General features: G+C 43.6%; 92 protein-coding genes and 7 tRNA genes (2 of these 99 cut by a window edge). 66 read left to right on the top strand and 33 right to left on the bottom strand.

The annotated features are described in order from the left end of the window. A protein-coding gene (locus tag NH399_RS14360) for a TonB-dependent receptor domain-containing protein (RefSeq protein ID WP_253041211.1) crosses the window boundary here: on the top strand, positions 1 to 1,631 show its 3' portion. Its footprint begins 415 nt before the window's first position; the window shows 1,631 of its 2,046 coding nt (coding positions 416-2,046); the start codon falls outside the window, past its left edge; it ends in the stop codon at positions 1,629 to 1,631. A gap of 11 nt (positions 1,632 to 1,642) precedes the next feature. After that, complete coding sequence (locus NH399_RS14355; protein ID WP_253041209.1) at positions 1,643 to 2,899, top strand: ABC transporter substrate-binding protein; 1,257 nt, start codon at positions 1,643 to 1,645, stop codon at positions 2,897 to 2,899. 42 nt (positions 2,900 to 2,941) lie between these two features. Here the strand turns inward: NH399_RS14355 and NH399_RS14350 are convergent, their stop codons facing one another. Then, the gene (locus NH399_RS14350) at positions 2,942 to 3,697 is read right to left on the bottom strand and encodes a DsbA family protein (RefSeq protein WP_253041207.1); all 756 of its coding nucleotides are present in this window, start codon (positions 3,695 to 3,697) and stop codon (positions 2,942 to 2,944) included. 79 nt (positions 3,698 to 3,776) lie between these two features. After that, complete coding sequence (locus NH399_RS14345) at positions 3,777 to 5,366, bottom strand: hybrid-cluster NAD(P)-dependent oxidoreductase (RefSeq protein WP_253041205.1); 1,590 nt, start codon at positions 5,364 to 5,366, stop codon at positions 3,777 to 3,779. 78 nt (positions 5,367 to 5,444) lie between these two features. Between NH399_RS14345 and NH399_RS14340 the strand changes: the two genes are divergently transcribed. Then, positions 5,445 to 8,489, top strand: a complete 3,045-nt coding sequence (locus NH399_RS14340) for a cyclic nucleotide-binding domain-containing protein (protein WP_253041203.1) — start codon at positions 5,445 to 5,447, stop codon at positions 8,487 to 8,489. Between the two features lie 32 nt (positions 8,490 to 8,521). Here NH399_RS14340 and NH399_RS14335 read toward each other — a convergent pair whose 3' ends face one another. The 3 genes from NH399_RS14335 to NH399_RS14325 all read right to left on the bottom strand — a co-directional run bounded on the left by NH399_RS14335 (position 8,522) and on the right by NH399_RS14325 (position 14,032). Beyond that, positions 8,522 to 12,049, bottom strand: a complete 3,528-nt coding sequence (locus tag NH399_RS14335) for a DUF6701 domain-containing protein (RefSeq protein WP_253041201.1) — start codon at positions 12,047 to 12,049, stop codon at positions 8,522 to 8,524. Between the two features lie 177 nt (positions 12,050 to 12,226). Beyond that, a complete protein-coding gene (locus NH399_RS14330; RefSeq protein WP_253041199.1) occupies positions 12,227 to 13,063 on the bottom strand; it encodes an HDOD domain-containing protein in 837 nt (278 codons plus the stop codon). A gap of 12 nt (positions 13,064 to 13,075) precedes the next feature. Then, complete coding sequence (locus tag NH399_RS14325) at positions 13,076 to 14,032, bottom strand: folate-binding protein YgfZ (RefSeq protein WP_253041196.1); 957 nt, start codon at positions 14,030 to 14,032, stop codon at positions 13,076 to 13,078. Positions 14,033 to 14,203: 171 nt separating this feature from the next. On the opposite strand from NH399_RS14325, the gene NH399_RS14320 reads away from it, so the two are divergent. Further along, positions 14,204 to 14,458 carry a succinate dehydrogenase assembly factor 2 gene (locus NH399_RS14320; protein ID WP_253041194.1) on the top strand — a complete coding sequence of 85 codons (255 nt, stop codon included), beginning with the start codon at positions 14,204 to 14,206 and terminating at the stop codon, positions 14,456 to 14,458. An 18-nt stretch (positions 14,459 to 14,476) separates the two neighbouring features. Beyond that, positions 14,477 to 14,920 carry a hypothetical protein gene (locus NH399_RS14315; protein ID WP_253041192.1) on the top strand — a complete coding sequence of 148 codons (444 nt, stop codon included), beginning with the start codon at positions 14,477 to 14,479 and terminating at the stop codon, positions 14,918 to 14,920. Here the strand turns inward: NH399_RS14315 and nadB are convergent. Further along, a complete protein-coding gene (gene nadB / locus NH399_RS14310) occupies positions 14,911 to 16,506 on the bottom strand; it encodes an L-aspartate oxidase (protein WP_253041190.1) in 1,596 nt (531 codons plus the stop codon). The two genes, NH399_RS14315 and nadB, sit on opposite strands and share 10 nt — an antisense overlap. Positions 16,507 to 16,739: 233 nt before the next feature. On the opposite strand from nadB, the gene rpoE reads away from it, so the two are divergent. From rpoE to NH399_RS14245, 13 genes are all read left to right on the top strand, one after another. Then, entirely contained in the window at positions 16,740 to 17,309 is a 570-nt protein-coding gene (gene rpoE / locus NH399_RS14305) for an RNA polymerase sigma factor RpoE (RefSeq protein ID WP_253041188.1), read from the top strand. Positions 17,310 to 17,501: 192 nt separating this feature from the next. Beyond that, positions 17,502 to 18,143 carry a sigma-E factor negative regulatory protein gene (locus NH399_RS14300; protein ID WP_253041186.1) on the top strand — a complete coding sequence of 214 codons (642 nt, stop codon included), beginning with the start codon at positions 17,502 to 17,504 and terminating at the stop codon, positions 18,141 to 18,143. Positions 18,144 to 18,236: 93 nt separating this feature from the next. Then, the gene (locus NH399_RS14295; protein WP_253041184.1) at positions 18,237 to 18,686 is read left to right on the top strand and encodes a SoxR reducing system RseC family protein; all 450 of its coding nucleotides are present in this window, start codon (positions 18,237 to 18,239) and stop codon (positions 18,684 to 18,686) included. Between the two features lie 220 nt (positions 18,687 to 18,906). After that, a complete protein-coding gene (locus NH399_RS14290) occupies positions 18,907 to 20,232 on the top strand; it encodes a trypsin-like peptidase domain-containing protein (protein ID WP_253041182.1) in 1,326 nt (441 codons plus the stop codon). Positions 20,233 to 20,487: 255 nt separating this feature from the next. Then, positions 20,488 to 22,293 carry a translation elongation factor 4 gene (gene lepA / locus NH399_RS14285; RefSeq protein ID WP_253041180.1) on the top strand — a complete coding sequence of 602 codons (1,806 nt, stop codon included), beginning with the start codon at positions 20,488 to 20,490 and terminating at the stop codon, positions 22,291 to 22,293. 98 nt (positions 22,294 to 22,391) lie between these two features. Further along, positions 22,392 to 23,627, top strand: a complete 1,236-nt coding sequence (lepB, locus tag NH399_RS14280) for a signal peptidase I (protein ID WP_253041178.1) — start codon at positions 22,392 to 22,394, stop codon at positions 23,625 to 23,627. A gap of 30 nt (positions 23,628 to 23,657) precedes the next feature. Next, entirely contained in the window at positions 23,658 to 24,014 is a 357-nt protein-coding gene (locus NH399_RS14275; protein ID WP_253041176.1) for a DUF4845 domain-containing protein, read from the top strand. Between the two features lie 3 nt (positions 24,015 to 24,017). Further along, entirely contained in the window at positions 24,018 to 24,704 is a 687-nt protein-coding gene (gene rnc / locus NH399_RS14270) for a ribonuclease III (protein WP_253041174.1), read from the top strand. A gap of 2 nt (positions 24,705 to 24,706) precedes the next feature. After that, positions 24,707 to 25,627 carry a GTPase Era gene (era, locus tag NH399_RS14265; RefSeq protein WP_253041171.1) on the top strand — a complete coding sequence of 307 codons (921 nt, stop codon included), beginning with the start codon at positions 24,707 to 24,709 and terminating at the stop codon, positions 25,625 to 25,627. Beyond that, positions 25,624 to 26,391, top strand: coding sequence for a DNA repair protein RecO (gene recO, locus NH399_RS14260; RefSeq protein ID WP_253041169.1), 768 nt, complete (start codon positions 25,624 to 25,626; stop codon positions 26,389 to 26,391). Before era ends, recO begins: the two co-directional genes overlap by 4 nt. Before the next feature lie 72 nt (positions 26,392 to 26,463). After that, positions 26,464 to 27,204: a pyridoxine 5'-phosphate synthase gene (gene pdxJ / locus NH399_RS14255; protein ID WP_253041167.1), complete on the top strand. Its 741-nt coding sequence runs from the start codon at positions 26,464 to 26,466 to the stop codon at positions 27,202 to 27,204. Continuing rightward, positions 27,195 to 27,575 carry a holo-ACP synthase gene (acpS, locus tag NH399_RS14250; protein WP_253041165.1) on the top strand — a complete coding sequence of 127 codons (381 nt, stop codon included), beginning with the start codon at positions 27,195 to 27,197 and terminating at the stop codon, positions 27,573 to 27,575. The genes pdxJ and acpS overlap by 10 nt, the downstream gene beginning before the upstream one ends. A 272-nt stretch (positions 27,576 to 27,847) precedes the next feature. Further along, positions 27,848 to 31,189, top strand: a complete 3,342-nt coding sequence (locus tag NH399_RS14245) for an EAL domain-containing protein (protein ID WP_253041164.1) — start codon at positions 27,848 to 27,850, stop codon at positions 31,187 to 31,189. Between the two features lie 6 nt (positions 31,190 to 31,195). On the opposite strand, the gene folD is transcribed toward NH399_RS14245, so the two are convergent. Beyond that, the gene (gene folD / locus NH399_RS14240; RefSeq protein ID WP_253041163.1) at positions 31,196 to 32,047 is read right to left on the bottom strand and encodes a bifunctional methylenetetrahydrofolate dehydrogenase/methenyltetrahydrofolate cyclohydrolase FolD; all 852 of its coding nucleotides are present in this window, start codon (positions 32,045 to 32,047) and stop codon (positions 31,196 to 31,198) included. A gap of 179 nt (positions 32,048 to 32,226) precedes the next feature. Here folD and NH399_RS14235 point away from each other — a divergent pair. From NH399_RS14235 to NH399_RS14180, 12 genes are all read left to right on the top strand, one after another. Next, a tRNA-Pro gene (locus NH399_RS14235) sits at positions 32,227 to 32,303 on the top strand. Positions 32,304 to 32,348: 45 nt separating this feature from the next. After that, positions 32,349 to 32,425: transfer RNA gene (locus NH399_RS14230), tRNA-Arg, on the top strand. 57 nt (positions 32,426 to 32,482) lie between these two features. Beyond that, positions 32,483 to 32,558: transfer RNA gene (locus NH399_RS14225), tRNA-His, on the top strand. A gap of 103 nt (positions 32,559 to 32,661) precedes the next feature. Beyond that, positions 32,662 to 32,746: transfer RNA gene (locus tag NH399_RS14220), tRNA-Leu, on the top strand. A 128-nt stretch (positions 32,747 to 32,874) separates the two neighbouring features. Beyond that, complete coding sequence (gene tig, locus NH399_RS14215) at positions 32,875 to 34,167, top strand: trigger factor (RefSeq protein ID WP_253041162.1); 1,293 nt, start codon at positions 32,875 to 32,877, stop codon at positions 34,165 to 34,167. A gap of 214 nt (positions 34,168 to 34,381) precedes the next feature. After that, positions 34,382 to 35,011 (top strand): ATP-dependent Clp endopeptidase proteolytic subunit ClpP, encoded by a 630-nt coding sequence (gene clpP / locus NH399_RS14210; RefSeq protein WP_253041161.1) that lies wholly within the window; start codon positions 34,382 to 34,384, stop codon positions 35,009 to 35,011. A 162-nt stretch (positions 35,012 to 35,173) separates the two neighbouring features. Next, positions 35,174 to 36,475: an ATP-dependent Clp protease ATP-binding subunit ClpX gene (gene clpX / locus NH399_RS14205; RefSeq protein ID WP_253041160.1), complete on the top strand. Its 1,302-nt coding sequence runs from the start codon at positions 35,174 to 35,176 to the stop codon at positions 36,473 to 36,475. A gap of 109 nt (positions 36,476 to 36,584) precedes the next feature. Further along, positions 36,585 to 39,002, top strand: coding sequence for an endopeptidase La (gene lon, locus NH399_RS14200; RefSeq protein WP_253041159.1), 2,418 nt, complete (start codon positions 36,585 to 36,587; stop codon positions 39,000 to 39,002). Positions 39,003 to 39,239: 237 nt separating this feature from the next. Beyond that, positions 39,240 to 39,512 carry an HU family DNA-binding protein gene (locus NH399_RS14195; protein WP_253041158.1) on the top strand — a complete coding sequence of 91 codons (273 nt, stop codon included), beginning with the start codon at positions 39,240 to 39,242 and terminating at the stop codon, positions 39,510 to 39,512. A gap of 18 nt (positions 39,513 to 39,530) precedes the next feature. Further along, positions 39,531 to 39,606 (top strand) — tRNA-Val (locus NH399_RS14190). Positions 39,607 to 39,664: 58 nt separating this feature from the next. Then, positions 39,665 to 39,741, top strand: a tRNA-Asp gene (locus tag NH399_RS14185). 82 nt (positions 39,742 to 39,823) lie between these two features. Continuing rightward, positions 39,824 to 41,728 carry a SurA N-terminal domain-containing protein gene (locus NH399_RS14180; RefSeq protein WP_253041157.1) on the top strand — a complete coding sequence of 635 codons (1,905 nt, stop codon included), beginning with the start codon at positions 39,824 to 39,826 and terminating at the stop codon, positions 41,726 to 41,728. A gap of 103 nt (positions 41,729 to 41,831) precedes the next feature. Here the strand turns inward: NH399_RS14180 and NH399_RS14175 are convergent, their stop codons facing one another. The 7 genes from NH399_RS14175 to pspF form a co-directional block, all read right to left on the bottom strand. Then, the gene (locus NH399_RS14175; protein ID WP_253041156.1) at positions 41,832 to 42,623 is read right to left on the bottom strand and encodes an enoyl-ACP reductase; all 792 of its coding nucleotides are present in this window, start codon (positions 42,621 to 42,623) and stop codon (positions 41,832 to 41,834) included. 140 nt (positions 42,624 to 42,763) lie between these two features. Beyond that, positions 42,764 to 43,726, bottom strand: a complete 963-nt coding sequence (locus NH399_RS14170) for a dipeptide ABC transporter ATP-binding protein (protein ID WP_253041155.1) — start codon at positions 43,724 to 43,726, stop codon at positions 42,764 to 42,766. 2 nt (positions 43,727 to 43,728) lie between these two features. Beyond that, a complete protein-coding gene (locus NH399_RS14165) occupies positions 43,729 to 44,709 on the bottom strand; it encodes an oligopeptide/dipeptide ABC transporter ATP-binding protein (protein WP_253041154.1) in 981 nt (326 codons plus the stop codon). Next, the gene (locus NH399_RS14160) at positions 44,709 to 45,602 is read right to left on the bottom strand and encodes an ABC transporter permease subunit (protein ID WP_253041153.1); all 894 of its coding nucleotides are present in this window, start codon (positions 45,600 to 45,602) and stop codon (positions 44,709 to 44,711) included. Before NH399_RS14160 ends, NH399_RS14165 begins: the two co-directional genes overlap by 1 nt. Further along, positions 45,599 to 46,618, bottom strand: a complete 1,020-nt coding sequence (locus NH399_RS14155) for an ABC transporter permease (protein ID WP_253041152.1) — start codon at positions 46,616 to 46,618, stop codon at positions 45,599 to 45,601. The genes NH399_RS14160 and NH399_RS14155 overlap by 4 nt, the downstream gene beginning before the upstream one ends. Then, positions 46,618 to 48,288, bottom strand: coding sequence for an ABC transporter substrate-binding protein (locus tag NH399_RS14150; RefSeq protein ID WP_253041150.1), 1,671 nt, complete (start codon positions 48,286 to 48,288; stop codon positions 46,618 to 46,620). The genes NH399_RS14155 and NH399_RS14150 overlap by 1 nt, the downstream gene beginning before the upstream one ends. 24 nt (positions 48,289 to 48,312) lie before the next feature. Continuing rightward, positions 48,313 to 49,335: a phage shock protein operon transcriptional activator gene (gene pspF, locus NH399_RS14145; protein WP_253041148.1), complete on the bottom strand. Its 1,023-nt coding sequence runs from the start codon at positions 49,333 to 49,335 to the stop codon at positions 48,313 to 48,315. A 167-nt stretch (positions 49,336 to 49,502) separates the two neighbouring features. On the opposite strand from pspF, the gene NH399_RS14140 reads away from it, so the two are divergent. From NH399_RS14140 to NH399_RS14085, 12 genes are all read left to right on the top strand, one after another. Next, the gene (locus NH399_RS14140; protein ID WP_253041146.1) at positions 49,503 to 49,712 is read left to right on the top strand and encodes a hypothetical protein; all 210 of its coding nucleotides are present in this window, start codon (positions 49,503 to 49,505) and stop codon (positions 49,710 to 49,712) included. 3 nt (positions 49,713 to 49,715) lie between these two features. Continuing rightward, the gene (gene pspA, locus NH399_RS14135) at positions 49,716 to 50,384 is read left to right on the top strand and encodes a phage shock protein PspA (protein ID WP_253041144.1); all 669 of its coding nucleotides are present in this window, start codon (positions 49,716 to 49,718) and stop codon (positions 50,382 to 50,384) included. Between the two features lie 48 nt (positions 50,385 to 50,432). Beyond that, positions 50,433 to 50,669 carry an envelope stress response membrane protein PspB gene (gene pspB, locus NH399_RS14130; protein ID WP_253041142.1) on the top strand — a complete coding sequence of 79 codons (237 nt, stop codon included), beginning with the start codon at positions 50,433 to 50,435 and terminating at the stop codon, positions 50,667 to 50,669. Continuing rightward, the gene (gene pspC, locus NH399_RS14125; protein ID WP_253041140.1) at positions 50,656 to 51,087 is read left to right on the top strand and encodes an envelope stress response membrane protein PspC; all 432 of its coding nucleotides are present in this window, start codon (positions 50,656 to 50,658) and stop codon (positions 51,085 to 51,087) included. The genes pspB and pspC overlap by 14 nt, the downstream gene beginning before the upstream one ends. Positions 51,088 to 51,406: 319 nt before the next feature. Continuing rightward, positions 51,407 to 52,189: a DUF3450 domain-containing protein gene (locus NH399_RS14120; RefSeq protein ID WP_253041138.1), complete on the top strand. Its 783-nt coding sequence runs from the start codon at positions 51,407 to 51,409 to the stop codon at positions 52,187 to 52,189. A gap of 11 nt (positions 52,190 to 52,200) precedes the next feature. Further along, a complete protein-coding gene (locus NH399_RS14115; RefSeq protein ID WP_253041136.1) occupies positions 52,201 to 53,550 on the top strand; it encodes a MotA/TolQ/ExbB proton channel family protein in 1,350 nt (449 codons plus the stop codon). A 1-nt stretch (position 53,551) separates the two neighbouring features. Continuing rightward, on the top strand, positions 53,552 to 54,064 hold the full coding sequence (locus NH399_RS14110) for a MotA/TolQ/ExbB proton channel family protein (RefSeq protein ID WP_253041134.1): 513 nt from the start codon (positions 53,552 to 53,554) through the stop codon (positions 54,062 to 54,064). 12 nt (positions 54,065 to 54,076) lie between these two features. Then, a complete protein-coding gene (locus NH399_RS14105) occupies positions 54,077 to 54,484 on the top strand; it encodes a biopolymer transporter ExbD (protein ID WP_253041131.1) in 408 nt (135 codons plus the stop codon). A gap of 3 nt (positions 54,485 to 54,487) precedes the next feature. Then, positions 54,488 to 55,108 carry an energy transducer TonB gene (locus NH399_RS14100; protein ID WP_253041129.1) on the top strand — a complete coding sequence of 207 codons (621 nt, stop codon included), beginning with the start codon at positions 54,488 to 54,490 and terminating at the stop codon, positions 55,106 to 55,108. 24 nt (positions 55,109 to 55,132) lie between these two features. Further along, the gene (locus NH399_RS14095; protein ID WP_253041127.1) at positions 55,133 to 56,485 is read left to right on the top strand and encodes a tetratricopeptide repeat protein; all 1,353 of its coding nucleotides are present in this window, start codon (positions 55,133 to 55,135) and stop codon (positions 56,483 to 56,485) included. Between the two features lie 137 nt (positions 56,486 to 56,622). Beyond that, on the top strand, positions 56,623 to 58,032 hold the full coding sequence (locus NH399_RS14090) for a YcjX family protein (protein ID WP_253041125.1): 1,410 nt from the start codon (positions 56,623 to 56,625) through the stop codon (positions 58,030 to 58,032). After that, the gene (locus NH399_RS14085) at positions 58,029 to 59,066 is read left to right on the top strand and encodes a TIGR01620 family protein (protein WP_253041124.1); all 1,038 of its coding nucleotides are present in this window, start codon (positions 58,029 to 58,031) and stop codon (positions 59,064 to 59,066) included. The genes NH399_RS14090 and NH399_RS14085 overlap by 4 nt, the downstream gene beginning before the upstream one ends. 62 nt (positions 59,067 to 59,128) lie before the next feature. On the opposite strand, the gene NH399_RS14080 is transcribed toward NH399_RS14085, so the two are convergent. The 5 genes from NH399_RS14080 to NH399_RS14060 all read right to left on the bottom strand — a co-directional run bounded on the left by NH399_RS14080 (position 59,129) and on the right by NH399_RS14060 (position 63,382). After that, positions 59,129 to 59,446 (bottom strand): hypothetical protein, encoded by a 318-nt coding sequence (locus NH399_RS14080; protein ID WP_253041122.1) that lies wholly within the window; start codon positions 59,444 to 59,446, stop codon positions 59,129 to 59,131. 157 nt (positions 59,447 to 59,603) lie between these two features. Further along, the gene (locus NH399_RS14075) at positions 59,604 to 60,833 is read right to left on the bottom strand and encodes an ABC transporter permease (protein WP_253041120.1); all 1,230 of its coding nucleotides are present in this window, start codon (positions 60,831 to 60,833) and stop codon (positions 59,604 to 59,606) included. Next, a complete protein-coding gene (locus NH399_RS14070) occupies positions 60,817 to 61,509 on the bottom strand; it encodes an ABC transporter ATP-binding protein (RefSeq protein ID WP_253041118.1) in 693 nt (230 codons plus the stop codon). The genes NH399_RS14075 and NH399_RS14070 overlap by 17 nt, the downstream gene beginning before the upstream one ends. Before the next feature lie 3 nt (positions 61,510 to 61,512). Then, entirely contained in the window at positions 61,513 to 62,679 is a 1,167-nt protein-coding gene (locus NH399_RS14065; RefSeq protein WP_253041116.1) for an efflux RND transporter periplasmic adaptor subunit, read from the bottom strand. 4 nt (positions 62,680 to 62,683) lie between these two features. Next, positions 62,684 to 63,382, bottom strand: coding sequence for a YIP1 family protein (locus NH399_RS14060; RefSeq protein ID WP_253041114.1), 699 nt, complete (start codon positions 63,380 to 63,382; stop codon positions 62,684 to 62,686). Positions 63,383 to 63,618: 236 nt separating this feature from the next. On the opposite strand from NH399_RS14060, the gene NH399_RS14055 reads away from it, so the two are divergent. The 3 genes from NH399_RS14055 to NH399_RS14045 all read left to right on the top strand — a co-directional run bounded on the left by NH399_RS14055 (position 63,619) and on the right by NH399_RS14045 (position 66,017). Further along, positions 63,619 to 64,410 carry an ABC transporter ATP-binding protein gene (locus tag NH399_RS14055; RefSeq protein ID WP_253041112.1) on the top strand — a complete coding sequence of 264 codons (792 nt, stop codon included), beginning with the start codon at positions 63,619 to 63,621 and terminating at the stop codon, positions 64,408 to 64,410. Between the two features lie 20 nt (positions 64,411 to 64,430). After that, positions 64,431 to 65,630: an ABC transporter permease gene (locus NH399_RS14050; protein ID WP_253041110.1), complete on the top strand. Its 1,200-nt coding sequence runs from the start codon at positions 64,431 to 64,433 to the stop codon at positions 65,628 to 65,630. Between the two features lie 117 nt (positions 65,631 to 65,747). Continuing rightward, complete coding sequence (locus NH399_RS14045) at positions 65,748 to 66,017, top strand: hypothetical protein (protein WP_253041108.1); 270 nt, start codon at positions 65,748 to 65,750, stop codon at positions 66,015 to 66,017. A gap of 12 nt (positions 66,018 to 66,029) precedes the next feature. On the opposite strand, the gene NH399_RS14040 is transcribed toward NH399_RS14045, so the two are convergent. The 3 genes from NH399_RS14040 to gloB all read right to left on the bottom strand — a co-directional run bounded on the left by NH399_RS14040 (position 66,030) and on the right by gloB (position 71,750). Further along, positions 66,030 to 68,831 carry a hypothetical protein gene (locus NH399_RS14040; protein WP_253041106.1) on the bottom strand — a complete coding sequence of 934 codons (2,802 nt, stop codon included), beginning with the start codon at positions 68,829 to 68,831 and terminating at the stop codon, positions 66,030 to 66,032. A 275-nt stretch (positions 68,832 to 69,106) separates the two neighbouring features. Continuing rightward, the gene (locus NH399_RS14035) at positions 69,107 to 70,738 is read right to left on the bottom strand and encodes a LysM peptidoglycan-binding domain-containing protein (protein ID WP_253041104.1); all 1,632 of its coding nucleotides are present in this window, start codon (positions 70,736 to 70,738) and stop codon (positions 69,107 to 69,109) included. A gap of 235 nt (positions 70,739 to 70,973) precedes the next feature. Beyond that, positions 70,974 to 71,750 carry a hydroxyacylglutathione hydrolase gene (gloB, locus tag NH399_RS14030; RefSeq protein ID WP_253041103.1) on the bottom strand — a complete coding sequence of 259 codons (777 nt, stop codon included), beginning with the start codon at positions 71,748 to 71,750 and terminating at the stop codon, positions 70,974 to 70,976. Positions 71,751 to 71,797: 47 nt separating this feature from the next. Here gloB and NH399_RS14025 point away from each other — a divergent pair, with 47 nt between their 5' ends. From NH399_RS14025 to NH399_RS14015, 3 genes are all read left to right on the top strand, one after another. Next, positions 71,798 to 72,553: a methyltransferase domain-containing protein gene (locus tag NH399_RS14025; protein WP_253041101.1), complete on the top strand. Its 756-nt coding sequence runs from the start codon at positions 71,798 to 71,800 to the stop codon at positions 72,551 to 72,553. A gap of 89 nt (positions 72,554 to 72,642) precedes the next feature. After that, the gene (gene dnaQ / locus NH399_RS14020) at positions 72,643 to 73,371 is read left to right on the top strand and encodes a DNA polymerase III subunit epsilon (protein ID WP_253041099.1); all 729 of its coding nucleotides are present in this window, start codon (positions 72,643 to 72,645) and stop codon (positions 73,369 to 73,371) included. Positions 73,372 to 73,475: 104 nt separating this feature from the next. Continuing rightward, on the top strand, positions 73,476 to 74,285 hold the full coding sequence (locus NH399_RS14015) for an SDR family oxidoreductase (RefSeq protein WP_253041098.1): 810 nt from the start codon (positions 73,476 to 73,478) through the stop codon (positions 74,283 to 74,285). A gap of 61 nt (positions 74,286 to 74,346) precedes the next feature. Here the strand turns inward: NH399_RS14015 and nhaB are convergent, their stop codons facing one another. Then, positions 74,347 to 75,993 (bottom strand): sodium/proton antiporter NhaB, encoded by a 1,647-nt coding sequence (gene nhaB, locus NH399_RS14010; protein WP_253041096.1) that lies wholly within the window; start codon positions 75,991 to 75,993, stop codon positions 74,347 to 74,349. A gap of 200 nt (positions 75,994 to 76,193) precedes the next feature. Here nhaB and fadR point away from each other — a divergent pair, with 200 nt between their 5' ends. After that, positions 76,194 to 76,952 carry a fatty acid metabolism transcriptional regulator FadR gene (fadR, locus tag NH399_RS14005; RefSeq protein ID WP_253041094.1) on the top strand — a complete coding sequence of 253 codons (759 nt, stop codon included), beginning with the start codon at positions 76,194 to 76,196 and terminating at the stop codon, positions 76,950 to 76,952. 28 nt (positions 76,953 to 76,980) lie between these two features. Here the strand turns inward: fadR and NH399_RS14000 are convergent, their stop codons facing one another. From NH399_RS14000 to NH399_RS13990, 3 genes are read right to left on the bottom strand one after another with little or no spacing between them, the layout of a single operon-like run. Then, positions 76,981 to 78,516: a SpoVR family protein gene (locus NH399_RS14000; RefSeq protein ID WP_253041092.1), complete on the bottom strand. Its 1,536-nt coding sequence runs from the start codon at positions 78,514 to 78,516 to the stop codon at positions 76,981 to 76,983. Further along, positions 78,513 to 79,778, bottom strand: a complete 1,266-nt coding sequence (locus tag NH399_RS13995) for a YeaH/YhbH family protein (RefSeq protein WP_253041090.1) — start codon at positions 79,776 to 79,778, stop codon at positions 78,513 to 78,515. The genes NH399_RS14000 and NH399_RS13995 overlap by 4 nt, the downstream gene beginning before the upstream one ends. A 24-nt stretch (positions 79,779 to 79,802) precedes the next feature. Then, on the bottom strand, positions 79,803 to 81,725 hold the full coding sequence (locus tag NH399_RS13990) for a PrkA family serine protein kinase (RefSeq protein ID WP_253041088.1): 1,923 nt from the start codon (positions 81,723 to 81,725) through the stop codon (positions 79,803 to 79,805). Between the two features lie 508 nt (positions 81,726 to 82,233). Here NH399_RS13990 and NH399_RS13985 point away from each other — a divergent pair. The 4 genes from NH399_RS13985 (at position 82,234) to NH399_RS13970 (ending at position 88,189) form a co-directional block, all read left to right on the top strand. Further along, positions 82,234 to 84,387 (top strand): hypothetical protein, encoded by a 2,154-nt coding sequence (locus tag NH399_RS13985; protein WP_253041087.1) that lies wholly within the window; start codon positions 82,234 to 82,236, stop codon positions 84,385 to 84,387. Positions 84,388 to 84,505: 118 nt separating this feature from the next. Further along, positions 84,506 to 85,564 carry a protease SohB gene (gene sohB, locus NH399_RS13980; protein WP_253041085.1) on the top strand — a complete coding sequence of 353 codons (1,059 nt, stop codon included), beginning with the start codon at positions 84,506 to 84,508 and terminating at the stop codon, positions 85,562 to 85,564. Positions 85,565 to 85,574: 10 nt separating this feature from the next. Further along, positions 85,575 to 86,225: a thiopurine S-methyltransferase gene (locus NH399_RS13975; protein ID WP_253041083.1), complete on the top strand. Its 651-nt coding sequence runs from the start codon at positions 85,575 to 85,577 to the stop codon at positions 86,223 to 86,225. 23 nt (positions 86,226 to 86,248) lie between these two features. Next, positions 86,249 to 88,189: a prolyl oligopeptidase family serine peptidase gene (locus NH399_RS13970; protein ID WP_253041081.1), complete on the top strand. Its 1,941-nt coding sequence runs from the start codon at positions 86,249 to 86,251 to the stop codon at positions 88,187 to 88,189. Between the two features lie 95 nt (positions 88,190 to 88,284). On the opposite strand, the gene NH399_RS13965 is transcribed toward NH399_RS13970, so the two are convergent. Beyond that, a complete protein-coding gene (locus tag NH399_RS13965; RefSeq protein ID WP_253041080.1) occupies positions 88,285 to 89,571 on the bottom strand; it encodes a dicarboxylate/amino acid:cation symporter in 1,287 nt (428 codons plus the stop codon). Between the two features lie 240 nt (positions 89,572 to 89,811). Here NH399_RS13965 and NH399_RS13960 point away from each other — a divergent pair, with 240 nt between their 5' ends. Then, positions 89,812 to 93,366, top strand: coding sequence for an EAL domain-containing protein (locus NH399_RS13960; protein ID WP_253041079.1), 3,555 nt, complete (start codon positions 89,812 to 89,814; stop codon positions 93,364 to 93,366). Positions 93,367 to 93,400: 34 nt separating this feature from the next. Here the strand turns inward: NH399_RS13960 and astB are convergent, their stop codons facing one another. After that, positions 93,401 to 94,747, bottom strand: coding sequence for an N-succinylarginine dihydrolase (gene astB / locus NH399_RS13955; protein WP_253041078.1), 1,347 nt, complete (start codon positions 94,745 to 94,747; stop codon positions 93,401 to 93,403). Between the two features lie 355 nt (positions 94,748 to 95,102). Between astB and astE the strand changes: the two genes are divergently transcribed. The 3 genes from astE (at position 95,103) to argB (ending at position 98,098) form a co-directional block, all read left to right on the top strand. Then, positions 95,103 to 96,128: a succinylglutamate desuccinylase gene (astE, locus tag NH399_RS13950; RefSeq protein WP_253041077.1), complete on the top strand. Its 1,026-nt coding sequence runs from the start codon at positions 95,103 to 95,105 to the stop codon at positions 96,126 to 96,128. 84 nt (positions 96,129 to 96,212) lie between these two features. Continuing rightward, complete coding sequence (argC, locus tag NH399_RS13945) at positions 96,213 to 97,271, top strand: N-acetyl-gamma-glutamyl-phosphate reductase (protein WP_253041076.1); 1,059 nt, start codon at positions 96,213 to 96,215, stop codon at positions 97,269 to 97,271. Then, positions 97,268 to 98,098 (top strand): acetylglutamate kinase, encoded by an 831-nt coding sequence (gene argB, locus NH399_RS13940; protein WP_253041075.1) that lies wholly within the window; start codon positions 97,268 to 97,270, stop codon positions 98,096 to 98,098. The genes argC and argB overlap by 4 nt, the downstream gene beginning before the upstream one ends. A 323-nt stretch (positions 98,099 to 98,421) precedes the next feature. Here argB and astA read toward each other — a convergent pair whose 3' ends face one another. Beyond that, positions 98,422 to 99,438 (bottom strand): arginine N-succinyltransferase, encoded by a 1,017-nt coding sequence (gene astA, locus NH399_RS13935; protein WP_253041074.1) that lies wholly within the window; start codon positions 99,436 to 99,438, stop codon positions 98,422 to 98,424. A 410-nt stretch (positions 99,439 to 99,848) separates the two neighbouring features. Here astA and NH399_RS13930 point away from each other — a divergent pair, with 410 nt between their 5' ends. Next, positions 99,849 to 101,054 carry an aspartate aminotransferase family protein gene (locus tag NH399_RS13930; protein ID WP_253041073.1) on the top strand — a complete coding sequence of 402 codons (1,206 nt, stop codon included), beginning with the start codon at positions 99,849 to 99,851 and terminating at the stop codon, positions 101,052 to 101,054. A 74-nt stretch (positions 101,055 to 101,128) separates the two neighbouring features. Here the strand turns inward: NH399_RS13930 and NH399_RS13925 are convergent, their stop codons facing one another. Next, positions 101,129 to 101,773 (bottom strand): arylesterase, encoded by a 645-nt coding sequence (locus tag NH399_RS13925; RefSeq protein WP_253041071.1) that lies wholly within the window; start codon positions 101,771 to 101,773, stop codon positions 101,129 to 101,131. Between the two features lie 109 nt (positions 101,774 to 101,882). Here NH399_RS13925 and NH399_RS13920 point away from each other — a divergent pair, with 109 nt between their 5' ends. The 5 genes from NH399_RS13920 (at position 101,883) to NH399_RS13900 (ending at position 109,635) form a co-directional block, all read left to right on the top strand. Further along, complete coding sequence (locus tag NH399_RS13920) at positions 101,883 to 102,587, top strand: ABC transporter ATP-binding protein (RefSeq protein WP_253041069.1); 705 nt, start codon at positions 101,883 to 101,885, stop codon at positions 102,585 to 102,587. Continuing rightward, positions 102,580 to 105,063 carry an ABC transporter permease gene (locus NH399_RS13915; RefSeq protein WP_253041067.1) on the top strand — a complete coding sequence of 828 codons (2,484 nt, stop codon included), beginning with the start codon at positions 102,580 to 102,582 and terminating at the stop codon, positions 105,061 to 105,063. Before NH399_RS13920 ends, NH399_RS13915 begins: the two co-directional genes overlap by 8 nt. Before the next feature lie 502 nt (positions 105,064 to 105,565). After that, the gene (gene topA / locus NH399_RS13910; RefSeq protein WP_253041065.1) at positions 105,566 to 108,223 is read left to right on the top strand and encodes a type I DNA topoisomerase; all 2,658 of its coding nucleotides are present in this window, start codon (positions 105,566 to 105,568) and stop codon (positions 108,221 to 108,223) included. A gap of 80 nt (positions 108,224 to 108,303) precedes the next feature. Beyond that, positions 108,304 to 108,588, top strand: coding sequence for a TfoX/Sxy family protein (locus NH399_RS13905; RefSeq protein ID WP_253041063.1), 285 nt, complete (start codon positions 108,304 to 108,306; stop codon positions 108,586 to 108,588). 15 nt (positions 108,589 to 108,603) lie between these two features. After that, the gene (locus NH399_RS13900) at positions 108,604 to 109,635 is read left to right on the top strand and encodes a quinone-dependent dihydroorotate dehydrogenase (protein ID WP_253041061.1); all 1,032 of its coding nucleotides are present in this window, start codon (positions 108,604 to 108,606) and stop codon (positions 109,633 to 109,635) included. Positions 109,636 to 109,757: 122 nt separating this feature from the next. Here NH399_RS13900 and NH399_RS13895 read toward each other — a convergent pair. Next, positions 109,758 to 109,834: transfer RNA gene (locus tag NH399_RS13895), tRNA-Met, on the bottom strand. Between the two features lie 366 nt (positions 109,835 to 110,200). Between NH399_RS13895 and NH399_RS13890 the strand changes: the two genes are divergently transcribed. Both NH399_RS13890 and NH399_RS13885 read left to right on the top strand, forming a co-directional pair. Further along, on the top strand, positions 110,201 to 110,635 hold the full coding sequence (locus NH399_RS13890; RefSeq protein ID WP_253041059.1) for a hypothetical protein: 435 nt from the start codon (positions 110,201 to 110,203) through the stop codon (positions 110,633 to 110,635). 12 nt (positions 110,636 to 110,647) lie between these two features. Continuing rightward, positions 110,648 to 110,953 (top strand): helix-turn-helix transcriptional regulator, encoded by a 306-nt coding sequence (locus NH399_RS13885; RefSeq protein WP_253041057.1) that lies wholly within the window; start codon positions 110,648 to 110,650, stop codon positions 110,951 to 110,953. Positions 110,954 to 110,992: 39 nt separating this feature from the next. Here NH399_RS13885 and NH399_RS13880 read toward each other — a convergent pair whose 3' ends face one another. Together NH399_RS13880 and NH399_RS13875 are read right to left on the bottom strand one after the other, a co-directional pair. Beyond that, positions 110,993 to 111,751 (bottom strand): class I SAM-dependent methyltransferase, encoded by a 759-nt coding sequence (locus tag NH399_RS13880; protein WP_253041055.1) that lies wholly within the window; start codon positions 111,749 to 111,751, stop codon positions 110,993 to 110,995. 13 nt (positions 111,752 to 111,764) lie between these two features. Then, on the bottom strand, positions 111,765 to 112,115 hold the full coding sequence (locus NH399_RS13875; protein ID WP_253041053.1) for a DOPA 4,5-dioxygenase family protein: 351 nt from the start codon (positions 112,113 to 112,115) through the stop codon (positions 111,765 to 111,767). 384 nt (positions 112,116 to 112,499) lie between these two features. Here NH399_RS13875 and NH399_RS13870 point away from each other — a divergent pair, with 384 nt between their 5' ends. Continuing rightward, positions 112,500 to 115,343, top strand: partial view of a hypothetical protein gene (locus tag NH399_RS13870; RefSeq protein WP_253041051.1) — the 5' portion only. The gene runs 303 nt beyond the window's last position; 2,844 of the gene's 3,147 nt are visible here — the first part of the coding sequence; its start codon is at positions 112,500 to 112,502; the stop codon falls past the right edge of the window.

Here is a 115,343-nt window from a genome sequence, read left to right as displayed (position 1 = left end):
TTGAACAAATTGAGGTGGTGCGTGGTCCTGCATCGGCTTTGTATGGTGAGAATGCTTTTTTAGGTGTTGTTAATATTATTACACGAAAAGCAGAGGATTTATGGAGTGGAGATATTCAGGTTTCCTATGGTGTGAATAGTCAACAGGCCACATCGGGATGGTTTGGTTATGTGGGTGAGAAGACTCGCTTGAATGCTGCTTTTATGGCTGGTAAAGAAGAACGTAACAGTTATCAGTTGCCAACAACATCACCACTGTACTCGACCTTTGTTAATGCCAATAATTTGGTGTCACAAAATGACACCACAAGACCGAGAAATATTTATTTTGATCTTAAGCATTCTTTTAGTGACGTTTGGACCATTGAAGGTATGTTTCATCGAAGTGTTCTGGATACGTTTGCTGAGTTTATCGACTTCGGTATCTTGAGTCACAATAATCGTATATCACTTGAAACCGAAACCGCTCGTGTTGATGCGCTTTGGCGTTATAGCGATCAACTTAACTTTAAAGTTTCCTATGCTCATGCCTGGGGAGAGCCAGGGTCTAATGAACGTTTAAATTTTGGCTCCGCTGTGACTTTTCCTCGACGAAAATTTGCTTATGATGCCCACGATATAATGATCGAAGGACTTTATACTTTTTCTGAAGATACCTCTCTGATTTTCGGTTTTGATAATACCAACAATAACGAAGAGCTCATTGAAATTTTTAATGTTGATTCGATAACGGGGGTAGAAACTCTAGTCAGCCAGTCTCAAGGAAGGCAGAAGTTTGAGAACAAAGGCGCTTATCTTCAATTTACGACCTATGCCACAGAAGCAATGGGGGTGACTTTAAACCTGCGCGTTGATGACCACAATATTTATGGTGAGTCGACAAACTATCGAGCTGGACTGGTGTTTTCTGTCACCGACAAACTATCTATTAAGGCTTTGTATGGAACATCGTTTAAAGCGCCTGCGGCTATGCAGTTATATGCTCAACCTCTGTATGCCGGAGAGATTTTCGGCAATCCGCTATTGCAGGCTGAGGAAGCATCAACTTCTGAGATCGAGCTTAACTGGTCTGTTAGTGAAACACTGAAGTTAGTGCTCAATGTCTATAATAATAAAATTGATAATCGAGTTGAGCTAATACCCGTAGGAAACAACAGTCAACCGCAAAATAGAGGTGCGCAGACGGGATATGGTGCAGAAGGTGAGGTGCATTATCGAATTCATGAGAACCATTCGCTAGCGGCCAACTTTGCTTATACAGATACAGAAAATTCGGTGCTTGATCCTATATTGGGCGTTTTGGTTTCGCCAAGTGATATGTACCCAAAATTATCAACACAAATTCGTTGGCAATGGCAAATGCCTCAATATGGCTCTGTGGGAATATCTGCTCGTTATGCTTCAGAACGCCGGGCAACTCGCTCGAATATCCAGTTTAATGACAGCGAACCTTATCAGTTGGAGCCTTATACACTGCTTGATGCCATCTATTCTTATGAATTCAATTCGCATGCACTGTCACTACGAATGTTGAATGTACTTGACGAAGACTATGAACAACCTGGGTTTTCCGGGATTGATGTTCCGGGCCGAGAACGAACCCTTTCTGTCTCTTATTCGTTTCGATTTTAGGGGAGCTGAACATGAAAAGAGTATGGTTGATTTGTGTTCTAGTGAGTTTATTCACCGGCTGCAATACGAGCGTTGATGATCCCGAAGTCGTGCCTTCTCCCGACTCCGTAAAAATAGGCATGATTTTGCCGACCACAGGAGCCTTGGCCAGCTTTGGTTTAACCAGCAAAAACTCAGCTCAATTAGCCATCAAAGAGATCAATGATACGGGTGGCGTTAACGGAAAAATGTTGGAGCTGTTGATTAAGGATTCTCGTTTGGATGGGCCAACTGGAGCTGCGGCTGCAAAACAATTAAGTGAGCAGGGCGTCGTCGCTATCATTGGAGCGGCCGCGAGTTCTGTTACTTTATATACGGCAGAGAACCAAACTATTGCAGATGGTATGCCTTTAATTTCTCCTTCTGCGACCTCGCCAGAGATATCTGATCTTGATGACAATAATACGGTATGGCGAACTATAGCGTCCGATGAATTTCAAGGCTTTATATTGGCGAATCTTTTGGTGGCGGATAATATTTTTTCTGTCAGTGTGATATTTCGAGATGATTCTTATGGTAACGGTTTATTTTCTGCTTTTAAGCCACGATACGAGCAGTTAGGCGGTTCGATTCTCAGTCAGGTTTCGTATCCTGATACTAAAGAAATTGGTTTTGAAAATGAGGTGAATGCGCTATTGGCGAATGGTGTTCCTCCTGCCATTGTCACTATGACGTTTTTTACCGATGGTGCTAATTTTACCCGTGATTTAGCATCCGCTGGTCATACGGATATTCCTTTGTATGGTGTTGATGGCAATTTTGGCGAGTTTCTACTATCTAATGGTGCTCCGCAGGTTATTGAAGGAATGAAAGGCACAGCTCCTGTGCCTCCGCAAGCGACTCAGAACTATCAAGCTTTTGCCAGTCGCTTTAGTGACACTTGGGGATTTGCACCTGGCCCTTTTGGTGAATCCTCTTATGATGCGGTTTATTTAATTGCATTAGCGATGCAACAGGCAGGTGTAGAAACTCGTGCGGCAATCATTAGCGAGATCAGCAGCGTATCTAATCCTAATGGCTCTGCATCAACGATCATTAATCCTAACGAATTTGCAACGGCAAAAAGTGTCATCTTGGCAGGTGGTGATATTGATTATAACGGAGCGTCCGGTGTTATAGACTTTAATGAACGAGGTGATGTGACCAGCGGAACTTATATTATTTGGCAAATCGTCGATAACAATGGACTGTTTGAGTACGATGAAGTTGAGGTTATTTCATTTCCTTAAAATAAAAGACCGCTCCCTTATTCGTAAGGGAGCGGTTATCACTTATTTTTTGCACTTAAGCGGATTTTTTAACAAGTTATTGATGGTCGGAAATACGTTGTCGTAGCCTTTTGCAGTTCTTGGGCTAGTTTTGTATTGGTAGTTGACCAGTAAATCAGGCACACCCGTAATTTTGTATTTTCTCAGCAACTCATAGTTACTTTCTATCGATGTTTTCAGATATTCTTCGTCTTTAAGTACAGCTTCGGCAGCTTCTTTTTTAGCGCCTGCTTCAACGAGAATTTGAATCGCATCTTCTTGGCTCTGGATCATTTTTTGTTCTTTATGGATGCGATTAAACAAAGCAGTTTTTACCGTATCGATAATGCCTAACTTTTCTGCTGCAACATGAACCAGAATGAATGGAAAGAACTCTTTGCGACCTAAGTCGGTAGGTACCAATTTGAAGATAACGCCTTCTGGTTTTTCCCATTTTTTCAGGTAGTCTTCCAAAGTATTACAGTGTGGGCATTGGTAAGCGAAAAATTCGATAACGATAGGTGCTTCGCAGGCATCCTGAGGCTCTACTTCTTCGTAGAGTTGCATCGAAGGCGCTGAGGCTGCGTGATCGTGAGCATGATCATGTTTGTGATCGTGCTGGCCTTCATGATTATGGCCATGAGCGTCTTTTGCCGGTTGGCTTGGTGCTTGAGTTGCTTGCTCTTTGGCAGGAGCCTCTTGTGCTGGTGCTGCTTCTTTGTTGTCACTGCAAGCGCTCAAAATAGCGGCTGATAACAAAGCAATGGTAAGTTTTTTCACTGATTTCTCCAACATGTTGTTATTTTATGACTGCTCTGCATAGCGTGATTGTATGGGCAGAGCAGTGGAAATAGTTTGATTAAACGTCAATCACGACATCTGATTTCAGCCGAGTGGTGCAGGTTAGTATGTAACCTTCGGCGCGAGCGTCGGCATCAAGGCCTTCGTCACAATCCATACTGACGTCACCAGAAAGCAGTTTTACTCGACAGGTCCCACAAGTACCTGAACGGCAACTATAATCGATAAAAACATCTTCTTCATCTGCTTTGTCGAGAATAAAGTCATTCTCTCCCAAAACTGTGCGCTTGTTACTCTGCTTGAAGCTCAACTGATACTCACCAGCACGTTGCTCCGGCGCCTTTGGGGCTGCTGTTGAAGCTTCGGCAACGGGGGCGGGTGGCGCTGGCTCTGGTTTTGCTGGTGCAGCTACTTTAGGCTGAGGCTTAGGTTGGCTGCTGCTTCCTGCGGGTGGTGTAGGGCGTTTTTTGGCTGCTCCGCCAAAGCTTTCTTCGAAGTAACGTGACATATCAAAACCCAGACTTTCCAACAGTTGTTTCGCTGATGTCATAAAGGGTTCTGGGCCACAGCAATAGACCGTACGTTCATGAAAGTCTGGACAAGCCAGCTGCAACATCTCGGCACTTAGACGTCCTGTTAATCCTGACCAGCTTTCACCGGCTTCTGGGCGCGTGCAGGTGACCAGGTTGCGAAATGCAGTATGGTTTTTGTCCATCAGTGCAGTTTCTTCGGCAAAGATAATATCTTTAACCGCTTTGGCGCTATGGAAGAAGACAACGTCGGTGTCGCTGCTGGTATCGGTCCACCAACGTGCCATCGACATACAGGGCGTAATACCACTACCTGCGGATAGTAACAGTGCTTTGTTAGTGGGGTGGTCCCAATTATTAAAGCGACCATTGGGGCCTCGTACCTTAAGTGGCTCGCCAACCTGCATATTGTCATGCAACCAGCTGGACACCAGACCGTTAGGATCGCGTTTAACGGTGATTTCTAGCAGATAGGGGCGAGAAGGTGATGATGAAATAGTATAAGAGCGAATCACCCGTTTTCCGTCTATTTGCAATTGCAAAGCAACAAATTGACCGGGTTTATAATGAAATTTCTGTCGTGGTTCAGACACAAACTGAAAGCTTTTTACGTCGTGAGTTTGCTGGATCACATTCACACAACGAAGCTCGGTGAGTCCTTTTTCCCATAGTGGCCACTGGCTAACATCTTCGACCTCTATTTCTTCAGATGCAACAGCGATGGTTTCTGCCGTGGCTGCTTGTGTGCTGGCAGGTTTGAGTTGTTGCAGTAGTTCTTGAACTTGTTGTTGGTGTTGCTCTGGAGCAACCACGTTAGGCAGCAGGCTTTCTGCAGCTAACAGTTTTAAAGCGATTTTTTCGATTGTTTGTGTATCGACATTGGCGGTTGCCAATGGTGCCCAGTTTTGTTGTAAAGCAGTTAATCGGGCTGCTGCGTCAAGACCGCCAATCTCTCCCCATAACTTGGCAAAAACCATTTCGGACTCGGGCAGCCATTGGGCGCACTGTGGAAAGTCCTTTTTGAGTTTCAGTAAAGTTTCAACCTGGGCAGCAGAGACATGTTCTTGTCCGCCCGCTAAGTGAGCGAGTAGTAATATAAAGAAATGTTGTTGTGTCATGATATCGCATGTTATTTGACCAAAGCTGGCGTAATGTTACACTAATCAAGATAAGAAAACACGGTGGGGAGCCACGATATGCTGTCCAGAATGGCCGAAATAAAGGTTCGTTGGTTAAGTTATCTACTGGCGTTCGGCTGGGGCTGTTTAATTGTTGGCTTATTGTGGTCTGAAAATATTCAAACAACGCATCGTATTTATGATCCTTCAGAGTTTTCTTTAACACTTTTCTGGACGATTCTTGTTCCTTTTATTCCTGTTTTTTTAATGGTGGCTGGCCATGAAGCCTGGCGCCGTGTATGTCCTTTGTCTGCTTTGATGCAGTTGCCACGGCGTTTAGGTATTCAATGGATGAAAAAATCTTTTAATACCAAAAATGGAAAGATTGAGCGTCGTATTCGACTTATTGATAAGGACAGCTGGCTGGCACAAAACTTTTGGTTGGTGCAGTTTTCATTATTATTTGTCGGTGTGTGTTGCCGTGCGCTTTGGATTGGCAATGAGCCATTCTTATTAGCACTGTTTTTTCTGGGTTTAATCAGTCTGGCCATTATTTGTGGTTATCTGTTTGGGGGGAAAACATGGTGTCACTATTTTTGCCCAATGGCTCCGGTACAAAAATTCTATTCTGAGCCGGGTGGTTTGTTAGAAAGCCATTTTTACGATGCTAATACTCGCACGCCAAAATCCATGTGCCGTTCGGCGGGAGGAAATGAAGATGTGAGTACCTGTGTCGGCTGTAAAGCCTATTGCCCCGACATCGACTTAGAAAAACAATATTGGCAGGAACTGAATGTAAAAGGACGCAAGTGGGCTACCTATGGACTTATTGGGTTGGTTATTGGCTTTTATGAAAATGCTCTATTTTTACAAGTGCTAGAAAGCTTACTGCCTTCCTCTTATCAAAGTGTGACGGTGGCTTGGAGTTGGCTTGTTGTTCCTTTGATACTGGGTTTGAGTGTTGTGGTTGCCAATATCATTGCGCGCACTTTTGAAGCCATTACCAAGGCATTATTAAATCAGTATGGCTCATTTAATCCCGTGGTTATTCAACATAATTTTTATTGTGTGACGACGTTTATCACTTTTAATGTGTTTTATTTTTACAGCACTCAAAACTTACTGCTTTTTTTCTCAGCTGAAGTTGTATCATTTCTGCTATTTGCTCTTACTATTATCAGTACATTATGGTTGGTTAAGAGCTGGTTGCGAAACCCCGAAGAGTATCGACGTGAATCTCTGATGAAGTCATTGATTCGACAGTTGCGCACTTTACCTATCGATTTTTCTAACTTACTCGAAGGGCGCAAGTTAGAAGAGTTAAAAGCGGATGAAGTGTATATCCTGGCAAAAACCTTGCCCAACATCAGTAAAGAGCAGAAAGCCAATGTTTATCGAGAAACCTTAAAGGATATGTTAGAGCAAGGAGGGATTACGTCGGTTGAAAGCTTAACGGTGTTGGCTGACGTTCGTACAAACCTGGGGCTCAGTGAAGAAGAGCATCATAGTATTATTTTATCGTTAGGCGTCGAAGATGCTTCATTACTGGATGTTGACCGCCAACGAAACCAACAGCGTCAAGCTGGTTTTCAGTCCTTTAAACCGTTGGCTGAGCGTTGGCTATTACAGCAAACCGATTCGGATGTCTCTTTATCGGCTTTAATGAGCTCAGAAAGTTTTGAAAAAGAAATGAATCGGTTACGGAGTTTGTATGCTGTTGATGAGCATGACTATCAAGCCTGGCTCGTTGATATTGCTGGAACCAACAACCCTATTCGAAATTATAACCAGAACCTTTTAAAGCGCATTGAACATGAAGTGAATCAACTTCGCAGTCTGGAGCGGATGGAAGAGGCTGGCCATCTAACTCCCATTATTGTTTTGATTCATGCGCTCTCGATGCGCATATTTAGTTTAATGAATGAGTACATCAAAAATTGTTTGAGTTTGGATATACAGTCTGAGCAACAAAGTATGTTGCAGGACTTACATTTTTCTGTGAGTGGTTTTTTGCAGGCTCGCCTTGAGTTTCACGAACTGGAAGATGTGTTGCCTGATCTATTGAGGGCTGATGAAAACTTTCGTCAATACTTGTTAACCAAACGTGCATCAACCCCCCATAAACCTTTAGACTTGGTGTGTTTGTTGAGCCAGATTGAAGTGTCTTCTTTATTGCAGTCTTTGTCGCAAGATCCGGATCCTTATGTCAGCTTTTATGCGCATCTGGCGTTGAGTGAAGGCAAGCCAACGGAGCAGCTTGCCGATTTTTATGAGCGTTATGCTAGTCACGAATTTATTACGGCGGCTAAACAGCAAGCTGAGCATCCTGAAACTCATGGAGAACGTGAGGTTCATTTTTTTGTTTCCGTAGGGGGGCAGCCTGAAGAATTATTTCGTACTTCACTCCCTGCTACCATGGGGGCATCCAGTCTCGCCTCTTTATCTATTGCTTCTAGTGAGTTGTTACCTATGCATGCGCATTTTTATGAGCATAAAGGTCAAGTATGGGTATGTGCCGACAGCTCTGCGGCGAAGATCTTTTTGGGGCGTCGTCGCATCAAACGTGAAACCGCAATAACGAGCGAACAACCCATCACCATGGGTGAACAAAAGAATGTTCGTTTAAGATGGCAGTTTGGTGAGTCTCGAGCATCAAAAGATTACAAGCGCTTACCCATCTCTCTTACTGATCGCCTGGCCTGGCTATTAACGTTTGACCTGTTTAAAAACCTGGATCTGCCTGCGTTAGCTCGTCTGGCACAATTATCAGAAGTCAGAGCTTATGCCATAGGTGCTACCTTATGTCAGGAAGGGGAACACTCTCATGAGCTATATCTGTTGTATAAAGGAGAGTTACAGGCACAACTAAAAACCGAACAGGGCATGCAACCTGTGGCCAGAATAAAAGCCGGCCAACCCGTCGGTGAGCTAGGAACCATCACCGGGAGCGTTAGAGCATCAGATGTGGCTGCATTGGATGACGTTATGGTGATTGTGTTGGATGCACAAAGATTTAATCAGTTGCTGAGTCATGATGCGGTGACCTGTAAAAAGTTATTGGGGACCGTGGCAACACGTTTACAACAAGTGTTGCATGACCAACATCAAATGCCGACCCGATAAGTTGGAGCATTGATGCTGGTGTCGAGATGTTATTAATTTTCGCGCCAATAAATAACCCGATCATTGCCTCGATAGCTACCAAAGCTGATGGTGGCTCGTGGTGAATTAATCGAATTGTCACCATTCCAGTCAAAGCCAAGCCATGGCAATGCTGTGAGTGAGTAGAGCACATCCACCTGTCCTGTTTGGCCACCGGATGGGGCAGAGAAGAAAATTCCATCACCAACATCTGAGCGGCCTGTAACCAGAGTCGATAAAATGGGAACTGTGGCACTGGTGCTTCCTGCGGTCAGTGTGCCTGTATAAGTTCCAGGTACAAAGCTAATGTTTGCGGCCTGATATTGAGTACAGTTGTCAGCATTGTTCACTATCCAGGTGGTGCCATTGTAGTAGTTTGCAAACACGGGCATCTCGAGCATTTGAGTTTCAGGTCCATACACACTGGTTATCTGAAAACGCCCTTGTCTGACTTCAAAGTCGTTGGAGTTTACGATGGAGGGTAGCGTGATTCCGTCTGAATCTGCTGCGTTGATGTTTACTCGCAAATTAAATGGAGCAGCCAGAGCGGGGTGTTGGTAGTCGACTGCCGCAGCGGAATAACTGCTGGTGCCTGCAGAAAAACTTAACGCAGAGGAAGAGAAATTAAGCGTTCCAGTCGCGTTAGCAGCAGCTGTTACATTGTAGGGTGTTGCACTGATATTAGCAGGGACTAGTTTGGCAAAAGCACCTTGATAGTTTTGTGTGGTGCCGTTGGCGGCATTCTCTGCGGTGATGTTACCACTGACTGAAAAGGGCTGGCCGTTTTTATCAAGACCAGCGTTAACTCCGTCATCAAAACCCGCATAAGTAAAAGTGCCGCACTGTTCGGCAATAGTATCAATGGTCAAATCATAATGATGGGGAACAAAGCGTCCGATATTAATTCGTTCTCCTTCGATACTTAGGCCCGTCGACATAAAGTCATTAGTGAGTGCATCAATTTGTAATAGGCCTACTTCATTCCATTGTTGGTTGAAGGTATAGCTGCCTGCAACAAAAGAACTAAAGTTAAAGCTGCTAACCGATAGAACGCCTGCATTAGCCACTATGATTGGGACGGGCGTAAGAGCAACACTGCCGCTGATTTGATGAATGTTAGGGGTAGCGCCATTATTGCTGAGATCACCGCCTGAGTCAGGCCTTCCATCAGCGTTGGTATCGATATAAGGGTCAGGGATACCATTATTATCAAGATCGTCTCCTGCTTGCCACAGAACACTACGAACGGTCATTGAGAAATCGACGCCCGCGCGAGTGAACATATCGTCGTTGGCATCATCGGCATAAGGGTCTGTACTTATCTGAATATCATAGCCAAATGGACGCACCACAAAAGGTGCCACACCACCAATGATTTCACTTGTAGTTCCTGCAACGGGATCACCAATACCAATATCATCTTTGGCATTCAAGCTGATTTGCCCAACGTCGTTGTACTGTACAGAAATCACGGCAACACCATTTACAAAGCTGACATTCTGACTACTGGAGGTCGCTTCGGAAGTACCGATGGTGTTGCTATTAACGGTGACATTGGTAGGGCTGGTCGCGGGGGATACATAACTGGACCAGAAGTTGATGGCTTTTGTGCCCGCGTATTCTTCAATGACACCGCAGTTGGGGTTGCCGGGAGTTTGGCCCGCTGCTGTCAATGACATATTGAAAGGGCGACCTGCAATTTGTGTCCCTACAGGTGCTGGTGTGGCTAAGAAACCGAAAGGACGGAAGGTGATGTTTCCTTCGCTGTCATCATCGGTAATGCTACCGTCGGTAACACCAATATTCGTAGTCTCTTCATGAGTGTTTTGTAGATACAGTACCACTTCGCCGTTATCGGCGGCGACAAATTGATAAGTGGCGGCGCCATCATCATCATTAGCGGTATCGGTTAATGTGCCTTCAGCGGGATCGATGCTGGTATTGTTGTTATCAACCGTAAACCAGTTACCGTTGTTGGTCGACAGCGATAAATTGACCGTTCCTGTAAAGCCGGTTACCGTGGTGCCGCCAGAATCGACGGCCTTTATAGTAATGGGCTCTGCCAGACAATTAATCCCGTTACCATCATGGAGGATTTCAAAATGATCCACAGCGGGCACGCAGGTGGCGGTTTCGGTGGCTGCAATGACAATATTATCTATACCCACAAACTCGTTAAAACCGCCGTAGTTTGCGTCAATACGAAATCGAATTCGAGTTTGAGCAGACAAGTGAGCGCTAATGTCATAATTAAACGTACCCGAGAAATCATTCGAAAAGAGTTGCAAGGTGGTATAACTGGCACCTCCATTGCTGGATACTTCTACCGCAAAGCGATCACTATTTTCTAAGGTATTAAACGTCCTTAAGTCGACGGTCAAAGTCGCGGCGGTTGCTGCTGATAGATCGACTTGTCGGTATAGAGCAGGCTCGCCACCAGAGTTTGGACGATCATCCATAAATACTTCGTTACCTGAAATAAAAACGTTTCCTGAAGCACTGGAGCCGTTGTCATCTTCTTCTATCCAGTTGCTTGCCCAGGTTCCTGTACCGCCACTGTAACCACCACTGGAAAAGTTATCAGAATAGGTGACATTTGTGGTGGCCGTGAGTTGAAAATTCTGGTTTTGTGTCGGAGTACCTGTGCTAAGTGTATAAGTAATACCCTGATTCAAGGCCGCAGCTGTGGTGAGTTCTACGGTTGTAGCACTGGTTAAGTTGGCGCTGGTTACTGATGCGCCGTTATTCAGTGTATAGGTGAGAGGATCGTTGGCTCGTGCTGGTGAGACCGTATCTGCAAAGGTCACTATAATGGTGTCGGGATCAGAACAGCTGGCTTCAATACTGGAGATAGCCGGCAATTCTCGAGTCCACAAGATGTCATTAGCGTCGTTAACTGTATTCGGAGTATTAAAGGAGAATTGAGTAAAGTCGGAATCGTCGACTTCAACACCGATGGTGGCGCTAGAACCATTTTCATCTTCGTTGCCATAGCGAAAACGAATGTCACCATTTTCATAAATGACGATCTGAATGGTGTAGTCGGTAGTAGGTTGATTGTATCGAGGCACTGAAATCCAGCTCACGGCAAAACGACGATAGGGGGCTGTGCCTGACGTACTGTAACGCACTGTACCGCCTGAGCTAGGTTCTAAATCATCCCAGTAGCCCAGAATCGTTCTGTCGGCGGCTTCTTCGAATCCGGGACCGGTCTGTACGCCAGTAATTGGCAAGGCTTCGTTGGTGTAATCTTTGTGGAAGCCTTGATCGGCACCAAAGTGCAAAGCACCATTTGCCAATATGCGTACTTGTGTATAACCCGTTTCGCCCAGATAAAAAGTAAAGCCAATATTTACCAGTTGGTAATCATCATCAATGGGGAAGCCCGTCTGACTGCCATCATTGGTCCAAACGACATCTGTTGTGGCACTGTCAAAAGCGGTTTGAGGCACGACCTGAAAGACATAATCAGCATGAGCAAGCCGATAAGAAAAGACAAAAAGCAGAGCTACAACTATGAACGGGATACGAGGTTTTAACAAGGGTGCCTACCTACTGCTGAAATATAGAGTGAGCGCTCAGTTAACTGTGGTTAATACTTAACCATATCAGCCTCATTGGTAGATTACTAATTATAACCCCTCCAGAGACCTGAAATGCGCCGATAAACGGTAGATAATCAACAGTTTACTGAGAATTATTGGCCTAGTGAGATTGACTTATAGCAATGCGCTGCGTGCTTCGTCAATATCTTCTGCCAGCTCTTCTACATGATGGACATCAACTTCGTGAGATAATCCCAGCTTTTTGAAGGCTGGAATAACACTGCAATCCACTTCAGCTAGCGGGTGGTTGCTGCCGTGATAGCTCTGCAAATTGGCGACAGTGACCACATCGACATAGTCAGAGTCGCCTTCTGATTCCCGAGTGAAGTTAAGATAGCCCATGGGAACAGCAACGAGCTCTTCGGGAAAATCCCAGGCTTTGAGTATTTCTGTGCCTATGCGCGGGTGCAGGCGTTCAATGATTTTTTCTAATATACCTGGATGCTCCAGAATTTCTGGGGTTTCTTCGGCACAGGTTAAAATGGGTAAAGTACCAATCTCATGAACCAATCCTGCCAACATGGCCTGATCTGGCTTCAGGCGTGTGAAGTGACTGGCGAGTACTTGGCAAATGGAAGCCACTTCTATTGAGTGCTCCCAGGAGGAACGCAGTTTTTCGTCAACGGCATCGTTGGTGGCCTGAAACATTTGCTCCATGGCTAAACCTGTTGCCAGATTGCGTACAAAAGTGATCCCCATTCTGGATATCGCCAGCTGCAAATTGTCTACAACAACTCGTCCTCGCAATAATGGACTGTTGGCTACTTTAATGATGCGCGCGGCCATCGCAGCGTCCTTTGATATCTCATCGGCCAGCTTGGCTGCCGAGACATCAGGATCATCCACTGCCTCGCGAATACGGAGCGCCACTTCGGGTAACGTGGGAAGTGTCAGTCGGTCATTTTTTATTGCGTCCAGTAATTCATTGAGAAAGGTTTGTTGCAAACTCATAAGTCGTTTCTTTTAATCCGATTGGGCTTTTCCTTTACATTGAAGTATAGGCCCATTTTCATCAATGCACTGAATATTTGAGCTTTTTTCTATGCTGTCTTTGGTGACAGCGATAACATGTAACTGATGCCCCTGAGTTTCGGCACAAACGACGTCACCCATTTTTTTTCCATCTGCCCAAATAGGGGTAGACGGTTCCGGTGTCACATCACTTTCGCCAGTAAAATAGTATAAATGAGACTTCAAAGTGGCTTTGTAGTGCATGCGTGCAACAACTTCCTGGCCTGTGTAGCAGCCTTTGTCAAAATCAACGCCACCTAAAGGGGGAAGGTCCAGGTAGTGAGGCAAAAAGAGATCCAGAGTAGATTGATACAAACGCGGCACTCCCTGCTGGATAGAATGAACCAACCATTCTGAGTAAGGTGCAAATCGGGCTTGCTCTTGGTGCTTTTGCCAATATTCGTTAGCACTGCTTAAGGGCAAGATGGCGACAAAATGAGCGTCATTGTAGGGCGCGTAGAGTAATCCGTCGTGCCATTGAGTGATGGCGTTCTGTTGACTCGGAGAGTTTTCTTGAGCACCAGCGAGACCAAAGATACCCCACTGATCCGATTGATCGCTTAACTGGGTTTTAAAAAATGGAGCGTATTTCTTTAGTTCCGTCAGAGTATGGGGCAATATTTCTTTAGGCAGCAATAACCAGTAGTCGCCCTCATTGTTCAAGGATGGCAAAACAACAAACAAAGAACGCATGCGCCCCTGTGGGTTACAAAACGCACCAATGCTGCCTTGTTCAGAAGTGACTTTGTCAATATTAATGGTGAGCTGGCCTTGCAGGAACTTGGCCGATTCTTCGCCTTCGACTGCCAGTAGTCCATAGTTGGATAAATCAAATAATGATAAGTCGGCATCTCCATCGTTGTTATGTTGGAGACATTGGTCAATGGTTAAGCGCCATTGTTCGATCATAATGTATACCTTTGTGACTTATTTGCACCGTCAATCTGTTGATTTGCCAGTACTGTAAATAGATAGCTTGCTTAACGTGGAAGCTTACTTTAATTTATGCGCTATCTAAAGTCGCTTGTGAGCATTTATGTCGCTGCTGCTAATTGGGAGCAGTGTTTTGAGTTGTAAGATATGACAGAGCAGAGATTTAACGAAAAACGTATTCGTTGGACATGTCGTCGTGGCATGTTGGAATTAGATGTGATTTTGATTCCTTTTTTTGAGCGTTATTTTTCGTCGATGGATGACGAATTAAAAGCCACTTTTGTGCGTTTGCTAGAAGAGGCCGATCCCGATTTGTTCAATTGGTTGATGGGACATGGCCAGCCAGAGGATGAAGCCTTGGCGGCAATGATTCGTTATATCAACGAGCGCATTAAACCCTGAGGCAACGGGCCTAAGATAATGCAGTCATTTAAGCTGACTCCTTCGCTTTTGTTTGTTGTTTACTGCGGCTTAGCACAGTTAGGTGTTTTTATGCTGCAAATGGCGTTGTTAGAAGTAGGAGCGATGTTGGCTGGGCTGTTGTTAATATCGACGGCAATTTGGTGTCTGGCCGTTTATCACTACTGGGTGGCGTTATCTGGAGTCACCCATCAGTTATTGTATTTGAATCATCGATGGTATTGGCTAGATGAGCATGGACAGCAAGAGCTCGAAGTGATGACACCGACGCTATTACTGCCTCAAATCATTATCATGCGAACAAAAAAGAACAATGAGAGTTCGGTGCGAACGATGATTTGGGCTATTGATGAGCTCGGTGAGCAACGTTTTCGTGAGCTTAGTCGTTGTTTGCATAGTCATCAGCGCAGTCAAACCTACGCTGGCGACCATACTTACGGTTGAGGTGTCAATACTGAGTCTTTTGCCTCGGGCAATAGCTCAGGATAGTCGAGTGTATAATGCAGGCCGCGGCTTTCTTTACGCATTTGCGCACTTTTGATCATAAGGTCTGCGACTAATACCAGATTTCTTAGCTCCAGTAGATCATTGTCTACTTTAAAGTTTGCATAGTACTCATGAATTTCTTGTTTGAGTAAGTTCACGCGACTTTGCGCCCGCTGCAAACGTTTGTCACTGCGAACAATGCCTACATAATTCCACATCACCTGGCGCAGTTCGTGCCAGTTATGAGTAATTACAATTTGCTCGTCAGAGTTGCTGACTCGGCTATCATCCCACTGTGGTACTTCGGTCGTTAATGTCGGGGTGTCCCAGTGATTAATGATGTCCTTTGCTGCTGAGTAACCATAGACAAGACATTCTAAAAGAGAGTTACTGGCCATGCGGTTGGCACCATGCAAACCTGTGCAGGCAACTTCACCTACCGCATAGAGACCGTCGACATCGGTTTTGCTATTTAAATCAACGCGAACGCCACCGCATGTGTAATGGGCAGCTGGAACAACGGGAATGGCCTGTTCTGTGATATCCAGCCCTAGCTCCAGACAGCGTTGATGTATGGTCGGAAAATGCTGCTGGATAAAGGTTTTGCCTTTATGGCTGATATCCAGCAAAACATGTTCCTGCCCGCGCTTTTTCATCTCGTGATCAATGGCTCGGGCGACAATATCTCGTGGTGCCAGTTCTGCTCGTTCATCATACTCTGGCATAAATCGCGTACCGTCTGCGCGTTTAAGAAAAGCGCCTTCGCCACGTAATGCTTCAGATATTAAGAAAGAGCGGGCCAGTGGATCAAACAGGCAGGTAGGGTGGAACTGATTAAACTCTAAATTAGCTACGCTACAACCTGCACGCCAGGCCATAGCAACACCATCGCCTGAGGCGACGTCAGGATTACTGGTGTAGAGATAAACTTTACTGGCTCCACCGGTTGCTAAAATAACAAAGCGCGCTCTAAAAACTTCGACTTCGTTGCTTGTCAGATTGAGCGCGTAGGCACCAATACAGCGTTTTCCACCGCTTGATGATGGCGAAGATGTGATCAAATCAACAGCGTTATAACCTTCGTACCACTGGATATTTTGTTGTTTCTTAACGGCTCCGACAAGGGTGGTAGCAACAGCTTTTCCGGTTGCATCGGCAGAGTGAATAATACGACGACGACTATGACCGCCTTCACGAGTCAGATGATATTCTTGCTCGCCTGCGGAGTTTTCTCGTGTACTAAAAGCGACTCCTTGCTCGATCAGCCACTCGATGGCTTTACGGCTGTTTTCAACTGTAAAGTGCACGGCTTCTTCATCGCACAAACCAGCTCCAGCGACTAAAGTATCCTGTACGTGAGACTCAACACTGTCATCATTGTCGAGGACGGCTGCAATGCCTCCTTGAGCATAAAAGGTTGAGCCTTCGGTCAATGCTGCTTTAGAAAGTACAGCTACCTTGCCATATTGACTAAGATGCAATGCTGCAGTGAGTCCTGCGGCTCCGCTGCCAATAATTAGTACGTCGTGTTGGTGATTACTCATTGAACCATCATTAGGTCAGTTTGTTTAAATATAACACCGAGTTAGCTGATTTTTGACCAACTTCGATATTTATCCCGTCAGTTGTTGCGGATTTTGCTTGAAATTCTAATGTTTGACCAACACATATTAACAAATATGTAAAAAATAAAGAAATGTCGGCGAACTTATTGCTTGGCATGAGGTCTTAGAATGACACAAGAAGAAACACAACCTGACACTCTGAAGGAGGTTGTATGAGTGCCGGGAATGATCAACTGTTAGTTGAGCGCGTCCAGCGCGGCGATAAAAAAGCATTTGATTTGCTGGTAAAGAAATATCAGCATAAAGTATTTAGTTTGATTAGCCGATTGGTTAAAGAGCCCGCCGAGGTTGCCGATGTTGCACAGGAGTCTTTTATAAAGGCTTATCGGGCGCTGGCTAATTTTCGTGGAGACAGTGCGTTTTATACCTGGCTCTACCGTATTGCGGTGAATACCGCCAAGAACCATTTAGTGGCCCAGGGGCGACGACCACCGGATTCTGACATTGATGCCACAGAGGCAGAACAGTTCAGCGGTGTTGATTCATTAAAAGAAGTTGGCTCTCCAGAGCGTATGCTCTTGAGAGACGAATTAAAGCAGCGTGTCTTCAAGACGATTGAAGAGCTGCCGGAAGATTTACGCTCGGCCATCACTTTGCGAGAGATGGAAGGGTTAAGCTACGAAGAGATAGCAGAAGTAATGGATTGTCCCGTTGGGACCGTTCGTTCAAGAATATTTCGGGCTCGTGAAGCAATCGAGCGGAACATTCAGGAACTTTTGTAGTCGAACGATGGCAGGTAATTCTTTACATCTAGCGATAGCTCATTTAATGTGCGAGTTACTTTCTCTGGATGTATTTAACTTTAGTCTCTATAGGATTGGTAAGTAGTTACTTTCGGTATGTGACCTAACTTGCAGCACGAAGAGTCTAAAGCTATAAACGATAATAATTATCCAACGGGGTTGGTTGAGAGAATGAGTCAACAAGAAGTTAATCAGAACATTTCTTCATGGGTTGATGAAGACAATCTGGATGAGCAAACGCTTAAACAGTTGTTAAAAGATCCTGAAGCTGCGAAGTCCTGGGAATCGTATCATTTGATGCGCGCCGTCATTAATGATGAAGTCGCATCAGAATGGCAACCGGATTTTAGTGACAAAGTCGCTGCTGCTATTGCTGATGAGCCAGCTATTTTGGCACCCGTAAGACGCAGTGGCATTCGTCAGGCTGTTACTGGGTGGGCTTTAGCTGCATCCGTTGCTGCAGTGGCGTTAGTCAGCGTGCAATGGTTGCCGACTGGTGATACTGGTTCGACTCAGATTGCTGATACGGCCGCTAGCGAGCAAGGCAGTCTGTTAGCCGAATACCATGTAACCCCCGAAGAGCAGGCTCAGTTAGAGCGCATCGAAGGGTTATTTGCTCAATTTGCTCAACAGTCAGCCCATAACAATCAAGGCAGCCAATTACCTCGTGTTCGTATGGTGAGTGGCGAGCAGGCTCGTACCTACCGCATGTCACCACGCCAGTTTCGTCAGTTGATGGCTGAGCTTGAGCGTCGTAACGAAGAAGCCCGCATTCAGGCGCGCAAAGAAAACAGTAAAGTGTTAGAGCAGTAATTCCTATCCAAAGAGATGGCTCAGGCCATCTCTTTATTTCCCTTCCTATCTTGTCCATAATAGCAGTTACTCTTATCTGCAATATTTGGAATCATGCTAAAAGAAAGCGCCAAAGTAGTCGCTGTTGATGGCGATTTTGCCTGGTTAGAATCTGTGGCCAAGTCAGGGTGTGCTTCATGCGATGTGAACCAAACTTGTGGCACTGGTTTGCTGAGTCAAATATTAGGCCGTCGAGCTTTTTATACCCGTATTCCTAACACTCTGAATGCCAAAGTTGGTGAACAGGTGTTGGTGAGTATTCCCGAAAAAGGGTTGTTGTTAGGCTCATTCGTGCTGTATTTATTACCATTACTGTTTTTATTTGCAACAGCATTGGTTGGCGACTTACTCGTGATCAAGGAAGGTTGGATTATTCTAAGTTCGATTCTGGGAATGATGCTTGGGTTCGGTTGTGCTCGTTGGCTCAGTTCTTTGCTTGAGCGACAAGCCATTACGCGTATTGCTATGTTGAGTAAATCCTCCCTGAATATCTCGAATAGTTAAATTGTCAGAGCGCTATTGTCATTTGAGTTTCCTTCCTAATATTGTGTTACAAACTACATGACACTTTTTGTATGAGCGCTTGTCATATTTGTTGAAAATATTGAACATCGATCCAATATTGCTGAGTTAATACCCGATGCCTTCATAGGGCTTTGGGTATATTACGCTTAATACTCAGGCTTTTGGGTTGAATACATACAAACTTCAAAGGAGAAGATTAGTGAAACAATTAAGGTCATTTTCTGCCGTTTTGATTTTAATTATGTGGAGCTGTATCGGGCGTGCGGCCAGCTACCCCGACTTTACTGAAATGGTTGAAGACGTAAAAGATTCTGTCGTGGTGATTACTGCGCGTTTTGATAGCGAGTACCAGGATTCTGGAACGTCTTTTGGCTCAGGTTTTGTCATTGATGATGATGGTTATATTTTGACGAATCGTCATGTGGTGTATCAAACCTATTATGGTCGTCAGGGCGATAAGCAGGCGACTTTTATCCGAGTGAAATTAGGTAACGGAAAAGAGTACGATGCCGAAGTCGTTGGTGCTGATATAGGTACCGATCTGGCGTTGTTAAAAATTGATGCTCCCAAATTAAAAGAAGTAAAGGTTGCGGACATCGATGAAGTAAAAGTGGGGGCCTGGGTAGTTGCCTTTGGAGCGCCTTTGGGTCTGGAAAAAACCATTACAGCGGGCATTGTAAGTGCCAAGAATCGTAGCTTACCAGGCGCTGAGCAGTATGTTCCATTTTTACAGACTGATGCAGCTATCAACTTTGGTAACTCTGGTGGCCCCTTGTTTAATGTTGATGGCGAAGTGATTGGAATTAATTCACGTATTAAGAGCGCTCGTGGCTCTGGAAATATTGGTTTAGCTTTTGCTATTCCAATTAATTTAGGTGTTCATATTGCTGGCCAACTCAAAGAATACGGACATATCAAGCGCGGATACTTGGGTGTTGAATATCAAGATTTGGATCATGATCTGGCACGAAACTTTGGTTTGAGTAAGGTGACTGGAGCCATTCTTAAGAGTGTGGCGGCAGGCTCTCCTGCAGATAAAGCTGGTCTTGAGCCTTCGGATGTTGTGACTCACATTAATGGCAAAGAAGTAACACAGGCAGGGGATTTACCCTACTTGATTGGTTTGCTTGAACCGGGTAAAGAGATTGATGTAAAGATCATTCGTGGTAAGAAAAAGAAAACCATCGAAGTCGTGTTGGGCGAACGCGAGCAGCGTGCGGTATCCAGTAGTGGTCGTGATTCCTCGCAAGGCGGTTTACTAGGGCTGGCGGTGCGTGAAATTCCAGACCGTTACCGAGAAGCTGCTCAGTTAGACAGCGGTGTATTTGTTCAAGAAGTCTACTCAGGCCCGGCAAATCGAGGAGGTATTGAGAAAGGCGACGTGATTTTACGAGTGGGTAGTGAAGTGGTGAAATCCGTCGAGCATTTCGAAAAGCTGGTAGAAGCCAAAAAGGACGATGGAGACCTGGCGTTACTGGTTTTCCGTCGCGGTCAGACGCAATATTTAGCAATCAGTCTCAAATAGACACTTTCTGTGGAGCGGTGGCGATTAGCCACTGCTCTTTAGTTCAAAAATAGTGTAAGATCTGCGCCCTTTGTACAGAATTAATGAGTTGGCATCTCTAAAAATAGTCTTTTGGCGTCCATCTTTTTATCCTAGTTTAGGAAGTTGGTTGTTTTAGGCTTTAAAATCAACAGGTTAAAAGGTTTTTTGGTGTTGATTTCGCAAAGTGACTATTTTTAGTGATGCCCTTTACGTTGAGTTCATTGGCCAGAGTTTATGTCATATACGCAGTTCATCCGTAACTTTTCAATCATTGCCCACATCGATCACGGCAAATCGACCTTGTCTGATCGTCTTATTCAACATTGTGGCGGTCTAAGTGACCGCGAGATGGAAGCGCAAGTCCTTGATTCTATGGACTTGGAGCGAGAGCGTGGGATTACCATCAAAGCCCAGAGTGTTACCCTCGATTACAAAGCGAAAGACGGCAACACCTATCAGTTGAATTTCATTGATACGCCCGGACACGTGGATTTTTCTTATGAGGTATCGCGTTCTTTAGCGGCCTGTGAAGGCGCTTTGCTGGTGGTGGATGCCGCTCAGGGTGTTGAGGCACAGACCGTGGCTAACTGTTATACGGCGATAGAGCAAGAGCTGGAAGTGATTCCAATTCTTAATAAGATTGATTTGCCACAAGCTGATCCTGACACGGTAAGCCAGGAAATCGAAGACATTATTGGTATTGAAGCAACCGAAGCGGTGACCTGCTCTGCTAAAACTGGACTCGGTATTGAAGACGTATTAGAAACCATCGTTGCCGATGTTCCACCAGCCGAAGGTGATCCTGATAAGCCGCTAAAAGCGCTGATTGTAGACTCCTGGTTTGATAATTATCTGGGTGTTGTTTCTTTGGTCAGAGTTATGGAAGGTCGTTTGTCTCCCGGTGACAAAATGCTCGTTATGTCGACGGGTAAAGCTCACGTTGTTGACCATGTTGGTATCTTCACACCAAAACGTAAAGATTTAAAAGAGCTTAAAGCGGGTGAAGTAGGCTTTGTTATCGCTGGGATTAAAGACATCCAGGGAGCGCCAGTAGGGGATACTTTGACTACGGCTAAAGCACCTGCTGATGAGGCATTGCCAGGATTTCAGAAAGTGAAGCCACAGGTTTATGCTGGACTTTTTCCTGTTGCCTCGGACGATTACGAAGCCTTTCGTGATGCGCTAGGAAAGTTAAGCTTGAATGATGCTTCGCTGTTTTATGAGCCAGAAAATTCGCAAGCGTTAGGTTTTGGTTTCCGTTGTGGCTTCTTGGGTATGCTGCACATGGAAATCATTCAGGAGCGACTGGAGCGAGAATACAATCTCGATCTTATCACTACTGCACCAACGGTAATTTTTGAAGTGATCGACTCAAAAGGCGAAACGCTGTATGTCGATAATCCTTCTAAATTGCCCGATCCCGGCGCCATCAGTGAAATGCGTGAGCCTATTGTTGAAGCCAGCATGCTGTTACCAAAAGAATATCTGGGCAATGTGATTACTTTGTGCGTCGAAAAGCGCGGCGTGCAAAAGAATATGAATTACGTGGGTAATCAGGTTTCACTGAGCTATGAGCTGCCCATGAACGAAGTGGTTCTCGACTTCTTTGACCGTTTGAAGTCGGTGAGCCGTGGTTACGCGTCATTAGACTATAACTTTGTTCGTTTCCAGCAAGCGGATCTGGTTAAGCTGGATATTCTAATTAATGGTGAAAAAGTCGATGCGTTAGCCATTATTGTTCATAAAGATCAGGCATTCTATCGTGGTCGCGAACTGGTCGAGAAAATGCGTGAGCTAATTCCTCGTCAGATGTTTGAGGTGGCTATTCAAGCTGCCATTGGTAATCACATCGTTGCTCGTTCAACCGTGAAAGCATTACGTAAGAACGTAACGGCAAAATGTTACGGTGGCGACGTGAGTCGTAAGCGCAAGCTGCTAGAGAAACAAAAAGCAGGTAAAAAACGCATGAAACAGGTAGGTAAAGTGGAGATTCCACAAGATGCGTTCCTGGCAGTATTGCAAATCGGTAGCGATAAATAAGTAACATGCTGGCGGAGAGCCAGCATGTCTGAAAAAAGAGTGGCCGTAGAAATTGCTGCGGAACCATCATTCAAAGTACGAATAGTTTGGGACAATATATGAGTTTTGAAATGATTTTGATGGTGGCATTAGTGTCATCAGCGATTATCAGTGCGATGGACAAATGGAACTGGGCAAAAAAACGTGCACAGGCTGCTGATGATTTAAGACAGAAGAATAAAAATGTCGATTTTGAGCGCATCGAAAGCGTTTTGAAAAAGCCTGAATGGGTTGAGTTTAGCGATACTATTTTTGTTTTGAGTTGTGCCGTTGGCGTTGTTTGGCTGATGTTGCCAAACTTTGAACTGATTCTGGTTACGGCTCTGTTTTTGAGCGCATTAATAGCCATTGTTGAGAAAACCTGGCTAGCCAAAAAGAAAAAACAACAACTGGCTGATTTATATAAACGCAACAGTAATCCTCATGACAAAGAAGTTGAAGCGGTCGAAAAAGATCCGTGGTGGGCTGATTATGGTTGGTCTTTCTTTCCGTTGCTATTAGTTATCGTCGTTTTACGTTCGTTTTTCTATGAGCCTTTTAAAATCCCTTCTAGTTCTATGGAACCAACTCTGTGGGTTCACGATTTTATTTTGGTTAACAAGCATGCTTATGGATTGCGTTTACCCGTCACTAAGACGCGTATTACCGAAGGTGAGCAGCCTAAGCGAGGTGATGTTGTGGTTTTTCGCGCGCCTCATGAGCCAACCAAAGATTACATCAAGCGTTTGATTGCATTACCTGGAGACGTTGTATATCTGGATCCTTATCAGCAACTTTGGGTTAAGCCAAAATGCAATGGCCCTGAAGAATATACCCCTCAACAGCTAAAGTGCGGAGTTAAAAACAAGATCGAGCATTCTCTTGTTGCGGCTAAAGGCTTTAATGGCATTGATGTTTATAAAGAAAACCTCGACGGTGTTGAGCACGAAATTATGATCAAATCAGAATTTAAGAGTGGCAGACCACAGTACAGCCCTCGTGCTCACGCCGAGTTCAAAAAACTCCAGCTGGCTGGACAAAAAATTGATAAACGCATATTTTTTGCCAGATTCAACACCTTCATAGAAGACTGGAAGCGGGGTGTTGAAGTACCTGAAGGCAGTTATTTTGTATTGGGTGACAATCGTAATCAAAGTTTAGACTCGCGTTTTTGGGGATTTGTACCTGAGCAACGAATGGTTGGTAAGGCCGAAGCCATCTGGTTGCATCTGGAATTTGGCTTCGAAGACAAAGGCAAACCCTGGAGTTATATCCCAACTGGTGTGAATTTTGACCGAGTTGGTGGTATAAAATAGATAAGTATTCATTTTTTCGGGAGACGATTCATGTTTCGACGTCAAAAAGGTGCCAGCATCTGGTCTATTATGATGATTGGCGCGATGGTAGGTGGCTATGGCATGGTGGGCATTCAGTTGGTTCCTGTATACATTGAGAACATGAGTGTCAAAAAAGCCTTGGAAAGCTTGGAGAAAGAAAATACCAAGATGAGCAAAGCACAGGTCAACCGCAAATTAGCTGCTCAGTTTAATATTAATCAAGTTGAGCGAGTGACCAAAGAAAACATTCACTTTAAGCCAACTCGTGGCGGCAAGATGCGAGTGAGCATTGTTTATGATGTAAAGATTGACTTAGTTAGCAACCTTTCCGTTCTCGTTGAATTTGATGATAGTGTTGAGATTTAGTGAATGTGGCAACAACATGACTTAGAGCGTTTGCAAAAACGCCTAAGCTATACTTTTAGGTCTCCTGATTTACTTAAACAGGCTTTGACCCACCGCAGTGCAAAAGGCGCTCATAATGAGCGCCTTGAGTTTTTAGGCGACAGCATTTTGGGTTTTGTTATCGCTGCGCGTTTATATCACCTGTTCGAAAAAGGCTCAGAAGGACACCTGACGCGCTTGCGTGCGCATTTGGTAAGAGAGAAGACCTTAGCCGAACTGGCGAACGAAATTGAGGTTGGCAATGTTCTTAAGCTCGGTGGCGGAGAGCTAAAAAGTGGTGGTTATCGTAGAGCGTCGATTTTATCCGACGCAATGGAAGCCATATTAGGAGCTATCTATCTGGACGGTGGTATGGAGTCTGCACAGAGAGTTATTCTTGGACTCTATGATGAGCGTATGAAATCACTGACGCTGGATCAGGCAACCAAAGATCCTAAAACTCAGTTACAGGAGTGGCTACAGAGCCGCAAACAAGAGTTGCCAATTTACGATGTGACTAAAACCGAAGGACAAGAGCATAACCGAACCTATTGGGTATCTTGTGAAACTCGCGACGGTCAGCAGAAAACCGAAGCCAAAGGTTCCAGCCGCCGTAAAGCAGAACAGGCAGCTGCCGAAAAAATGTTATCTCTGTTACTGGGTGAGAAATAGTTATGAGTGAGATTAATAAACCCGCCGACGTTTCTCGTTGCGGTTATGTTGCCATTATTGGCCGCCCTAATGTTGGCAAGTCGACTTTGCTGAATGGGTTGCTTGGGCAAAAAATTAGCATCACATCCAAAAAGCCGCAAACGACTCGTCATCGTATTTTGGGCATTGATACCGAAAAAGATGCTCAGGTTATTTATGTCGACACTCCCGGTTTGCATTTAAACGAAACGAAAGCCATTAATCGCTTGATGAATAAGGCTGCGACGACATCCACCAAAGAAGTTGATCTGATTGTGTGGGTGTTAGAAGGCACAAACTGGACCGATGATGATCAAATGGCATGTGACTATGCTAAAGCATCAGGATGTCCGGTACTTTTGTTCGTTAATAAAATCGATCTGATAAAAGATAAAACAGCCTTACTGCCTCATTTGGAGCAGGTTTCAAAACAAATTAATTTTGTTGAGGTTATTCCTGGCTCTGCCGAAAAAGGCGACAATGTCGAAACGTTAAGACAAAAATTATTTAGCTTGATCCCCGAAGGCATTCCGTTCTTTCCAGAAGATCATGTGACCGACCGAAGCCAACGCTTTATGGCCGCTGAGATTATTCGTGAAAAACTCATGCGTAATTTGGGCGAAGAGTTACCTTATTCTGTCACGGTCGAAATCGAGCAGTTTAAAGTTGAAGAGAATGGATTGGTGAGGATCAATGGCCTTATTTTGGTTGAACGCAAAGGTCAAAAGACTATCGTTATCGGAAAAAAAGGCGAAAAGTTAAAACAAATTGGTCGCGATGCTCGTCTGGATATGCAAAGCCTCTTCGAAGCCAAAGTATTTTTGGAGCTTTGGGTTAAAGTTAAAGATGGTTGGGCTGACGACGAACGTGCGCTCCGTTCTCTTGGATACGATGAAGGACAATGAGACTTGAAGAACACTTGATCGTTCTTCATGCCCGTCCCTATCAAGAGACGGCTCTTATGGTAGATGCTTTTAGCAAAGAGCACGGAAGGCTCACATTTATTGCCAAGCACATACGCTCACCTAGTAAACAAAAAGTTCGAGCCGCTTTACAGACTTCTGCAGAATTGGAAGCGGTTTTAGGTGGTAAGGGCGAAGTTAAAACGCTGCAATCTTGTGAGGTGATCACACCAGCAGCCATACAAAAAGGTGAAGCATTCATCTGCTGCAGCTACATTAGTGAGCTCTTGCTTCGTACGCTTCCACGCTGGGAGCCCAATCCTTCCTTATACGATTATATTCGATCGGCTTTTGAGTCGGCACACGATGATGTTGCCCGACTGATATCCTTACGTTTGTTAGAATTAAAAGTGATTGAATCTCTAGGTTACGGTATTCAATTTAACCAGACCATAGAACAGCAGGCTGTAGTTGAAGAGTTTTGCTATCTAGTGACAGAACAGGGTTTTCGAGCTATTGATGAGTCTAGTGTACGTGAGCCATCGCGACTGTATGTCAGTGGTCTTCATTTATTGCAGATTTTTCGTGGAGAGCTGCAAAATCCTTCTGCTCTTAATGCCCTCAAGCAGATATGTCGTGTCATGTTAACGCCACATCTGGGTAACAAGCCTTTAGTTAGTAGAAAACTATGGCTGGACTGGCATCACAAACAGAGCAGAGCGAAAGCTCAGAAAGAAGAATCAATGAATGATTCTTCTAGGTCTTAAAATAATCATTACTCTTTAGCTGGTTTCAGTATAATAAGCGCCAGTCAAGATCTTATCAGAGAGGCAAATACCATGCGTCAGCCTATTTTACTTGGAGTGAATATCGATCACGTTGCCACGCTACGTCAAGCTCGTGGTACTTACTACCCTGAGCCAGTGCAGGCTGCTTTGATTGCGGAGCAAGCGGGTGCTGATGGCATTACTATTCATCTACGTGAGGATCGCCGTCATATTGTGGACCGAGATGTTTTCTTGTTAAAAGAAACTCTGCAAACTCGTATGAATCTGGAAATGGCGGTGACAGAAGAAATGCTCGCCATTGCCGAAAAAGTCAAACCAGCTTACGTTTGCCTGGTGCCCGAAAAGCGTGAAGAGCTGACCACTGAAGGCGGATTGGATGTGGTTGGAGCTGAAGCCAAAATTAAGGATGCGTGTCATCGAATGATGGAGGCGGGGATCAAAGTTTCACTCTTTATTGATGCTGAGTCGAGTCAGATTGAAGCGGCAAAACGTTGTGGCGCTGAGTTAATTGAGTTGCATACGGGTCACTATGCCGAGTTTAGAGATGAAGATGCTGCCTTACCGTCATTAAAGAAGCTCCAGCAAGCCGCGACTTTTGCTCATGACATTGGACTTCAAGTGAATGCCGGACATGGATTGCACTATCATAATGTGCAGCCTGTTGCTATGATTCCTGAGATAGTTGAGCTAAATATCGGGCATGCGTTAATTGCTCGAGCTGTGATGGTTGGACTGGAGTCTGCGGTGAAAGAAATGAAGCGTTTGATGGTAGAGGCCCGTCAATGGCAATAGTCGGTATCGGTACTGATATCCTTGATATCCCTCGAATAGAGGGATCTTACCAGCGTTTTGGCCAAAAGTTTGTTGATCGTATATTGTCCGCTGAAGAACAGAAAAGTGCGGGTTTCCAATCACACCCCGAACGTTATCTGGCTAAGCGCTTCGCTGCAAAAGAAGCGCTCATGAAAGCACTAGGAAGAGGGTTGGCTGATAAACTTCGATTTGATAATTTTTCTGTGTTAAATGACAGTGCTGGTAAGCCTTATGTCGTTGTTTCTGGAAGGGCACAAGAAGTCAAAGAGAGTTTGGGCATTACCGAACTGCATATCAGTTTGTCGGATGAAAAACATCAAGTGATCGCCTTCGCAATTGCAGAAAAATAGCTTTTTTGCTCGATAGTGCCCTAGAGTGAGGGAATCTTCTATTTTCCTCACTATCATCTCATTGATGTTTCAACTATCTTTAGAATAATGCAGTGGGCTACTCAAGCTTTTTGCTCCGATAAATGAACTCTGGACCACAGATAAATGTTACGTATCTCCGTTTGTTAGGAGTGGTTGTTTTTATAAATTAGGGCGTATGGAATGGTTTCTCTGTTAGTTGGCAATAAACGGGTCCGGTAAACTTCTATTATGGAGCTGGAAGCTGGCCTCTTATGATTATGATTAATTTCGAATCACTAAAAAGTTATTCCCCATTGCTTCAGTGGCTTGTCCCCATATTGCTGTCGATTTTTCTCATACCTATTGCGCTCGGTAGTTATCTCTTTTTTCATACGCTTGTTGAGCTCTTTGCGGTTATTGTTGCTGTATTGTGTTTTGTTGTCGCAATAAACACATATAAGTTCTCACGCAGCCATTTTTTAATGTTTTTAGGTTGTGGGTATTTTTGGGTAGGTATTTTTGATCTTTCCCATGCGTTAGCCTTCGAAAGCTTTGGTCTATTTAGAGTTAATGGAGACGACACCGCTATTCAATACTGGATGTCGGCGCGCTTGTTCGAGTCTCTCATTCTATTATCGACATCATTATTCTTTAGTAAACCAGTCAAGTGGCCGTTCTTTTTCGGTATTTTCGGAGGCATATTTGCCACTGTATGCATTGCTATTTACAGTGGTGCTTTTCCGGTTATGTTTGTCGAAGGAAAAGGGCTAACACCCATTAAAGTCTGGGGTGAATACCTCGTTATTTTTATTCTTTTGGTTTCGGCATTATCTTTTTATTATCATCGCCATCGACTCCATTCTGGCGTTTTCAAACTAATTATACTTTCTATCGGTCTAACAATATTAGCCGAAGTTGCGTTCACTTTATATACAACGATAAGTGCAAGTTCAGCAATTGTCGGTCATATTTTAAAACTGTTTTCGTTTTGGGCTATTTATATCGCGCTCGTTGAGTTTACATTAAATCAACCTTTTAAATCTCTGTCGTTAAGTGCTAATACCTACGATGGTATTCCTGATGCGATCACGGTTCTCAATGAAGTGGGGGTTATTGTTCAGGTTAATGAATCTGCTGCCCGTTATGCCAAGACGCGTTCAGAACAGCTCATTGGACGCAATAGCCATGCTATTTTTCATGCCGATGTTCCTATCACTGGCTGTGTTATTTGTCAGGCAATTATTCAAAAAGATTATCCTTACTATCAGGAAATCGAACGAGATGGACATTACTATGAAGTCACTTTATCCGAATTAGTCTTCAATGACGGTCGTGTTGGTATTGTGCAAATGTTACGTAATATCACGGAACGTCGTTTAGCCCAGGTTAATTTTTCTACCGTTAGCCGTTTGTACAATATCCTGCACCTTGCGAATAAAGCCATTCTCGAAACCCGCGATAGAGCACATTTGTTAGAAGAAATTTGCCAAATTGCCGTTCAGCATGGCAATTTTAAAATGGCTTGGATTGGATTAATTGAAGATCAGTTTGTAGAGCCTGTTGCCGCTGCCGGAGCTCATGATCCTTACTTGAATAACATTGTAGTTAAAGTAGATGGTAGTGAGTTGTCTAAAGGGCCTGTTGGTATTGCGGCGACAACCAATCAAGTCGCTTGTGTCAATTACACCCGTAGTGATGAGAGTTTTCGACCTTGGCGTGATGAGGCTTTACGAAGTGGCTTTTATTCTCTGGCGGCTGTTCCTATTTTGAAGCAAGATCAGTGTCTTGGCGTTTTTGCTATTTATTCGTCAGAAGAAAATGCTTTTGATGAAAGCACTCTGGAGCTACTCTCCAGTCTGAGCAATGATATCAGTGCTGCTATGTTCTACATTCAACTCGAAGAAGAACGCATTCGCTCTGAGGTTCAGTTAAAACAACTCTCTCAAGCCATAGAGCAAAGTGGAAGCGCTACCATCATCACTGATACAGAGCGAAAAATTGAATATACCAATCTCTATTTTTCGGAGTTGACTGGCATCGAAGCTCATGAGGTTCTAGGTAAGGATATCGAGGAACTCAATCAGATTGCGCATACTTTTTCTACTAACAGCAAAATAATGAAGAAAGTAATGGACGTTGGTAGCTGGGAAACAGAAGTTGAATGTTCCAACCGTTATGGTAAAAGCTATTGGTCGTTGCAATCGATATCTGCCATTAAGGACAGCAAAGGCGATATTCGACAACTATTGTGGACTTCCAAAGATAATACTCAGTTACACGATGCCCAAGAAACGATTCGCCAACTTGCTTATTTTGATCCTTTAACCAATTTGCCAAATCGTCGGCTGTATCAAGATCGGATTCAACAGGCTATTAATGTTGCTGACCGCCATCACGAAAAAGTTGCGTTATTGTATTTTGACCTTGATAACTTTAAAAACATTAATGATTTGTTAGGTCACGACTTTGGTGATCTATTTCTCAAGCATGTTGCTGAATCTTTGGCGTTATCTGTTCGTAACTCAGATACCGTCGCTCGTTTAGGCGGTGATGAATTTACAGTTATTCTGGGAGATATCGAGTCGGTAAATGATATTGTTCATGTCGCAGAGAATATTCTTCATCGCCTTAATACAAAAACTGTAATTGATGGTCGTGATGTTGTTGTAAATTCCAGTATTGGTATCAGCCTTTATCCAGACGATGCTGAAGATGCTGCGCAGTTGATGAAGCATGCCGACATGGCCATGTATTATGCAAAAGAACAAGGCCGCAATAACTTCCAGTTTTTTGAAAAGTTTTTAAATGAAAAAGCTCAAAAGCGTATTCAGTTAGAAAACCGATTAAGAGAGGCTATTAAGAATAAAGAGTTCATACTCCATTATCAGCCGCAGTTTGAGTTGAAGTCTGGTGATTTAGTCGGAATCGAGGCGCTGGTGCGTTGGAATGATCCTGAGCGAGGCATGATTTCACCGGCAGAGTTTATTCCTTTAGCTGAAGAGACGTCTCTCATAGTAAGTTTGGGGCGCTGGGTTATCCATTATGCTTGCGCCGAGTTTGCCAGCATGGTGGAAAGAGGATTTCCAAAAGTTAAATTGGCGATAAATATTTCAGCTAATCAGTTTCGTAGAAAGAATGAACTTTATGATGACATTTTGTTTGCTTTAGAACAGTCGAAACTACCCGCTCATCTGTTGCAGCTGGAGCTGACAGAAAGCATTCTTGTCGAAGACATCGAAGAGACCATTCGATTGTTAGAGGATTTTAAACAGCAAAAAATCACTCTGGCGATAGATGATTTTGGTACGGGTTACTCGTCGCTAAGTTATTTAAAAAAGTTTCCAGTGGATGTCATTAAAATAGATCGTACTTTTGTTAGAGACATCGAAAATGACAGCAATGACCGTGCTATTGTCAGGGCCATGTCAGCGATGGCTCATGAATTAGAATTAAAAGTGTTGGCAGAAGGCGTCGAAAATTTAAATCAGGTTGAATTTTTACTGCAACAACAGTGTGATTACACGCAAGGATTTTACTATTCTAAACCGCTGGATGCCCAGATGTTGTTTGAGTCATATCACCAGGCATCCAGTGTAGAAGATTTGTCCGATTAGGTTCTCTTAGTCGGTAAGTTCAGCTGCCTGTACCGTATTTTCCATTAAGCAAGCAACAGTCATGGGGCCAACACCTCCAGGAACCGGGGTGATCCATGAAGCACGCTCGGCTGCTTTTTCAAAGTCAACATCACCAACCAGTTTACCGTCATCCAGTCGGTTAATGCCTACATCAATGACAATAGCACCGGGTTTAATCCATTCTCCTTTCACAATTCCAGGTTTGCCAACGGCTACAACAACGATGTCGGCGTCGGCTAAGTGCTTCGCTAAATCTTTGGTAAATTTATGAGTGACGGTAACAGTGCAGCCTTTTAATAGTAGTTCCATAGCCATCGGGCGACCAACGATATTGGACGCTCCGACAACACAGGCATTTTGACCACGGATAGGTGCCTGAGTGGACTCTAATAATGTAACAATGCCTTTAGGCGTACATGGACGTAGGAGGGGGATTCGCTGTGCTAAACGCCCAAGGTTATAAGCATGGAATCCGTCGACGTCTTTGCTGGGCTTTATTCTATCCAGCATTTTGCTTGAATCAATATGCTCTGGCAGCGGCAGCTGGAGTAGAATCCCGTGTATATTGTCGCTATCATTTAGCTTATCGATTTCGGCAATCAGCTCAGCTTCGGAGATTTCTGCCGAAAGTTCGACTTTTTGCGAAAGAAAACCTACTTCTTCACAAGCCTGGACCTTTTTGTTGACGTAGATACTCGAGGCGGGATCACTGCCGACCAAAATAACTGCCAGACCGGGCCGAGAGAGGTTTTGCTCGATTCTTTTTGCAACGTTCTGCTTTACTTGATGTCTTAGGTTTGCGGCGATGGATTTACCATCGATTAACTGGGCACTCATATAAGTAGATGATTCTTTTGAATTGATTAGAAAGTAGCTTAGTATTTTCTCAAGAATTATCCATTGTTGAAAGAGCCTGAATTAAATGAAATAAAAATAATTTTTGTTGTTGACCTTGGCGATCTAAATCAGTAATATGCACGCCTCGTTGAGACGGCAACGTCAAAAACGCGATGTTTCGGGGAATAGCGCAGTCTGGTAGCGCGCCTGCTTTGGGTGCAGGATGTCGGGGGTTCGAATCCCTCTTCCCCGACCAGATTTTAAGACTTCAAGTAAGTCGTAACCTGGGTTGCTGTATAAGGCGCCCGTAGCTCATTTGGATAGAGCAACGGCCTTCTAAGCCGTGGGTAGTAGGTTCGAATCCTACCGGGCGCGCCATTTTCGGTGTTCCGATAGGTAGTTCAGAACGTTTACTTGAGGTAGAAAAGTTTAGTGGTGGGTGTAGCTCAGTTGGTAGAGCCCCGGATTGTGATTCCGGTCGTCGTGGGTTCAAATCCCATCATCCACCCCAGTTTAAGTTAGCGAAATATTCAGGTAATATTAGCTAACAAACATGTAGGGTGTTATACGTTCAAGCCTCACCCGGGCATGTTGTACTGCCTGTTTAATGGTATGCGAAAGTGGCGGAATTGGTAGACGCGCTGGATTTAGGTTCCAGTGTCGCAAGGCGTGAGAGTTCGAGTCTCTCCTTTCGCACCAACTATTTCATGGTCCTCCCGGTGGTCTTGTTTCAATTACACCAGTAATTACCGTATTTGAATGCAAAGTTATAGGGTTGCATAATGCAGCCGTTTTGCGTTATGCAAAGACCAATGTGGAGTAAATCAATGCAAGTTTCAGTAGAAACCACTTCTGACCTCGGCCGTAAAATGACGATCGGCATTCCCGCTGCATCTATTGACGCCGAATCTCAAAAACGCCTTCAGAATTTAGCTCGCAACGTAAAACTCAATGGTTTCCGTCCAGGGAAAGTACCATTTAAAGTTGTGAAAAAGCGTTATGGTGAAAGCGTTCGCCAAGAAGTAATGACTGAAGCTATGCAGCAGCACTTCTATCAAGCCATCATTCAAGAAAAAATCACTCCAGCTGGTGCTCCTTTCTTTGAGTTTACTCAAACTGAAGAAGGCAAAGACATCGAGTTCGTTGCAACTTTCGAAGTGTATCCTGAGCTAGAAATCAAAGACTTCTCCGAAATTACTGTAGAAAAACAAACTGCAGAAGTTCAAGACGAAGACTTGGCTAAAATGATCGATACATTACGTGAGCAGCGTGCTAACTGGGTTGAGGTAAAGCGTAAAGCGAAAAACGACGACCAAGTAACTATCGATTTCGAAGGTACTATAGATGGCGAATCTTTTGCCGGCGGTAGCGCAGAAAACCATCCTTTAGTATTAGGTTCTGGTAGCATGATTCCTGGCTTTGAAGATCAACTCGTTGATGCCAAAGCTGGTGATGCTGTTGATGTAACGGTTACCTTCCCAGAAGATTACCACGCTAACGATTTAGCGGGTAAAGAAGCCGTATTTAAAACTACCGTTCATAAAGTTAGCAAAAAAGAATTGCCAAAAGTTGGCGAGTTAGCTGATGTATTGGGCGTTGAGTCTGGCAACATCAACAAAATGAAAGAAGAAGTTCGCAAGAACATGGAGCGTGAATTAGGTAACGCTCTTAAAAATCGCTTGAAAAACCAGGTGATGGACGAGTTAGTTAAAGCGAATGATGTTGATGTACCTAAATCTTCTATCGACGGTGAAATTGATAATCTGCGTAAGCAGGCCATTGCTCAGTATGGTGGTGACGAGAAAATGGCGGCAAGCTTGCCTGCAGAAATGTTCGAGCAGCAAGCCAAACGTCGTGTTCAGTTAGGTCTTATCGTTGGTGCTATCATCAATTCTAAAGAATTGAAGCCAGACGCAGATCGTGTTGAAACTCAATTGAATGAATTGGCTTCTGTTTACGAGCAGCCTGAAGAAGTTATTGAGTACTACAAAGCCGATCAGAGCCGTATGTCTCAGATTGAACAGCTTGTTCTAGAAGACATGGTCATTGAAGCTGTATTAGCAGAAGCTAAAGTAACAGATGTAGATGCTACTTTTGATGAAGTGATGAACCAAAAGTAATTTGATTCTGCAATAATTTCCAAGATTGTTGATGATAATTTAAACACTTGCTAAGTGTTTAATAATTAAAAAGAAAAAACATTCCTAGCCTGGTGCCAAAACTGCTATAGTTGTAGGTATCCAGGCTTTTTTATTTGATGATCCCTTGAGGTTAGCCATTTTGTCTCCACTTTAAGGTTTGGTTATCAAGTGCAGCAATCTGAAAGGAGATCCTATGCTGGACAAATATCAAGCGATTGATACGACCGCAACTGGCGGCCTTGTGCCAATGGTCGTTGAGCAAACAGCTAAGGGCGAGCGCTCTTATGATATTTATTCTAGATTATTAAAAGAACGGGTTATTTTCCTTGTAGGACCCGTAGAAGATCACATGGCTAATCTGGTGGTTGCTCAAATGTTGTTCCTTGAGTCCGAAAATCCAGATAAAGACATTTTCCTTTATATTAACTCGCCGGGTGGCTCTGTTACCGCGGGTATGTCTATTTACGATACCATGCAGTTTATTAAACCTGATGTTAGTACTTTGTGTATTGGTCAGGCCTGTAGCATGGGAGCCTTTTTATTAGCCGGTGGTGCTAAAGAAAAGCGCTTTGCTTTACCTAATTCAAGAGTCATGATTCACCAGCCGCTAGGCGGTTTCCAGGGGCAAGCATCGGATATTGCTATACACGCTCAGGAAATCTTGAAGATGAAAGACGCGTTGAATAAGACATTAGCGCATCATACAGGACGTGAACTGGCCGATATCGAGAAAGATACAGATCGTGATAACTTTATGAGTGCAGAAGAGTCTGTTGAGTACGGTTTGATCGACCGAGTTATCACTGATAGAAATAGTTTATAGACTCACGTGTTATAAATTATCGCTTGAAGAGCTATCGGTTACACTGTTTAATGTTTTTCCTGCCTTTAGGTAGGACATTGGGTTAAAAACGGCTAACATTATGTTTAGGTGTTACCCTTTGAGTACTATTTTTAGTTTTTAATAAAAGTTTGAGGAATTTTCATGAGTGATACCAAAGGCACTGGTGGAAAGGACGATAACGGCAAGCTGCTGTATTGTTCTTTTTGCGGCAAAAGTCAGCATGAGGTGAGAAAGCTGATTGCGGGGCCTTCCGTGTTTATTTGTGACGAGTGTGTCGAGCTATGTAACGACATCATTCGTGAAGAGGTTGACGAAGCCACTCAGGACTCCGAAGGTGTTCAGTTACCGACGCCCGAAGAGATCAATGAAATCCTCAATGAGTACGTCATTGGTCAAGCTCAGGCAAAGAAAGTTCTTTCGGTAGCGGTTTATAACCACTATAAGCGTCTTAACGCGGGCGGTTCGTCGTCACGTCAGGATGAAGTAGAGCTGGGTAAAAGTAATATCTTGCTGGTAGGCCCTACTGGTAGTGGTAAGACACTCTTGGCAGAAACCTTGGCTCGTTTGCTAAATGTTCCTTTCACTATTGCAGATGCAACGACACTAACCGAAGCCGGTTACGTCGGTGAAGATGTTGAAAACATTATTCAAAAATTGCTGCAACGTTGTGACTACGACGTAGAGAAGGCGCAGCAAGGCATTGTTTATATTGATGAAATCGATAAGATTTCGCGCAAAGCCGATAATCCTTCGATTACCCGTGATGTATCCGGTGAAGGCGTACAGCAAGCATTGCTGAAGCTGATTGAAGGTACGGTAGCGTCGGTGCCTCCACAAGGTGGAAGAAAACACCCTCAACAGGAATTTTTGCAGGTAGACACTCGCAATATTCTGTTTATTTGTGGTGGAGCATTTGCTGGCCTAGAAAAAGTTATCCGAGATCGTTCCGAAAAAGGTGGCATTGGCTTTGGTGCTGAAGTTCACAGCAAAGACGAGTCTAAGAATGTCGGCGAAACTCTGCGTGATTGTGAGCCAGACGATCTTGTCAAATACGGTTTGATTCCTGAGTTTGTTGGTCGTTTGCCAATCGTGGCGACCCTCGAAGAACTTGATGAAGATGCCTTGGTTCGTATTCTAAAAGAACCTAAGAATGCTTTAACCAAACAGTATTCGAAGCTGTTTGATATGGAAAACGTCACCTTGGAGTTCCGTGAGGATGCTCTCAAAGCCGTCGCTCGCCTTGGCATGGAGCGTAAGACTGGTGCTCGTGGCTTACGTTCTATTATGGAAAAAGTTCTACTCGATACCATGTATAAACTTCCTTCAATGAAGGGGGTCTCGAAAGTTGCCATAGATCAGGCCGTTGTTGATGGAGAGTCTGACCCATTGCTCATTTTTGAGAATGAATCGGCGAATGGTAAAGCCGCCGCCTCATCTGATTAATAAAAAAGCCGGGTAACCGGCTTTTTTATTATTTGAAACTCACTCAATTATCCCCATATTACAATTCATATTGTATTAGTTTGCTTTTTCAAGCACTGGAAAAAAGGTTATGACCGATAGTTCTAAAGTCGATTCTTCTATGATTCCCGTATTGCCCCTAAGAGATGTGGTGGTATTTCCTCACATGGTCATTCCTCTATTTGTGGGCCGAGATAAGTCTATCAATGCGTTAGAAAGTGCTTATGGTAGCAATAAAGAAATTTTGCTTTTGGCACAAAAAGAAGCAACCACAGAAGATCCTTCTGAAGACGATGTCTATCACACGGGGTGTATTGCTCATATTTTGCAAATGCTGAAGCTGCCCGATGGAAATGTAAAAGTGTTGGTAGAAGGGCAGAAGCGTGCAGAAGTTGCATCTTTTGAGTTATCAGACGATGTTCTGTTTGCTCATGTAGAACAGATTGTTTCTGAGCAGCCAGAAAGCACCGAAACACAGGCATTAACGCGCTCTGCGGTATCTTTATTCGAAAATTACGTAAAACTTAATAAGAAAGTACCTCCAGAAATTTTATCTGCATTGTCTGGCGTCACAGACGTTTGTCGCCTGTCGGATACTATGGCTTCTCACATGGCATTAAAAATTGATGAGAAGCAAAAGATACTTGAGATGACGGACGTAAAAGAACGTCTAGAGCATTTGATGGCGATTATGGAAGGTGAAATCGATCTGCTTCAGGTCGAAAAACGTATCCGTGGACGTGTCAAAAAGCAGATGGAACGTAGCCAACGTGAGTACTATCTGAACGAGCAGATGAAGGCTATCCAGAAAGAACTGGGCGATATTGACGAATCTGGCAAAGACATTGAAGAGCTAGAGAAGAAAATCGCTGAGTCGGGTATGAGTGAAGACGCTCGCGAGAAAGTGGAATCCGAACTGCGCAAATTAAAAATGATGTCGCCGATGTCTGCTGAAGCAACCGTCGTTCGTGGTTACATTGAGTGGATGCTTAATGTGCCGTGGCAGGAACGTTGCGACGTCAAAAAAGATCTGGCCGGGGCTGAAGATGTGTTAGAAGAAGAACACTATGGTCTTAAAGAAGTTAAAGAACGTATTTTGGAATATCTTGCGGTCCAGCAACGTGTCGACAAGATCAAAGGTCCAGTTTTATGTCTTGTAGGACCTCCTGGTGTTGGTAAAACATCCTTGGGCCGTTCTATCGCACATGCAACAGGACGAGATTTTTCTCGTATGTCGTTAGGTGGTGTGCGAGATGAAGCCGAAATTCGTGGTCATCGCCGTACTTATATTGGTTCTATGCCTGGTAAAATCATTCAGAAGATGAGCAAAGCCAAGGTTAAAAATCCACTGTTTTTGCTTGATGAAATCGACAAGATGGCCTCAGATATGAGAGGTGACCCATCGTCGGCATTACTGGAAGTATTAGATCCAGAGCAAAACCAGTCGTTTAACGACCACTACCTTGAGGTGGATTACGATCTATCCGAGGTGATGTTTATTGCAACCGCAAATTCCATGAATATTCCAGCACCTTTATTGGATCGTATGGAAGTTATTCGCATACCCGGTTATACCGAAGACGAAAAGCTGGCGATTTCTGAACGTTATCTTATCCCTAAGCAGTTAGAAAATGCGGGACTGGAAAGCCAGGAAATCAGCATCAGTCGCTCGGCTGTACGTACTATCATTCGCCGTTACACCCGTGAAGCTGGCGTGCGAAGCTTAGAGCGAGAGATTGCTAAAATCTGCCGCAAAGTCGTTAAGCAGGTGTCATTAAAACCGACGAATAAGCGTGTTTCTGTGACTGAACGTAATCTCCATAAATATCTTGGCGTTGCCAAATTTGATTTCGGAAAGGCTTCAGAAGAACATCGCGTAGGGCAGGTAACGGGCTTAGCCTGGACCGAAGTAGGTGGTGACTTACTTACTCTTGAGGCAGTGGCAACTCAAGGTAAAGGTAAAACTCTTTTCACTGGCCAGTTAGGCGATGTGATGCAGGAGTCTATCAAAGCCGCTATGACGGTTGTTCGAAGTCGCTCTCAGATGTTGGGTATTTCGGATGACTTTTATGAAAAGAAAGACATCCATGTTCACGTACCTGAAGGCGCTACGCCTAAAGATGGCCCAAGCGCAGGGATTGGTATGTGCACTGCTTTGGTATCTTCGTTAACGGGCATTCCTGTCTTATCGAATGTTGCTATGACAGGTGAGATCACGTTGCGCGGAGAAGTGTTGCGTATCGGTGGTCTGAAAGAGAAGCTTCTGGCAGCGCATCGAGGCGGTATCGAGAAAGTTCTGATCCCTTGGGAGAACGAACGAGACTTGGCGGAAATACCCGAAAATATTATTGGCGGTTTAGAGATCGTTCCTGTACGTTGGATTGACGAAGTGCTTGAGATCGCTTTGTCTGACACTCCGAAGCCGTTGGCAACAAGCGAAATAGAAGGACAGCCAGTTTTATCCGGCGAGCAAAAGGACAATCTTAAGCAAAGTAATCAACCTCATTAATTTGCCGCATACAAATCATGGCTGCTGATATTTTGTTTAATTCTGAACAATATATCGGCAGTGATGGTGAAAAGTATGCGCTAGGCCGCATAAATACTGGCTTCGCGGCGAAAGTTGCTTGACAGGTATTTTAACCTGTTGGTATAAAGTTCGCTCGCCCTAGCAAGGTAGTAAATTAGAAAGTAAATATAACCACTGGTATTCATAAACCAGACAACAATTACAAGGGGAAGTTGAGTGAATAAATCTGAGTTGATCGACGCTATCGCAGCGGGTGCCGATATCTCTAAAGCTTCTGCTGGTCGTGCATTAGACGCGATGTTAGATGCGGTAACTGAGTCGTTAAGAAAAGGTGACCAAGTAGCTTTAGTTGGTTTCGGTACTTTTAGTGTTAAAGAGCGCGCTGCTCGTACTGGCCTGAATCCTCAGACTCGCGAGAAGATTGAAATTCCAGCGGCAACAGTACCGTCATTTAAAGCTGGTAAAGCATTAAAAGAAGCGGTAAACTAGCGCGCCTTAGATGTAGATGGGCGCTTAGCTCAGTTGGGAGAGCATCGCCCTTACAAGGCGAGGGTCACTGGTTCAAGTCCAGTAGCGCCCACCAAATTTATTTAGTGGGTTTCGGAAGGTAAGGCGCAAGCCATATCTTCAACAATGTTTCAGGAGCAGTAGTTCAGTTGGTTAGAATACCGGCCTGTCACGCCGGGGGTCGCGGGTTCGAGTCCCGTCTGCTCCGCCAACATTACCAGCGCGCCTTTTTTGGCGCGTTTTTTTTATACGCATAAAACAGACGAATTTAAAAATTATTCAGGTATCTCGTTATGATGATGGAGAGCATAAGAAGCGGTATCGAAAAAACTTGGGTTAAAGTCTTTCTCGGTATCATCATTTTGTCATTCATTTTAGCTGGAGCGCTTACTACCAACTTTTCTGGTGGTTCAGCAGACGCTGTTGCTAAAGTTAATGGTGAAGAAATCAGTACCACACGTTGGATGGAAGGTGTTCAGGTAGAGCAGAGTCGTTACGGCAGCCAGTTTGAGCAATTGCACCCTACTGATGAGATGAAGCGCCAGTTTCGTATCAATACTCTGGATAAGGTCATTAACAATGTTGCCCTGTTGCAAGAAGTAAAAAGCGCAGGATTCATTGCTTCTGATGATCAAATCATCAAGAAACTAAAGTCATACCCTATTTTTCAAGTCGATGGTAAATATTCAAAAGACCGTGTAACCGAGTTTTTGAATAACCGTAACTGGACCGAAAGCCATCTTCTTAATTTGATCAATGACGAAATCGCGCAAACACAATTCAGCAAATTGTTAATCGATACTGAGTTCGCGTTGGATTATGAGCAAAACAAACGTCTTCAACTCCAGCAGCAAGAACGCGATGTAAAATCGTTATTGATTGAGAACAAGGCCTTTGAGAAAGATGTTAACGTTTCAGATGAAGACGTTCAGGCTTACTTCGACGAAAACATTGATCAATACCAAGTTGCCGAAAAAGTCGCTGTTGATTACCTGGAGTTAAAAACAGAAGATTTACTTGAGCGTATGTCTGTTACGGATCAAGAAGTTAACGACTATTACGAAAACAACAAAAATAAGTATGAAACGGAAGAAGAACGTCAGGTTGCTCACATACTTATTAAAATTAGTGAAGAGACGACTGACGAACAAGCAAAAGCTAAGATTGATGCCATTGCAGAGCGTTTGAAGCAAGGCGAAGATTTTGCTGAGGTAGCAAAAGCTGAGTCAGAAGATACATCAAAAGATGCTGGTGGTGACTTAGGCTATGCAGGCAAGGGTGTAATGGTTCCAGAGTTTGAAACTGCAATGTTTGCTTTGCCAAATGTTGGTGATATTTCTGAAATTGTTAAGACAGACTTCGGTTATCACATTATCAAACTGCTTGATATCAAAGCGGGTGAAGTTCGTCCTTTAGAAGAAGTTAAAGATGCTATTGTTGCTGACTTAAAAAATGAGAAAGCAGAAGATGAGTTCTACGCATTAAAATCAGATATCGAAACTTTGGTTTATGATAACTATAACTCACTTACTGAAGCTTCAGCTAAGTCACAGCTAGATATCAAGACCAGTGAGCCTTTCGGTCGTACTGGAGGCACTGGTGTTTTTGCTAACCCTCAAGTTTCGACGGCTGCATTTTCTGATGCGGTATTAAATGACGACAGAAACTCTGATGTTTTGGACTTGTCAGAAACACATATTATTGTTCTGCGCAAAAAAGACCACACGCCAGCGCGTAGCAAAACCATTGACGAAGTAAAAACTGAAGTGGCCGAAGCTGTTCGTCTACAAAAGATGAGAGAGCTTGCTAAAGCAAAAGGTGAAGCGATTATTGCTGAGCTACAAGCGGGTAAAAACGCAAGCGATATCGATACTGGTGATTTGACCTGGAAAGAATCGAAGAACTTGCGTCGTAACAGTTCACAACTAGGCTATGAGTTAACGGGTTATGTTTTTGAGGCTGGTAAGCCTGAAGAAAACCAGGCTAGCGTTAGTGGTAAGCAATTAGCGAATGGTGACTTTGCTGTTCTTATCGTTGAAAAAGTTTCTGAGCCAGACATCGCTAAGCTAACGGATGCTGAGAAACAGCAGTCAAAAGCTAGAGTTCAGCGCGCAATGAGCGATTTGAGCAACAGCAGCTTGCTACAAGCATTACGCGATAAAGCAGATGTACAGAAGTTTTCTGAGAATATTCGCTAAGAAGTATTCATCAGACATAAAAAAAGCCGCTATTGCGGCTTTTTTTATGTCTTTAATAAAGACAAAATAGGAGGCCATCAAAGATAGCACTCCTTTATATAGCTTATTCCATGTAGCTTTCTGGCATGCCGATGATGCTAAATCCGCTATCAACATGGAGGATTTCACCTGTCATACCGAGAGCTAAATCAGATCCTAAGAAAGCTGCAACATTACCTACATCTTCTTGAGTCACGTTACGACGCATCGGCGTGTTATCTTCGTAGTATGATAACATTTTCTTAAAGCTCTTAACACCGGATGCTGCCAGTGTACGAATAGGGCCAGCAGAAATGCCGTTGACTCGAATGCCGTCTTTACCAAGGCTGTTTGCCATATAACGAACGTTAGCTTCCAGACTGGCTTTAGCGACACCCATTACGTTGTAGTTAGGTAGTGCTCGTTCTGCGCCAAGATAGGTCATGGTAATCATTGAGCCGTTACGGCCAACCATCATTGGTTTGGCTGCTTTTGCAACTGCTGCAAAGCTGTAAGCGCTGATGTCATGAGCCACTTTAAAGCCGTCACGCGTAACAGCGTCCAAATAGTCGCCATCAAGTTGGTCAGATGGAGCGAAAGCGATAGAGTGAACCAGAACGTCAAAACCATCCCAGTGTTCTTTGAGTTGTGCGAAGAACTCTTCGATTGATTCGTCGCTGGATACATCACAAGGAAGTGCGATGTTTGAGCCCCAGCTTTGAGCCATGTCTTCTACGCGGCCTTTTAATTTATCACCCAGATAATTAAACGCTAATTCAGCACCTTGTTTATGCATTGCTTCTGCAACGCCTGCTGCAATTGAGCGCTTGCTAGCCAATCCCATCACCAGGACTCGCTTACCTGTTAAAAAACCCATATCCATACCTATGTCGTTAGTTATGTTAGAGGCCGCAGTTTATCACATGAATCTAACGGAGGTAGTACTTTGATTTTTGACATCGGAGCAGTGAGATATTGGTAGCCTATCAGACTTTCATCAGTTTTTTAGCCACTTGATTAGAGCAAGGGGCTATGACAGGTTATTAGCTGACCAGATATGTTTCGAGTTTTTGGCGTTTCGGTGGTGCATTGTTCTGTCGCGCAGGGACAGCGCTTGGCAAAAGGACATCCATTGGCCTGTATGGCCGTTGCCGAACGAGATGTATAACCGCGAACCGTTTGAATGGTTACTCGATCTCGAAAGATAGGCGTACTGGCAAACAACGTTTGTGTGTAGGGATGTTTCGGCGTATCGAATATTTGTTCTACATCGCCATATTCCATAACTTGGCCACGGTACATAACCAGCACTTGATCGGCTATATGCTCAACGACACCCAGATCATGAGAAATAAATACATAAGAGATTTGAAACTCTTCTTGCAATGCCAATAGCAGATTGAGTATTTGTGCCTGCACTGATACATCGAGTGCACTCAGGGGCTCGTCGGCGACGATGACTTTGGGTTCAAGAATTAAGGCGCGAGCAATAGCGATCCGTTGGCGCTGACCACCAGAAAACATGTGCGGAAAGCGTCTGGCATGTTCGGCCCTTAAACCTACTTTCTGTAATACTGATTCTACTTTATCTCTACGTTGGTTAGCGTTCAGCGAGGTATTAATGATTAATGGCTCTTCGAGAATGCTACCAATTCTTAAACGTGGATTAAGCGATGCAAAAGGGTTTTGGAAAATCATTCTCACTTGCAGAAAAAGCGTTTTTCGCTTGGCTTCTGTCAATTCGTAAACGGGGCGTTCGTCAATAAATACCTGACCCGATGATGGGCGTTCTATACCGACTAATTGACGAGCCAAAGTAGACTTTCCCGAACCTGATTCACCAACGATGGCCAGAGTTTTGCCTTGCTGCAATTCGAAAGAAATGTTGTCGATAGCATCAATAGTATTGTTGCGTCCAAACATCCAGTTGTTAAGGCGATACTTACGCGAAATATTTTGTACTCGTAAAATACTGCCCATAGCTAGGTCTCCTCTCCATCGAGTGGAAAATGGCATCGAACCAAGCCGTGGCCATGAATATTTTCTAATCTCGGTGCTCTAACGCATTCTTTGGCGGCGCGTGGACAACGTGGTCCAAGGCGACAACCTACAGGTAAATGATCTACAGGTGGAATACTTCCCCGTAGAGAGAATAAACGTTCTCCCTGGGCGTGTCTTTCGCCGATATGAGGGATGCTGTGCAGTAGTGCTTGAGTATAGGGGTGTTTGGGTTGAGCCAGTATTCTTCGAGTTGGTGCATTCTCCTGAATTTGACCACTGTACATAACACAAACTCGCTGAGCTGTTTCTGATAGTAAAGCGAAGTCATGAGTAATGAGCATCAGTCCTGTTTCTGTATGGCGGTTTAAGTCGAGTAGCAACTGAAGAATCTGCGATTGGATAGTCACATCCAGCGCGGTTGTAGGCTCGTCGGCAATGAGTAGCTTCGGTTCTGCTGCAATGGCGATGGCGATCATAATACGCTGGTTCATACCCCCCGATAACTGGTGCGGGTAACTTTTAAGACGCGACTCAGGATTCGCTATACCAACAGATTCTAATAATTGAATGGCGCGGAGTTTTTTATTTCTGCGGCCACTAATACCATGCATTGATAAGGTTTCCATTAATTGGAAACCAATAGTGAAACATGGATTTAGACTATTTTGAGGATCTTGAAAAATAATACTGACGTTTTGAGCGAGATAGCTTTGTCTTTGCTCTTTCGTCAGTTTCATAAGATCCTGACCATTAACGTTCATATAGTCTGCGGTGAAACGAGCTTTGGGCGACAAGAGTCCCATAATCGCTAAAGCAAAAATGCTTTTTCCTGAGCCCGACTCGCCAACAATTCCTAGCACCTCGCCTTGTTCCATTCTAAGAGAAACGCGATCAAGTACACGTACCGGTCCCGTCAAAGTATCGAATTCAACCGTGAGGTTTTCTATATGCAGTAACTTCACTATTGAGATCCTCTGGGGTCTAGTGCATCACGTAAGCCATCACCTACTAGATTAATACATAATACGGTGATCAGTATGGCTAAGCCCGGTGCTGCTACTGTCCATGGTGCGAGCTGAATATAATCTCTTGATTGAGACAGAATCGTTCCCCATTCTGGGTTAGGGGCCTGAGCGCCTAGACCAAGAAAACCCAAGGCGGCAATATCCAGAATAGCTGTCGAAAAGCTAAGTGTGATCTGCACAACAAGCGGCGGTAATATATTGGGCAAAATAGAGATTAAAAATAAACGAGTGGGACTGGAGCCATCCAGTTTTGCCGCAATGACGTATTCTTTATCGAGCTCTTCACGAATAACTGCGCGAACTATTCTGACAAAATGCGGAACCAGTACGATCGCTACAGCATAAATAGTGTTTAACAATCCTGGGCCTATGATTGCGACAATCAGGATCGCAAGTAAGAGTGAAGGAACAGCCAGAAAAATATCCATTAGTCGCAGAATAATAAATTCTACCGGGCCTTTACTGATTCCAGCCATGGCACCCAGCACGACGCCAACAATGGTTGCGATAAATACCACGATAACAGCGAGCCCCAATGTCAATCGTGAGCCATAAGCAACACGAGATAACATGTCTCTGCCTAGATCGTCGGTGCCAAGCAAAAACATCCGACTGCCGCCGTCCTCCCATGCCGGAGGAATCAGTAGAGATTCCGAAAACTGCACGGTTGGATCATGCTCAATGAGCATAGGGCCAATAAAAGCCAGCAAGACAATGATGAGCAGGCACACAAGCCCAACCATAGCGGCTTTGTGTTGCTTGTACTGATACCAGAACTCTTCCCAGGGACCGGGAATATGAGTTTCTTGATAAAGTTTAATCTCATTCATACTGGCTTCCTCAAACGAGGATTAATAAAAGCATAGAGCAAATCGATGCTGATATTGATGAGTATTACGATACTGGAAATCAACAGAATACCCCCTTGAATGGAAGGATAGTCCTGTCGATAGATCGCCTCTACCATCCATTTTCCGATGCCAGGCCAGGCAAAAATCGTTTCGGTTAAAACGGCTCCGGTTAATAAGATACTGGATTGTAATCCAATCACCGTAATAATAGGGATAAGAGCATTTCTTAAACCGTGAACCCAGATAATCCGAAAGCGACTTAATCCTTTAGCCTTTGCTGTCAAAATGTATTCGCTGGCTAGAACTTCTAGCATCGCTGAGCGGGTCATTCTGGCGATAACGGCTAATGGCAAGGTTGCTAAGACAATGGAAGGAAGAATCAAGTGTTTTAGTGCATCAAAGAATGCCGCGAGTTGATACTTAGGATAAGCTAACAGCGAGTCCACCAGCATAAATCCCGTGACTTTATCGATATCAAAAATAAAACTGATGCGTCCTGCTACTGGAGTAATATCCAAAAATAAAGAGAAAACAAAAATCAGCAGCATGCCCCACCAAAAAACGGGGATCGAATAGCCAATGAGTGTTACCGTCATAATCAGGCTATCAACCCAGGTGTTTTTATTGGTTGCCGCAGCGACACCAGCAGGTATCCCTAATATCAAAGCGATCAATGTTGCAAAAAAACCTAGCTCTAATGTCGCTGGGATAAAATTTAAAAATTCAGATAGTACCGGACGATTGCTGGTTATGGACAAGCCAAAGTCACCAGACAGTATATTGCGCAAATAATTTATGTACTGATAGACATAAGAGTCATCAACACCCAACTCTATGGCTTTTTGCGCCAGGGCACTGTCTGCTGAGCGCACATGACCCTGCCAGACAACATTAGAGTCGTCGGGTGTTAGTTGAGTGAGCGTAAAAAAGAGCAGGGTGATACCCAAAAAACTGAGGATTAAAACTAATATTTGGCGCGATATAACCTTGAGCATTAGTTTGTTTCCTCTTGCTTTGCTTCGGCAAGCTCAACTTTGCTAAAGGAAACGCCACCCGCTGGAGACATTACAAGATTTTTGACCCTGTCTCGCAAAATCAGTGTTTGTCGAGTGTGAGCTAATGTCATCCAGGGGGCTTCTTTTTTAAAAATGGATTGGGCTCTTTTATAAAGCTTGGTGCGTTGACGCTTACTGTGAATTGAGCGTGCATCTTTTATGATGGAGTCAAATTCTTCGTTACACCAAAATGATGAGTTTTGACCAGACTTGGTTGCTTCGCAGCTCAACAGAGTGCCCAGAAAATTATCAGGATCGCCATTGTCAGCAACCCAACCAAGAAGAGCGGTTTTATGTTCGCCTTGCCTGACTTTTTTGAGCAGAGTCGCAAGTTCTAAATTCACAATCTTAACGGTTAAGCCAATCTTTCTTAAATCTTGTTGAATCAGCTCCGCAGTTTTTCGAGAGTTGGGATTATAAGATCTTTGTTCGGAGAATGCCCAGATATCGAGGCTGAATCCATCTGGGTAACCTGCGCGATATAATAGGTTGCGTGCGTATTGAGGATCATATTCATGATCTTCAATGGAGTGGTTATAAGACCACATTCCTGGGGGGATAGGATTTTTGGCAATTTCGGCTGAGCCCCGATAAACCGCTTTTATTATGGCTTCTCGATTGACTGCATGACTCAACGCTTTACGAACCAAAGGATTGTCTAATGGTGGTTTGCGCGTATTAAAGGCCCAGTAAGCGATGTTGAGTCCTGGTGTGCTCAGTATATTAAGATCATCTTCTTTAGCCAGTGCGCTCAAATGGACGGGCAGCGGATTACTCATGACATCACACTCACCAGCCGTCAGGCGAGCAAAACGTAGATAAGGATCGGGTGTAATCGCAAAGACTAAGTGCTTAAGTTTTTCTTTGGTTTTCCAATAGTGCTCATGAGCTTCGTAACGTATAAACGCATCCGGTTGATAGCGTTTTAATTTAAATGGGCCTGTTCCAATCGGTTTGCTGCTCAAGTTATCGATGGCGTTTTTTTCTAGTAGCTGTTCTGCGTATTCGGCCGACAAAATGGAGGCGAACTCCATTGCTAAAATAGAGAGAAACGGGCTTGTCGTTTTCGATAGCTTAAATTGAACACGATAATTGTCGAGCTTCTTTATATCGACAATCAGATCATTCAACCCTTGAGTTTCAAAGTAAGGGAAGTCTTGTTGACTCGATACATGAAAAGGATCTTGTGATCGACGTTGACGATTAAAACTAAAAATAACATCGTCAGCGTTAAATGGTCTAGTTGGCGAAAACCAGGGCGTTGTATGGAAGTGAACATTTTTGCGTAATTCAAAAGTATAAACGGTGCCTTTAGAATTAACTTTCCAGGTTTTGGCTAGTGAGGGTAATACTTCTAATGTTCCTGGTTTAAACTCTACCAGTCGATTGTACAAAGGTCTGGCCGACGCATCGAAAGTTGAACCTGATGTTGTCGTTTGTGGGTTGAATGTTTCTGGGCTGGCTTCGGAGCAATAAACCAGAGTAGAGGCCATGGCTTGTTGCATGATGGCATCATCACCACAACTGGTTAGCGACAGTAGCACAAATACAGCAAGCATGCTTTGCGTGCAGTGACGTGAGTAACTAAAAATTTGCTGGCTTATTTGCATGTCGTTAAAGTCTGTGTCGAGCCGCTAAGATTCCAGTAATTGGTACTTTTTCAAGTAGCCTCTTAATTGATGATAGGTAAGTCCCAGCAACTCTGCTGTTTTTTTCTGGTTAAACTGAGCGTCTTCTAAGGCTTCCTTTAAGATACGGATTTCGGTTTCTTGAATAAACTCTTTTAAATCGATAGGAAACTGCGCTGAAGGAGCATTTTGAACGGGAGCCGTCTGGGGAGTCTGGATGTCTTGTTGTTGGCGAGTCCCGTCGACTAATGGCCGATAAGGTGATTCGAATGGATTCAACACTATGTTGTCGATAGGCAAACCTGGCGAAGCCAGATAAAGCGAGCGTTCAATCGCATTTTTGAGCTCACGCACATTCCCTGGCCAGGGATGATTTAACAAAGCTTCTTCTGCATTCTTTAAGAAACCTGGAAAACTATTAACCCCAAGCTCACGAGTCATTTTAGCGGCAAAATGATGGGCAAGAATTAATATGTCTTCTTGCCGATAGCGTAGGGGAGGGAGCGTGATCACGTCAAAGGCCAGGCGGTCTAGCAAATCGTGTCTAAACAGACCTTTTTCTGCCAGAGTGGGCAAGTCTTCATTGGTAGCTGCGATAAGGCGAACATCAACTTCTATTGTTTTGGTTCCTCCGACTCGCTCAAACTCGCCATACTCTATCACTCGCAATAACTTCTCTTGAACAGAAGGTGAGGAGGTCGCTAACTCATCAAGAAACAAGGTGCCATTGTGAGCTAACTCAAAACGTCCCTGATGTTTGCCTTTGGCGCCAGTAAAAGAGCCCGACTCGTGACCAAATAATTCGGATTCTAATAAGTTTTCGTTAATGGCTGCGCAATTAAGCTTGATAAGTGGTTGATCCCAACGCTGTGACAAGTAGTGAAGACGCGCGGCGATGAGCTCTTTTCCTGTTCCGCGCTCTCCAACGATCAATACTGGCCTATCAAGAGGGGCCAAGCGCGAGACTTTCTCCAGTGTTTCAAGGAAACTAGATGATTCCCCTATGAGGTTTTCCGGTTCTCGTTGCATCGTTATGGCTAAATAAGCTAACTTTTGGTTAATTTAACCTTATTTAATCCTGCTTTTCCAGTTAAATTAAAAAAAAACTATAGGAAACATTAAGTTATAGGGCTTTCAATGTTGGCACGCATTATGAATACCTTTTCAGTATTATCGTATTACTAGGAAATAGGAAAATGTTAAACTTGGATTTAAGTAATAAGCGCCAAACCCGTGTGGCCACACAGGCTACCTTAGGCGTCATTGGAGCCTTTCTATTTATGGTCAGTATGTTTGCTGATAAATCTAACAGCAGGGCTCATAATTTGGCGAAAACGGGATTTAGTCAATATGAAGTTACAGTGGATGAAGCCGCTGAAGGTCAATCATCTTTCTGGGGGTATTAAGTAGTGAGTATTTTTTCTCGATTTGCAGATATTATTAATTCCAACCTTAATGCGCTGTTGGATAAAGCCGAAGATCCTGAAAAATTGATTCGTTTGATTATTCAGGAAATGGAAGACACTTTGGTTGAAGTGAGAACCATGTCGGCTAAAACACTGGCTGAGCGTAAGGAGTTGACGCGTAAAATCACCTGGTTGGAAAGAGAAGCCGGAGAATGGCAGAAGAAAGCTGAGTTGGCTTTATCTAAGTCGCGAGATGATTTGGCAAAGGCTGCGTTGGTCGAAAAGCACAAAGTTCAGCAGCTAGCCGATGAGCTATCTCAACAGTTAAAAAATGTCGAGATTTCTATTTCTCATCTAAATGATGAAATTTCTCAGCTTCAAGAGAAGCTTAAAGATGCTCGTGCTCGCCAGCAGTCATTATTAATGAGGCACAAAACCGCTGAGTCGCGTCTTAAAGTCAAACGCACATTGGCAGAAATGAACACCAGTAATAATGCTTTAGACAAGTTTGAACAGTTTGAGCGTAAACTTGATCAAGTTGAAGGTGAAGTAGAAAGCTTTGGGTTAGGGAATCAAGCACGTCTGAATGAAGAGTTTGCAGAACTGGAAGCAAGTGAGAAGGTTGATGAAGAGATGCGCAGTCTTAAAGATAAATTAAACAAAAATGACTGAGATTCAATCTTTAATATAAAGTGATATCAAACAGGGTGGTAGGCCAGTATGAGCGAAGAGTATATATTTGTATTGTGTATAATTTTTATGGTTGTTGTGGTACCTATGGTACTAATTATGACCAAAAAGAAAGCACCGCTGGACGAAAAAACATCAACGGCTGATTATGACCGTATTCATCAGCTATCTTTAAAAGCTGAAGACTTGGTTGACAGGGTGCAAAATTTGGAAGCTATTTTGGATGCTGAAACACCGGATTGGAGAAAAAAATATGACACCAAATGAAGCTTTTTCTCGTAAACGTCGGCTGTATCGTATCCCTCACAAAGGCAAGATATGCGGAGTTTGTGCCGGAGTCGCCGAATATTTGGGCTGGGAAGTTTGGGTTATACGGCTTTTTATGGTAGTTGCTGTTTTTGCGGGCTTTTCGACCTTCTTCGCGGTAGCCAGTTATCTGGTGGCTTATTTTATTCTTGATGTTGCTCCGCGTGACTATCAAATGAAGGAGAAATCAAAAAAGTCTTTTAAATCAGAGGCTTTCTATTCAAAGGATAGTCGAACCTCCGAGCAAATGGCACTCAATGCGCTTAACAAAGCAGAAAACTCCTTGGCGCAAGTTGAGCAAAAAGTTCAAGAAATCGAAGCTTATGTTACCTCGGGTAAGTTTGAACTGAACAAAGAATTCCGCAAAATGAAGCCATAATATCTCCGAAATCTCCCTGGTCTGACCTCCATTTTGTAACCCCATTCCTCCTGTCTGCTCGTTAGCAAATATCACGTTTCCATTCATTTATATCGCATTTTAATTCAAGGGAGATTTCATTGACTAGACCGAGTTTTGTGTTTATATTCGATGCGAATCGCGGATCACGTATTTTTTGCGAGGTTCACGCTTTACCTTAAATTCTAACTAAAGTGTTCAGCTTTTAACCTCAAACGTTTTATAGCTGAGTGTGATTGGGGCAGTTTGTAATTCCAAACTGTAATGCCAGCATAACTTTCAATCAGCGTCAGGAAGTGACATGCTATATAAGAACTCTATCTCTCGTATCATTGCGCTTTGCGCAGCAACTGCTCTATTTTGTTCGACAGGAGCTACTTTCGCATCAGGAAAACTGGAGCCTTCGATTAAAGTCGAAAAGCGTATTGGTAAAAGTGCAGCTTCTAACCAAAAACGTATTGACCGACTTGCAGAGCAAACACTTGATTTAAACTTGGACTACAAGCACAAGTTAAGTCAAATCGAACAATATAAAATCTATAACCACAGCCTTGAAGTCAGTATCAAAAGTCAAGAAGAAGAAATGGCCTCTCTGCAGCAGCAGATGAACACCATTGATGATACTGAGCGCGGTCTTATTCCTTTAATGGAAGAAATGATTGCCACTTTAGAGCAGTTCATTGAGTTGGACATGCCTTTCTTAAAGCAAAAGCGAGTTGACCGTGTTGCTCGCTTACGCAACAGCATGTTACGAGCGGATACTTCTGTTTCAGAAAAGTACCGTCGCATTATGGAAGCTTACCAAATCGAATTAGACTACGGTAACTCTGTACAAGCTTACGAAGAGACGATGGACGTAGACGGTGTTGAGAAACAAGTCGACGTTTTACGCTTCGGACGTACTGCGCTTATGTTTATTACTCGTGGTGATAACCCAGTAGCTAAAGCTTGGGATATCAATTCCAAATCTTGGAAAACATTGGATTCAGCACAAACCACTGCGGTTGCTCGTGCTTATAAAGATGTTAAGCGAAATAATAAGAAATTGATTGTAATTCCAGTGAGCGCACCGGAGAGAGCGTAATGAGTAAGGTTATGAATAAAGTATTATTGTCGTCATTATTTGCTGGTTTGTTCTCTGTTGCACAGGCCGCTGATGCACCTAAAGTTCAGAGCTTGGATGAACTGTTACAAACAGTTAAGAAAGCTGAAGGTGTTGAATCAAGAGCAAACAAACAGCGTTACCAACGCTTTTTATCGCAAAAGAATCAACAGCAGCGCTTGTTGAACGAAGCGAATGCAGAGTTAGCTCGTGAAAGAACACGCAGCGAGCAGTTAAAAGCTCAGTTTGATACCAATGAAGCATCTCTTGCTGAAATGGAAAACCAGTTAAACATTAAACTGGGTAACTTGGGTGAAGCGGTTGGTGTTCTAAGAAAAGAAGCTGCCGATACTTCTGCAAAAATCAGCTCGTCTATCATCAGCTCACAGCTACCTAATCGTAGCGGCTACTTGGATGATTTAGCGCAGCGTAAAGAAATTCCTCAAATTCCTGAGTTGCGTCGTTTGTGGGCAGAAATGCAAACAGAAATGACCGAGCAGGGCAAAATCGTTCGATACGACACCGAGATCGTTGACAGTAAAGGCGTGAAAGTTAATGCCACTGTAGATCGTATTGGTGTATTTAACTTGGTATCTAACGGTGACTATCTGAAGTTTAACAAAGACAGCCAAAACGTAGAGCAGATCGCTACTCAGCCTAACAGCGGTGAGTTCAGTGCTGGTATCAGTGACTTCCAAAACTCTGGTCAAATGTCTTTGGTTGCTATTGACCCAACAAAAGGCACTATCGTAGAAATCGAGACTGGTCGCGAAAGCTGGCCTGACCGTGTTAAGAACTACGCGGGTGTTGTTGGTTTCTCAATCATCGGTGTATTGATCATTGGTTTCGTTATTGCTCTAGAGCGTTTAATCACCTTGGGTGCTATTGGCGGTAAAATGCGTAAGCAAGCAGGTAACTTAAACCCTGGTAACAACCCTCTTGGTCGCATCATGGCTGTCTACTTAGCTAATAAAGATGACGATGTTGAGAATCTTGAGCTTAAGCTGGATGAAGCGGTGTTAAAAGAGCTTCCTCGTCTAGAGACTCGTGTTGCTATCATCAAAATCTTCGCAGCAGTTTCGCCTCTTATGGGTCTGTTGGGTACGGTTACTGGTATGATCGAAACCTTCCAGGGTATTACACTTTACGGTTCTGGTGACCCAGGTGTAATGGCTGCTGGTATCTCATCTGCCTTGATTACTACAGTATTGGGTATCGTTGCGGCAATCCCGTTGATTCTTATCCACAGCGTAGTATCTGCAAAATCTAAGAGCTTGGTACATCTGTTAGAAGAGCAGTCTGCTGGTTTGATTGCACAGCATACTGAAAACCAAGGTTCTTAATATGGAATTGCTCAACTTAGTCAAAGACTTTGTTGATGCCGGGGGCCCCGTGTTGTACGCGGTGGCTGCCGTGCTCTTCGTGATGTGGACCTTGATCTTTGAGCGCTTATGGTATTTCTCTTTGGTTTATCCAAAAGATGCTCGCCTATTGGTTGCCCAATGGGATGCTCGTCAAGACACCACATCATGGAATGCACACCGCATTCGCCAAGCCTGGATATCTCAGATGTCTGAAGAACTAAGCAGTGGGGTTGGTTTTATTAAAACTCTCGTTGCTATATGTCCTATGATTGGCTTGTTAGGAACTGTAACCGGAATGATTACTGTATTTGAGGTAATGGCTATTTCTGGAACCAGTGATCCTCGCGATATGGCCGCTGGCATTACACAGGCGACTATACCGACTATGTCTGGAATGGTTGCTGCACTGTCTGGATTGTTTGTGGCATCTCGCCTTGAATTTACGGCGAAAATTAAAGCTGAACAATTAGCTGACAATATGCCACATCATTAGGGTGATTGAATTATGCCAAAACAGATTGTAAGACGCCCTGAAGAAGAATCCGAAATCGATATGACGCCAATGCTGGATATCGTTTTCATCATGCTGATCTTTTTCATTGTAACAACATCTTTTGTGAAAGAAGCGGGCATTCAGGTATTAAAGCCTGAAGCTAAAACCGCTGTTAAGAAGAAAGATGCGAATGTCTTTATAGGCGTATCCTCTACTGGTGAAGTCTATATGGATAAAAAGAAGGTTGAACTTGAGCGCTTAAAAGTTGAGATTCAACGCATTAAGGCCGAAAGCCCAGAAGGTGCTGTTGTAATTCAAGCCGATAAAGGTTCTAAAGCAGGTGTCATCATGAAAGTGTTAGATGCTGCAAAGGGAGCTGGCGTTAAAGACATTTCTGTTGCTGCAGCAGAGGGGGGTTAATCCATGCCAAGAATTTTAATTGGATTATTGTTAGGTGCTGGTATTACTTTTTCTTTGTTCATCTTTATGGCGGTGTTAATCGATACTGCTGACGGTGATTTCAAAAGAAAAGAATATCAAACGGTTGATTACAATATGACGGAACCTGAAGAAAAGAGCCGTCGTAAGCAACGTAAGGTGCCTAAAAAGCCTGAACCACCTAAAGAGCCACCACCACCAGAAACTCAAAAAGTATCTAAGGTGACCAACCCGACGGTACAAAACGTTAATATTCAATTATCTAAATTGGATGTGAGCGTTGGTGGTGACGGACCTTTTATCGGTAACATGGCTCAGATGATGACTCAGGATGGTGATGCTATTCCTTTGAATATCATTCAGCCACCCTATCCTCGTAAAGCTGCGATGGAAGGTATCGAAGGTTGGGTAAAGTTGAAGTTTACGATTAAACCTGATGGCTTTCCTGAAGACGTAAAGGTGATTGAATCTAAACCTCGCCGAATTTTTGATAAGGCAGCGCGCCGAGTAATCTACAAATGGCGCTTTAAGCCGAAGGTTGTCAATGGTAAAGCTGTGCATCAGCACAATATGTTTTACACTATGGATTTTACGCTCACTGATTAATAGTTACATGTTGGGTTAGTCATAATGAAAAAAGTATTCTCAAATACGTTGGTTTCTGCACTGTTAGCTGCATCTTTAGTGAGTGTTTCTTCTGTAGAAGCTGCTGCTAACAATGCAGCAAATGCAGCACCGAAAAAGAAGCTCAATGTCGATGTCTCGACTCGGTATACCAAATCATGCCGTTCTTTGGCAGCAACAAAGCCGCCAGAGAAACGTGTATTGAGAGCTTTAACAGAAAGTGTGCATAAGCGTTTGAACAAAGCTCTAGGCTTGTTAAGTAAAGAGCAGCATCAAGAAGCGTTGGATATGATGTTGGCTTTGGCTAATCGTAACAAAAGTAATGCTTATACATTGGCGACGATTAACCTGAATATCAACTACGCCTACTCCAATTTAAACCAGATAGCTCAGTCTATTCGTTATTTGGAAAAAGTGGTTGCAGCAAAGGTTTTACCATGGGAGAGAGAACAGAGTGCACGTTTGCAACTCGCTAATTTGTACTATGGTGAAGATAATCACAAAAAATCTCTTGAACACTTGCGTGCATGGTTCAAAAACGAAACAAATCCTAAAGTTCAGGGTTATGTTTTAATGGCTGCTAACTTCAGTGCTCAAAATAAGTTGAAGGAAGCCATTTGCCCGGCTTATCTGGCAATTAAAGAATCCACTAAAGCCAATAAGAATATCTTTGGTGTTTTGCTAAACAGCCATTATGAGTTAAACGATATTCCTGGTTCTATCAAGATTTTAACAGTAATGGTGGAGTTGTTTCCTCAAGAAACCATTTATTGGCGTAATCTTGCAGGCCTTTATGCGAAGTCTGAGAGACATCGTGACTCTCTTGCGGTGATGGAGCTTTTACATCGCCAAAAGCGCTTCAATAAACCGGCTGATTACAAACAGCTTTCTTCTTTTTATGCCATGCTAGATGTTCCCTACAAATCTGCGGAAGTCTTGCAAGAAGGTATCGAGAAGGAAGTCGTTGAGTCTAACGAGAAAAACTGGAAAAACGTTGCATCAAACTTTCATGTTGCTCAAGAGATTGATAAATCAATCTATGCTTACAAAAAGGCAGCAGAGTATGTTGATAATGGTAGGCATGATTTGAAGCAGGCTCAGCTTTACGGCGAAGCCGAGAAGTGGAAGTTAGCTGTTAAAGCTTATGATAAAGCACTTCAGCGAGGTGGCTTGAAAGATCCTGGTGAAGCTTATTTCGGCAAGGCGGATGCTTTGTATAATGATGGTAATTTTCCTGGGGCTATTTCAGCTTTTGAGCAAGCTGCTAAGTACAAGAATTTTAAGAAAAATTCGAACCGCTGGATCAGCTTTATACGAGATAGAATAGAAAAACTTCGCCGTATGGCCGAAGGAGTTTAAAAAAAGCCGCTTTAAGCGGCTTTTTTTATGTCTGCAGATATTCGTCTACTCCCGTAACAAATGGTTACCTTCTCTCGTTTGAAATATCTTTTAGCGCTACAATATATTCAATACCAGAGTATTAAACGGAAGTTTGTATGCAACAAATGCTGAAAGACACATTGGATAAGCTATCTAGGAAAAGCAAACATTCTCTCGAACGGGCAACGAATCAAAATGTAAAGTTGGCGGTTACTGGCTTCCAAGGCGCTGGAAAGTCCGTTTTTATTGCGTCACTTATCCATCAATTGTTGCATGTTAACCGATACAATAATCTGCCCTTTTTCAAACTAGCCGAAGAAGATCGATTGATTGCCGCTCAGTTAGAAGTGGTCCCCGATTTAACGATCCCCGAGTTTCCTTATCAAGCTTCTGTTAATGCCCTGATGGAGGGCGACTGGCCCGAGTCAACACGCAGTGTTTCGGCGTTACGATTGTCTCTACGTTACAAAACAGAAAACAGCCTCATTAGCAAAATAGTAGAAAAGCCAACTATCACCATTGATGTTTATGACTATCCGGGAGAATGGCTGGTTGATCTTATTATGCTTAATCAGAGTTATGAAGAATGGTCAGAATATGTTGGCAAGTTAACGAAAAATGAAGAGCTTTATGAATCATCCGCTGATTGGAAATCTTGTTTTGTTGAGCTTAATGATAGCTCCATTGATATTGATGAATGGATAAAACGCACTGCGGAGCAATATCGTGGATACCTCAAAGATAAAGCGGCTCAAGGCGCTATTTGCATGCCAGGACGATTTGTTTTGCCTGGTGAGCTAGAAGGTGCCCCAGTTCTTGATTTCTTCCCAATACCTGAAGGAGCTTTAGAACAGAGTAAGGTAGATACTGAGACGATTAAAGAACGCTTAAAAGAAAAGTATGACTTTTATTTGAAGCAGGTTATCACGCCTTTTTTTGAGAATTACTTTAGTCAGTTTGATCGACAAATTATTTTGGTGGATTGTCTGAGCTTGCTGAACAAATCGAAACAACGTGCCCAAGAAATTGAAAGTGCGCTAAGCCATTTATTGAAGGCTTTTCATTATGGTCACTCAAACTGGATTAAACGGCTTTTTAAACCACAGATCGACAAGTTGATTTTTGCGGCAACCAAATCAGATCAAGTACCATCTAACCAACAATATCGATTGCAGTCATTTTTACAGTCATTAGTTTACGCTTCAGAAAGCAAAGTGCGTTTTGAGGGCGTCGAAAGCCATTTGCTAACGCTTTCTTCGATTCGAGCGGCAGAAGCGGTGGTTGCAGAAATTAACGGTGAAAATGTTCATTGTGTCAAAGGAACACTAAAGGAAAATAACGAAGAGGTTATTGTGTATCCTGGCGAAGTTCCTGAATCAATCGACAGTCTGTTTAGTCGTGAGCATGAGCCTTATGAACTGCCTGCCTACTCACCCAATGTTTTAAATACCAGTGCACACTCAGAGTTGCCTCACATTCGTATGGGCAAGGTACTCGAGCTGGTTTTGGGAGATAAATTGTTATGACAAAAATAAAGCCTGGACAATTTAAAGCCGATGAGATAAAGGTTCAAACTGAGCAAGTAGAGACTCAAACGGTACTACCAGAAAAGGCTATGAGGGTATCCAGCGAGCATCTTGTGGAAATTGATGCAGAGCCTGAGTTGTCTGAAACCGACAAGGACGACACTAAGCTTCCTACTTTGCTTGGCTGGGGAGTTTCGTTGGTTGGCTTGCTGGCTATTCTGCAACTCATTGATGTCACCCTATCAGCTTATAATATCAGCCCTTATCTTGGTGGGATTGCAACGCTGATTAATGTTGGTTTGTTAGGTTTTGGTGGACGTTGGTTAGCTCGTATCTGGGGTAAAAAGAAAAAGAATCGTCGTCGACAGGCTCTAAAATCACAACTACAGGCGCTGAACACCCCTCAAAGTCATGGGCAGGCTATTGCGAAAATCAGTGAGTTACATGCCAATATGGCTCATCAAGCAGCTAACAAAGAACTCGCACAGTTCCGACAGCAAAGTCATATTTGCCAAGATGACTCAGAGATGATTCAACTGTATTCCTCTGTTGTGTTGAAGGGAATGGATCAAAAAGCCAAGCGGATTGTTGCCCGCTATTCCAGCGAATCCGCATTAATGATTGCACTCAGTCCTTTCGCTGCGTTAGATATGGTACTGGTACTTTGGCGCAGCATCAAAATGGTAGATGAAGTATCAAAAGTCTACGGTATGCATAATGCACCCTTCGAAAAGACACGAATGGTACGCGACATCCTAAGGAATATGATGCTAGCGGGAGCAACCGAGCTCGCATTAGATCTAGGATTAGAAGCATTGGGAGCTAAGTTGAGTGCTAAGATATCCGCTCGCGTTGCCCAAGGTTTGGGGGCTGGTGTTGCCAGTTTACGAGTTGGACTCAAAGCCATGGAATACTGTCGCCCGGTTACCTTTGATAAAGATGAAGCTCCTAAAATATCTGAATTGAAAAAAGATGTGATTGAAGAGGTGAAGAACCGACTATTAACATCGACGTCTGGCAGTAAAGAAGATTAAGCTTGAATTATTGAATGCGAAAACCGAATGAGTCGGTTTTCGCAAAGTTAGCAGGTTAACGGTTAGCGTAAGCTCGAATGAACTCGAGCAACCGCTTCTTTTATATAGTCCACTGAGTTATTGAGACTGTATATAAAATTTCCTTTCTCTGTGAAAGCAAACGTTACTTCCTGGAAGTCTTGATCCAAAGGTTCATAAAAAACATCACAAAGTTGCTCGAGTGGTATTGAATCGTACTTGGCATCGCCTCCAAAAACCACCTGTCCGTTGGCAACATCGATAGTATCAGTATGATATTCTTCTGGAGTGAGTTCTTCGTCAGATACGCCTTGCAGTCGTAGATATAAATACAGAGCACCACCAAGGAGACCTATGAACATGGGTACAAAGAATGGATTAATTGCGTGAGTATCTGCGCTAATAATAAGTACACCTGCGAATACTAAAAAAATTAAAGTTGTCGCTAAATTAAAATCTGACCTTTTAATATGAATTTTCCATTGATTTAATAAATCCTGGCGCTATGAGTAAATTCCATTACTCATAGCGTAAAGCGTCAATGGGTTTTAGGTTTGCTGCTTTGGCTGCAGGCAAAATACCGAATACAATGCCTACCATTGCCGAAAACCCAAAGGCCACGCCAATTGCCCAGAGTGGAACGGTCGCCGGAGGAAAGTTGGGGATATACGAAGATGCGAGGGCTCCTAACCCGTAACCAATAGCGACACCTATCACACCGCCAAACAAAGACAAAGTTACGGCTTCAATTAAAAACTGAATCAGTATGTGATGCCTTTTGGCACCAATGGCCTTACAGATGCCGATTTCTCGCGTTCGCTCAGTCACTGACACCAGCATGATGTTCATAATTCCAATGCCACCAACTAACAGAGATATACTAACGATACCTCCTAAAACCAGAGTCAAAGTATCGATTACTTGACTAATAGTTTTCGTCAACTGTTCTGCGGTTTGAATTTTAAAGTCGTTTTCTTCGCCATATCTTAATTTATGATTACGACGCAAAATTCGTTCTATTTGTTGCTGTACTGATTCCAGTACTTCTGGTCCTGTAACGGTTAATTGAATAAAGATATCCGGGCGTACCTGATTACCGATCAGTCCTTCCATTGTGGAGAAGGGCATCAATACAAAGTTATCTTGCTTTAATCCCAGAAGCTCTCCTTTCTTCTCGGCCAGTCCAATCACTTTAAACCATTCTCCACCCACCTGTATGTATTCACCGACAGGATTGGGTTTAAGGTTTAAATCTTTTCTAACCTCTTCTCCAATGACAACCACTTTACGCCGCGTTTTATTATCTTCTAATGATAAAAAACGACCATGCTTAGCAAAAATCTGCGATACGTTTTGATAGGAATAAGTGGTGCCTTGCACTTGCGCAAAAGCCGTTTGAGAGCCGTATTGAACTGAACTCGAACGATTGCCTTGAGCAAAGAGCACAGGAGTGAGCGACTCAATATTTTCAACGCGATAATTAATATCGTTGAGATCTCTCTCGGTGATCCGGGCGATCTTACCTTTTAGCCTTTCTTCGAATGGCAGGTAAGAAGAGATGGATAAACTATTTGAGCCCAAGCTTTCGAATTGTTTGTTGATTGAGTAGCTTAATCCTTGAATCACAGAAACAACGGTAATCACCGAAGCGACACCAATAACGATTCCAAGGGTGGTCAAGAAGCTCCGAAAACCGTGCGCTCTAATCGACATTAGCGCAGAGCGAATGCTTTCAAGCAGCGTGTGCATTTAATTTATCCTCAATGATGCCACCATCTTGCAGTCGTACGATTCTGTGACAGTGGTTGGCGATTTCATCTTCGTGTGTCACCATGACGATGGTATGGCCTTCCTGATGCAGCATATCAAACAGCTTCATAATATCGACAGTGGTTTGCGAATCCAGATTACCTGTAGGTTCATCAGCCAGCAGAATGGAAGGAGTCGTTACCAGAGCTCTTGCTATGGCCACTCGTTGGCGTTGGCCGCCAGACAGCTGGTTAGGCAGGTGATCCATTCTTTCGGCCAGGTTGACCCTCTCCAGAGCTTCTGTGGCCAATACTTTGCGTTGCTTTAGAGAAATACCTCGATAGATGAGTGGATGCATCACATTGGCTAATGCAGATGCCCTGGGCAGCAAATTAAAACTTTGGAAAATAAAACCTATCTCCTGGTTTCTAATATCTGCCAACTGCGATTCATTCATATCTTGAACGTTCTTTTCGTTCAAACGAAAAGTGCCAGAGGTGGGTGTATCCAGACACCCCAGAATGTTCATCATGGTGGACTTGCCTGAACCGGATGCTCCTACAAAAGCAATGTATTCGTTTCTTTCGATGGATAAAGACACCTTATCAAGCGCTTTTACCAGTTGGTCGCCCATTTGATAGTGCTTGCTGATATCCGTCAGTTCAATTAATGCCATAGGTTACTGGTTTCCTCGAATAGAGATCAGGTCTCCATCTTTTAGATGACGCAGTATTCTGTCTGGACCATTGATGACCGAGACATTATCGGCCAGACCACTAGTAATTTGCTGATAAGTATCGTCAGAGATGCCCGTCGCCACTTTCACTTTTCTGGCAATGTTATTTTCAACAACAAAAAGATATTGGTGAGTTTCGTTAATGCTGCGTTTTTCTTCTGTCACTATGGCTTGAATAGGAACCGACGTCACAGGGCTGGAAGAGTGAGTAAAAATTTCTGCACGACAACTCATGCCTGGACGAAGATTGATTCCCTCGGTTGAAGTGACTTCAAGTTTTACCAGAAAGCTCAATCCTTGACGGCCAGATACTGGCTTGGCTGAAGTGGCTATGGATTTAACGACACCATCAATATTGACATCAGGATACGCTATAGCAACGACTTTTGCTTTTTGGCCGAGTTGAATGTCGGCAATATCAGCTTCATCAACGTAAACCTCTGTAATGATGCTTTGTGGGTTAGCAATGGTCATCAGGGATGAGCCAGCTATGTTGGTGGTACTGGCGATAGCCGTTTCTCCCTCTTTGATGTCGAGAGATGTAACAATGCCGCTAAAGGGAGACTGTACGCGCGTTTTACTGAGTTGATCGTCAGCCTGAGTCAGCTGCGCTTTGGCTTGCGATAAGGATTCTTTGGCCGACTTAAGATCGATCTTAGCAATATCATAAGCGTTCACCGCCGCATCGTAACGATCTTCATCCAGTAGTTTTTGTTCAAACAATTTCTTTTGGCGAGTCAATTGACGCTTTAAGTTTTCTAACTGGACAGTCTGGCGCTCGATGGCAATTTCTTGCATTCGAACGGTAGCCCCGCGTTGTTCTACTGATGCTCTAAAAGTTTCATCCTCAATCGTCAAAAGCAGTTGGCCTCGCTCGACGGCATCGCCTTCTTCTACCAGCACCTTATTTACTTTTCCGATGACTTCGGTGGTCAAGCGCACCTGATCTTCGTGAGCAAGCCGACCCGACGCTAATACAGATGATTCGATAACACGTTCTTCAGCGATTGTGACAGTGACTTCTTTAGAGTCGCTGTTCGTTGCTTTTTTTAGCAACGGAACAGCGATGATCACCGCGATAATCGCACCAATGATAAGAGCTTTTTTCATAGTATTAAAGAGCCCACATAACCACAAGAGTCATGATTATTGTTGTTGGAATGAAACCAATAATTAGAGACGCTGTCATGGAGCTGTTAGTAAATTGCTTATAGCCAATCGCTAATAGAATGTTGGCCCATACTGCTGATGACAGATCAAGGTTTGACCATATCTTAAACGTGTTATCGGCAGGTTCAGCTAGCGAAAGCAAGTTCTGTAGTGAAAGCCCTCTAGCGATCTCCAGAGGTATTTGGTTACTGTCTGCAAGTAAAATGCCGACGATACCAATAAGAATAGACACTATCATGACGAAATGAGACCAGACTATTAGTGAAAAGCATTGACCGAAAGTCAGTTCATCATTTCGAACATTCGATACGACAATTAGGTAAACGGCAAGAAGTAAAAATAATATTAATGTCATCACAGCTGCAGAACCCATAGCCGCTGACATTAGGCCAGTCTTTGGAATACTGCTCAAAGCATCTCTAGTTTGTTCAATTTGAGCTGGTGTCATGTCTTCTGCACTTTGAGATACGCTATAGTCGATGTAATAATCGTAGTCGACCTTATCGAAATATAACCAAAGTTGAAAAACAGATAGTCCAAGAATAAGCATTAAAGGTAAAAAGACTTTTCCATTTTCCTTGCGTTCTGTGAACGCCTTTGATGGGCTTGCAAAAATATCCACTAATGAACTCATTACACTCATACTCAAATCCCCAAAAATAAAGTTTTTTCCGCTTAGTACCCTGATGGGCTAATTTCTTACATTAGAATACGTTTCATCACGCATTTTATTCCCTTTTGAGTTGATTCTGAGCAGATTTGTCTGTCAATATGTCACTTTAGGTCCGGTATCTTACTTGCAGTCTTTCTGTATGAGGCCTGTAAGTTTTCAGTAAAGCTAAGGACTAGGTTAGGTAATGTGAGTCTTGGAGACAATAAATGATAGAAGTGAAAGCCTTGTCGAAGACCTTCAAGTTCGACAAAGTGGCGTTAAAAGAGCGTCAAAAGAAAAAAGAAGCCGCTCAAGATCCACGGGAAGATGGCGCTAAATTCCACGCTGTGCGTGATGTTTCATTCTCTTGCGAAAGTGGTAAGGTTCTTGGATTACTCGGACCTAACGGTGCTGGTAAGACGACGACTCTGAGAATGCTTTCGACGGCTTTGCAGCCAACATCTGGCGAAATTTTAATCGATGGTGAGGATGTTGTTGCCCATCCTCTGGTAATGCGCAAGAAGATTGGTTTTTTATCGGGCAAAACGGCACTCTATCGCCGTTTGTCGGTGCGTGAGAATGTTGAATATTTTGGTCGATTGCATGGTATGCAAGAAGACCATCTGCAATCCGAAATTGATCGTTTATTCGATATTCTTAACATCAACTCCTTTGAGCATAAAAAGGCTGAAGACTTGTCGACGGGGATGGCACAAAGAGCCAATATCGCCAGAACAGTTATTCATCAACCTCGGGTATTGATTTTAGACGAGCCGACGACTGGGCTGGATGTCGTGGCTGCCAAAATCATTATGGATTTTATCGAATCTTATCGTGGCTCAGAAACATCGGTTATTTTTTCGACACATCATTTGCACGAAGTGGAGCAACTGTGTGACCGGGTGACCGTGATTAATGAAGGGATCGCCAGCTTCTCTGGTTTGATTGATGAGTTTCGTGCTCATGATGAATCGGGCAATTTATACAATGCCTTCTTGAAACTCATTGATGCTGCCTGAGCCGGATAACAGAGGTTACTATGTGGGAAATCTATAAAAAAGAATTTATCGAACTGATTCGTGATAAAAAAACGCTGATCTTTACCATTGTAATGCCAACGATTGTTATTCCAATTCTGATTTTTGGAATGATGGTTTTTGTTCATAACGTGACGCAAAAGAATGAGAAAGAAATATTAAAGTATGCCATCTTTAATGGCGAAGAGATTCCAGCGATCACAACGGCGTTAAACGAACATAAAAAGTTTAAGTTAGTAGAAAATATTGCCTTTGATGATGTTAAGAAGGCCATTAAAGAGAAAAAGATAAAATTTGCCATTGTATTGCCCGAAAAAGGGCGCGAAGGAATGGACAAAGGTCGACAGATAACCATCAAGCTTTATTACAACAACGCTGCTTTTGCCAATAAAGTTCATAAGCGCGTATCGGAGCTTGTTAAAGAGATTTCGACGCCTCATAAAGAAATGTTGTTTGAACGCTACGGTATCGATAGTGATTTATTTGCGGGTCTGGATGAGCCTATTAAGCTAGAAAAGAAAAGCACCGCCGATAAGCGTGAAGAACTCGGTAATCGAATTGGTGGTTTGTTGCCTTATTTGATTATCTTGATGTGTTTAACTGGAGCCATGTATCCAGCTCTGGATTTAGGCGTGGGAGAAAAGGAGCGCGGCACGCTGGAAACATTATTGATATCCCCTGTTCCTCGTTCATCTATTGTTATGGCGAAGTTTCTGGTGATTTTTACTACCAGCTTCCTGGCGGTATTTCTCGAAGTCCTAAGTTTGTTAACCATGTCGATACTGGCTGGCAACGTGGCTGCTTTTGTTAAAGTTCAAGAAGTGCTCTCTGTCATTAGCATGCTGGATGTTTCTTTGGTCATCTTAATGTTGATTCCTGTGGCTTCTATCTTTGCTTCCGTTTTGCTGGCGATATCCATCTATGCTAGAAACTTCAAAGAAGCGCAGAACTATATGTCCCCCATGATTATGCTGACGATTGTTCCAATTATTGTCGCGATACTGCCAGGTATTGAATTGGACTGGATCATGGCTTCGATTCCTTTAGCGAATGTATCCTTAGCGATCAAAGAGATTGTAAAAGGAACTATCGATTACACCATGCTAGGCGTTATTTTTGCCTCAACGGTGACTGTTGCTGGCATCTTGCTGTATATGTGCACACACTGGTTTAATCGAGAAACGGTCTTGTTTAGAAGTTAGAATATTTTCATTCTAAGCTATGACTAAGAATCCAGAGCTTGTTTAGCTCTGGATTTTTTTTGCAAGAACAGAAAGCTAATTTTATTCCTATGTCTGGGCATGTGGAAGGAACTGTTTATGTTAGATAGACTTAAGACCTTAGTAGAAAATTTAGCGCCATTTTCTGAAACGATAGAGCAAAAGGGAGATGGTAACTCAAGTTTTATTTATGCTACTTCAAATGAAAAGTCAGTAGAAGTTTCTGTTGATGAAGGGATGTATTGGGTTGAATACTGGGATAACTCGGATGAGAGCTCAAGTTCTGTGAAAGAGCAAACCTTTCAAGATATTGAAAAGCTTGAGATAAGTGTGAAAGCTTGGCTTATCAAGATTCATTTAAACCTGTGATTCTGTACGTCCTTATTTATCTACTTTTTCTTTGATAATCAGTGGCAACTTATTCGCTTTCGATTGAATAAAGCTGGTTTCAATACGATATTTTCGATAGCCGTCAGCGGCAGCCTTTTCGGTATCAAGGAACAGTTCGTAGTCTGTGCTGTAGCCATCTACTTCAATACTTGCTCTTAGCACCTGTCCTTGTTCAAAGGTTCGGTTTAAGTTTGCTTTGAATCCTGTTTTAGGATCGTAATTTGCCAAGATATCTCTTCTGGCTTTTAATAAGGCATTGAGTTGGTCTTGAGTATCAAAATACAACGCGTGCCATTCTTGATAAACGGGATGCAATGCTCGTGCATTGGCATCGGCCAGGTAGTAGCGATACCAAGCGGCATGCTCTGCATTCTTGGCAATATTCTTTGCCCAGCTTTTGGCGGCATCTTTTACGTAGTTTCCAGCGGCTTCTTTAACATCTTTGAGATCGATACTGTAGGGCGACTGCAAAAAATCTAGTTGACGTTGAGCTCGTTTGAGTGCTGCTTCTTTGCCTCCCATTATCTTTAAGTACTGCTGAATATTCGGTGTCTTCCGATAAAGCTCCTGTAACGACATCGCACGATTATCGCGTATCATGGTTTGTGCCCAACCGGCAATGGTCGATTGATAAGCTTTGGTTTTGGCATAGTTACCAACACTTTCCTCAAAGGTTCGAGTATAAATATAACCTGGTAACTTTTGAGTTTTTTTGCGTATGGAGCGTTTGATTTTGTTATTTAATTCGGCTTGAACTTGCTTTTCTACATCTTTAACTTCTGCATCACTCAGTGTCTCTATGGTACTGCTGCCTGTGTATCTTTGTTCTGCCAATTTATAGACTGCTTCTATTAAAGCGGCTGGAGGTCCTCCTTTTTCATTGGCTTTTAATACATCATAAATAAAGTCGGCTGTTTCGATGGCTGTTTGAGCGTAGGCTGAGCCCATAATAACTCGGGCAAGTTGAGCCAGTTCTGCTCGTGTATATTCCAGTGCACTGGTAAATTCAGCACTTGAGCGAGTTAATCCCTGCTTGGCAAACTGCACTTGTTTACGCTTTTTCTCTATTTCATTTTCGAGCTCATTGAGAACGCTTCCCGGTGCATAGCGATACGCACTGAAGCGCAGTTTATTGTCAGCGAAAACCGCAACATAGTTAACCAATGAACCTTTGCTGTTTCTTTGGGCTTCCGTTTTAGCAAAGGCTTTTTCTGCATTAAGCATAGGCTTTAGAGATGCTTCAAGCTGTTGGACGAGTGCTTTATCTTCTGCTAATCGAGCCTGAGCGAATTTGAGATCAACTCCCAGGATGCGCAGTTGATGATTAAACTGAATCCGTTTGCTATGACGGCCGTCTACTATACTCTCGGCTTTGGCTATTTTTTCTTGTAGAAGGGTATCTTTTGCGCGGGATTCTTTGAGAAATTTGTCGCTCACCGCTTTGCGTTTTAGCAGTGACTTTTCCTGTTCTGCTAGTTTTAATAGTTCTTTGTAATGTTCATTTTCGTCCAGCTGTCGAATAAGAACATTAATCGCATCGACTTGTTGCTGTAAGCTGCGGCTGTTTTGCAGATGGTATTTGAGAGAAGGAGGATAATTATTTTTCTGTTGTTGCAGGAAAATTTGTGCCTGTTTTACTTCATCTAAAAAGGCTGCCTGTGCTTTTTTTGCTTTGTCTTGTGACTCTTTAAGCTGTTTAACCTCTTGCTGCGTTTGCTGTAAGTACTCTTTGACAAACTCCAGCTCTTGACGAGTATCTGTAATATTTTGTTTTAGCTGACTATAAGATTGAAACCATGGAAGATCATCCACTTTAACAGAAGAAATTTGATAAGTTCGAGCTTTGTCATCCAATGTGACTGACTGAATCGCATCCACACGTTCAGCAAGAAAGTCGTCATTCATCTTAAAAGAATAGGGTGTTTCTCTCGGCAGCACATAGTTGCGTAAGAACATCAGATCTTGAGGTTGAACATTCCTATGCCAAAGATCCAGAGTTGAATCTCGTGTGAAAAAATCGATGCTTAGTTCTTTGTGTACAGGTTTATGGCGGCCACGTAAGTCAGCTGCAAATTCGGTATATAGGTTTTTCTTCATGGCGAGAGCTAATTCTTGGTTGCCCAGTTTCGATATGAAGTCAACCCAACCCCAGCTTGCTGCGACAAGTTCTCGGCGGCGATCCAGTAGTTCCTGAGTGACTGCTTTATACTCCTTTAAAGCTTTCGCTCTGGCTTTCTTTTCTATTACGAGAACTTTTTTATTAAAACTCGCGACAGCGGCATCATGTTCTTTTCCATAGTACTTATAGGGCTTTCGCACGGAATCAAGGTTTTTATCGTAGTGCTTCAGGGCGTCAACAGAAAAGAACTCATGTTCAATGGCTCGAATACGATACCAGGCTTCTTTCAATTGGGTGCGCCAGCTTTGGTTAATGGCGTTTGTTAGTAAATAATAGACGTTGCGCCGAAAGCTATCTCTGGCATTGGTATCTTGTAGCTTTTTCCAGTTTTCGTATTGCTTGAAAGCATCTTGATGCCGCCGAAAATCATTTTGAAAAGCTTTGGCTGAGTTGATGAGATCTTGCCGAGTTACTTTTATTGTATTGTGAGTCACTTTGTCTTCAAATTGCCGAACCCAGCGATTTTCAAGTTTGTCATATCGACGTTCTAGTTTATCGACAAATACTTTTGCCCGGTTATAAATCTTATCATCATAACTATTTTGTGCCGTTGTAAAGCTGCTAAAAAGTAAGGCTATTGGTATCAGCAAGTAGAATGGATTAGAAGGTGACATAGCAAGCCTCGTTGTTATTATTGAGTTTAAAGGGGTCTTACTGTTTGTACGCTAAAAAATAGATTTAAGAGTATCTTTAATCGTTAGCTATGAAAAGATGAATATGTGATGAACCATTGAATATCACCCTGGTGCTGCTCATGGGGGCATTCTAACTATTTGCAATGTGAAAAGGGGATTGAGGGACTGTTACTAAGGAATAAAGTATAAAATAAAGTGATTGAAGGGAGAGGGACAATCAGAGCAATCTTGCTCTGATTGTCAAAGCGAGATGCTTAATACTGCCGAGTAATATCAACAAACAAAGTCAGTGCTTGCCCTGGCTGTAAATAACGAGATGGATTAATTTTATTCCAGCTGACCAGGTCGGCAACTCTTACACGGAACTTGCTAGCAATTCGTGCCAAAGAATCACCCTTGCGCACTTTATAGCGAATTTTTCGCGTTTTATTTTTAATGCGACTGGTGGATGCAACTGCTTTAGAACTTTTGCTCCACACGACAAGCTTTTGGCCAATCTTCAGTGGGTCAGTAGGTGCCATGTTGTTCCAGGCGGCTAACTCACGCATACCGACTTTATGTTTGCGTGATAAGGTCCAGAAGGAATCGCCTTTCTGAATGCGTATGGTGGTTTTGTTGCCTTTGCGTTTGCGGTTTTGTTTGGCTGCTAAGCGTTGTTCTGAACTTTTAGAGTAGTTGCCAGATTTATAGGTAGCAGTCGGAATTAAAATTGCTTTACCTGCTCGAATAGTATTTCCACGGATACCATTCGAAGATCGTAACAGTGCTGGAGTCGTTTTAAATTTCTTGGCAATTTTGAGCAGGCTGTCGCCTTGCTTGATCACATAACGCTTAAAGGCAATACGTTCATTAGCGGGCACTTTGGCTAAGGCATCGACTAGATGCTGTTCATGGGCTACTGGAACCAAAATATCTGTTGAGCGCTTAGGTTCTGTGGCCCAGTGATTAAATGCCGGATTCAGGGTGTAGAATTCATCCATGGACAGTTGCGCCATATCGGCGGCTATCGCCAGGTCAATTTGAGAATCTACAGTGACTTTTGCAAAATAAGGTTCGTTAGGGATTGCAGCCCAGGTTAGATTTTCTTTTTGGTAGTGTCTTAGTAAATCTGCCAGAGCTAATAGTTTGGGCACATAAGCTTCGGTTTCTTTTGGCAGTTTTAAAGACCAAAAGTCAGTCGGTTTGTTCTTCTTTTTATTCTTACGAATGGCTCGTGAAACATGGCCTTCGCCGGAATTATAGGCCGCAATGGCATGAAGCCAGTTGCCTTTAAAGCGTTTTTCTAGATACTGAAGAAAATCAAGTGCAGCCAAGGTTGAGTAATAAACATCACGACGACCGTCGTACCACCAATTCTGGTGAAGTCCAAATCGTTTACCTGTTTCTGGAATAAATTGCCACATGCCAGAAGCACGACCATGAGAGTAAGCAAAGGGATCAAAGGCACTTTCTACAATGGGTAGTAAGGCCAGTTCCATGGGCATATCACGCTTTTGTAGCTCTTGAACAATGTGATACAGGTAAGGGCGTGCGCGTTCACTGACTCTTTTTATGTAGCCTGGGTGTCTGGCATACCATCTGCGCTGCGAATGAAAACGCTTGTTATCTGGCGTTGCCAGCTTCATTTGACTGCGCACCAACCACCACAAATTGTCAGCTGCCGCAGTGTGTTCTTGAGTAAAAGTGACAGGAGATTCGACAATTTCCAGTTCATCTACCCATTGTTGTTGCTGGGCTGGTGCGTCTGTGGGCGGTACTATGACTTGTGTTTGTTGAGCTGGAACAGTGTGTGAGTCTTCAGGCAAGGGCTTTGCAGGTGCCTGAGTAGCTAATTTACATCCTGATAAAACGGATACTAATGATAGTGCAACAACGAGTTTTCGCATGGATCGTCTTAATTATTCAGTTGAAAGAGGCTACATATCGGTTTCTGCATGTCTTGGTGCAGAAATAATGGTCCTGAGATATGCGCGCTCATGTTATTTTTTGTTCACAAGAGTGTCAAATGGTTTTCTATGCACGTCTGTTGAGTCAATTATAGTCTTTCAACGAGGTCTGTGCAGATGATGACAAGGCCTTGTGGGCGTGTTGTTGTATTTATTGTTTACCTATATATCTGCCCTAAAAGGTATCTTTCCATCGGCGTATGGTGGCAAACACTGCTGATGGAGTAGACAACGGCTCGGCGCAAAAAGTTTCGGCAGCGGCCACAACGGATGGCTGTTGGCAGCGCAAAAAGGGATTGGTTTGGCATTCTTCTCCAAGTAACGAAGGAACGGTGGGCTGTCCCTTTAGCCGCAATTGCTCGACCTGCGAGATTCTGGCTTTAAGCTCTGCATTGTCGGGCTCAACGGCTTGAGCGAATTTTAAGTTGGACTGGGTATATTCATGTGCACAGTAAACCTTGGTTGCGGCAGGTAGGTTAGCCAGTTTCGTAAGCGAGCTCAAAAACTGCGGGGGAGTGCCTTCAAACATACGGCCACAACCACCAGCAAACAATGTATCACCACAGAAAAGGGCGGGCTCTGCATAGTAGGCGATATGCCCTAAGGTATGTCCTGGCACATCTAACACGCGGAAAGTGGTTTGTAAGTGCTCAATAACCACGTTATCTTGTTCACACAGAGGGGTGTCCAGATCTGGAATCGTCTCTGCAGAAGGCCCATAAACATGGCACGAAGACATGGCTTTTAAGCGCTTGATTCCTCCCACGTGATCGCGGTGGTAATGAGTGATTAAAATTGAGTCCAGAGTCAGCTGGTGCTGTTGCAGATAGTCGATGACTGGATTGGCATCACCAGGGTCCACCAAGGTGACTTTTTTTTCTCGATCATTTCTCAAGGCCCATATATAGTTATCATTGAAGGCCTTAATTGGCTCTACGGTAAAAGTCGACATGTTTTTCGGCGATATTGGCTCATACTTAAGCGGTAGTATCCTGATAAATGGCACTCTTAGCAACTGCAAAAACAGTTTCAAATGGCCCCGAAAACTGGGAATCTTTGCCCGGTGGTCGTAAGGCATTTTTGTGCATGCAGTACCACCTGGAGCAACAATTACCGCAAAGTTTTGGTTATTATGGTCTGACCCTTGGGCCGCTTTCAAAACAGCTGGATGTAAGTAGCTCACCTATTCGCCATTGGTTCCATCTCGAAGATAAGCCGAACGACAATGATATTCTGTGCGACTATCACCGTTTACCTATTGCATCAGATTCCGTTGACTTCATGGTGATCAGTCATCTGCTTGAGTATGTATCGCACCCGCATCGAGTATTAAGAGAAGCCGAGCGAGTCATTATTCCTGAAGGCAAGATTATACTGTCCGGCGTGAACCCTTTTAGCTTCTACGGGATGCGTTATTTGGGATGTCGCGTCGCACGACAAAAATGCCTGGAAAAGCAGCTCATCGGTATGGCACGTATCAAAGACTGGTTGATGCTATTAGGATTCGCGCTCGACGACTGCTCTGGCTTAAGCTCCTATTGGCAACGATGTCAGCCAGGGCTTTTTTCGGGAGTTAACCGCCTTCTGGCATCGCGCTTTACCAGTCATTACTTTATAATTGCCCGCAAGAAAGTTTCAACGCTCACGCCAATCAGGCCAAGCTGGACACGCAACTCAAAGTTGGTACCTGCACGTTTTGCAGAACCAGGCGTGCGTCAGCTGGTGGATCAAGAGTTAAAAAAAGTACAAAACTAGTACCTTGATCGGGCAACATACTCATTGCCAAACAAGCGTTGAACCATAATCCATATTCCTATTTTAAGACCATGAACAGAGGGCTGACCATGACGCAAGAAGTTCGTCGCCAGGTTGTACTTGATACTGAAACCACAGGTTTAGAGCCTGAACAGGGCCACAAGATCATCGAAATTGGTTGTGTAGAGCTGGTTAATCGCCGCTTGACTGGTCGACATTATCACCAGTACCTACAACCGGATCGTGAGATTGATGACGGCGCGATAGAAGTTCACGGTATTACCAATGAGTTTCTGGCCGACAAACCGCGCTTTGCGGATGTGGTTGACGACTTTTTGAGCTTTGTTGATGGGGCTGAGCTGGTTATCCATAATGCCCCCTTCGATATTGGCTTTCTGGATTGGGAACTAAAGTCATTAGGTGCTGGCAAGGGAGTGATGAGCGACTATTGTTCTGTGCTGGATACTCTCGTGCTCGCGCGTCAGATACATCCCGGACAAAAGAACAATCTAGATGCCTTGTGTAAGCGTTACGCCATCGACAACTCTCATCGTGATCTACACGGCGCTTTGCTCGATTCTGAGATCTTAGCCGATGTTTATTTGATGATGACGGGAGGGCAAACCAGTTTGACCTTGTCTTCTCATCAAGATTATCTCAACGAAGGTAAAGAAGAGCTGGGTGTGCGCCGTTTAACGCGATCCGTTCCTTTGAAAGTCGTTGGAGCAACGGACCAAGAGTTATCGGATCATACGGCGATGTTAGAGACTATTCGCAAAGCGGCTGGTGGCGAGTCTTTGTGGGATAAGCTTAATTAAGCCGTAGCCGCTCGGTATACCCGTCGTTTTTCAAGGTGCAGCGGTGTTGGCTGCTCGCTCGCTTGCTGGCCGCCTGATACCTACAATAATAAAGGAACGAGTCATTGGAAGTTAAAGATAAAGTTATCTGGATTACTGGTGCATCCTCAGGTATTGGTCGGGCGATGGCGTTGCATCTTGATAAGCTGGGCGCACAATTGATTTTATCGTCCCGTTCTGAAGCGGATTTAGAAGCGGTACGTCAAGCTTGTCAGTCACCTGAGCGGCATAGGGTCGTTCCTCTCGACTTGACCCAGTCAGATACATTTCATGAGCTATGTAGCGAGCTCCATCAATCCTATGGGCACATCGATTGGCTTATCAATAATGGTGGCATATCGCAGCGTTCGCTGGCTGTTAAAACCAGCGAGAGTGTTATTCGCAAAGTCATGGAAGTGGATTTTTTTGGTACCGTTGCGTTAACGCAGGCAGTGTTGCCACTTATGCGCAAACAGGGATTTGGAACTATTATTAACATCTCAAGTATTGCTGGAAAACTGGGGGCGCCTTATCGCTGTGCTTATTCTGCCGCCAAGCATGCTTTGATTGGTTTTATGGACAGTTTGCGGGTTGAGTTATCGAGAGAGAATATTCGCGTGGTGGTTGTATGTCCTGGGTTTGTTAAAACCAACGTTAGCGTTAATGCGTTAACTGGAGAGGGGCAAACCTTTGGTGAAATGGATGAAGATATTCAGCAAGGCATGAATGTAGATGAGTTTGTGAAACGCTGCTTTAAGCAAATTCATAAAGGAAGAGATGAAGTGATTGTGGCAGATGGATTGCCCTGGCTTGCCCATCATTTTCGACGTTTGTTTCCTAATCGATTTCATCAATTTATGGCGCGTAAATTTAATAAAATGTTAGCGCAATCTTAGAAAAATTCAGACACAAAAAAAGCGGCTAGTTAGCCGCTTCTTTTATGATGCCAGTGTTTGATTAATGGCCGCCAGCTTTTTTCTTTTCGTCCAGCTTACATTTATCATTTTCCCAGCTTCCGCCGACACTGTCGCAAAGAGTTTCCAGATTATGATGCTTAATCCAGCCTTTCTCATACATTTTTTCGGTGGCAGGTTCTAAAGTGATATACACCATGGCTAAGCCAACCAGACTCATTACAATGGTGTAAGGGAAAGCCATAATCACCATGCGTCCATAAGATAGACGAATCAGTGGGGCTAAAGCCGATGTTAATAAGAACAAGAAGGCTGCTTGACCATTCGGTGTTGCCACACTTGGAATGTTGGTTCCTGTGTTGATGGCTACGGCCAGCATGTCAAATGTATCACGAGAGATAGTGCCATCCAGCGCTGCTTTGGCTACTTCGTTAATGTAAACCGTCGCAACGAATACGTTGTCACTCACCATAGATAAGAAGCCATTCGCCAAATAGAACATGGCGATTTGAGTGGTGCCTTCCATCTTCAATACTTCGGTGATAATAGGCGTAAACAAGCCGTTGTCTGCAATCACCGCTACGATGGCAAAGAAAACTGTCAATAAGGCAGTAAAAGGCAGCGCTTCTTCAAAGGCCTTACCAATGCTGTGCTCGTCGATTACACCTGTGAAGGAAGTACATAGTACGATAACCGATAAACCAATTAAGCCAACAGGAGCGATATGAAGACCTAATGCAATCACTAACCAAACTGCTGTGAAGCCCTGGACCCAAAGAGAAGCAATGTCTTTTTTAGTTCTTTTTTCGTCTTCCGCTTCAGCGAAATCTTCCATAACGCCACGGACTTTTTCTGGCAGTTCTTGACCGTAGCCAAGAATTTTAATTTTTTCGAGTACGGCACAGGTGATTAATCCAGCAACGAAAACGGGCAGAGTAATTGGAGCCATACGAATAAAGAACTCAAAGAACTCCCAGTTAGCGCGTCCGGCAATCAAAAGATTTTGCGGCTCACCAACCAGAGTACACACACCACCTAACGCTGTACCAACAGCAGCATGCATTAATAAGCTACGTAAGAACGAACGGAAGTTTTCCAGATCTTCGCGGTTGAGTTCATCAACCTGATCGTCGTCACTGTGATCATGGTCGTGGTGGAATTTTTTCCCCGAGGCGACTTTATGATAAATCCCATAAAAGCCAACACCCACAGAGATAACCACGGCGGTCACTGTTAACGCATCCAAAAAGGCAGACAAAACCGCTGCCACTGCACTGAACATTAAGGACAGTACAACTTTTGAACGAACGCCTAACAGTATTTTGGTAAACACGAACAGCAGCAGGTTCTTCATAAAGTAAATACCTGCAACCATAAAGACCAGGAGCAAGATTACTTCGAGGTTTGCCTGAATTTCGTGATACACCGTACTTGGGCTGGTTAATCCGATAAACAGAGCTTCAATGGCTAGTAAACCACCGGGCTGTAGCGGATAACACTTGAGTGCCATGGCTAAGGTAAAAATGAATTCAAGAATTAAAGCCCACCCGGCAATCGTCGGGCCCGCGTCTCCGGCGGCAAAATAGATAATAGGGTTGATGATCAAAAAGAGGACGATGGTTTTTTTGTACCAATCCGGCGCGTTACCCAGGAAATTATCCAGTAAGGCGCTGCTAAATGACTGGGTCATTGTGTTGTTCCTTGTGAAAACGTGGTTATTTTTCGTTTTATTTCATATAAATAGATAATCTCTTGAGGAATTCTAGTCTTTTTTAAGGCATTTTCCCAGTGTTGTGTGCTATGGATATAAAAATTGCATAAGCAGTTTTAAATTGAGTGATTAAGAGTTATGCTAGGACTATAGGTAAGATATCAGACCAGTTAGAACTAATGACCGATCACCAAAACAAAGTAACTTATCACATGACATCGCCCATTAAGGCGAAAAGCCCAGCTGCCTTTGCAGAACAATATATTGTCGAGTCCATTTGGCGCGGCAAGTTTGTTCCTGGTAGCATTCTTCCGGCAGAGCGCGAGTTATCTGATTTGATTGGTGTGACTCGAACAACCTTGCGCGAAGTATTGCAGCGCCTTGCTCGTGATGGTTGGTTGACGATTCAGCATGGTAAGCCAACCCGTGTTAATAATATCTGGGATACGTCTGGGCTGAATATTCTTGATACCATCTCACGTTTGGATGATGGTGGTTCTTTAACCTTAGCTGATCAACTTTTAGACGCTCGCACTAACATGAGCGCTATTTATCTTCGACTCGCTGTAAAAAGCAGCCCAACACAAGTTGTTGACTTGCTGCATGAGATAAAAGATGTTGAAGACACCGCCGAAGGTTACATTAACTATGACTGGCGTTTTAATCATGGCTCGACACTGATTGCTGGCAACCCTGTGTATACTTTGATGCTGAATGGTTTTAAGCCTATTTATCATCGCATTGGTTTGTATTACTTTAGCAGTAGCTCAGCCCGTGAACTGGCTCGTGGTTTTTACGCTGAGTTAGTTGAGATTGTAGAGAGCAAAGATATTGAACGTTTGATCGACAAGCTTTGGCACTATGGTCGTGAGAGTGGGGCGGTTTGGCAAGAGATGCGTTCTAAGCTGACGGCCTTAAGCGACTTGGACGAAGAATAATCAAAACGCGGCAGAAGCCGCGTTTTTTTTAACTCGCTTTTTTGTTCTGTTCCATTTCCATCACTTCGGGTGGCACTGCATCCAACAAAACTACCTCTCCATCCCTATCAAATGATTCCAGCTTTACATCAAAGTGCCATAAGCGGTGTAGATGTTTTAAGACTTCGGCTTTGCTGTCTGCCAAGGGAACATTGTTATGAGGAACATGGCGCAGTGTTAAAGAGCGATCACCGCGTATGTCGACATTGTACACCTGAATATTCGGCTCATTCATACTGAGATTATATTGATTAGAAAGCGCCTGCCGTATTGCTCGATATCCTGCGTCATCATGAATGGCGGTTACTTCTAATTCTTTTTGAGTATCATCATCCAAAATAGAAAACAGTTTGAATTCTCTAATCACTCGAGGCGACAAAAACTGGGCTACGAAGCTTTCGTCTTTAAAGTTGCGCATAGCGAAATCTAAAGTTTCCAGCCAGTTTGAACCGGCTATTTCTGGGAACCAACGTTTATCTTCATCGGTTGGGTTTTCACAAATGCGACGAATGTCGGTCATCATGGCATAACCCAAAGCATAAGGGTTGATACCCGAAAAATACTTACTGTCAAAATCTGGTTGATAGACGACATTGGTATGGCTTTGCAAAAACTCCAGAATAAAGCCATCGGTGACTTTGCCTTTATCGTACAGACGATTCAAAATGTTGTAATGCCAGAAGGTTGCCCATCCTTCATTCATTACCTGGGTTTGGCGTTGTGGATAAAAATATTGTCCTAACTTACGAACAATGCGCACGATTTCTCGTTGCCAGGGCTCGAGCAGTGGTGCGTGCTTTTCAATAAAGTACAAAATATTTTCGTGTGGCTCAGCAGGAAAACGTGCCTCCACTTGTTTTTCTAACTCTTCTCGTTTGGGGATCGTTGTTCGCCACAGTTCATTAACTTGAGATTGTAAAAAGTGTTCCCTTTCCTTTTGGCGACGTTTTTCTTCGCGCATTGATAAAGGATAAGGGCGTTTATAACGATCAACGCCATAGTTCATTAAGGCATGGCAAGAATCGAGAATGTCTTCGACGTTGTCGATGCCATATTGTTCTTCACATTGGCTGACATAGTTTTTGGCAAATACCAGATAGTCAATGATGGCTTCGGCGTCTGTCCAGGTTTTAAAAAGGTAGTTACCTTTAAAAAACGAGTTATGACCATAACTGGCATGAGCAATCACCAGCGCCTGCATCATCATGGTGTTTTCTTCCATCAGATACGCGATGCAGGGATTTGAATTAATCACTATTTCGTAGGCGAGCCCCATATAGCCGCGCCGATATTGTTGTTCATTTTGAATAAAGTGCTTACCAAAAGACCAGTGATGGTAGCCGATAGGCATTCCAACGCTGGCATAGGCATCAAGCATCTGTTCTGCAGTGATGACTTCTATTTGGTTAGGATAGGTATCAAGTTTGAAGTCATCAAAAGCAATCTTTTCTATTTCTGCCTGATAGGTTTCGATCAGTTCGAATGTCCACTCAGAAGAGGTTGAGATAGGTTCTCGTTTGCTCATGCGGCTTGTTTCCTGAAAAACTCTCTAAAGACGGGATAAATATCACTTTGCGACTTAATATGCTGCAGGGCAAAGTTCTCGTGAGTTTCGGCAATCTTCAAGTACTGTTCCCATAAGCTTTGATGATCTCGTTGAGTGATTTCAACGTAAGCAAAGTAGCGAATAAGTGGCAAAATATCTCGATCAAGCAGTTTGTAGCAAAGCGGTGAATCATCATTCCAGTTATCACCATCCGATGCCTGTGCTGCGTAGATATTCCATTCGTTCGATGGGTAGCGCTCGGCGATAATTTCTTTGGTAAGCTTCAGTGCGCTAGAAACAATCGTGCCGCCGGTTTCTTGCGAATAGAAAAACTCTTGCTCATCCACTTCTTTGGCCTGGGTATGGTGACGAATGAAAACAACTTCGACGTCTTTATAAGATTTGGATAAGAAAAGATAAAGCAGGATGAAGAAACGCTTTGCCATATCTTTGGTGGCCTGATCCATTGAGCCTGAGACATCCATGATGCAAAACATCACGGCCTGAGAAGTTGGATCGGGACGTTGAGTAAAGTTATTGAACCTTAAATCAAAGGTATCGATAAAAGGAACTCTCTGTATTCTTTCATCGAGTTCTTCGATTCTTATCTTTAACTTAGTAATTTCTTCGGGTGTTGCGCTTCCGTCGGCTTCGAGCCGTTCCAATTCTTCTTTTAATTCGCTACGTTCACGACGTGAGTCTGCACTTAATGCAATTCGACGAGACAGTGCAGCCCTGAGTGAGCGCACAATATTAATGTTGGCTGGTACACCATTGGTGGTAAAGCCTGCTCTCACTGTTTTGGTTTTGGTCATTTTTTTGAGCTGGTTCTTTTGTAAATTAGGCAGCTCAAGATCATCAAACAATATGTCGAGGTATTCATCTTTGGAAATCTCAAACATAAAGTCGTCTTCGCCTTCACCCTGATCACTGGCCTTACCGCCACCGCCTTGACCGCCGCCCGGTGGCGGTCGTTTTATACGATCACCTTTGGTAAATTCTTTATTGCCAGGGTAAATGCGTTCTTTCTTACCTCCAGATGTATGGCCAAACGTTGGTTCTCCAATATCCTTTGATGGAATAGAGATGTTTTCACCTTTTTCTATGTCAGTAACGCTGCGCTTTCCAATTTGATCGGCAATGGCCTTTTTAATTTGTTTTTTGTAACGCCGAATAAAGCGCTGTCGATTGACAGTGCTTTTATTCTTGGCGTTTTGTCTTCTATCAATAAGTTGCGCCATAAGGGATGCTCCTAGGATGTCAATTTACGATGACTTTCTAACGCGGAGATACCACTCACATAACAAGCGTACTTGTTTTTCCGTATACCCTTTTTCAACCATTCTAGAAACGAAGTCCTGATGCTTTTTCTGTTCTTCTTCTGAGCCTTTGGCACTGAAGGAAATAACAGGTAACAGGTCTTCGGTATTGGAGAACATTTTCTTTTCGATGACACTACGGAGTTTTTGGTAACTGGTCCACTTAGGGTTATTGCCATTGTTATGAGCTTTTGCTCGTAAAACAAAGTTAACCACTTCATTACGAAAATCTTTAGGGTTAGAGATACCCGCAGGCTTTTCTATTTTTTCCAGTTCTTCATTGAGCGCTGAACGGTCAAAGTTTTCGCCTGTTTCTGGATCTCGATATTCTTGATCCTGAATCCAGAAGTCGGCGTAAGTCACGTATCGGTCAAAAATATTCTGACCATATTCTGAGTAGGATTCGAGATACGCGGTTTGAATTTCTTTGCCGATAAACTCGATGTAATTAGGAACAAGGTAACCTTTAATATGTTCCAGATAACGTTCGTGAATATCTTGAGGGAATTGTTCGCGCTCAATCTGTTGCTCTAATACATACAGCAGGTGAACAGGATTTGCTGCCACTTCTGCCTGATCAAAGTTGAAAACGCGCGATAGTATTTTGAAGGAGAAGCGAGTAGAAAGACCATCCATACCTTCATCAACGCCCGCATAATCACGATATTCCTGATAGGATTTGGCCTTAGGATCGGTGTCTTTTAAGCTTTCACCGTCATACACTTTCATTTTGGAATAGATGCTGGAGTTCTCTGGTGCTTTTAAACGAGACAGAACACTCAGCTGAGCCAGCATTTTTAAGGTACTGGGCGCACAGGGGGCATCGGATAGAGAGCTGTTGGCCAGTAACTTTTGATAAATTTTTACTTCTTCTGACAGACGCAAGCAATAAGGCACTTTGACGATATAGACTCGATCTAAAAAGGCCTCATTGTTTTTGTTATTACGGAAGGTTTGCCATTCGGACTCATTGGAGTGAGCCAGTATCGTGCCTTCAAAGGGAAGGGCTGATAAGCCTTCAGTGCCGTTGTAGTTACCTTCTTGCGTTGCCGTTAATAATGGATGAAGCACTTTAATGGGCGCTTTAAACATTTCGACAAATTCCATCAGACCCTGATTCGCGCGACACAATGCTCCTGAGTAACTGTAGGCATCGGCGTCGTTTTGAGAATACTTTTCTAGCATACGGATATCGACCTTCCCGACCAGGGAAGAGATATCTTGATTGTTTTCGTCACCAGGTTCCGTTTTGGCCACGGCAACTTGATCCAGGATTGAGGCTTGTAATTTAACGACTTTAAACTGAGATATATCACCACCGTATTCATGTAAGCGCTTCACGGCCCAAGGTGACATGATTTTGTTGAGGTGGCGCCGAGGAATGCCATACTCTTTTTCTAGAATTTCGCCGTCTTCGCCAGGATCAAATAAGCCTAAGGGAGACTCAAAAACGGGGGAGTCTTTGATGGCGTAAATTGGGTACTTCTCCATCAGCTTTTTAAGCTTTTCTGCCAGGGAGGATTTACCGCCACCCACCGGACCTAACAAATAAAGAATTTGTTTTTTCTCTTCTAGCCCCTGCGCGGCATGCTTAAAGTAAGACACAATTTGTTCAATAGAATCTTCCATTCCAAAGAACTCAGAGAAAGCGGGGTAGCGGGCTATGACTTTATTCGAAAATAATCGACTCAGTCTGGGCTCTTGCGATGTATCGACCAATTCGGGTTCGCCAATGGCGGCTAACATTCGTTCTGCTGCGGTGGCATAAACAAGGGGATCTTTTTTACATAAATCAAGGTATTCCTGCAGTGTTATTTCTTCTTCCTGCCGTTTTTCGTAACGCTCCTGATACTTATTAAATATGCTCATTTCGCACCTCTCGCCAGGTTAACTCGTGACGCAATTTCACGCTCTTTCCACAAAGCATAATCGTTGCTCAATTCAATCAATTAATCGCCCTCGGAGAAGGGCTATAAGTCTGAAAAAACGGTAAAATAAATTCAAAATCCTTATGTTTAAGCATAGTTAATAAATAGTCGCTAAGTATTAAAATGATATAAATAAATATAATATTGAGATGAATGGAAAAGAACGGATGAAAAACAATGGCTTATCCTTTCTATGTTGCGGGGCAATAAAATCGCCTTTAATTAGCGCTTAATAAAGTGCATGGATTTCAATAAGTTGCTGATGATGCACAATAAACTGGTCTGCCCACTTGCGTTGATATTCAACAGTGAGTAGCATTTGGGTTGGATTTGAATATAGACAGTTAAAAAATAAAAATAATGGGGCACTTGGATTGGCTTTTTCCGGATATTAATTTGTCGAAATATTGCTCATCACAAGGCCTGTTATGCAAGACTGGGAGAGTTTAATGAATAAGTTAACTTTGGGACTGTTTACCCTGGGTAGTTTTCTTCTAACCGGGTGTAGTGATAGCGAAGGCCCAAAAGAGCCTGTCATACCCGCGTCGAATACGATTGCCGTTTTTACGCCATCCACTGGTGATTTACCCTTACCAAATGACCTCATTTTTGGTGGAACCACCGACTTTACTTTGAACGTTCCTGGTATCACTGATCCAACTGATTACAGCAATCCGTTATTAGCTATCAGTTCTTTGGACGGTTGGTCTACAACTGCAGCTTTTGCCTTTTCTTTACGTAATCCTGATTCCAGCATTAGCTTGAATGCAAGTACTGTTATTCCTGGTTCTACGGTTCGTATTTTTGAAGTCTTGGCTGATACAACCTTTGATTTGAACACTCAGGTGCCACCGACCTTTGCTCCTATCTCTGTGATTCGAGAGTTAGAGCCTCTGGTAGACTTTGTTGCCGTACCTAATGGCATGTCAGTTGGTGTTATCCCTACCAAGCCTCTGGCAGAGCGCGCCACTTACATCGTGGTAGCGACTAATGGTATTCAGGATTCTGCTGGTCGTCCTATCATTGCTGATGGTCAGTATCAAATCGCTGCCAGCGACGCTGATTTAAGTGCTGCGGGTTCTTTGGCGGCACTGGCTCCTGTTCAGGCTTTGGTTAACCGTATGGAAGATCTGGTTTCTGACAGTGCATTAACGAATCCAGTGGCTAAAGAGTCGATTGTTTTAACTTTCCAGTTTACGACTCAATCCATTAATACAGTCACTGAGTCTGCAAAAGGCATGTACATCGACCAAGGTGCTATCCCTGCAACAAGCTTCAGCAGCCTGACGATTGATACTTCATCAACTATGGGTCGTGGTCTGGCTGATCTTTATGAAGGTCAAATCACCACTAACTACATGTTGTCTGGCCCTACGGCAGAAAATCCTACTGCGCCATTGAATCACTTCTGGCGTGCGGTTAGTGAGATTCCAGACGGTAGCGGCGGCACTATCCCTAATCCATTCGGCCAAAACCTGACTTATGTGAATTCTTTACCAGCAGTAACAGGTCAAGAAACTCATCCTCTACTGGTTTCTATGCCTAAAGCTGCTAACTGTCCTAAGCCTGCAGCCGGTTATCCTGTAATGTTGTTCCAGCACGGTATTACTTCTAACCGTACTGCAATGTTAGGTATTGCTGACACCATGGCAAGCATTTGCGTGGCTGTAGTTTCTATGGATATGCCACTGCATGGTATTACTGAAGATAATCTTATACACCAGGCTCTTGATGATGCATCCGGTGGTGCGATTCAGTTTTTCGAAGGCTACACGCCTGGTGGTTTAAGAGAGCGTACTTTCGGTGTTGACTATTTGTCGAACACGACGGGTGCTCCTGGCCCAGATGGCATTCCTGATGCTTCAGGCGCTCATACTATCAACCTACAAAATTTGTTAGTGTCTCGTGATAACTTACGTCAGGCAATATTTGACCTGCTCTCTCTGGAAAAAGCCGTTCCTGGTATGGACGTTGACGGTGGTGGTCCTGACTTTGATGCTAACAACATCTTCTTTATGGGACACTCTTTAGGTGGCATCGTTGGTTCGAGCTTCGTTGGTCAGTCTGACATGGTTAAGATTGCTATCTTGGCGAATCCTGGTGGCGGTATTGCTCGTCTGTTAGATGCATCCGACTCTTTTGGTCCTCGTATTCGCGCTGGATTGGCTGCTGCGGGTATCGAAGCGGGTTCTCCAGAGTATGACCAGTTCATGTTTGCTGCTCAGACTGTTATTGATTCGGGCGACCCTATCAATACAACAACAGTCGCGTTGGCGAATAACATCCCTACGTTGATGTTGCGCACTCTGAATGATGCGGTTGTTCCTAACAATGTTGCTACAGCACCTTTATCAGGTACTGATCCATTAGCTGCTTACCTAGGCCTACAGCCTGTAGCCGCTGAAAATCCTGGCCCTGTTGCTGGTGGTCGCTTGTTGTCTCGCTTTAACAGCGGCTCTCACTCAACAGTATTGAGTCCTGCGAGCGATACTGACCCTGTTGGTTTCTTAAATGTGACCACAGAGATGCAAGCTCACATTGCTTCGTTTATCGCATCAGGTGGTACCGCTGTCGTTGTCAATGACCCGTCATTGCTTGACTAGGCCCCCTGTTGGATAGTTAAAATGCCCTCGCTCTATAGCGAGGGCATTTTTGTTTTAAGGGTAGAAAACTTTAACAGTTTTCCCCATGGGTTATCTGAATTAAGTCTGGAGTAGAATCTTGGAATTTTTGAGTGATTACGGTTTGTTTTTAGCTAAGGCTATCACCATTGTTGTTGCCGTGGTGGTCATTATTGGTGCAATTGCCAGCGCTGGTCAAAAAGGAAAGCCAGTAACGGATGGACAAATAAAAGTGACTCATTTGTCTGAAGGTTTAAAAGAAACCGCTGATCATTTGCGTCAGGAGCTTTTGTCAAAAGACGAATACAAGGCGTACATCAAGGCTCAAAAGCAAGAAGAGAAAGAAAAACTCAAAAAAGATAAAAAGAAAGATAAGTCAAAAGAAGCAGAAGAAGCTCCCGACAAGCGATTATTTGTATTGAACTTTGAAGGCGATACACAAGCATCGGCGGTTGATAACCTACGTGAAGAAATAACCGCTGTTTTAAGTATTGCTGAGCCTCAAGACGAAGTGCTACTACGTTTAGAGAGTCCTGGCGGTATGGTTCATACCTACGGACTGGCTTCGTCACAATTACAGCGTATTAAGAATAAAGGCATTAAACTCAACATTGCTGTTGACGAAGTGGCTGCCAGTGGCGGTTACATGATGGCTTGTGTTGGCGATCATATCATGGCCGCTCCCTTCGCTATTATTGGTTCTATCGGTGTTCTGGCACAGGTGCCAAACTTTCACCGTTTGCTAAAAGAACATAATGTGGATTTTGAAATGCATACTGCGGGTGAGTATAAAAGAACACTCACCATGTTTGGTGAAAACACCGACAAAGCACGCAGCAAGTTTTTAGAAGAGCTGGAAGATACTCACAAGCTCTTTAAACAATTTATTATTGATAATCGCTCTCAATTGGATGTTGAGAAAGTGGCAACTGGTGAACACTGGTACGGTTCTCAGGCAATTGACTTAGATTTAATTGACGAAATTAAAACCAGTGATGATTTTCTGGTTGAGTGGTCTGCAAACTTTGACGCCTTCGAAGTAGAATTTGAAATCAAGAAATCCATTTCTGAGCGATTGGCGTTTTCTATAAAAGCAGGTGTTGAATCGGCAATTACCAGCTTGCTACAGAAAGACACGTTACAGCGATTGTTTAAATAAAGAGTTAAGTATGGAAAGCGATTTCTGGCTACAGCGATGGGATAATCAGCAGATAGGGTTTCATCTTAATGAGGTGAACCCGATTCTAAAACAATACGCTCAGCAAGTTTTTAAACCCGCTCCTGTGTTTGTACCTTTGTGTGGTAAAACTTTAGACATGCCTTATTTGGTGGAGCAGCAATGTCCTGTTGTTGGAGTTGAGCTCAGTGAGTTAGCTCTTGATGCGTTTGAGCAAGAACAGTCATTGCTGTTTCAACGGGAAGTCTGTGAGCAAGGCCTGCTTTTACAAAACGAGCATTATCGACTGTATCAAGGGGATTTTTTTAAGCTAACAGGAAACGAGTTAGCTGGTGTTCATCAAGTATATGATCGTGCTGCTTTGGTTGCTCTTCCTGAAGACTTGCGCAATGCTTATGTTCAACATTTGTTGAGCATTATGCCACGACCTTTTTCTATGTTGCTGGTAACCTTTGAATACCCGCAAAAAGAAATGTCTGGGCCACCTTTTTCTGTCTCCTGTTCGCTGGTTGAATCTTTGTTTGCCGACGCGCATAAACTAGAGCGGATACACTATACTTCTATATTGGAGCAAGAGCCTCGCTTTCAGGCGATAGGGGTGACTGAGTTATACGAAGCCGCTTTTGTTATTGAATATCTTTGAGTAGATTATTAAGAGAATAAATTATGTCCAAAGTTCAAAAAGCTTATGGTTCTTGGCCGTCGCCTATCGATGCCCAAATGGTTTCATCTAAGGGAACGCGGCTAGGCCACATGCAGTATTTTAATCGCTCTGTCTATTGGCTTGAGTCTCGTCCCGAATTGAAAGGCAAAGGTGTTATTGTTTGCTGGGATGATGAAAACAAAAAACGCGACCTGGATCTTGGCGAACACAGTGTACGCTCGCGCGCCCATGAATACGGCGGCGGTGATTTTCTAGTGACGAGAATGGGCGTGTTTTATTGTAACGATGAAGATCAGGCGGTTTATCTGTTAACCCATGACGGTGAGCAAAAAGGTTTAACGACGCCGTCCGAAAAGTTACGGGCCTGGCGTTACACTGATTTTTCGATGTGCGTTGATAATGATTGGCTATTTTGCGTTCGTGAGCGTCACGATCTAGAGCCTGTCAAAAATGAGTTAGTGTGTATTGACTTAAGCTCTGAGAATTGGGGCGAGGTTAAAGTCGTTGCCGAAGGATACGATTTTTATAGTTTCCCTAGAGTGTCTCCTGGTGGTCGACGTATTTGTTGGACATGCTGGAACCAACCTAACATGCCCTGGGATACCACAGAACTTTGGGTTGCAGATATTGATCGCCAAGGTCAATTGTCTGCACAACATTGTGTAGCGGGTTGTGAAGATGAGTCTATCTATCAGCCAAGCTGGAGCCCTGATGGTGTATTGCATTTTATTTCAGACCGCTCCGGCTGGGCCAATCTTTATTCTTTCCGCGATGGCGTGATCAACGCGTTAACGCCGGTAGACAGAGAGTTTTCTATACCGCAGTGGATTTTTGCCACCAGTACTTATTGTTTTGGTGAGGGCGATAATATTTATGCGGCGTATTTCGAAGACGGTCAGCAACAGCTTTGTCATATCAATACCGATACAGGTCATATTGAGCCACTAGCTTTGCCGTTTAAAGATTATCCTGGGCAGGTGCACTTTGGTGATGATGCTTTGTATGTGGTTGCTGGTGCGCCGATGATTCCGCAAGGGATTTACAAACTCGATATTAATGATGAGCTGGCTTTTCATCAGTTAGACAGCGAGTCGAGTTTGCCCGTGACTCAAGATATGATTTCGGTTGCTCAACCGATTTCTTTTCAGTCGTCCAGTAACTATGCTTCGCATGCGTTTTATTATGCACCTTGCCATTCTGAGTACGATGGGCAGGAAGGGGAACAACCTCCGCTGATTGTAATGTCTCATGGTGGGCCAACGGCAGCAACTTCATCAACATTAAGTTGGGCGATTCAATTTTGGACCTCTCGTGGGTTCGCGGTGGTTGATGTTAACTATGGCGGCAGTACTGGCTATGGTAGAGATTATCGCGAGTTATTGAACGAACAATGGGGCATCGTTGATGTGAACGATTGCGTTTACGCTGCACGTTATCTCGTTGAGCAGGGCAAAGCGGATGCCAAACGCTTGTTGATCCGAGGTGGATCCGCTGGCGGTTTTACAACCTTGTGCGCATTAACTTTCTTTGATGACTTCGCGGCGGGGATGACTCGTTACGGTGTGACCGAACTCGAAAGTTTGGTGACGGATTCGCACAAGTTTGAAGCGCGCTATTTAGATAGCATTGTTGGTGCTTACCCTGATGAGTTGGCTCAGTACAAAGAGCGCTCTCCTATCTATCACACGGATCAATTGTCTTGTCCTATTTTGATTTTACAGGGTTCTGAGGACAAAGTGGTTCCACCCAGCCAGTCTCATAAGTTGGTGGCGGCATTGTCTGAGAAAGAAATTCCTCATGCTTACATTGAGTTTGAAGGGGAAGGGCATGGGTTCCGAATGCAGCAAAACATAGAGAGAGCGCTAGAAGCTGAACTCTATTTTTATTGTAAAATCTTAGCGATTCCACTCGAAGAATCCATCACTCCTGTAGATATCGTATAAACAAAAAGCCAGAGGAAACTCTGGCTTTTTGTTATCGCCCCTGGCGACTGAGAGTGATTGGTCTAATCATAATTTATCAGACCTCACTTTTATTTTTAGACAGCTTCCAGATGAAGGCCTGCCTCTGGGTCGTTAAACATGTCTTCGTCAAAGTCGCCTTCGCTTTTACTAACGATACAGGCAACGGCAGAGTCACCTGAGATATTGACGGCTGTACGCATCATATCAAGTAGACGATCCACGCCGAGCAACATGCCTATCGCTTCGGCTGGAAGATCTACCTGTACCAGCACCATCGATAACATAATAAGACCTACACCCGGAACACCCGCCGTACCAACGGAGGCAAGGGTTGCCATCAAGATAACGGTTAAATACTGGCTCATCGTTAAATCAACACCACTCATTTGAGCAATAAACACCGTGGCGACACCTTGCATAATGGCTGTGCCATCCATATTGATGGTGGCACCTAATGGCAGAGTAAAGGAACGAGTGGAGTCTCCAACACCTAAACGCTGCTGAGCCACTTTCATGGTGACAGGCAGAGTGGCCGCGCTGGATGCTGTAGAAAAGGCTAGCAAGGCTGCGGGTCTTAATTTTTTATAGAAGGTAAGAGGGTTTAGCCGAGCCAGGAACGTTAAAAGAGTAGGGTAAGTAACTAGCGCATGGATAATTAAGGTTATGGCAACCAGAGAGAAATAGGTGGCTAGGTCTTTGAATACATTGAATCCCAGCTTATAGGTAACGCCCACCATAATGGCAAATACACCATAGGGAGCGATGCTCATTAAGATGGACACTAATTTAAGAATGATTTCATTTAGGTGATTAAAGAAATTACCCATGTATTGGCCTGACTCACCAGAGCGAGACATAGCGAATCCAAATAATAAGGCAAAGACGATAACCTGAAGCATATTGCCGTTAGCCATGGCATTGATTGGGTTGGAAGCAATCAGGCCGCTGAACACATCGGCGATGCTAGGAGCTGCTTTAGGTTCATAGTCGGTAGCTTTAGCAACAACATCACTGCCGGGATCGACCAGGTTGGCGAGTAATAACGCCATGCTGATGGCTGCTGCGGTCGTAAACAAATAGAGTAAAAGGCTTTTGCCTCCCAGACGACCTAATTTGGATGGGTCGCTCAGGGCACTAACACCACAAATCAGAGAGACTAGAACCAGCGGTACAACCATCATCTTTAAGCTATTGATAAATAACGTTTTGATCACGTCAAAAAAGCTGATGATATAGGTATCTATGGCACCAGAAAAAGACGCTAGAAAGGGCGCTTTTAATATCAAACCTAATGCCACGCCTAATCCAAGTGCAATCAGAATTTGTGTACTTAAGGACTCACTTTTTAACCAACCAAGCATCCTAACCTCTTGAAATTTATAATATTGTAATCGCTCTAGACTAACAGTCTTGGCCCCAAAACGAAAGTGAGCGAAAAGAAAAAAGACAGTGCGATCTGGCAATATCAACTACTATTTAAAAGACAGAGTTCGCAGACGTGCGAATAATTACATAAATTCAATCATTTATTAGGAATTATGCTGATAAATTGCTGGGCTTCACGTGTCATAAAATGGTGCGTGTGGTGTCTCTTATTATTTGTGTTAATACCCAATGAAGCCGCTGGACGAGACAAGGTTGTCTTGCAGCTAAAATGGGAGCATGAATTTCAGTTCGCTGGATTTTATGCGGCTCAGTGGCAGGGATATTATGCCGAAGAAGGCCTTGAGGTCGAGATTCGTTCTGCCTTCACCCCTGAAGGCCAATTTCGTAGTACGGCTAGAGAGCTGGAAAATGGTAACGCCGATTTTGCAATAGGCGCTTTGGATATTTTGATCGAGAAGGATCAAGGTCGAGATTTTATTGTGCTTTTTCCTGTATTTCAAAAAAGTGCAGGCGCCATATTTTCTCTGGGTAGTAAACCCATTAAGTCATTGTCGGATTTGGTCAATTTGCGCATCGCTGTCGCTAAAGAAGATGCAACTTATCGGGAACTGTTGGCATTATTAAAAGCTGAGGGCTTCGCTACCGACAAGCTCAATATTGTTGATGCCCCGCCTAATGTAAAAACACTGGTTGAAGACAAAGCTGACGCCATTATGACCTACGGTGTATCGGCTGAGTATCAGGCGAGGGAAATGGGCATTAATTTATTTTCTATTCGCCCCTCTGATTACGGTGTCGTTTTTTATGGTGATACTCTCTATACCCGCCGCTCATTGCTAGAGAAGAAACCAGGGTTGGTTGAGCGCTTCAAGCGAGCAAGTTTAAGAGGCTGGCGTTATGCCCTTAAAAATCGTAAAGAACTGGTTCATGAAATATCAGAGCGTCTGCCTCGACATGTGATTAAGTATGAAGACCAAAAAGGGTATAACCAATGGTTTGCCGATCACATTGATAGCTACATTTTGTATCCTGTGACGAACCTGGGTAACAGTAACATGTTACGTTGGGAAAGAACCTATCAACTACTGTCTAGCAGCGGTAGTGTATCGGGCAATCTGGATGTCAGTCATCTATTCTACGAAGATGATGGCGATAGGATTTCAAGTAATGTTTTGTATGGCATTATTTTGGCGATACTGGTTATTTCTTTGGCCTATTTTTATTTAAAGGGACAAGGTAGTTGGATTGTTATTATTGCATGCAGCACTTTGGTGTTGGTGGTCACCGTTTTATTTGAAAGAGATTATATAAAACGAACACTGGAACAAAGAAAAGTAGATACGCTCAGTCGCCTTTCTTTAGTGCGAGCAGGTCTTGAAGGGCAGCTAACCAGTAACCTGGCTTATCTTTATGGCTTGGCGGCTTTTATCGAACAAAGCCCGGAACTTCAAAGAGAACAGTTTGATCGATTCGTTAAGCCTGTCATGGAAAAAGAAGACTTACTGTTAAACATGGCAGCCGCGCCGGACATGGTTGTCAGATATGTCTATCCATTGAGGGGCAACGAGTCAGTTATTGGCTTGGATTACAATAAAAACAAAGAACAACGTGCGGTCGTTATGTTGCTTAAACGTACGGGGCGTTTGATGATTGCGGGTCCTGTGAATCTAGTTCAAGGGGGCACGGCTCTGATTGGTAGGGTGCCTGTTTATTATGATGATAATGGGGAGCATAAATTTTGGGGGGTGGTTTCTTCGCCGATTCGACTCGAGCAGCTTTATGAAAAGATCGGGCTTTATGAGTCTGCCGAAGATATTGATGTGGCCATTCGAGGAAGAGATGGGCAGGGAGCCAGTGGAGAAGTGTTTTATGGTAATGGTGATGTATTTTACGATAATCCGGTATTGATGTCGGTCAATATTGAAGGCAATCAATATCAGTTGGCAGCTCGACCTCGTGGCGGTTGGGCCAGCAATATTCAATACATCTGGGCCATAAGAACAACGGGAGGCACCGTTGCTTTTTTCTTTATCCTCTTTTTAACCATTCATCATAGTAATCGAATACGACAAAAGCAGATGGGATTGGCATTAAGAGAAAGTGAGGATTTATTATCTCGTGTTGGACAGTTGGCTTCGATAGGTGGAGCCAGAATTGATTTTGATAAACAAGTGATTCGCGTTGATAGTCGTTTATTAGATACACTGCAAGTCGATACTCACAAAAAAACGCCGACACTGGAAGAGTTAATTAGTAACTTAAGTGAAAAGTCGAAAGAAGAATTCAATCAGGCATTTTCGAAAGCCATCGAGCTTGGAGAAAGCTTTGAGCTAGAGCTGGATGGAACTAATAAAAATGGAAAAAAACTTTGGTTCTATGTGCTAGGAGAGCGAGGTGCTTTAGAAGAAACCTCGCCTTTTATCACTTGTGCGTTTCAGGATGTGACCGAAAAGAAAGAAGCGGCTGATTTTATCGAGTATCAGGCCAGTTATGACCAATTAACAGGGCTTGCTAACCGTGTGTTGTTTAATCGTCAACTGCAAGGTGCTGTCGATAGAGCTTATCGAGACAATTCAAAAATGGCTCTCTTATTCTTAGACCTCGACAATTTTAAGCCAGTTAACGATTCTTTGGGACATCATGTCGGCGATAAGTTGCTGATTCAAGTCGCTGGACGATTAGAAAGCGCGGTGAGAAAAACCGACATCATTGCCCGTCTCAGTGGTGATGAGTTTGCGGTGATTTTATCTGAGATTGATCGCTTCTCTTCCGCTTATAAAGTTGCAGAGAATATTATTGAGTGCATCAGCACACCTTTTCAGATCGAAGACAGCAATATTCATATTAGCGCGAGTATCGGCATCAGCTTGTATCCCGAAGATGCCTCTGAGCCAGAAACATTGCTCAAAAATGCCGATCATGCGATGTATGTTGCAAAAGAATCTGGTCGCAATTGTTGGCAGTACTTCACCGAAGAAATGCAACGAGCAACAGAGCATCGACAAAAGATGCATTCTGAGCTTATTCGGGATTTGTCCGACAATAAATTAATGGTGTTTTATCAACCTATTATTGATCTGGATACAGGGTTACTCGTTAAGTGCGAAGCCTTGATTCGGTGGAATAGCGATGTGTTTGGATTTGTATCTCCCGAAATATTTATTAGCCTGGCAGAAGATACTGGACTGATTAATAAAATCGGTAAGTTTGTTGTCCAAAGAGTGTGTGAAGACTTCAAACAAATTAATGCAGGCCGAACACGCCCCATATCCGTCACCATCAATGTTTCTCCAAGGGAGTTATTAGCGAAAGATAAAGATCATGATCAATGGTATTCGTCGTTGGTTGAGCTTAAACAATACAGTGAAGTAACTTTAGAGATTACCGAGAACTTATTTGTTCAAGATGCGAAAAGTTCTTATGACCTGTTAACAGAAGTTAAAGAGCGGGGCATCAGTTTAGCTATTGATGACTTTGGTACAGGCTACTCGTCCCTTAGCTACTTAACTCGATTTCCGGTAGATATATTAAAAATCGACCGAGCTTTTATCAAAGGACTGGCTATTAATCGAGATGAGCAAACGTTGGTAGATACCATTTTAATTATGGCAAGTCGATTGGGTATTGAAGTTGTAGCAGAAGGTGTAGAAACAAAAGAGCAGGCAGATTATCTGAAGAACCATTTATGTGATTACGCTCAGGGGTACTACTATTCGAAGCCTGTTGAGTGTAAAGAGATTATGAAGATTATTGATAACAAGTTTGCCTAAAGGCTGGTCATTAGACCAGCCTTTAGCATTTGTATTATGCGCCCGCTAATTGGAAAGGATACACAGAACCCAAATTCAATATTTGAGTTAACTCGTCCAGAGCAGAGCGTGATTCGATAAGTAACTGAGGATCGGCCAGGTCTTTCTCGGAAAGTTCATCTCGATAGAATTTATCAACCCAGCTATTGAGTGTCTTAAATAATTCGTCATTCATAAAGACATTCTGATTAGCAGCTGCTATTTCTGTCTCATTCAACACAACACGTTGTCGTAAACAGGCTGGGCCTCCGCCGTTGCGCATGCTTTGCTTAACGTCGTAAATTTTGACTTCGTTAATGGGATTATCAAGAGTCACTAGCTCTTTTAAGTAAGCATCAACGTTGGGGTTCTCTTGACACTCGCCCGGCGCGATTAAAGCCATATTGTTATCATCCAGAGAAACGAGCTGGCTGTTAAATAAATAACTTCTTACCGCATCATCGACAGAAACTTTGGCTTCAGGAACCATCACACCATGGAAAGTATCGTCTCCATAAGCTGTTTGTAGTTGTCGCAGCACTTCGTCGGTGTTAAGGAAGGCTTGCTCATGATAGAAAAGTGTATTGCGGTTGCCAACGGATATGACGTCATTGTGGAAAACGCCTTGATCGATGACATCTGGATTTTGTTGAGCATAAACCGTTTTGTCATCAGAGAGTTGGTGTAAACGTGCAATCGCTTGAGAAGCTTCAAAAGTTTGTCGAGCAGGAAACTTGCGCGGCGCTACTTTTGAGTTGTCGAAAGCGTACTTACCAAAGACAAAAAACTCGACACCTTTAGCGCCGTACTGAGTACAGAAACGGGTGTGGTTAGCTGCACCTTCATCGCCAAAGTGATCTCCAAGTGGTAATGGAGTGTGATGAGCAAAGTGGTTGGGGTTATTGAAAATCGCTTCTAACACTCGAGCCGTTGTGGGTGACTCAATAGAGCGGTGAAATTTGTTCGACAAGTTAGCCGCTGTAAAGTGAACTTTTCCATCGGCTGTATCAGCACTGGGAGAAACGGTACAGGCATTAGCCGTCCACATGCTAGAGGCGGAGCAGGCCGCCACAAAAACTTGCGGTGCATCACGATAAGCTTTCGTTAAAATGTTTTCATCAGATCCAGAAAAGCCGAGTTTTCTAAGTGTGTGAACATCTGGTCTTTCCAGTGGCGGTAATAAGGCTTGCTTTAAACCCATATCGTGCAATGCTTTCATTTTTTGCAAGCCTTGCTTTGCACCTTCTTTTGGGCTAGAAACTTGAGATGCGCTCGATAAGGACGCGACGTTACCTACAGACAGTCCTGCATAATTATGCGTGGGGCCGACTAAACCATCAAAGTTAACTTCAAATGCTTTCATAATTCTGAATTCCTACTACAAATTGATACAAATCAAATTGTTGAACAAGCTATTACCGCTGCTTTTTTTACTATGCCTTAAATTATCAACCACTCATTGAAACATTATATGGGCTAGCCACTGCATTTTCTTTTGTTGTTAAAGCGATCTTTATTCAACGGAGTGGAGGGCAGTGGCGCATAGCCTATCAGGGTAGTGGATAAAACGAAAGCATTGGACTCTCAATAGACTCAAATTGAATATAGCAAAGTTGCTACAATTTGCAGAATCTTGTCGGATCTTGAGTCGTCAAGATTCCATCAAAGATTTAACAATGTATAATAAGTTGCTATGAACAACTCGCAAAAGAGATACCATGTCTACAGTAGAGCAATTGAAGAAACAACTCGTTGAACAAGGCTTTTTAGCGCTAACGCGAGAATATGAGGCTGGAATCCCAGAAACCCTGGAATTTGCGCTTGATGATGGCCTAAAGGTTCAATTGTTGGATACCGGAGTCATTGTATTTGAACCCTCTTCGCCTGCTAACACCGATTTAGTGATTTCATCGGGAGTTCACGGTAATGAAACAGCCCCCATTGAAATTGTCGATGATCTGGTGCGTCGCATTTTAATGCAAGAACTGTCCGTTCATAATCGCGTTTTATGCATTATCGGTAACCCAGTGGCGATGAATATGAGCCAGCGTTTCGATATCGAAAATATGAACCGTTTGTTCAATGGCAAGCACCAGGGCAAAGAGCATCATGAAGCGCTTCGTGCTAAACGCCTGGAAGATTATGTGAAAGACTTTTTTGGTAAGCGAGAGGATGCCACACGTTGTCACTATGATTTGCATACTGCTATTCGTGGCTCAAAGTACGCTCGCTTTTCAATTTATCCTTACCCTGATGGACGAGACTGGAACAAAGAGCAGCTGTCGTTTATGTTAGCGAGTGATATCAACACCATCTTATTAGGTCATCAGCCATCAGGTACTTTCTCTTACTTCAGCAGCCATCAGTTTGAGGCTCATGCGTTTACTGTTGAATTAGGTAAGGTGAAACCCTTTGGCGAAAACACGATGTCTGATTTCGCTGCGATTACTGCCAATTTATCGACTCTTATTGAAGGCAAAACGGTGAATGTGAAAGCCTTTGATAATGAAGACTTTAACCTATTTGAAGTTAAAGATGAGCTGCTAAAAAAATCAGAGTCTTTTGCTCTAAATATTTCTGATGACCTTGAAAATTTCTCTAGTTTTGATGCTGGTTTTCAGTTGTCAGAAGATTCTGATGGTGGCTATCGTGTAGAAGAAGATGGAGAAGCTATTGTCTTCCCTAACGCCAAAGTGCCTGTTGGACAAAGAGCAGGGTTAGTGGTTCGAAAAACCAGAATTTAATAAGTCGAGTGTTGAAGTATTTAATACCCAACACTTTATTGGATTGTCATAAAGTTGTGACCGATTAACACATGAGGTTTCATAATGAGTAAAGTAAAAGTATCGATTATCGGCGGCGCTGGCTACGGTTCTGCAGAAATTTTACGTCACCTATTGGTTCGAGATGATGTTGAAGTATTGCGCATTTCGAGTAAAGACTATGTTGGTGAACCTGTCAGCAAAGTACACCGTGCATTGGTAGGTCACGATGATCTTATTTTGGAAGATATTTCTCCTAAAGAGTGTGCCGAAGGTGCTGACATTGTTTTCTTGGCAATGCCACATATCATTACCGCCAAAGTAGCTATGGAACTCTTTGACCTTGACGTTCGTATTATCGACCTGTCCGGTGATTTCCGCTTAGAAAATCTTGAAGATTACTTACGTGACTATGCTCCTGAGCATCCATGTGCTGACCGTTTAGGTACTTTCACTTACGGCATGCCTGAGTTAAATGAAGAAGCTATTAAAACTGCCAAGCACGTTGCAAGTCCAGGTTGTTTTGCAACGGGGATTGCGATGGGTCTATTGCCATTGGCACAAGCGGGCTTATTGAAAAACGTGAATGTAAGAAACGTGTCTATGACAGGTTCTTCTGGCTCAGGCGTTAAGCCTCAAGCTGGCACTCACCATGCGATTCGCGTGAACAATCTAAAAACTTACAAGACTCTTCACCATCAACACCGTTCCGAAATTTTGCAAACGCTTAATAGCGCTGGTGGCGAGATGATTGCGTTAGACTTTGTGCCAGTTTCTGCGCCATTGGTAAGAGGTATATTAGCAGTTTCTCAATTAGATTTGCCTGAAGGTCATGATGCTGAGTCGATTCAAAAAATCTATCAAGATTATTACGCAAATCATAAGCTAGTGACGGTTATGCCAGTTGGCGTTTCGCCAGAAGTGGTTGCAGTATCGGGAACTGCACGAGTAGAGATCGGTATTACGGTTCGTGTTGACGAGTTAACTGGTGTGAAAACACTGTGTTGTACTTCTGCAATTGATAACTTAATTAAAGGCGGTGCGGGTCAAGCGATTCAAAGCTTTAACCTAATGACTGATAAGCCAATGCACTTTGGTTTGGACGCGCCTGGAATGTGGCCATGAGTGTAAATCCAAAGAATGCTGTCGTTAAAGTTGGCGGCGATGTTTTATTGGATGATGCCGAACGTACCGGTTTAGCCAGCAATGTTAAGTCGCTAATCGATGCAGGTTGGCAGGTTGTGTTATTGCATGGTGGTGGTCCTCAAACCAATCGTCTGCAAGAAAAGCATGGCTTGGTACCGAATAAAGTTGGCGGACGACGCATAACTGGTCCTGACGACTTGTTAGTGGTCAAGCAAGCGATTGCTGGTGAGGTTAACGTAGAGTTAACCTCAGCTTTGCAACAAGCCGGAGTGAATGCCTTTGGCTGTCATGGTGCATCCGGTGAGCTAATTCAAGCAGTTAAGCGCCCGCCTCGAGTGATGTCTGGGGCTGGTCCTGATCCTATCGACTTTGGTGAGGTAGGTGATGTGACAGGCATTAACGGCGAACTATTGCGTGGTTTGTTAGCTTTAGGTGTTGTTCCTGTGATTGCAACATTAGGTGTTGGTGAGAAAGGTCGAGTCTTTAACATCAATGCAGACACGACTGTTGTTCAAATTGCTCGAGAATTAAAAGCCGACTTGTTGTTGCTGACAACGCAAGTTGGAGCCATCTTTGTTGATCTGGATGATCCTGACTCACGGATCACGGATGTAACACCCGCGTCGGCAAAAGAGCTCATTGAAACAGAAGTCATTCAAGGGGGCATGATCCCTAAAGTTGAAGAGGCTGTTTCGTTGTTGTCTCAAGGTGTTGAATCTATCGCGATTGTATCCGGTCGTGATCCTCGCGCTTTTCTTGCCGTTGCTAATGGCGAAAGTGAGTTTGGTACTCGTATCCATAACTAGCTTGTCATATTCTTGCTGGAGCCTTTTTATTAATAGCTCCAGCAAGCTCTTAATTTCTTAATCTGTTTTATTTCGCTCAAATCCTTTTTTCTTTTTAATGCATAAAGATTCATATTAAATTATTTTATTCGCGTAGGTTTTCTAATTGCACTCGATCAGTGCGTTCGATCAGTACAATCAGGCTTGGATTACTTTGTATTATAAAAAATAAATTTTTAAGAAATTTTTTGTGATTAATTATGCTGGTTGATGCATGAGTTTTCATTTTTTAGAGGTACAAAAAAACCGGGATCTATTGATACCGGTTTCTCTGAAAAAAGAAATTATCTTAATTGTGAAGCAATGACTGTATCACCCACTTTAAGTTCTAGAGCCTTTGCAAGTTCAGAGGTTATCGTTATTTTTTCATCTTTTACTACCGCACTGGATAACCCGGCTTTAAAATCTGCAAGCGCTAAATTGGCAACAAGAAAGCTAGAGTCGTTTTCTACATCTTCAATTGCAGCAACAGAATATTTATGCGAGCGTTTGATGGTATCAATTTCATCGCTCTTTACTTCGATCGTTGGACCCGCATCAAAGATATCGACGTAGCCTTTATACTCAAAGCCTTCTGACTTTAACATATCAAGTGCTGGCTCTGTATCTGGATGAACTTTTCCTAATACTTGTTCGGCTTCTTCGCCTAACAAAGGTACATAAATCGGGTACTTAGGCATTAATTCAGCGATAAATTCATTGGTACCTTCGCCACTTTTACGATCGGCATCTTCAAAGTCCATGTCGAAGAAATGACGGCCAAGGCTTTCCCAAAAAGGGGATACGCCATTCTCATCAGAATAGCCGCGCATCTCTGCAATAACGGTGTCTGAGAAGCGAGAAGGATGTTGCGTTAAAAATAAAAAACGCGCTTTAGACAATAACTTACCTGCACCACCACCGCGATGATCTGGTGATAAAAACAAAGTACAAATCTCTGTTGTGCCCGTGTAGTCATGGCCTAAAATCAAGGTGGGAATGGATTTATGAACTTTTAGTTTAGGACTGGCGTGAACCGTTTTTCCTAATTTATAAGTATAAAATGGTTGCTCTAATCCTACCGCAGCAGCAAGCGCTGATGTACCGACAACGTCGCCTGTGTTAGTGTCTTCTAATACAAATAAATAATATTCATCGCCAGGATCGGCTAGTGTTTTATTAAACGAGTCAATTGAGAGCGCTATTTTTTTTTCCAGTTTCTCCGGATCTTTAGGCAAGGTCGTTAATCCTGCTCCTGTTTTTTGAGCAAGTGCAGCAATTTGCTGCAAATCTTCCTGCCTGACCGGGCGAAATAACATCATTAGGCCGTTCTCCTGTACTCGCTTCACTAGGTTTTTTATTCTTTATATAGTAATTAATTATCAATCAGAAAAGTGGTAACTTTTTGAATCCGTTATGTAACCGAAAGTAACTTATCAAGGCAACTCATTGTTTTTTCATATTTAATTAATGAAATATTAGCCCTTGAAATACATGTCAGATGTAAAAGTTTAGAACTTGAACCGTGATTGAGCGCGACATTATAAGCAGAAATAGTAGCAAAGGTTAACCCCTAACGCATTTGCGTAGGTTTTGAAGCTACAAATTAATACAGTTTATTTAACGCTAAGGGGTGGAAATCCAGAAGCAAAACGGCGAAGATACGGCGTTTAATGAACACCTTCTCTATAATGATGAGAGAAGATATAAAGCTAGCAACTACAGGTGCGTTATGAGTGAAGTTTCTCGTGCAACATTTGATGAAGTAATGGTTCCTAATTATTCACCAATGACTATGATTCCCGTTAAAGGTGAAGGTAGCCGTATATGGGACTCAGAAGGCAAAGAATACATTGATTTTGCTGGTGGTATTGCAGTAAATGCTCTAGGACACTGTCATCCGGTGATGGTTGATGCGTTAAAGCAGCAGGCAGATAAGTTATGGCATATGAGTAATGTGTTTACTAATGAACCTGCGTTGGAATTAGCTCAAAAATTAGTTTCTAACACATTTGCCGAAAAAGTTTTCTTTGCTAACTCTGGTGGAGAAGCAAATGAAGCTGCATTCAAATTAGTGCGTAAATATGCAAAAGATAATTTCTCTCCAGAGAAAAATGAAATCATTGCTTTCTATCAAGGTTTCCACGGTCGTACTTTATTTACCGTGAGTGTCGGTGGTCAAGAAAAGTACACTCAAGGTTTTGAGCCTTTGCCTGGTGGAATCAAGCATGTTGAATACAATAATCTTGAAGCTTTGGCAGAAGTAATCTCTGACAAAACTTGTGCGGTTGTTATGGAACCCATTCAGGGTGAAGGCGGAATTATTGTTCCTGATAACGAGTTTGTACAAGGCGTTCGCGATTTATGTGACAAGCATAGTGCTCTGTTGGTTTTTGATGAAGTTCAAACGGGTTTAGGTCGTACTGGTAAACTCTACGCATACATGCATACTTCTGTGACTCCTGACATTATGACAACGGCAAAAGCTTTAGGTGGTGGTTTCCCGATTGGCGCAATGTTAACAACCGATAAAATTGCTAAGAGCATGAACGTTGGTACTCATGGTAGTACTTATGGTGGTAACCCTCTTGGATGTGCCGTTGCCAGTGCTGTCTTTGATGTGATTAACACTCCAGAAGTTTTAGAAGGTGTGATGGCCAAGCGCGATATGATTGAGCAGCGTATTAATGCCATTAACGAAAAGCATAATGTGTTCACAGAAGTGCGTGGTCGTGGTTTGTTAGTTGGCTGTGCATTGAAAGAAGAATATAAAGGCCGCGCTCGCGACTTTATGAATGCAACGCTTGAAGAAGGTGCATTAATATTAATGGCTGGTCCAAACGTATTACGTATGGCACCTTCGTTAGTTGTGACTGATGAAGAGTTAACTGCTGGCCTTGATGCATTAGAAAAAGGCATTGCTAAAGTTGTTGGATAACAACTTTTAATGGATGCAAAACGTGCATGAACAAAAAAAGGAGCCAGAAGGCTCCTTTTTTTATAGCGAAATTTTTATTCTGATATTTTATTAATGGCTTTCTCGATTGCTGGCCACATATTTTTTAATACGATGGGCTGTGCTTCGGCGGTCGGATGGATACCATCGGCTTGCATCAATTCTGGATTGTCTCCAACATCTTGCAAAATAAACGGGACGAACTCTGTTTTATATTGAGTCGCTAGTTGCTGATAAGCATTCGAAAAAATTTGGGTATAGGCTGGGCCATAGTTGGGTGGTAAGTGAATACCGGTTAACACTACCTTTGCCCCTGCAGCTTGTGAGAGTTTGATCATATTTTCCAGATTGGCTTTCACTTGCTTAAGAGGAAACCCTCTAAGACCATCATTGCCACCTAACTCAATCACAACAACCGCTGGTTTATTTTGTTCTAATATGGCAGGCAGTCGTTTTAACGCATTTCCTGTCACTTCACCGCTTATACTGGTATTGAGCACTTTAATGTCTGGATAATCCTTATTTAATCGGGATTCCAATAAATGAACCCAGCCACTTTCTAGTGGGATATTGTAAGATGCGCTCAGGCTGTCGCCCAGTATTATCAGTGATTGGCTCCAGCCGCTGAGTGTAAACGTAGAAATAAGTATTAACAAAATCCGGGACAGTATTGAGCGATTTTTCATGATAGGCTTGGTCATAAAGGTTCTGGTATCCAATTGAAACACGTATGCCCAAAGTATTTCCAAGTGCGGCTAACACCCATACACTCAGAAAGGCGACGGGTATAAACTTTAGGCGAAGAAATATATGTTGATAGTCTCTCACTTAAGTCGGAAGGTCGCAACACATAACGGCCACCTCACTATTCTTGATGATATCTCTTTTCAGGTTACTGAGGGAGAATCTGTGGCCATCATTGGCGCTTCTGGTTCTGGTAAGTCTACCTTATTGAGTTTGCTGGCTGGTTTGGATCAACCTTCTTCGGGAGATGTAGAAATCTCAGGACAATCCATTTCTAAAATGGATGAGGATGAACGCGCTATTTTTAGAGCGAGTAATATCGGTTTTGTTTTTCAGTCATTTCATCTCCTGCCTACCTTAACTGCATTAGAGAATGTCGCCTTGCCACTGGAACTTAAAGGCGCGACCAATGCCATGGAGCGAGCAGAAGAACTGCTCAGTAAGGTTGGGCTTGCTGATCGTCTTACTCACTATCCTAAACAAATGAGTGGTGGTGAGCAGCAGCGAGTTGCCATTGCACGGGCTTTTGCGTCTGAGCCCAAAGTCCTGTTTGCCGACGAGCCAACGGGCAATCTGGATACTAAAACCGGTTTACGGATTGCTGACTTACTTTTTGAAATGAATGAAACTCAAGGAACCACTTTGGTGTTGGTGACTCATGACAGACAACTGGCGTTGCGTTGCCAGCGTCGACTGGAGCTTGAAGCGGGCAGTCTTATTCTGGATTCGTCGGTGGCAGAAGAAGCTCAACCTGGAGTCGTGAATGCTTAATATCAAATTGGCCTGGAGGCTTTTTCGCAGAGAGTGGCGTAGCGGAGAACTTGGTGTCTTAATGTTTGCGCTGTGGATCGCCATCAGTGGTTTATCGGCGGTAACTTTGTTGGTTGACCGCATTGATCGAGGCATGACAAAAGAGGCGGCGCAAGTATTAGGCGCGGATCAGATTTTAAGCTCACCAAGAGCGATTGATGCAGAATGGGTCAGTCAGGCTGAGCAGTTCCAGTTGCAACACTCATCATCTTTGTGGTTTTCGAGTGTGGTGGTGGCTGGAGAAGAATTTAATTTATCTACCATTAAAGCTGTCGACAACCAATTCCCATTAGCCGGTACCTTGCTGATTGCCGATGAACCTTTTGCTGAAGGCGCTGAAAAAGTAGGGGCTCCAGCTCAGGGAAGCGTGTGGTTGTCACCGCGTTTGATGCACAAGTTGCAATTAAAAAAAGGCGATAAGCTACAAATCGGAACCAGCGAGTTGGTTGTTGATGGCGTTATTATCAGTGAGCCAGGCGGTGGTAGCTTTTTTAATTTTTCGCCAACGGTAATGATGAATTTAGTGGATGTAGAAGCAACGAATATCATCCAGCCTGGGAGTCGGCTTAACTATCGATTGTCGTTAAGTGGTAGTGAGCAAGCGTTAGCTGATTATGCCGAGTGGGTGCGTCCACAACTCAATCGTACTCAACGATTAACGGGTATCAACTCTGGTGCTCCTGCTCTGGGATCTGCCCTTGGTCGTGCCAAAAACTATCTTAATTTGTCGGGAGTGTTGGGCTTACTATTAGGTGCCATCGCAATTGCCATCGCTGCCAATCGTTATGCAATTCGTCATTTTGATCATAGTGCGTTGTTACGTTGTTTAGGCGTAAAAAAGAACCAGGTGGTGGTTATCTTCTGTTGGGTTCTGGTATTTGCTGGGGCATTGGGCACGATTGCGGGGATTTTCACGGGCTATTGGTTAAATCAGATTCTGGTGATGGTTCTGGCCGATGTTCTGCCCAGTGAGTTGCCGGGTCTACGTTGGACGACATTAGCTCTGGATTTTGCAACGGGTATGGTGGTGTTGCTAGGTTTTGCTTTGCCTGCCTTATTACGTATTCGAGCAATTGAACCCATGCGCATTTTCCGACGCGAGCTGGAACCTATGGCCATGTCATCCTGGTTGGTATTGGCATTATCTTTAGTGGTCATGGGCGCCATATTGTTCTTGTATGCACAAAATCTGACATTAGTATTGGTGTTGTTAATCGGCGGCTCATTGCTAATGGCTGTAGGCTTATTGCTGTCTCGTCTATTGCTTGAAGCTGCAAAAAAAATCACCCAAGGTCGTTCTATGGCTGTGCGCTTCGGGGTCGAACATTTATCTCGTCATCGTAGCGCATCGTTGATTCAAATTACCGCCTTTGGTTTAACCTTAACTTTGCTGTTCACTATCTTATTGCTACGTAACGAACTGATAGTGGATTGGCAAGAGCAACTGCCAGAAGATGCGCCCAATCACTTTTTGGTGAACCTACAACCTGAAGATGTAGAAGGTTTGAATGAGTTTTTCACTGCTCAGTCGATTAAATCGGCGGGTTTGTATCCGATGATCAGAGGCCGGATGGTTGCGATTAATGACCAGGCGCCTAAAGATGTTTTGTCGGAAAAGGCACTCAAGCACAATACTTTACGACGGGATTTAAATCTGACCTGGTCGTCTCAGATGGCGGATTCTAATCAGCTTCTGGAAGGTGATTGGTCGATGGGGGCCAATGAGCAAACCCATATTTCTGTTGAACAAAAAATGGCCAAGGAGCTTGGTTTAAAACTAGGTGATTCGTTAACCTTTGATATTGGTGGACGGCAAGTTTCGGCGCCTATCACATCCATTCGCAAAGTAGACTGGGATTCTTTTGAACCCAACTTCTATGTCATTTTTAATGATGAGTCGCTGAAGTCGTTTCCTTCGACTTATATGACCAGTTTTTTTCTGGCATCTGATCGAAAGTTACTCCTTAACGATTTGTTAGAGCGTTATCCAACCGTGTCCATTATTGAATTGGATTTGATATTAAAAGAAGTAAGAAAGGTCTTTACTCAAGCATCACTTGCTGTCGAGATTGTATTAATTTTTGTTATTTTAACTGGGCTGGCGATTTTGTTTGCCACCATAAGAGCGACTCTGGACGATAAAATGTACGAAGCGGCGCTGTTAAAAACCATTGGCGCAAACAAAGGATTTGTACGCAAAACAACTTTGGTTGAATACTGGGTGTTAGGGGTTTTAGCAGGCGGTTTTGCTGCATTATCGGCGCAAAGTTTGGCTTTAGTTTTGTATCAACAGGTGTTTCAGATCACTCCAGAATTCCATGGCTGGTTATGGTTTAGTGCTCCTTTAGTGGCGGTGGCGCTGATTGTTCCTGCTGGCGTCTGGGGAAATCAGAGGGTATTAAAAACCCCTCCGGCGCAGATATTAAAAGAAGCTTAACCCTGATGCTTAAAGGGAGCGTTAATACTCCCTTTGAGCCTATTACTATCATTAATTCTTCATATAATCCTGACCATAATGACGCGCCTTGTCGAGGTGCGTGCTACTCTAGGAGACAATCAACTGGCTAAGTCACAGAAAGAAAGCTTTATGAATAAAATTGTGCAGAGTTCGTTTCAATCGGCGATCAGCTGTGTTACTTTTCGCTGATTAGTAGGATGCTTGGCCCTTCGTGAATCGCTTTGATGGTTTTTTTGTATACAATTTAAACTCATCAAGTTTTATTATTTGTTCATAACTCTATGATTTTTATACTATGTTATATAGTAAATTGAAGGTTCATAGGATAAGGCAGAGCAGAAAAATTTATAAATAATTTGATTTCGATATCAGTTTGGTCCAAAAATAAATAAGATTTCGACCGCAGCATAGAATCGAAAGAACAGATAAAGGCCCTCCATTGGTGAGAGCCATTGGGTTAATTAAGAGCAGATTTTAGTCAATGGGAAAAGCATTAGTTATTGTTGAGTCACCGGCTAAAGCCAAAACGATCAACAAATATTTGGGGAAAGACTACATCGTTAAATCGAGCGTTGGTCACGTTCGAGATCTTCCCTCTGGTGGTTCAGCCAAGGCTCCAGTCGACCCTAAAGAACGAGCCAAGCAAGCCGCAATCACTCGCAAGATGTCTCCAGACGAGAAAGTCAAACACAAGGCAGCAAAAGCCAAGGCTCAGCTGTTTAATCGTATGGGCATTAATCCTGAGCAAGATTGGGAAGCCCAGTACGAAGTGTTGCCGGGCAAAGAAAAAGTTATCAAAGAACTCGTTACTCAGGCAGAAAAAGCCGACGAAATTTATCTCGCAACGGATTTGGACCGCGAAGGGGAAGCCATTGCCTGGCACCTGCGGGAAATCATTGGTGGTGACAGCGAGAAATATAAGCGAGTTGTTTTTAATGAGATAACCAAAAAGGCGATACAGTCAGCTTTTGATAAGCCATCTGCTATTGATATGGACTTTGTAAACGCCCAACAAGCTCGCCGTTTCCTTGATCGTGTGGTGGGCTTTATGGTCTCACCCTTATTATGGAAAAAGGTGGCACGAGGCTTGTCAGCAGGGCGTGTGCAATCCGTTGCTGTTAGATTGATTGTTGAGCGAGAGCGTGAGATCCGCGCCTTCTTGCCAGAAGAATATTGGGATTTGCATGCTGATCTAAAGTCAAAAGCAAAGCACTTGTTGCGCATGCAGGTGAACAAAAAAGATGGCAAAGAGTTTAAGCCAACATCAAAAGAGCAAATTGATGCAGAATTGGCCGTTCTCAATCAAGCCAGCTACGAAGTATTAAAGCGAGAAGACAAGCCTTCACGCAGCCGTCCTGGTGCACCTTATATTACGTCTACTTTGCAGCAGGCTGCGAGTACACGCTTAAAGTATTCGGTCAAAAAGACCATGATGCTTGCCCAGCGATTGTATGAGGCGGGTTACATTACTTACATGCGTACCGACTCGACCAATTTGAGTGCCGATGCAGTGGCGACTTGTCGTGACTTGATTGAAGGTGAGTACGGCGATAAGTATTTGCCCAAAGAAGCGATCAGCTACAGCAGCAAAGAAGGTGCTCAAGAAGCTCACGAAGCCATTCGTCCTTCTGATGTTGGCCGTCGTGGCAACGAGCTAATGGGAATGGAACCAGACGCTGTGAAGTTGTACGACATGATCTGGCGTCAGTTTGTCGCCTGTCAGATGACAGCAGCTGAGTATGATGTGACCACCTTAACCGTTGTTGCCGAGAACTATGAGTTACGAGCAAAAGGTCGAGTGACACGCTTTGATGGTTGGACACGTGTTCAGCCACCGATGAAAAAGAATGATGATGATGTCAGCTTGCCTGATCTTAAGCCGGGCGAGTCTTTGGATCTTAAAGAACTACTGCCGAAGCAGCACTTTACCAAACCTTCACCACGATTCAGTGAAGCGGCATTGGTTAAAGAGTTAGAAAAGCGAGGGATCGGTCGTCCTTCTACTTATGCTTCTATTATTTCAACGATTCAGGATCGTGGTTACGTTAGTCTACGCAGCCGTCGTTTTTATGCCGAAAAGATGGGCGAGATTGTAACGGATCGCCTGCTTGGAAACTTCTCGGACCTATTGGATTATTCCTTTACGGCTTCGATGGAAGAGAATCTCGATGCGATTGCTGGTGGCGACAAAAACTGGAAGCAAACGCTTAACGAATTCTATAAAGATTTTGTAACCAAGTTGCAGCAGGCAGAAGCCGAACCTGAAGATGGCGGGATGAAGCTTAACAATCCCGTTGTTACTGATATTACCTGCCCTAAGTGTGAAAAGAACCCACTGACCATTCGCACAGCAACTACAGGTGTGTTTTTAGGTTGTGCCGGGTTTGCACTAAAGAAAGAAGAGCAGTGCAAGAATACGATCAATCTGGTGCCTGGAGATGAAGCAGAAGCCGTCGATAAAGACGAAGAAGCTGAAAGCCGAAATCTGCGTGCCAAGCATCGTTGCGCTAAGTGTGGTGCGGCGATGGACAGCTACCTGATCGATGAGCAGCGTAAGCTGCACGTTTGCGGTAATAGCCCTTCTTGCGACGGTTTTGAAGTTGAGCAAGGTACTTTCAAAATCAAAGGATATGACGGTCCGCTCATCGAGTGCGATAAGTGTGGCTCGGATATGCAGCTTAAGTCGGGACGTTTTGGTAAGTACTTTGGGTGTACGAACGAAGAATGTAAGAACACCCGTAAACTGCTTAAGAACGGCGAAGCAGCACCACCGAAAGCGGATCCTATCCCAATGCCTCATTTGCAATGCCGTAAGGTCGAAGACACTTATGTACTGCGAGATGGCGCTTCGGGTATTTTCCTGGCGGCCAGTCAATTCCCTAAAAACAGAGAAACTCGACCACCTCTGGTTGAAGAAATTCTGACCGTGAAAGACCAGCTGGACCCTAAGTTTGCCTATCTTACAGAGGCGCCAACGCAGGATTCAGATGGGAACAAGTCGGTAATTCGCTTTAGTCGTAAATCGAAAGAGCAGTACGTCATGAGTGAAAACGAAGACGGCAAGGCGACTGGCTGGAGCGCGCACTACAAAGACGGTAGCTGGGTGGTGACTGAGAAGAAGTCCAAAGCTAAATCTTAGGTGATGTTCTTCTTTAAAAACCTCTTAGAAGTCTTGGCTTTTAAGAGGTTTTTTGGTTTCTGTAAGGCATAAAAGGCAAAATGACCAAAACTTCAACAATGGCTCCTATTGAATCGCTCAGAAATCTAGGGCCCAAATCGGCGCAATGGCTGGCGGCGATTGATGTCTACACTTATGACGATTTACAAAAGCTTGGTCCCGTAACGGCCTATCGTTTATTGCAGTCGGCTGGGTACAAAGTGTCACTCAGTCTTTTGTATGCGATGTATGGCGCACTAGAGGATCTCGTCTGGAACCAGTTGCCCCAGACTACAAAAGATGATTTAATCGCCGCGTTAAACGATCAACCCTCTCCATTTGCATAGCAGGCTCCTTTTAATATGAAGACTCTTTATCCCCTTATTCGCCCCTTACTATTTTCGATGGACGCAGAAAAAGCTCATGACACTTCGCTCAAAATGATGAAGTGGATGGAGAGCTCTCCTTTCAGCGGGCTGATGAGAGAGAAGCGAGTGGATGACGCTTTTTCGTTGTGGGGACTGGATTTTCCTAATCGCGTTGGCTTAGCTGCCGGGTTAGATAAGAATGGTGCCTGTATCGATGCCCTCGGTGCGCTTGGCTTTGGTTTTGTTGAGGTGGGTACAGTAACGCCTCGACCTCAAGAAGGAAATCCACTTCCACGACTGTTTCGTTTAAAAGAAGCCAACGCCATTATCAATCGCATGGGCTTTAATAATCATGGCGTTGATCAATTGGTGGAAAACGTAAAGGCATCAAACTTTAATGGCGTTTTGGGGATCAATATTGGCAAGAACAAAGACACTCCCGAAGAAAATGCGGTAGACGATTACATTCACTGCATGAACAAAGTCTATGAGCATGCAGACTATATCACGGTGAATATCTCTTCACCTAATACACCCGGCTTACGTAATCTGCAATTTGGTGAAGCGTTGCATAATTTGTTGGCGGCCATCAAAGTGCGTCAGGGGGAATTAGCGACTCAGCACTCAAAGCAGGTGCCTGTACTGGTTAAGATTGCTCCTGATCTGGAGCATGCCGAAGTAGAAGAGCTGGCAGAGACCTTCTTAACACACAATATTGATGGCATCATCGCGACTAACACCACATCGTCGCGCACGGGAGTCGAACAGCTACAACACGGTAATGAAGCGGGCGGCTTGAGTGGACGTCCACTAACTGAGATGAGCACCGATGTATTGGCGCGATTGAATAAGGCACTTAAAGGAAATATTCCTACCATTGGAGTGGGGGGCATTCATGATGGACAGTCAGCCGTTGATAAAATCAATGCGGGAGCCAGCCTCGTTCAGATTTACAGTTGTTTTATTTATCAGGGGCCTGCTTTGATTGAAGCGGCAGCACGGGCGATTAAGCTAGCTCGGCAGTAAAACTCTGCTACTTGAGATGCCAGAGGGGATTTTGCTTCGCTGGTGTCTCAAGATTTGAAAATTACCGTTATTTTCTTTCAGGCATAAAAAAACCGAAGCAATGGCTTCGGTTTTTTTGAATGTGGTAGCGGGGGCCGGATTTGAACCAACGACCTTCGGGTTATGAGCCCGACGAGCTACCAGACTGCTCCACCCCGCATCAATGTAATGCGTCAGTTTGCCTGACGAGGTGCGCATACTACCGACATGAAGTGACGATTGCAAGCACTTATTTTTAAAGTTTCCCAAATTTATTCGGCTGATGAAAATATGTGCTAAAAGGTGCTCTTAGATCGTAAAAAAATAGGCATCGAAGGGGACAAAGTTTAATCGCCTTTAGCCGATGCTATAGGAAGGGGCATCTATCAGAGCTTTTTAAACTTATTGCTTTTCAATGAGTTACGAAGTGACAGCCAGGCTGTCACCTGACAGTTTGGGGGACTGTCGCGATTCTGACGTCGATTTAACTGTGTTATGCTTGCTCTAATTGGGTCCTGCGATCATGCAAGACTCAAAAGGAAAAATAATGAACACAAGCTCAGAACAAATGAACGATAAGCACAGCGATTCTCAACCACTGGTAGGCAATACCTTTATTTTTAATCATCAAGGTCATGAAGTGAGCGTATGCTTAAATGATCTTACCGGCAGACAAATGGTGTATGTTGACGACGCCATTGTTTCTGACAAATACAGCCTGTTGCCGACCGCCATTCATCACTTCCGATTATGGGAAAAGGATTTTCGCATCGTTATTCAAAGACGACAGTTTTTTGATGCCGGAGTAAGTTGCAAGTTTTATCACGACCTGGAGCTGCTGGACGAAGACGAGCGCCCATTAATTGTTAAAGGCCCCTTTGGCAAAACTTATCGTGGGCTAGAAGGCATATTAATGATGACTGCGGTTGGATTTGTTGCAGGATTTATTACTGTTCGTTTAATGACCGTGTTGATCGGCTAACAGGACAAAATTTTGGAAATAAATTCAGACAGAATTAAGTCGCTGCGTGCCGCTAATGGGTGGACACAACAACATCTAGCTGATGTATGTAATGTCAGTGTGAGAACGGTTCAACGCGTTGAGCGTCACGGCGCTGCGTCCAAAGAAACGGCACTAAGTTTGTGTGCAGTTTTTGAGTTAACCATCGAAGACATTATTCAGCACCAGGATGATCCCAAACCTGAGCAGATGGAGAACACCGTATCGATATATGCCTTAGTTCCGGTATTTATTGTGGGTGGCGTTGTCGGAGCTCTACTTATGAAACTATGGAGTTAGAGCAAAGTCGTCTGGCTTTGCTCGACCATAGATTCAAAGTTAGTCAAAAACTTGTCCTACTCTGACCGAAATTGGCCAGACAACTTCGAGTGTTTGTTGGTGAGGCCATCGGTTTTGTAAACGCTCAAAGAAGAGAGCAAAAACATCTTCTCTCTGTTGCTCTATAGCATTGGTATAAGCAGACCAAGTTTTAATATAGCCAACAAACTCTTCGAAGGTCATGATCTTTTGACAGCTATGATTTGGAAGTTCAAGCTCGGTAAAAGGAAACCAAAGTTCTGCATAGCCTGTTTCTACATGCACTCTTTCTGGTGGCCAGAATGAATGAAGCTCTTGCCAGTAGCCTTGCTGAAAAATAGTATTAACAGGTGCTTTGATATAAGGAACGCCATAACTGATCAAAGCTATCACGCAGTGGTTAGTTGCCACTCGACGCACTTGAGAATAAAACAACGCCAGATCAAACCAATGTGCAGCTTGTGCTACCACGATAAGATCAACGGAGTTGTCTGGTAACTCAAGCTCTTCGGCTCTTTGGTGCAGATAACTCACATTATCTAAAGAGGCTGCATGTTGAAGCTGATTAGCGCTGACATCAGTTCCGACTACCTGCTCGAAAAAAGGTGCTAACAAACAAGTCAATTGGCCATTACCACAACCAACATCTAATGCCTGTTTATGTTGAGGGACAAGCGTCTCGAGCGATTGAGCCAATTCGACGGGATAAGTTGGGCGAAATTTTGCGTAGTCATCACCCCTTGATTGAAAGTATTGAGTGGTATCTTTGTTCATCGACATGAGCCAAACATCGTTATTGGAAAATGGAAAGATCCAGTTCTGCCTCGTCACCCAGCCAATAGGCATAATCAGTATGATCTTTTAAGTCATCACCTGATAGGGCATGAACCAATACCGATAGTCCCTCTCTATGTTGATCAAGCCAGGGGATAAAATCGTCAAAATGTTTTGTGCCAAAGGTAATTTGGCAGCTCCAACGAGTATGAGGACCGATTGGTTTCTCATGGACTCTGCCCACTTTTAAACCGAATTTCTCTCCTGCTTGTTTACATAAGTTGGAAGCGAAGGCTACCGTATCAGCATCAAAGTAGACATGGGCATGATAAGCTTTGTGTTGGTTCACTGGGCGTCTAGGCTCGGTCATGATACGCATTCTCTGTCAGTTCTAATCATAAAGTTATAATAACAAAAGAATATGATGTTGTTGCCTATTTATACCCGTCGCCTTTCAAGGTGCAGCGTTGTTGGTTGCACGCACTCACCTCAATCACTTAGTAAAGCTAAGCTCAGGGGATTCGCTTGCTGGCTGCCTACCTGCACCTTGAAATGCTTTGGTATATTTTTGGTCTGTCGATTATCGAGTTTGAGATATTATCTAATATAAATTCTTCTGGCCTACGTAAAGTGACTAAGTCCTACTAGACTTGGCTGTGCGACCATCTATTTCTTTTGCCGTTATCTACTATCACTTCTTGAGCATGCGAGCCTTGAAGAGTATGTCTACAAAAAGGACTGAGGGAGACAGACCATGAAAGCGTCATTCTTTGGCAATACCTGGTTTTTACGTCTATTAACGTTTTGTAAACTGCCATTGTTATTGCTGTTATTTTTAAACTCCATTCTGGTAAGTGCCAATCATGCTAATCAAAATATGGGAGAACAAGCCGACTTGCCTCTTCCGAGTAGCTTGCCGTTAGTCGATTATGAAAAAGTGCTTTATCGATGGACCTTAAAGCGACAATACACAAAGCTTGGATGGGCTGTTGATAAAGGCGTACGTGATACTGGTCCTTACATTAATCAGACGTATTACGGTACTCACCCTGCGGTAAGAATCTATTATTCGCCAGAAGTGATGATGTGGTTACAGGGAGGACGTCGTGGTGATTTACCTGATGGATCGATGATCATCAAAGAAATGTTTACTCCTCCGGCTGCTTTGTATCAAGAGCTGGCAAAAGATCCTCGATATCGTGATCCCAAAGATTACGACAAATTACTAGCCTCTTTAGTCAGTGACTGGACTATTATGGTTAAAGATAGCCAAGCATCTGCCGATGGCTGGTTTTGGGGCAGTGTCAGCTTGCCGAAAAATGGCCAGACCATAGAACAGTCTATCGCTCAACAAGTGGATACTCAGGCCAATAGAAATGGCAGTGGCTCTCAGTTGCGATACTCAGGGTTTGCTATGCCTTGTGTTCGTTGTCATTCTTCAGCAGAGAAAGAGCTGACATTCAGTGCATTAGAAAACATCAAAGGTTTTTCTGGCGATCCTATCATTTTCTTTGTTGATAATTCTTGGCGCACAAAAGAGCATTTTTCACCTAACCCACTACCTGATCCTTATCCTCTGAATAAACTCAAAGATGATCCCTTTGTCCAAAGCATAATGATGTTATCGAAGCCTTTATTACCATGGGATACGCAACAATCATTAAAGTCTGCAAGTAAATCGGCAACTTCTAAGGTGATTAATATTGATCACAGCACCAGAGATAATTTAGTCAGCAAGAGTAAGAAAGCTCAGTCTTCATCGATTAATGCCGAGTTTGTAAAAACGTTTCCAGAAATTCAACCCGTACCCAAAAACAACGTTAAAGCGTTTCCTCCACAATGGCTCGATCACGTCGTGATGCCTGCTGAGCATCCTACGGAGTTTGTTACCTCTGATAATTGCATGGGATGTCATGGAGGATTAGGTGGCTCTCCTTATGGTGTCACTATGTTTGTGAAAACTGGACCTCAATATGGTGATGGTTTTAATGTTTCTGAATACGGCGAGTGGCGGTGGTCGCCTATGGGATTGGCTGGTAGAGATCCTATTTTTCATGCGCAGCTAGAAAGCGAAATGGCTATTCTCGTTAATAATGAAAAATATCATCCTCATGAGTTAAAAGGCTCATTAAAGTCGACACAACAAGCGGTGACGAATACCTGCTTAAGTTGTCACGGAGCGATGGGGCAGCGTCAGTTAGCAAAGGATGCAGCAACAAATCCTCATCTGGATAAAAACTTTAAAGTGGATTACTACTACCTGACTGAGGCTTTAACAGAAAAAGAAAAGAAGCAACAGCAAAAGCAGGGGACTTATGAATACAATAAATATGGAGCACTAGCGCGCGAAGGCATCAGTTGTATGGTTTGTCATCATATTGACGCACCTGATCCTCTAGCGGTTAAAAACTGGAGTCCTACCGAACCTGACTGGATTAATCGTACCACACCTAAAGAATTAGCCTATGTGCTTTTTCATAACTCGACGGGGCAGTTTAATCAGGGGCCAGCGGATAAAATTTTTGGACCCTTTGATGTTATTGAAAAGCCGATGGAGCATGCACTCGGCGCAACGCCTTTTAATAACCCTTATATTAAGGACTCTCAATTGTGCGGCACCTGTCACACCATCAACTTACCAAACATTGGATTAGATGAAAATAAATTTCCGGTGCTTACGGCGGCGGGCGCAGACACGCCTTTTAAAGATTACAATCACACGATAGAGCAAGCGACATTTTTAGAGTGGCAGAACAGCGCTTTTGCAGAAGTTGATAACAATGGAAAACCAGGGAAAGACTTCCAGAGTTGTCAGGATTGCCACATGCCTAATAAGTTTCAATTTGAGTCGGATACTCAATCTGTAAATATCGATAGTCTTGTTACGAAAATCGCCACCATACAAGATAGTGATGGCACTGATGCTGAACATTTATTGCCACTCAAAGAAATGACCGTGCCATTAAGAGATACCTACAAGCGTCATACTCATGTGGGAATGAATGTCTTCCTGTTAGAAATGTTTAATCAGTTCAGTGATATTCTTGGTGTTGAAAAGAGTGACTATATGACCTCGGCAACAACGGGTAATGAGTTGGCTCTGAACAGTATGATTACTCAGGCGCAAAGAGATACGGTTGAACTGGATGTTAACATCCAGTCCTTAAAAAATAATCTGCTGACAACTCGAGTGACTCTTACCAATAAAACGGGACATCGATTGCCCAGTGGTGTTGCATTTCGACGGGTGTTTATCGAGTTCACCGTTTTTGATGGGGAGTCACCTATATGGAGCTCTGGCAAGACCAACTCGGTTGGTGTAATACTCGGTGCCGATAACAAACCTTTGAACACTGAGTTTTTGCCTAATAAAAACAGTTATCAACAGCATCATCAAGTCATCACTCGCGAAGATCAGGTTCAGATCTACGAAGAGTTAAACTTGAATGCACAAGAAGAGTTTACTACCAGTTTTATTCATCGAGTCGATGCCATTAAAGACAATCGCTTATTGCCCAAGGGATGGCGTCAGGCCAGTTACTTTAAACCTCAAGGGCAAGTGATTTATCAGTTTATGGAGGCGACGGATCCAGAAGGA

This window comes from Pleionea sp. CnH1-48, from assembly GCF_024124665.1.
GTDB lineage: Bacteria > Pseudomonadota > Gammaproteobacteria > Enterobacterales > Kangiellaceae > JAMXSB01.
Note: the sequence above shows the minus strand (reverse complement) of the source record. Positions and strands in the feature narration are given on the sequence as shown.

Coding starts and splice junctions, on each gene's coding strand:
- rnc (WP_253041174.1), top strand. CDS start 24,018: ATGTGGCAACAACATGACTTAGAGCGTTTGCAAAAACGCCTAAGCTAT.
- astB (WP_253041078.1), bottom strand. CDS start 94,747: ATGAAAGCATTTGAAGTTAACTTTGATGGTTTAGTCGGCCCCACGCAT.
- NH399_RS14040 (WP_253041106.1), bottom strand. CDS start 68,831: ATGTCACCTTCTAATCCATTCTACTTGCTGATACCAATAGCCTTACTT.
- NH399_RS14065 (WP_253041116.1), bottom strand. CDS start 62,679: ATGAAAAAAGCTCTTATCATTGGTGCGATTATCGCGGTGATCATCGCT.
- NH399_RS14075 (WP_253041120.1), bottom strand. CDS start 60,833: ATGCACACGCTGCTTGAAAGCATTCGCTCTGCGCTAATGTCGATTAGA.
- argB (WP_253041075.1), top strand. CDS start 97,268: ATGAGTGTAAATCCAAAGAATGCTGTCGTTAAAGTTGGCGGCGATGTT.
- NH399_RS13890 (WP_253041059.1), top strand. CDS start 110,201: ATGAACACAAGCTCAGAACAAATGAACGATAAGCACAGCGATTCTCAA.
- NH399_RS13995 (WP_253041090.1), bottom strand. CDS start 79,778: ATGGCGCAACTTATTGATAGAAGACAAAACGCCAAGAATAAAAGCACT.
- NH399_RS14150 (WP_253041150.1), bottom strand. CDS start 48,288: ATGCAAATAAGCCAGCAAATTTTTAGTTACTCACGTCACTGCACGCAA.
- argC (WP_253041076.1), top strand. CDS start 96,213: ATGAGTAAAGTAAAAGTATCGATTATCGGCGGCGCTGGCTACGGTTCT.
- folD (WP_253041163.1), bottom strand. CDS start 32,047: ATGAGTGCCCAGTTAATCGATGGTAAATCCATCGCCGCAAACCTAAGA.
- NH399_RS14245 (WP_253041164.1), top strand. CDS start 27,848: ATGATTATGATTAATTTCGAATCACTAAAAAGTTATTCCCCATTGCTT.
- NH399_RS14000 (WP_253041092.1), bottom strand. CDS start 78,516: ATGAGCAAACGAGAACCTATCTCAACCTCTTCTGAGTGGACATTCGAA.
- pspB (WP_253041142.1), top strand. CDS start 50,433: ATGAGCGAAGAGTATATATTTGTATTGTGTATAATTTTTATGGTTGTT.
- era (WP_253041171.1), top strand. CDS start 24,707: ATGAGTGAGATTAATAAACCCGCCGACGTTTCTCGTTGCGGTTATGTT.
- NH399_RS14295 (WP_253041184.1), top strand. CDS start 18,237: ATGCTAAAAGAAAGCGCCAAAGTAGTCGCTGTTGATGGCGATTTTGCC.
- NH399_RS13930 (WP_253041073.1), top strand. CDS start 99,849: ATGAGTGAAGTTTCTCGTGCAACATTTGATGAAGTAATGGTTCCTAAT.
- NH399_RS14345 (WP_253041205.1), bottom strand. CDS start 5,366: ATGACACAACAACATTTCTTTATATTACTACTCGCTCACTTAGCGGGC.
- NH399_RS13915 (WP_253041067.1), top strand. CDS start 102,580: ATGCTTAATATCAAATTGGCCTGGAGGCTTTTTCGCAGAGAGTGGCGT.
- NH399_RS14105 (WP_253041131.1), top strand. CDS start 54,077: ATGCCAAAACAGATTGTAAGACGCCCTGAAGAAGAATCCGAAATCGAT.
- NH399_RS14035 (WP_253041104.1), bottom strand. CDS start 70,738: ATGCGAAAACTCGTTGTTGCACTATCATTAGTATCCGTTTTATCAGGA.
- acpS (WP_253041165.1), top strand. CDS start 27,195: ATGGCAATAGTCGGTATCGGTACTGATATCCTTGATATCCCTCGAATA.
- NH399_RS14045 (WP_253041108.1), top strand. CDS start 65,748: ATGTTAGATAGACTTAAGACCTTAGTAGAAAATTTAGCGCCATTTTCT.
- lepB (WP_253041178.1), top strand. CDS start 22,392: ATGAGTTTTGAAATGATTTTGATGGTGGCATTAGTGTCATCAGCGATT.
- NH399_RS14050 (WP_253041110.1), top strand. CDS start 64,431: ATGTGGGAAATCTATAAAAAAGAATTTATCGAACTGATTCGTGATAAA.
- astE (WP_253041077.1), top strand. CDS start 95,103: ATGTCTACAGTAGAGCAATTGAAGAAACAACTCGTTGAACAAGGCTTT.
- lepA (WP_253041180.1), top strand. CDS start 20,488: ATGTCATATACGCAGTTCATCCGTAACTTTTCAATCATTGCCCACATC.
- NH399_RS14110 (WP_253041134.1), top strand. CDS start 53,552: ATGGAATTGCTCAACTTAGTCAAAGACTTTGTTGATGCCGGGGGCCCC.
- NH399_RS14180 (WP_253041157.1), top strand. CDS start 39,824: ATGATGATGGAGAGCATAAGAAGCGGTATCGAAAAAACTTGGGTTAAA.
- NH399_RS14115 (WP_253041136.1), top strand. CDS start 52,201: ATGAATAAAGTATTATTGTCGTCATTATTTGCTGGTTTGTTCTCTGTT.
- NH399_RS13900 (WP_253041061.1), top strand. CDS start 108,604: ATGAAGACTCTTTATCCCCTTATTCGCCCCTTACTATTTTCGATGGAC.
- dnaQ (WP_253041099.1), top strand. CDS start 72,643: ATGACGCAAGAAGTTCGTCGCCAGGTTGTACTTGATACTGAAACCACA.
- fadR (WP_253041094.1), top strand. CDS start 76,194: ATGACCGATCACCAAAACAAAGTAACTTATCACATGACATCGCCCATT.
- astA (WP_253041074.1), bottom strand. CDS start 99,438: ATGATGTTATTTCGCCCGGTCAGGCAGGAAGATTTGCAGCAAATTGCT.
- tig (WP_253041162.1), top strand. CDS start 32,875: ATGCAAGTTTCAGTAGAAACCACTTCTGACCTCGGCCGTAAAATGACG.
- NH399_RS14325 (WP_253041196.1), bottom strand. CDS start 14,032: ATGATCGAACAATGGCGCTTAACCATTGACCAATGTCTCCAACATAAC.
- pspF (WP_253041148.1), bottom strand. CDS start 49,335: ATGCAACGAGAACCGGAAAACCTCATAGGGGAATCATCTAGTTTCCTT.
- NH399_RS14080 (WP_253041122.1), bottom strand. CDS start 59,446: ATGTTCATAGGTCTCCTTGGTGGTGCTCTGTATTTATATCTACGACTG.
- topA (WP_253041065.1), top strand. CDS start 105,566: ATGGGAAAAGCATTAGTTATTGTTGAGTCACCGGCTAAAGCCAAAACG.
- nhaB (WP_253041096.1), bottom strand. CDS start 75,993: ATGACCCAGTCATTTAGCAGCGCCTTACTGGATAATTTCCTGGGTAAC.
- pspC (WP_253041140.1), top strand. CDS start 50,656: ATGACACCAAATGAAGCTTTTTCTCGTAAACGTCGGCTGTATCGTATC.
- rpoE (WP_253041188.1), top strand. CDS start 16,740: ATGAGTGCCGGGAATGATCAACTGTTAGTTGAGCGCGTCCAGCGCGGC.
- NH399_RS14055 (WP_253041112.1), top strand. CDS start 63,619: ATGATAGAAGTGAAAGCCTTGTCGAAGACCTTCAAGTTCGACAAAGTG.
- NH399_RS14090 (WP_253041125.1), top strand. CDS start 56,623: ATGCAACAAATGCTGAAAGACACATTGGATAAGCTATCTAGGAAAAGC.
- NH399_RS14100 (WP_253041129.1), top strand. CDS start 54,488: ATGCCAAGAATTTTAATTGGATTATTGTTAGGTGCTGGTATTACTTTT.
- NH399_RS14300 (WP_253041186.1), top strand. CDS start 17,502: ATGAGTCAACAAGAAGTTAATCAGAACATTTCTTCATGGGTTGATGAA.
- NH399_RS13970 (WP_253041081.1), top strand. CDS start 86,249: ATGTCCAAAGTTCAAAAAGCTTATGGTTCTTGGCCGTCGCCTATCGAT.
- NH399_RS14160 (WP_253041153.1), bottom strand. CDS start 45,602: ATGAATGAGATTAAACTTTATCAAGAAACTCATATTCCCGGTCCCTGG.
- lon (WP_253041159.1), top strand. CDS start 36,585: ATGACCGATAGTTCTAAAGTCGATTCTTCTATGATTCCCGTATTGCCC.
- NH399_RS13990 (WP_253041088.1), bottom strand. CDS start 81,725: ATGAGCATATTTAATAAGTATCAGGAGCGTTACGAAAAACGGCAGGAA.
- NH399_RS14315 (WP_253041192.1), top strand. CDS start 14,477: ATGCAGTCATTTAAGCTGACTCCTTCGCTTTTGTTTGTTGTTTACTGC.
- clpX (WP_253041160.1), top strand. CDS start 35,174: ATGAGTGATACCAAAGGCACTGGTGGAAAGGACGATAACGGCAAGCTG.
- NH399_RS14330 (WP_253041199.1), bottom strand. CDS start 13,063: ATGAGTTTGCAACAAACCTTTCTCAATGAATTACTGGACGCAATAAAA.
- NH399_RS14320 (WP_253041194.1), top strand. CDS start 14,204: ATGACAGAGCAGAGATTTAACGAAAAACGTATTCGTTGGACATGTCGT.
- NH399_RS14340 (WP_253041203.1), top strand. CDS start 5,445: ATGCTGTCCAGAATGGCCGAAATAAAGGTTCGTTGGTTAAGTTATCTA.
- NH399_RS13975 (WP_253041083.1), top strand. CDS start 85,575: ATGGAAAGCGATTTCTGGCTACAGCGATGGGATAATCAGCAGATAGGG.
- NH399_RS14070 (WP_253041118.1), bottom strand. CDS start 61,509: ATGGCATTAATTGAACTGACGGATATCAGCAAGCACTATCAAATGGGC.
- NH399_RS14175 (WP_253041156.1), bottom strand. CDS start 42,623: ATGGGTTTTTTAACAGGTAAGCGAGTCCTGGTGATGGGATTGGCTAGC.
- NH399_RS13920 (WP_253041069.1), top strand. CDS start 101,883: ATGTTGATAGTCTCTCACTTAAGTCGGAAGGTCGCAACACATAACGGC.
- NH399_RS14060 (WP_253041114.1), bottom strand. CDS start 63,382: ATGAGTGTAATGAGTTCATTAGTGGATATTTTTGCAAGCCCATCAAAG.
- NH399_RS14025 (WP_253041101.1), top strand. CDS start 71,798: ATGGCACTCTTAGCAACTGCAAAAACAGTTTCAAATGGCCCCGAAAAC.
- NH399_RS14120 (WP_253041138.1), top strand. CDS start 51,407: ATGCTATATAAGAACTCTATCTCTCGTATCATTGCGCTTTGCGCAGCA.
- NH399_RS13875 (WP_253041053.1), bottom strand. CDS start 112,115: ATGACCGAGCCTAGACGCCCAGTGAACCAACACAAAGCTTATCATGCC.
- NH399_RS14095 (WP_253041127.1), top strand. CDS start 55,133: ATGAAAAAAGTATTCTCAAATACGTTGGTTTCTGCACTGTTAGCTGCA.
- NH399_RS14355 (WP_253041209.1), top strand. CDS start 1,643: ATGAAAAGAGTATGGTTGATTTGTGTTCTAGTGAGTTTATTCACCGGC.
- NH399_RS13965 (WP_253041080.1), bottom strand. CDS start 89,571: ATGCTTGGTTGGTTAAAAAGTGAGTCCTTAAGTACACAAATTCTGATT.
- nadB (WP_253041190.1), bottom strand. CDS start 16,506: ATGAGTAATCACCAACACGACGTACTAATTATTGGCAGCGGAGCCGCA.
- pdxJ (WP_253041167.1), top strand. CDS start 26,464: ATGCGTCAGCCTATTTTACTTGGAGTGAATATCGATCACGTTGCCACG.
- NH399_RS13905 (WP_253041063.1), top strand. CDS start 108,304: ATGACCAAAACTTCAACAATGGCTCCTATTGAATCGCTCAGAAATCTA.
- NH399_RS14275 (WP_253041176.1), top strand. CDS start 23,658: ATGTTTCGACGTCAAAAAGGTGCCAGCATCTGGTCTATTATGATGATT.
- NH399_RS14155 (WP_253041152.1), bottom strand. CDS start 46,618: ATGCTCAAGGTTATATCGCGCCAAATATTAGTTTTAATCCTCAGTTTT.
- gloB (WP_253041103.1), bottom strand. CDS start 71,750: ATGTCGACTTTTACCGTAGAGCCAATTAAGGCCTTCAATGATAACTAT.
- NH399_RS14085 (WP_253041124.1), top strand. CDS start 58,029: ATGACAAAAATAAAGCCTGGACAATTTAAAGCCGATGAGATAAAGGTT.
- NH399_RS13925 (WP_253041071.1), bottom strand. CDS start 101,773: ATGACCAAGCCTATCATGAAAAATCGCTCAATACTGTCCCGGATTTTG.
- NH399_RS13985 (WP_253041087.1), top strand. CDS start 82,234: ATGAATAAGTTAACTTTGGGACTGTTTACCCTGGGTAGTTTTCTTCTA.
- NH399_RS13880 (WP_253041055.1), bottom strand. CDS start 111,751: ATGTCGATGAACAAAGATACCACTCAATACTTTCAATCAAGGGGTGAT.
- clpP (WP_253041161.1), top strand. CDS start 34,382: ATGCTGGACAAATATCAAGCGATTGATACGACCGCAACTGGCGGCCTT.
- NH399_RS14170 (WP_253041155.1), bottom strand. CDS start 43,726: ATGGGCAGTATTTTACGAGTACAAAATATTTCGCGTAAGTATCGCCTT.
- recO (WP_253041169.1), top strand. CDS start 25,624: ATGAGACTTGAAGAACACTTGATCGTTCTTCATGCCCGTCCCTATCAA.
- NH399_RS14140 (WP_253041146.1), top strand. CDS start 49,503: ATGTTAAACTTGGATTTAAGTAATAAGCGCCAAACCCGTGTGGCCACA.